The organism is Enterococcus wangshanyuanii, assembly GCF_002197645.1.
Taxonomy (GTDB): Bacteria; Bacillota; Bacilli; order Lactobacillales; family Enterococcaceae; genus Enterococcus_L; species Enterococcus_L wangshanyuanii.
Genome location: NZ_CP021874.1, coordinates 3,344,164 through 3,459,506, shown reverse-complemented (window position 1 = coordinate 3,459,506; position 115,343 = coordinate 3,344,164). Strand labels below are relative to the sequence as shown.

The window sequence follows — 115,343 nt, the reverse complement described above, 5'->3', positions numbered from 1 at the left end:
TACTTCGCAGGAATTCCTTTAGAACCAATGATATATACATGCTGTATCTTTTTTTTCATTAATAAGCTCCTCTAGAAAAAAACATCACGATCACTGTCTGAAACATGATTTTCAGATCATTCCAAATAGATTGATTCTCAATATATTCTAAATCAAAGTCGACCATTTCATCAAAATGGACATCGTTTCTACCTCTGACTTGCCATAATCCTGTACAGCCAGGTTTCACATTCAATCGCTGTAGATCACGTTGTGTGTACTGAGAAACTTCTCTTTCTAACGGTGGTCTTGGTCCAACAAGCGACATGTCTCCTTTTAAAACATTCACTAATTGGGGCAACTCATCGATACTGGTTTTACGTATCTTTTTCCCTATTTTTGTTACTCTAGGATCGTTCTTGATTTTGAACATGGCGCCTTCGATTTCATTTTGCTCAACTAAATCATGAAATTTTTCTTCTGCATCTGTACACATGGAACGAAATTTATACATTGTGAAGCGATTGCCTTTTTTCCCGATTCTTTCCTGAGAAAAGACAACAGGTCCGTTTGGATCTTCTTTTCTAATCAGAAATGCAACAATAAGAAATACAGGACTTAATAAAATCAATCCGCAAAGACTGCCCAAGATATCGATCGTTCGTTTAAATACGCGAAAACGAATGGATTGTGATGCAACTACCGATACAGAAATCTTTTTGTCAGACTGCGTTGTCTGCTTTTTTTTCTGCATACTTCCTCCAACACTTACAATTTTTTCCTCCAATTTCAACACTCCTTTTATGATCGGGCAGGAACAAACTATTTACTGACGCGATTCGCTCTTCAGTTTTTTGAACCTCAACAGCTGCTGATCCCAGCGTTCCCTGATATTTCATGTAATTTAAGATACAACCCACATCAAAAATCACATATACCAACATTTATTAATATGTACAAAAATTATATAAAACTCTGATGCTCACATTTTCCTAGTTCTCTTAAAACAGTCGAAATCGTTTCTTTTGTAATTCTCTAAATTCCAATACTTGAACTGGATCACCATTTAAAATATCTCTGGCAACCTGCTTCATCGCTTCAACATGTGCAGTCCCCATGTCTTTGGCGATAGCGTCATAAGCTTTTTTCATGAAAAATCCACGTTTTTTTACATTATGAGCATCTGAAGCCATCATGGAAACCATATTATGAGCAACCATTTGTTTTGCTGTTCGCTCGATTTGTTTTCCAAAAACACCAACATAGCTAGGCGCTGTTAATTGAGCAAGGACACCCATTTCTAAAAATGGCAGCAGGCGATTGGGGTCTTCGATGAACCGGCTGTTTCGCTCTGGATGTACGATGATCGGTGTATGATTTTCTTCCAGCAACTCTATGAAAAGATGCTCTGCATAGGCCGGGATATCATTAGTCGGAAATTCAATAAGGATATAACGATCATTCAAGTCAGCAAACAAGATATTATTTTCTTGGATCTGTTCTTTGATATTTCCAGCAATCCGAACCTCTTGACCTTCAAACAAGGTAAGAGGTATATTGCGGCTATCCAGTTCTGCTTGTAACGCTGAAACACAGGATATAACCTGACCTGCTGGATTGTCATACCTGCCATTATTATGATGAGGTGTACACAAAATATGAGTAATGCCTTGTTTCACAGCCATTCTAGCCATGTCAAGCGAATCATCGATCGTTTTGGCCCCATCATCAATACCAGGTAATATATGGCAATGCAAATCAATCATTGGTATTTATCCTTTCTGCCTGTTATCATGAACCGTAATAGTAGCCTTGATCCGTTATACTCTTAGAACCGTTATAAACAACCCCTAAGATATTCGCATCTACAAGTTCTAATAAATTCTTAGCTTTTAATAGAGAATCTCTTTTTGAGACATTTTCACGGACAACTAAAATCGTTCCGTCTGATTTTGATGATACGATTTGTGCATCTGTCACTGCCACAACAGGCGGCATGTCAAAGATGACTAAATCATATTGTTGTTTTAAATCTTGGATAAGCTCTTCCATCCGTCTAGAATCCAGTAATTCAGATGGATTAGGCGGCTTAGGACCACTCGTCATAAGGAATAAGTTATCAATCCCCGATGACTGAACGACCTGATGCAGTACAACTTCTCTACTCCCTAGAAGGGTACTCAATCCCCGGACATTGTCTAGAGAAAATGTTTTGGCTACAGTTGGCTTGCGCATATCTGCATCCACTAATAAAACACGCTTGCCTGAATTAGCAAATACGATCGCTAAATTAGCAGAAGTCGTTGACTTGCCTTCGCTTGGGCCTGATGAAGTGACTACTAATGTTTTTAAATCCCTATCGATCATCGCGTACTGGATGTTCGTTCTGATCGTTCGGTATTGTTCTGATATTGGTGATGATTTATCTGCTAAAGTAATCAGACTGACTGCTTTGGTCTTTTGTTTTTTTTGATTTCTTATTTTATTTGACATTCTATACTCCTTTATACTCTTGGACGACTTCTGCGCGCTGGGGCAGAATTATCTGAGTTAAAATCTTCTTTTGGTATAACTCTTGCTCCATCTTTGGCAAAACCATTGTTTGACTTAGAAGCCGTTGAAGGAGCGGTACGAACAACTTTTGCATTTAATTCCTTAGCAGTCATATTTGGAACAACACCTAATATCGTAAAGCCTAATTCTTCTTCTACAAAACTATCATCTTTAATTGTCTTATCAAATAATTCCAAAATAAAGGATGCCATGATTCCAAATAAAAGTCCTAATGCTAATCCTATGATTAGATTGATTTTATCATTGGGAGACACCGGATTTAAATTGGCTGTTGCTTCTGAAATGATCGTAATCTTATCAACATTCAGCATGTCCTTCGCCTGCTCTTGGAAAACAAGAGCTGTCTGATTAGCAATATTTTGTGCAACCAATGGATCCGTTACTTTAGAGACGATCGAAAACATTTGAGAATTTTGAGACTGATTGACTGACACACTCGCTTTAAGTGCCTCAACGGATAAATCATTTTGATGTTCTGCCTTCATTCTCTGCTGAACCTCTGTCATAACTGTATCGCTTTTGATCAAATCTTTATATGTATTGATCATCTGAAGATTCCCATTAATATCATTCACATTCGTCGTTTCATTTTGCGGCAAACGAACGATCAATTGGGCTTGAGAACTGTATTTCGGCGTAATAACAAAATAAGTTAAAACCCCTGCAACCCCTAATCCTAAAAACATACTGACGATAATTAAACCTATACGTTTTCTTAAAACTCCAACGAGTTCTTGTAAACTGATTGTTTCTTCCATTTTTTCCTCCATTACTACACCATTAATTATAATTTTAAGATGAATCAAGTACAAGGGTATTCACCCAATAAAATGTTATCAACTTTTTCGATATTTTTTTAAATAATTGATAATTTATTTAAAAACCAACCGGAATATCGCAATATTATTTAATAAATATTAACTAAATTGGTTCTTCTAACAAATTTTCTTCACCAATAATTTGAGCGTTCATGAGCTGATCGACTTGCTCTAATCGTTCTGATAACCGTTTTCTAAGAGTTGTATTTTTCACTTGTGAGACTTGATTAAATTGATGAATAAAAGCTTCCAGAGTCGCTTCACTCGTTAAATTTTGTCCATCGATCATTTTATCGATTCCTTGCTGGATTTCGTTATACAAGTTCACTTGCGCATCCATCTCATTTAAATACACACTGATTCCATTCGACCACACACTATTAAATTGAACGACATCATTATGTAATTTAAGCAAATTTTCGGCAGTAGCTTTTTCGTTAATGATCACAGCTTCACCAGTTGCTTCCCAATTTTCTGGCGCTTGAACTAACATTTCCTGTACTTGTTGTTGAATCGTGTATTTAGTTCTTATATCTGCCAATTTAGAAGCTAACTTTTGTTTATCCTCAGCTATTTGTGATATATCCAATGGTAAGTGATTCGATTTCAGCCCAAAATCAGCGGCTTCAGTTTTCAATTGATTGACTTTGGTTTCAAGCTGTTTAATTTGTAATTCTTCTATCGGATTCACTAAAAATTCTTCTGTTTCATCTTTATAGAGCTCTCCAACTAGTTTATCCAGAAATTTGATTTTTTCGGTTTCATTTCTGATCGTTATTTCTGCATATTCGATTTTTTGCTGCTGTCTCTGACCAGCATTCATACTTATACCTAAAAAACAAATCAACAGCGAACCACCAACGACTGCTATACAACCAACCCTTTTTACCAGATTCATATTTACCCAACTAAGCTTATTCACTTCGACACTCCCTTAACTCTCCCTAAACGATCTTTTTATTTCAATTAGATAGGCTCTCCCCAGCGTACTAATCTATCTTAATCGTTTCTAAAAATGCTATGTAAGCTGCTTGTTCCGTTGTTTCACTGATTAATAATCTATCGAAACTTCCGGTTTCAAAATCAACTAACTCACCTGACAACACATGTGTCACACTTGCATTACCAATCAATTCCATCCAATAACCTTCCGCATCGTCTTCATGAACAACAGTTTTTACCATTCCCCCTACATTTCTAACGGTAATTGTTTCTCCAAACTCCCGATCGTTCAACAGCACATACATCAAACTGCTCGCACACATTGCTGTTCCACACGCACTAGTAAAACCGACTCCACGTTCATAGGTCCGAACAAATAATTGATTGTCTCCCAAAATCTCCACAAAACTAACATTGATGCCATCTGGAAAAAGCGGATTTTCTCCGTTGACATAAGCAGCAATCCGTTCAAACTCAGAACTAACCAGCATTTGATGATCCACAAATGCGATAAGATGAGGATTTGGAACAGCCACTGCAGAAAATTTTATTTCATCAGATAATTCTGGTATCACTTCATCGATGATTCTATTGTGCTTTGTCAGCATCGGTATTGCTTCTGCTTCAAAGCGAACTGGTGATATCTCCACTTGATATGTAGCTACACCTTTGCCGAGCTCTTTTGCTCTGCGGACTTTTAGGTCTGCGAACATCGTTTCTACTATAAATGACTGCTCATCATACTTTTCAGATAAATATCTGGCAACAGTTCGTAGACCATTTCCACACATGCTCGCTTCACTGCCATCTGAATTAATGACACGCATCTTCGCTACAGCTTCACCTTGTTTCGATGCTTCAATGAGCAATAATCCGTCCGCTCCCCCGAGCAATCCATGTTTACGATCACATAAGCGGATTCGCAGATCTTCAAGTTCTTTTTTAGTAAAAGGACGCTCTAACTGTAATTGATCAATCAAAAAAAAGTCATTTTCTGACCCATGGACCTTCTGCATTTTTAGATTCATTTTAATCAAGCTCCTTCAGCTTTCATTTTCCTATTATTAGTATGCCACAAATAAAAAGAGGAAAACAGTGCATTTTACTGTTTTCCTCCGAAAAGATAGAATTTATATAATTATTTACTTATTTTGCTGCAGCAAAATGTTTGTTTACTTCATCCCAGTTCACGATGTTCCAAAATGCATCGATGTATTCTGGACGAACGTTTTTGTAGTTTAAGTAATACGCATGTTCCCAAACATCTAAGCCTAAAACTGGAGTTTTACCTTCCATTAAAGGAGAATCTTGGTTAGCAGTTGATGTTACTTCTAATTTGCCATTATTTAAAACTAGCCATGCCCAACCTGAACCGAAACGTCCAGTTGCAGCAGTTTTAAATTCTTCTTTTAGTTTATCAAAGCTGCCAAAAGCCGCATCGATCGCATCTTTGATATCACCAGTTGGTGCGCCGCCAGCATTAGGAGCCATGATGTTCCAGAAAAATGCATGGTTCGCATGTCCGCCACCATTGTTACGTACAGCTGTACGAATATCTTCAGGAATCGCATCCATATCAGAAATCAATTCTTCTACAGATTTAGAACCAAGTTCAGGGTGTTTCTCAATTGCAGCATTTAAGTTCGTCACATAAGTGTTATGGTGTTTGTCATGGTGTAAATGCATTGTTTCTTCATCGATATATGGTGCCAACGCATCATAAGCATAAGGTAATTCTGGTAAAGTGTAAGTCATAAAAAAATCCCTCCATTTAAATAAGTATATATTTTCATACATTTATAGCATAACAGATTTTATGCCAACCTTCAAAGTAATTGCTTACAAAATTTACACGACACTTGTTTTTACGAGTTAACTCCTTTAAAATGACGACTGTACGTAAATTCAAGTCAGGAGAAAGTCTATGAATACATTCACATTGTTTAAACATGCTCTTTTTCAATTTTCTGATCTTCATAGGGCTAAAAATATGCCTTTTTGGAAAGTCATTTTGTACATCCTTTTTCTAAGTGTCGTTCTTGCTTTTCCATTAACAAAACAAATTTTTTCTATGGTTCAGGATATTAAAAGTGATGGGCAAAAAATCGCTGAAAAATTACCTGAGTTTAAAATTATCGACGGGCAACTAAAAACAGATCCCTCTACAAAAGGTTTTATTTATCAAACAAATTCGATCATCTTCACCTTCGATCCGGAAGGAAAACGTTCGCTCAGTGATATTACCGCTGATTCTGTCGGAAATGCAGTCAGTGTCGGTTTCTTAGATGACGAGTTTGTTGTTTCCTTACCAAGTTCTGGAACGGCTGATGCCTTATTTGGTACAAGCCAGTTTGAAGTGCCTTATTCACAAGGGACTCTTGATGGCTTGAACAGCCAAGAGCTGAAGCAAGCGTTAGATGAATCGAATGTGCCCTTTTGGCTCAAACTCATTGTTTTTTTGGTCACACTGTATCCAGCATTTATTAATTTGCTCATCAATCTACTGTTGATCACGATCGGCGCTAATCTTTATAGTAAGGTTCGATTATACAAATTACGCTTTTTTGATTGCTTAAAAATAGTTGTCTATTGCTCAACCTTACCAGTGATCGTCAGCAGTTTGCTTCAACTACTGTTTAGACCTTTTGATGATAGCTTTTTGATCATTTTGGTTTCATTGATGATCTTTTTCTTTGCAACTCGAAAAGAACAGCGGCACCAGCCACCAATGATTTAATCTTTCCAATGACATTCAGAAGAAATCTTAAACTTTTCTTACATTCTCAGATTTATCATTATGTGTTAAGATAGACGTTGAATTATACTGATTGAGGAATTAACAATAAAAAATTGTAAGACAAAATAAGGAGAGAATCTATTATGGGAGAATTGACCCATCGTAAAAATACACGTCCAGTCAAAATTGGCGACTTAACGATCGGCGGAAGTGATGAATTATTTATCCAAAGTATGTGTACGACTAAAACACATGATGTTGAAGCAACCGTCGCACAAATCAAACAATTGGAAGAAGCAGGCTGTCAGATCGTGCGTGTAGCTGTCCCTGATGAAGCAGCAGCTAATGCTTTAGGCGCCATCAAGAGTCAAATCTCGATTCCACTAGTCGCAGATATTCATTTTGATTATCGTTTAGCATTGAAAGCAATCGAGCAAGGTGTTGATAAAATTCGGATCAACCCAGGAAATATCGGTAGAAAAGACCGTGTAGAAAAAGTAGTTACTGCTTGTAAAGCCAAAGGAATCCCTATTAGAATCGGTGTAAATGCTGGCTCTTTAGAAAAAAAATTCTTACAGCAATATGGCTATCCGACTGCTGAAGCAATGGTTGCAAGTGCTGTAGAGCATATCAAAATTCTTGAAGATTTAGACTTTTATGACATTATTGTTTCATTAAAAGCCAGTGACGTGAATTTGGCGATCGAAGCGTACTCTTTAGCTGCCCAAACATTTGATTATCCTTTACACTTAGGAATCACTGAAGCTGGAACGAAATTTTCTGGCGGAATGAAATCTGCTGCTGGACTCGGGGCTTTACTTTCCCGTGGTATCGGAAATACTTGCCGAGTTTCACTTTCTGCAGACCCTGTCGAAGAAATCAAAGTAGCAAAAGAAGTGCTAAAAGCATTTGGCTTAGCAAGTAATGCTGCGACATTGATTTCTTGTCCTACATGTGGACGGATTGAAATCGATTTGATTCCGATCGCAAATGAGATCGAAGAATATATTGAAAAAATCAAAGCACCGATCAAAGTAGCTGTTTTAGGCTGTGCTGTGAATGGTCCCGGTGAAGCCAGAGAAGCAGATATCGGTATCGCTGGTGGAAACGGCAAAGGAATGTTGTTTAAAAAAGGAAAAATCATCCGCACTGTTCCAGAAGAAATAATGGTCGAAGAACTAAAAAAAGAAGTGGATCTCCTTGCAGCCGCTTATGCTCGCGGTGAAGAAATCTAATCTGAATAACACTCTATTTGAAAGGATTGAACGATTCATAGTTCAATCCTTTTTAGTTTGACATCGTTTTTTGTTACAATGAGAATGCAGGGAGGAATCAAAATGGGACAACCAATTATTTATCTTGTTGAGAAAATGAAGGAAGAACAAGTGGCAGATATTCGAAAAATAGCTGTTGATCATATCGTTGTTGATCCTCACAGAGAAACACCACAATTAATTAAGGACGACATCGAAATCATGTTAGGCTGGGATAAAGAGTTAGGTCAATATCTTTTGGACTCTGAAACGAGTCGTTTAAAATGGGTACAGTCCATTTCAGCAGGTGTCGATTCCTATGATTTAGACCGTTTTACCGAAAAAGGCATACATTTATCAAACGCAAGCGGTATTCACAGCATTTCTATTTCAGAACATGTTTTAGGCGTTTTATTAACAGCTTTCCGGGGCATCCGTACAAGCATAAACAATCAGGCAAATCGAGTATGGAGCCGAGAAAATATCTCCTATAAGCAATTATCCATGCAAAAAATGTTGATTGTCGGCACAGGAAATATCGGTCAACAGCTGGCCTTATTTGCCCAAGGTTTAAATATCCAACCTTACGGTATCAATACATCAGGACATGTCACTCAAGGTTTTATTGAGTGCTACTCGCAAAAAAATATGCAGCGGATCATCAACGAAATGGATATCGTTGTAAATATTTTACCGTTAACCGATGAAACCTACCAGATGTACAATGAATCAATGTTTCTTGCGATGAAACCAGGAACTGTGTTTGTCAATGTGGGCCGTGGACCATCCGTCCACACAACTGACCTGATCGAAGCACTAAAAAACGGTCAGCTGAGTTTTGCTGCTTTAGATGTTTTTGAAGAAGAACCTTTGCCAGCGGACAGCCCTTTATGGACGATGGAAAATGTGTTGATAACCCCTCATATTTCTGGACTTACTCCTCAATTTAAGACAAAGCTGTTCACTATCTTTACACAAAATCTGACTCAATTCTTAAAAGACGGCAGCTTAGCTAAAAATGAAATTGCTCTAAATCAAGGGTATTGAGTCGCTCAAAAAGACCAGCTTTAGAATCTCAACGAGATCAAAGTTGGTCTTTTTTGATTGATTTCAACTTCTATTCTTCTTTGTTATCTCGTTCTGTTTCCTTCACAAGATAAATCGGGCGTTTTTTCGTTTCCAAAAAGATCTTTCCAATATATTTACCAATAATTCCAAGACAGAGAAGTTGCAGCCCGCCTACAAACAAAATGATACAAACCATAGATGGCCATCCGCTAGTAGGATCCCCAATAATGATCGTTCTAAAGAAAATCACCAGCATCGCGATGACTGACCCAACACAAGAAAGAGCACCTACATAAGAAGCTAGGTTCAAGGGCATTTCCGAAAAGTTGACGATGCCATCGATGGAATAACTCAATAAACTCCAAAATGACCACGAAGTAGAACCAGCGACCCGTTCGCGATTTTCATACGACAAGTATTCTGTGTTAAAGCCAACCCAACTAAAAATCCCTTTTGAAAAGCGATTATACTCAGTCAATTCTAGAATCCCATCGACCATTTGACGCGTCATCAAGCGAAAATCTCTAGCACCATCGACCATCTCTGTTTCACCGATCTTATTGACTAAGCGGTAGAACATACGAGCAAAAAAACTGCGAATCGGCGGTTCGCCTTCACGATCACCACGTCTCGTACCGATACAATCCAACTCTTTATTTGCTTCTAACATTTGAATCATTTGTGGTAACAGTTCAGGCGGATCTTGTAGATCAACATCCATCACAGTAACTAGACTGCCGCGAGCTTCTTTAAGTCCCGCATACAATCCAGCTTCTTTCCCGAAGTTTCGAGAAAAAGACAGGTAGCGTACCTTATCAGGATGAGCTTTATACAATTTTCTTAATGATTCTAACGTTCCATCCTTTGATCCGTCATTAATAAAAATATATTCAATGTTATATTGAATCTGAGCACTGATTTTTTCCACTTCTTCAAAGAATAATGGAATGGACTCCTCTTCATTATAACAAGGAACAACAATCGACAACATAAGCTTTCCTCCAAAAAACATTCTTTGTTGATTATAACATACATCTAACGATGAGTTACAAAAAAATAGACCTAGGTATTTGATTCCTTCTGTTCCTATTTTTTCTAAAGAAAAATTTCTGTCCAAACAAAGAAATATTATTGAAATAAATAACCAATATTTTTTAATCAAAACAAAAAAATATGTCTATTTAAAACAGAAAATCATTCAATTTTTCCTATATTTAAGGATTAATCTATTTTTAAACATTCATTACAATTTTATTTCTATTTAATTATATAATTGAAATTCAGTCAAAAAGTGGGTATTATAATAACATAGATTAATTTTTATACATTGAATTTATATGTTATGAATTTTTATATCATTCTTTTATTCAGAATATTTTTAATAGTAGGGAGACTAAATATGTTAGAAGAAATTTTATTGGATGACTCCGCTCAGCGTAAGCTCATCGTTTTCAATCAGCTATTGGTAACTGCAGATGGCACATACAGCATTCATTATTTTGAACAATTCACTGATTTTTCTTATGCACGTTTAAATTCGATTTTTGCTGATATTCATGATGATCTTTTAGAAAAACAGAATATCGAATTATTGAACAAACAAGGAAAAGTCCAGATCGATAATGCTGTTTTACGGGATATACCTTATCATCAATTCTTATTTAGAAAAAGCTTGTCTTACCAATTTTTATTAGCAACTATTTTAGAACGTAACTATACTATCGATCATTTCTGTAAAGATCATTATATCAGCCGAGCATCCATCATCAGAAAACTTCAACCACTTATCGGATATTTAAAAAGCTTTAACGTCCAACTAAATTGCTCCCAACTTCAATTAAGCGGAGAAGAAAATTTAATCCGCATCGTTTACTTAAATCTATTCTGGATCGCATCTTATGGCGAAGATTTATTTATAGCATTAGAAGAATCTAAACGTGGAATGGATTTATTTGACTCAGAAGATCATCAATGGATGACCTATACTGAACCTAGAGAATGGTACTTATTGAAAACCATTTCAAAACTGCGGATCAAGAAAAAACACTACATAATAGAACCACCATTTAAAGAATTGATTTTTCCTGAAGTAAATGCTTCATTTGTCAGAGAACTGCAGCAAATGAACGTACCTTCACATTACATAGAAAGAGAAAAAACTTTTTTATCTTTCATGATGTTTTACTGGAGTATTTATTTTTATGCTGATGACCCTAGAATCAAGTATGTGAAAGAATACATGAATAGCGATTACCAGCCCTTTGGAAACCTAATTGAACGATTCGAGGAATTCTATCTTCCGCTATGTTCAGAAAAGAAGCTGTCACCAAATGAACAAGAGATACTTAATATCAATTTTTTCAATTCCTGTCTCAATCATTCTATTGTAAAAGGATCTTTGCCTTTAGCTATCAATTTTATGGAAGATTTCATTAAGGATCAGCAACCTCTATTTGTTCATCTTTCAAAAAAAGTCAGAACATTTTTAACATCTCTTACATCTGAGCCGGAATTTGCCTGGATCAAAAATAATCTGAATGATTTAGTCTATATTTGTTCTTTTTTCCTACTTCCTTTTTATCAAAGAAGTAACACTAAATATCGTTTAAAAGTTGGAATCATTCTATCGCCGAATGCGATTTTCCTGCAGTCACTTTTTGATTTCCTTGAAAAACTATCATTTATCTCCGTTTCATTTGTTACTTCAACTTCTGACGACAACTATGACTTTTACATCGCAACATCGAAACTTTTGTTGCCAGATAAAGCGAAGCAGGAAGAAAATTTCCAAATCATTCCTTTGTCTCCGTTATTGGATTATCAAGTAAATCTGATTGATAATCTACATCAAAAATATACTGAAAAATCTACTGCTTTGATCGCTTAAATAAACAAATAAAAAGGAAAAAGTTGCGTTTACCGTAACTCTTTCCTTTTTATGTTGATTTTACTGCTGCAAATCTTCTTTATTTTCAGCAAATACATATTTAGGCTCGTCTTTTTCATGGTCGTAATCAACTAAAAGATCATACCCTTTAAAAAACCAGTCGTCCGTTTCCTCAATGAAATAGGTAATATCATCAATAACCTCTTTCACCATTGGCTGATCAGGTGCTTCAACAGACATCGCAATGGAAAATCCATCATGAACATCTGTCTTTCCATAAATTTTACCGAAAAAGCGAATACCACTATCAGAAGTAACGCCTACTTCATTTTTAAACCATTGTTGTGCTTCTGGTGTAATCGTTAATTTCATTTCTATCTCTCCCCTTTGCTCTCACTTGTTATTTTAGCATAAAGTGTAAGGTTCATAGAATAAAGTGCTTACGTTTTACTGATTCATCTTTTCATCCAATAAATCAACATCATCAGTTTCGCCTACTACTAATAAATTATCATTTTCTCGAACAATTTCTTCCGCTGCTGGTGAGGCGATCACTTCTGACTTAGAGCGTCTGATTGCAACGACCGTCAAGCCAAATCGTTGACGGAAGTTTAAATCACCCAGCGTTTTCCCATAAAATTTTGGGTTTGACACACGTACTTCTGCCAAAGAAACGTCATTCGATAATTCGATATAATCCAAAATATTTCGAGATACTAGTTTATGAGCGACTCTGATCCCCATATCACGTTCAGGATGAACAACTAAATCAGCACCGATTTTATCCAATACTCTTGCGTGATATTCATTGACTGCCTTGGCCAATACATTGGGGACACCCATTTCCTTAACCATCAATGTGACTAAAATACTGGCTTGGATATCCTCACCAATTGCCACAACTACATGATCAAAATTACGAATACCTAAAGACCGCAGAGTCGTTTCATCTTGGGCATTTGCTACAACTGCATGTGTTGCAATATTCATATATTCATTTACACGATCTTCATTGCTATCAATAGCTAAAACTTCTTGACCAGACTCAATCAGCGTTTGACATATACTCCCGCCAAATCTCCCAAGCCCGATAATTGCAAAATTCTGTTTCATGCTTATTTCTCCTAGTTTCAAATTTAATCTAAGTATATCAAACCAATAGGGAATTGAACAGGAACTCTAATCAATCTGATCTTTCTCTATATCTACAAAAAAAGCGAATAAAGCAACCACTATGAGGCGATTTTATCCACTTTCGATCTTATTTTTTTATTTTGCCAATCCGTGTTGAAACGCGTAGATTGCTGCTTGTGTACGATCTTCAACATCTAATTTCGCCAATATATTCGACACATGCGTTTTTACTGTTTTAAGGGTAATAAATAATTCATCGGCAATTTCTTGATTACTGCGTCCTTTAGCAATCAACATCAAAATTTCATGCTCACGATTGGTCAAGTCTTCATGTAAAACAGGTTCTTGCTTTTTCGTTAAACGCTCCATCATCTTCGTCGTCACTTCCGGCTCTAAAACACGTTCACCTCTAAAGATTTTACGAATCGCATCGGCAATTTCATGGGCTGTCGATGTTTTTAATAAATAGCCAGCAGCACCTGCTTCAATTGCAGGATAGACCTTTTCATCATCGATAAAACTGGTTACAATAATGATCCGAGCTTCAGGCCAATCTTTTAGAATCGCTTTTGTGGATTCAATACCATCCATCTCGTCCATCACTAAGTCCATCAAGATCACATCTGGTCTCAACTCTAACGCTTTCTCATAGCCGATCCGCCCATTTTCAGCTTCACCAATAACCTCGATATCATCTTGAATCGATAAATAAGAGGATACACCTAAACGCACCATTTCATGGTCATCCACTAACATTACTTTGATCACTTATACATACCTCCTTAATTTAAAAGCGGAACAAGCCGCTTAGCCTTGACTGAAAAATAGGAAAAATGAAATGTGGTGCTTTTTGCCACAATTTATTTTTATCTTTTTTCCGAAAAGCTGGCTTGTGCAGCTGGATAACTTTAAAAGCGGAACAAGCCGTTTAGCCTCGACTGAAAAATAGGAAAAATGAAATGTAGTGCTTTTTGCCACAATTTATTTTTATCTTTTTTCCGAAAGGCTGGCTTGTGCAGCTGGATAACTTTAAAAGCGGAACAAGCCGTTTAGCCTCGACTGAAAAATAGGAAAAATGAAATGTGGTGCTTTTTGCCACAATTTATTTTTATCTTTTTTCCGAAAGGCTGGCTTGTACAGCTGGATAACACAGATGTTCAACACTTTCTAGCAAAAGTCTTGTACTGTTCATCATCAACTTAAATTCTTTCGTTGTGATTTTCAGCAAAAGCGGAACAACGTAGATTGATTTGTTTCCTCTAGCTTCAATACTTAAATCACAGGCACTTTGATCTCCACACTCGTTCCCTGCCCTTTAAAGCTTATGATTTTAACAGTACCACCCATTCCAGCAACTCGTTCACGAATATTTTTCAAGCCGTAACTTCCAGCTTTATTTCCATTTTCACTCATATCAAATCCAACACCATCGTCAACTAATCTAAGTAAAACATTCTTATCTACCTGATGTAGATAAACCTCTAACTCCTTTGCCTTAGCGTGTCGCAATGTGTTAGACAACAGTTCTTGGACGATTCTGAACAAATGATCTTCAATACTACTGTTAAGATGCACATCTTCTACATCCCAAGTCAGTTCAATTTTTATTTTTGTTTGTAATTCTATCAATAATTGCTCGATCCCCTTACGTAGGCTCTTTCCTTCTAAACTTACTGGACGTAAGTGAAGTAACAATGCTCTCATTTCAGATTGTGAAGCATTGATGACGTCTGTTACTGTCACTAACTGCTTTCGAAACATTTCTGGTGTTTCACTACGTTGGGCCTGCTCGTTTAACGCCGATAACATCATCATTGCAGCAAACAGCTGTTGACTCACAGAATCATGTAATTCCCGCGCCAAACGATGACGTTCTTCTTCCAGAATTTCTTCTTTTGTTTCTCCATCCACCATTTGTGGTCGACTATTCAATAATTGCAATTCTTTTGACATTTCAACTAATTTTTTTCTGATACTTAAAATGTCCTGATCCACCTCACCGATATATTGATCATTGTCGGCATGAGGAACCTTTTTTTCAATCACTGGATTTTCATAGCTGCCTCTGGCAAGTAACCGTAGTTTTTCTTCAATTCTACCATACTGAGCTTTCTGAACAATAGATACGAGTAAAAAAGTCGACAAACCGACCAGCAGCGAAATCAAAAGCATGTGGAAGATCAATGGAATATAAAAGACTTTTCGCTGAATCAATTCCATCATCCAGTTTTTTTGTTTGATCGAATAAAAGTATGAAAACAGCGTAAGCAGCACAACAATAAATGTGCTGCAGGCTGCATAAAGAGATAGCATTTGTCGAGACATCCTACCACTCATACACGAATCACCTCGACATCTCCGACCAGCGTATTTGTTATGATTTTCAGACGACGATTATTAGAGTCAAAATCATTGCTATAAACTTTCAACGATTCGTTTTTCAAATGATATTTTTCTTCTTCGAAATTAACATTGCCATAAAAAGTGGAATGCTCCAAGGTTACCGCTACTCCTAGAGGAACTAAAATCCTTGTACGGCCAAAGCCTTTGCGAATAATGATGATACTGTCATCTTTAGGTAGTAACGTATTCCCTAAATCAACGATCGTATCACCAGAAATAATATCGATATTGATATCATCCCATTCATAGACATTACTACCAATACGTTCATTGGCAAACCAAGGACGTTTAAAGCGGCGACCGCTTTTTGGTTCGACATTCGCGGTTTCGACCATGATCATTTGTTTCTTGCGCCAAGGTGCTCGCTGCGTGATATCCACTCCTGCAACTTCAACGCCTTTTAGCCCGATGAATAAAACACCAATAACTAACATTAGCCAAAATGCCGGACTATTCATTACACCGATCAAGATCAAAATGATTCCTAAAACGAGTTGGAAATTATTAAAATTAGTACGATGAACTTTCTTCATCGCATAAACAACACTCAAAATACCTAAGACCATCAATACAGCCAGTCCTGGGTTATGTATAATTTGCCACAAAGCAAAAATGAAAAGTAATGATTCAACGACGATAAAAAAGCGCCATGGATTATTCATGAAGATCCCCCCTTCTATGGAACTAGTATAGCTTAATTCCCGTATTAATGTTAGTTGCTAAAGCCCCATTTGGCTATAGGACTTTAGCCCTAATTTTTGAAGAAAACAAGAGGTTGAGCCAAAAGTCGATCAGGTTCAAGCAATTGGTGTAAAAATCGAACAATACGCTTTTCGTATTGCTCGATTTTCAGGAGATTGTTGAAGAACTTGACTCCTCTGCACCGTTTATTAAGTTTTAGAGTGCGAAACAAAACTGGTTTTCGTTTTGTTTCGCACTCTTTCAAAGGGTCAAATTTAGCTGACTTTAATAATTTTTACTTGCATATCTCCACCAGGGGTAGCGATGGCTACTTGATCTTCTAATCGCTTACCGATCAATGCTTGAGCAATCGGTGAATCATTCGAAATTTTTCCAGAAAATGGATCTGCTTCTGCACTACCCACGATTGTATACTCTTCTTCTTCACCATCCGGCAACTCAATAAACGTCACCGTTTTCCCAATAGAAACTTCGTCAGAATCAACGCCATCATTATCGATGATTTGAGCAAAACGAATCATGTTTTCTAAAGTTGTGATACGTCCTTCTACAAATGCTTGTTCATCTTTAGCTGATTCATATTCTGAGTTTTCAGATAGATCACCAAAGCTTCTTGCGATCTTTATACGTTCAACGATTTCTTTTCGTTTAACTGTCTTTAATTCTTCTAATTCTTGTTCTAATTTTTCTTTTCCTTCAAGTGTCATAGGAAATACTTTTTCTGCCATGTTGAATTCTCCTTCTTAATCTACTACTATGTTTTATTTTAGTCTTTTTTGAAATTCCGTATTCAATCCACAAAAGAGTACCACGCTTTAAGCAAATTGTAAATAATATTCGCTTATTTTTTTATGGTAATTCAATTAAATCAGCTAGTTCTTTTTTGCGGCTTGATGGGAAAGCGAAACGAGCCCCGCCTATGTTCTAGGTTGGCTCGTAATTAAGATACGCATGTTTAACTATTATTCACTTTTTTCAGTTTCTGTATTGTTTACATACTTCTCTACATATTCCTGATGCTCTTCATATGTCTCTGCAAAATATACATTTCCTGTTGAAATATCTGCTACAAAATACAGGTAATTATTCGGTGTTGGATTCAATACAGCATTGATCGCCTGCTCACTTGGACTATCTAATGGTCCCGGTCCATAACCAGTATTTTTGTATAAGTTATAGGGTGAATCGACTTCTAAGTCTTGGTATGTCACTAGCTCTTTGTGCTCTCCTAAAGCATATAAAATAGAAATATCAGATTGTAGCGGCATATTTGCTGAAATTCTATTGAAGAAAACCTGCGCAATTTTTTTGCGGTCATCTTCTTTGACACCCTCTTTTTCAACTAAGGACGCTAATGTCAAGACTTGCTGGATCGTCATTCCTTTTGCATGCACCATTGGTAGATATGCTTCCATCACACTGTTGGTTTTTGCAATCATTTGTTCTACAAAATCTTCGATCTTCGCATCTTTATAGTAATCATATGTTGCTGGGAACAAATAGCCTTCCAAACGGTAACGGACATCTGCTGCCTCTCCAGCGCTACCTAATAATTCCGGATACTTTTGGTTCATCGCATCAAAAAATTCTTGATTCTTCATCAATTCGATAAATTGATCTTTTTTGAAGTCTGTATTTTTCTCGATGGCATCTCCGATCTTATCGATATCAAAGCCTTCTGGAATCGTCACCTTGCCGTCTGCCAATTGTGTAGGCTCTGCAGTGCCGCCTTCTCTTAAAAGGGCTCCGATTTCATCAAGTGTCATATCTGGCGACATTTGATAATACCCTGCTTGAAAATCAGTTAGGTTTTTGAACTTGGCATAGTAATTGAATACCATACCACTTTTGATGACTTTACTTTCTTCAAGAATATTCGCGATCTTCTTATTAGAAGAGTCTTCAGGGATGTGGACCTGCACAAGTTTGGAATCTTTTTTATTCAATGGCTCCAAGCCTGTTGTGACATATTTATAAAACGTAAAACCAAAAATCGCAATCACTAAAAGTAAGACTGAGGCTACGATCAACACGATCCGTCCTACGATCCGATCTTCTTTTTTTCTTGTACGTTTCTTCGATTTTTCATCCTGAGTTTGTGTTGGATTCGCTGATTTTGCTTGCTCAGTCCGTTTAGGTTGCTCGGAACTTCTTGAGCCTACGGGTTCGATCTCAGGTATGCCAGGTGTCTCCTCTGTATGATTAAGTTGCTCTGTATGTTCAGTCTTATGATATTCTGCTTCATTATGCTGTGATTGATTAGCGTTATGATCAAAGGAAGCTGAATCATCATTACCGATCTCTTCGCCGCGTAAAGAACGTAGCACTTGATCTTTGAATGAAGAGTTGGAATGATCTTGATTATTTTGGTTATCTTCTGCCAAAACAAATCCTCCTTACTTTCTATGTATCGTCTTTAACTTTTACCATTATACATGAAAGCTTTTTAAATTTAAACTTTTTTAGAGAAAAGTCACCAACTTGTAAGATTTGCTTGTACTGCTTTTACTCAAAAAACGAGACTAAAGTACAACTCAATGAGTCGCCCTTAGTCCCTTTAAATGCCTGTAAACATTCGGTTCAAAGCTACTTGATCAAACAATTACTCAGCGCTAAGAGCCGCCATCGTAATGTAGTTGTATGGTTGATTAAAATGCGGTAAGAAAAAGATATCTAATAGTTTTAATTTATCGATAGTCACTTTTTCTTCGATCGCCAAGGAGAACATATGAATGCCCATTGAGATATCTTCGTAAGAGGCCATTTGAGCACCAACGATTCTACGTGACTCTTCTTCATAAACGATTCTGATTTTCACAGAGTTGTTTTCTTTCATGAAGCCTGGTTTTTGCAAATCTTCAAATTCTGTATGTTTGACTTTCAAACCTAGTTTTTCTGATTCCTGTACAGTCAAACCAGTCGAAACCATATGATAGCCAAAAATAGAAATCCCATTTGAGCCTTGAACACCGATGGATTCAAGCGCTGTTCCGCCAACATTATGTGCAGCAACGATCCCTGAACGGACAGCATTTGTTGCTAGTGCAATATATGTTGTTTGCTGAACGGCATTAGAGAAGATCGTTGAACAATCACCTACGGCATAAACATCAGGGTCACTTGTTTGTTGGTGAAGGTCCACCAGATACGCGCCATTAGCAAACAATTCCAAATGATCTTTACCTAATCCATTATTTGGTCTAAATCCAATTGCATTGATCACTAGATCAACAGCGTATTCTCCTTTGTCTGTCACAAGTGTTTCGACCTGCTCACTACCTTTGTATTCTTTTGCCAGCTCATTATAATGAAGTTCGATTCCGTTATCTGCCAACACTTTATCCATGTCGTCTGTAAACCACTGATCATAGTAATTTGGTAAACATCTTTCAGCTGCATCAAATAATAAGACATTTTTCCCACGGCGTTTCGCTGCTTCGGCGATTTCAACTCCGATGTAGCCTGCACCGATCACTGCCACTGTTTTGACTTCTGCTTTAGCCATTGCGGCATCCACGGTTTGTCCATCTTGGAAAAGTTTCAGGAATTCTACATTTTTTAACTCTCTTCCAGGAATGTCTGGATTGATCGGTGCTGAACCAGTTGCTAAAATCAATTTATCATAGGATTCTGTTAGTTCTGTTCCATCGTGTTTTTTACAATAAACGACTTTTTTGTCAAAATCGATCCGCTCAACCGTTGTTTCCATATAGATTTTAGCGCCTTTTGCTTCAAAAGCTTCTTTATTCGTATAAAAAAGATTTTCGTATGATTCAATTTGACGACCGACCCAAAGCGCTGTCCCGCACCCTAAATAGCTGAGATTTGTATTTCGATCGATCATAACAACTTCTTGATCTGGGTAATTATCCAACAATGTGTTTGCTGCAGCGATACCTGCGTGATTTGTACCGACAATAACTGTTTTTAATTTGCTCATAAGACTCTCCTTTAAATGTGATTTATTGAACTTAATTATAACCGAAGAAAAGGCTTTCTTTTTTCAATTTATCAGCGTTTGGCTAAAATATTTGAGAATATTTAATTTTTTTCATCAAAAGCTCAGAATTTGAGCCTAATTTATAAATAAATATCGTTATAATAGAAGCAGGTGGAATACAAGAAATGGCTATTCACGCGGAAACTATGTTGATTTCTTTATCACTAAATATTTGCATTACTTAAAAAAAGGAAGCGAAGCACTACTTTCAAGCAACCGTACGGTGGTGTTTCATGATAAGATTGAATAATCAATCATTTTATAAAATTTGATAAAAAAGAAAGCTGGAGGTATTTTTATGAAAAAAGATCAACAGTATTGGATCGAACAGCTACAATTAGAACCTCACTCAGAAGGGGGGTATTTCAAACAAGTATTGCGCAGTGATCAGTCACTACAAACTTCTGAAAGAGTAGCTAGACCCTATTATACAAGTATTTATTTTCTTTTAACGAATGAAAATCCTTCACATTTCCATCGGTTGAAATCTGATGAAATCTGGTACTATCACGCGGGTTCATCCCTCAGTATCCACTTACTTCACCCCGATGGTCATTATGAAGTCATTCATTTAGGGGATAATCTGGAAAAAGGAGAGGTGTTACAAGCTGTCGTTCCTAAAAATGTGATTTTCGGTTCAACGGTTGACACTGATCAAGCGTTTGCCTTAGTTAGTTGTATGGTCTCACCTGGATTTGATTATCAGGACTTTGAATTGTTTACAAAAAAGCAGCTCCTCTCTTCATATCCAGAGCACAAAAAGATCATTGACCGTCTAGCTTATGATCATTTACCTGATTAGAAAAAAAGAAGAGCTTGAGATATAACTTTCCTAGTTATATTTCAGGCTCTTCATAACTGAATAAACGGCTGAAGCAGAAGCAATCCTTTCGGAGATAAGTTTCTGTCCCAGCCTCTTCTTTTTCTATTTTTCTAAAATAATGTTTGCTATTTCTTTCGGATTTTTTGCAAGGTGATCCGCTCCTGCAATTGTTAATTCCTCATGATCTCCAAATCCGTATAACACACCTAAGCTGTCCAGCTGATTCTCTTTAGCCCCAATGATATCGTGACTACGATCGCCGATCATCACTGTTTTTTCTAATGAAGTAATCTTTGCGGACGATAATGCATAACGTATTACGTCCCCTTTTTTTGAGCGATTGCCATCCAAGCTCGCACCATATATGCCAGCAAAATAAGCATCTAAATCGAAATGAGCTAAAATTTGTTTGGCATAAACTTCTGGTTTCGATGTAGCAATATACAGCTGGCAACCAGCTGACTTCAATTCATTCAGTAATTCTGTTATGCCATCATACACATGATTTTCATACATTCCCCTGATCTGATAATTTTCGCGATAGTAACTCACCGCCTGCTCAATAGCTGGCTCATCCAAAGAAAAAAGCTTGCGAAACGATTCATTTAATGGCGGTCCAATAAATGAATAGAGTTGCTCCTTATTAGGAATAGGTAACTTCATTTTTTCTAATGCATAGCTCACAGAATTTATGATTCCTTCACCTGAATCTGTGATCGTTCCATCTAAATCAAATAAAATCGTCGTATACTTCATAAAAAACTCACTTTCTTTAGCGCTCAGTCACATCGCCTGTATTAATGACAGGTTGTGTGCCTTTATCGGTAATGATTGAAACTAATAAATTATTGATCAATTGAACCTTACGATCATCGGTAAAATTAATTTCTTGTCCATCTTCAATTTGCTCTAAGGCCATCTGTGTCATAGATACTGCACCTTCAACAATAATTTGACGTGCGGATAAAATCGCTTTGGCTTGTTGTCTTTGCAGCATAGCACTAGCGATCTCAGTCGCATATGCCAAATGATTCAAGCGTGTTTCAATGATCTCTACTCCTGCAACAGCCAAACGCTCTTGCAATTCTTTGGCTAGCTCTTCTGAGACTTCATTAGTATTTCCTCTTAAGGTCAAGTCATCGTCGTTAAATGTATCATACGGATATTGTGTAGCAATGTGACGGATCGCTGTTTCACTCTGAATTTCCACAAAATCCTGATAACGGTCTACATCAAACAATGCTTTCGCTGTATCAACGACTTTGAAAACAATGACTGCAGAAATCTCAACTGGATTGCCATCTGAATCATTGACTTTCAGCAAAGAACTATTAAAATTTCTGACCTTCAATGAAACATTGATTTTTTGAGTTAAAGGAGTCGTCACAAATAAACCATTTTCCTTGATTGTTCCTAAATACTGTCCAAAAAATAAAATGGCTTTGGCTTGATTCGGGCTGACGATCGTCAACGAGCTTAAGAATAATCCGGAAATAACCCACAAAACAATACTGACTGTGATCATTGCAATACTTTCATCTGTTACCCCAAAATAAAAACAATAACCGCCAATCACAATCAATATGATCAAAACAACTAAAGCGATGTATCCATTGATATGAAACGTTTTTTTCTCTTCCATTTTTTTCCCTACTTTCGCTAATAGAATGATTATTCTCATCTTACTCTTCTTTCAACATTCTATCAATAGTTAGGGAAAGTCAAAGTAGTTGATAAATCAACTATTTTACTGTATACTTACTTTTAGTAAGTTCATTATTTAAAACATTTGGAGGTTTCTATTATGAATACAACGATCAAGGGCATTCACCATGTTACAGCAATGACATCTAGTGCAGAAAAGATTTATGAATTTTTTACCGATATCTTAGGTTTACGTTTGATCAAAAAGACCGTCAATCAAGATGATATTCAAACCTATCATTTATTTTTTGCAGATGATTTAGGCTCTGCCGGTACGGATATGACTTTTTTTGATTTTCCTGGTTTGCCTAAGGGAACAAAGGGAACGAACACTATTTCTCGTACCTCTTTTCGTGTAAAAAGCGATACTTCTTTAAACTACTGGGTCGATCGTTTTAATAAATATGGCATCGATCACGGTCCAATTCAAGAACGTTTCGGAAAAAAATATCTTGAATTTGAAGATTTCGATAATCAACGTTATCAACTAATTTCAGATGAACAGAACCATGGTGTTGCTGCCAGTGTTCCCTGGAAAAAAGCGAATGTTCCAGCTGAGCATGCGTTGATCGGCTTAGGTCCAGTTTTTGTGACTGTAACAAATTTTGAGCATATGCAGTTGGTATTATCTGATGTACTGGATTTTAAGTTAGTCGATGCGGAAGGAAGTTTTCACTTATTTGAAGTAGGAGAAGGCGGAAATGGTGCCAGCATCATCGTCGAACATCGTGAAGATCTTCCAGAAGCACAAGAAGGCTTTGGAAATGTGCATCATTTAGCACTACGTGTGGAAGATGAGGATGCCTTACGCTTTTGGATCGATAAAATCGCTAAACTACGCTTCCCTAATTCTGGCTTTGTTGAACGTTTCTATTTTAAATCTGACTACTTCAGAGCAGCACCGCATATCTTGTTTGAATTAGCGACTGACGGTCCTGGTTTCTTAGAAGATGAAACGTATGAAGCCGCTGGAGAGAAATTATCATTACCACCATTTTTAGAAGGAAAACGATCAGAAATCGAAGCAGATGTTCGACCCTTTGACACTTCTGATGCCAACAACCAACGTTAAATATAAGAACGGAGAAAAATAATGCTGCATTATTCAACAGAGAATTTATCACAAAAACAGAGTTACAAATTCTTATCGGGCAGTATCATTCCCCGCCCAATTGCGTGGGTAACATCTATGAATCATGAGTCTCGGGTGATCAATGCTGCACCTTTTAGTTTTTTCAATGCTGCAGCCTCTGAAATTCCCTTAGCAACGTTATCTATTCTTAGACAAAACAAAGAGATGAAAGATACTGCTCGAAATATTCTGGATACAAAAGAGCTAGTCATTCATTTAATCAACGATTCACACGTTGAACAAATGAATCAAACCTCTGCTCCACTGCCATCTGAACAAAGTGAAATCACTCTGAATCAGATCGAAACAGTCCAAAGTCGTTCTGTTAAGGTCCCAGGGATTAAAGCTGCTCCGCTTCGAATGGAGGCTCGGCTGCATCAATATGTTCCTATCAAAAATCAACAAGAGCAGATCATTACGGATTTGTTTATCGTTGAGATCACTGACTTTTATTTCGATGAAGAGATTTTTGATCAAGAGAATGAATATATTTTACCTGAAAAATTTAATCCGCTTGCTCGACTAGCAGGTGCAACCTTTGCTCATATTGATGGACTATTTGATTTAAAAAGACCGAATTAAAGAGGTTGAGTAGTTGAAGTGAAAAAGGACTGGTTCGTAACTCATAGAGTTATGTCCCAGTCCTTTTTAAAACGCATAAACGTTGGAAACAGAGGTATTCAACTCCGAGAAATTACTGAATAACCTAACTTTCGACCACCATTTATTACCTTTTGGAGTGCGAAATAAAACTGATTTTTCGTTTTGTTTCGCACTCTTTTTCATTCTCCTCTTAAATCCACGATCGGAACATTTCCATCTAAAACCCCACTAGAACTGTTTAGCTTTAGAACCTGCAACCGAGGATCAACTGCTAATGTCATTTCCTTATCCAAATACCGATGTGAGTAATCCTTGATGTAAATTGTTCCTAAATCAGATTCTACTGCGGCGTTAAAATCTGAGCGATCCTGCGCTTGATCCAGTAATAAAATCCGAAAGCTTGTATCTAAGGAACAAACGCCCATCTTTGAGTATTTTCCTACACCATCATCCAAATCCAAAACAATCACTGCTTGATCTTTCGTATACGGCATCAACTTTTGTTTCGCTTCTTCACTAATATTCAAGTACATATAGATCACTCCTACTCTATTATTTAACTATTTTTAAGATTGAAAAGCAGAGGGGGCCTTTTGTGTTTGCTGGAACTCATACGCGATCGCTTCAAGAATTCGCTGACTTGCATTACCATCACCATAAGGATTCTCGGCATGAGCCATTTCCTTATAGGCCATTTCATTCGTCAATAGCTCAGTGACTGTATGATAGACGATTTTTTGATCTGTTCCTACCAGTTTTAATGTCCCAGCTTTGACGCCTTCCGGACGCTCTGTTGTATCTCTTAAGACCAACACGGGAACACCTAAAGATGGTGCTTCTTCTTGAACACCGCCGGAATCTGTCAAAATCAAGTAGCTTCGTGCAGCAAGATTTTGGAAGTCGACGACATCCAGTGGTTCGATCAAGTGAACCCGGTCTAACCCAGCTAAATAAGTTTCAGCAATCTCACGGACTTTCGGGTTTTTGTGCATCGGGAAAACCACGTCGATATCAGGATTTTCTTCAATTAACTGACGAACCGCTTTAAATACCTGCTCCATCGGTCTCCCTAAATTCTCACGTCTGTGCATCGTCATTAAAATCAAACGCTGATTTTCTCCGACTGTTTCCAAAACCTCATTCTGATAATCGTCAGTGATTGTGTAAGCCATAGCATCGATTGCTGTATTTCCTGTGATATAAATATGCTCTTCTGGATGATTCTCTTTTAATAAGTTTTCTTTACTTTCCATTGTGGGCGCAAAATAGATATCAGTCAAATCATCTACAAGCTGACGATTCAATTCTTCTGGAAATGGAGAATATTTTTCCCACGTACGTAATCCTGCTTCGACATGTCCGATCGTGATCTGATGATAAAAAGCAGATAAAGCAGCCGCAAATGATGTCGTTGTATCACCATGAACCAATACAATATCTGGTTTTTCCGCCTGTAAGACGGCTGTTAAATTAGTCAGTACCTGGCTTGTGATATCAGCGAGTGTTTGTCCAGCTTTCATGATATCTAAATCATGATCCGGTGTGATCTGAAAATCTGCCAGGACTTGATCCAGCATTTGTCGGTGCTGGGCAGAAACAGTCACTACAGACTCAAATTGTTCTGGATGCTGTTCTAGTTCTTTGATAAGCGGCGCCATTTTAATAGCCTCTGGTCTAGTACCGAATACGGTCATTACTTTGATTTTTTTCATCTGCGATTCATCCTTTCATGTTAAACGGGGATATTTTTCTTCAAGAAATTCTTTTGAGCGTTCGATATAATGTTGAGCATTTTCTTTATTTTTACGAATTTCTTCTCTCGTCAGTGGTCGTATCACTCTGGCTGGACGTCCAAATGCTAGTACATTTTCTGGAATTTCGACTTTTTCTGTGACTAGAGAACCTGCCCCAATCAAACTATTTTTACCTATTTTTGCATGATTTAAAATCGTTGACCCCATACCGATCAACGCGCCGTCTTCAATGGTACAGCCGTGGAGCATACAGTGATGTCCAATCGTTACATTCTTGCCGATACTAACTGATGCATCCAAGTCGACATGAATGATCGTGCCATCTTGAACGTTACTTCCTGTATCGATCTTAATAATATTATTATCTCCTCTTAGTACCGCTTGAAACCAAATACTAACATCTTTGGCTAATTCCACATTTCCATATACGTCAGCACTTGGTGCAATAAAATACTCTTTTGTCATCTGATCCACCTCTTCTATTCTCTTTAGTATAACAAATTTTATGAAATAGTAAGATCAATATGTTCCTTCAAATTACGAAAAAAAAGGACATCAAAATTGATGTCCTTTTGTAGATACTAATCGTAATCGCCGTCTTCAGCGAACTGACTGTTATAAAGTTTTTCATAAAAACCGCCTTGTTCAAGCAATTCATTATGTGTGCCTTTTTCAATGATTTCTCCTTGATTCATCACAAGGATCAAATCCGCTTCTCGAATCGTTGAAAGACGGTGAGCAATCACAAAGCTTGTGCGCCCTTCCATTACGCGATCCATCGCTTTTTGGATCAGCGCTTCTAAACGAGTATCGACAGAACTTGTCGCTTCATCTAAAATCAAGATTTTCGGATCAGAAATCACGGCTCTGGCAATCGTTAGTAATTGTTTTTGACCTAAGGAAACATTATCGCCTTCAGAATTGATTTCCATATCATAACCATCCGGCATCGTACGGATAAAATGATCGACATTCGCTGTTTTGGCTGCATCGACGATTTCATAATCCGTTGCATCCAATTTACCAAAACGAATATTATCCGCGATCGTTCCTTCGTATAGCCAAGCATCTTGTAAAACCATGCCGAAAACAGAGCGAACATCACTTCGATTCATGGTTTTCGTATCGATCCCGTCAACTTTGATGGCTCCTTCATTTACATCGTAAAAACGCATCAATAAATTGATCAAGGTTGTTTTACCTGCTCCAGTAGGTCCGACAATCGCCACTGTTTGACCAGCTTTTACTTCAAAATTCAAGTTTCTGATCAACGGTTTTTCAGGATCATAGCTAAAGCTGACATTTTCAAACTGAACAGAACCATGTAGTTCCGCTGGTAAAGGAACATCTTGTTCATTCAATTCTTCTTCCGGCTCGTCTAAAATTTCAAAAACTCGTGTTGTCGCTGCCGAAGCACTTTGCAAAGCAGCGGATAATTGGGTAATGTTCCCCATCGGCTGACTTACTTGCCAAATATATTGAATAAAGGCTTGTAATTGACCCACAACGATCACACCAGTAATAACGTAGTAACTTCCTAAAACAGCCATACCGATATACGTTCCATAAGCAGTCATCTGCACAAGGGGCAACATCAATCCAGAAATAAACGATGCTTTAAACCCAAAATTATTTAAATTATGGTTGACCTTTTTAAAGCCATTCAATGTTTCCTTTTCACGACCATACAATTTCAATACACTAAAACCTGTCATATTCTCTTGAACATATCCGTTCAAATCACCAAGTGCATTTTGCATCCCTTGGAAATATTTTTGAGAGAAGCTAACGATGGTTTTTGAAATAAACAGTGATAACGGGATCATCACAAGAGAAATCACTGCCATCAACCAATTGATATAAAACATCATTGCGATCGCCATCACGATCCCCAATACGGCAGATACAATATTGATAAAACTTTGCTGCATCGCGTTACTTACTGCATCTACGTCATTGGTCACACGAGATAAAATATTTCCTTGCTGATTCTTATCAAAATAAGATACAGGCAAACGATTGATTTTTTCATCGATATCGGTACGTAGATCACGCATCGAATGCTGAACCACGGATGCCATCAAATACCCTGATAAAAATTGTGCCGCACAATAACCGATCCCAACAATCAAAATCCAAATCAGGCATTGGATGATATATGGATAATTCAGCCCTTCACCGGCTGCTACATTTTTACTGATTTCTGTGATCGGCAAACCAGAGACATAAGGCATCGCCGCATTAAAAGCAACTGTCAGAATCGTAAAAATAATCACTAAGATAAATGTCCCCTTGTAAGGATTGACGTATCTACCTAAACGTTTTATAGAAGAGAATGCGTTTTTCATGCTAATTCCTCCTCTGACAATTGAGAAGCCGCAATATCATAATAGATTGGGCAATTCTCAAGTAATTCACGGTGCGTACCGATACCGACTACGTCACCTTCATTTAAAACGATGATTTTATCAGCATGCATAATCGTGCCCACACGCTGTGCAACGATCAAGACTGTCGATTCTTTTGTTTCTTTTTTCAATCGTGCTCTTAAATTAGCATCAGTCTGATAATCCAATGCAGAAAAACTATCATCGAAAATATAGACTTCCGGACGACGAATCACAGCCCTAGCAATCGCTAAACGTTGTTTTTGTCCTCCAGAAAAGTTTGTTCCGCCTTCTGAAAGCAGTTCGTCATAACCATCTGGTTTTTGTGAAATAAATTCTGAAGCTTGAGCAATATCCGCTGCCAGCTCCATTTCTTCTAATGTTGCATCTTCTTTTCCGTAGCGCATATTTTCTGCGATCGTTCCAGTAAAGAGTAAGGCCTTTTGCGGAATATAACCAATTTTGTTTCGTAAAGCACTTAACTTATACTCACGTACATCGATACCATCAAGTAAGACTTGACCTTCTGACACGTCATAAAAGCGCGGGATCAGCTGGATCAATGTTGATTTCCCGCTCCCAGTACTTCCAATAAAGGCAACTGTTTCACCCGGTGACGCTTTAAAGCTCACATTGCGGATCACAGGACTTTCAGAATGACCCGGATAAGCAAAGGTTACATTTTTAAACTCTAAGTAGCCTTTCGTTTCTGTTTCTGTCACTCCTGCTTCATTTTCGCGAATCACAGGCTCCATATCAAATGCTTCTTGAATCCGACGAGCTGAAACAGCTGCTCTCGGATACATCATGAAGACACTTGCAAATAACATAAATGAGAACAACGCATGGAATATATACTCGATAAAAGCAATCAAATCCCCAACTAGCAGACTGCCATGATCGATTTGAAGCGCACCATTCCAAATAATCAATACCATCACGATATTGAATAAGAAAAAGAAGCCCGGTTGTGCTGCCGCCATCAAACGGAACAAGCTTTTTGAACTTTTCGTATACTCTTCATTGACTTTGCTAAACCGACTTTCCTCAAATTTTTCATTGACAAAAGCTCGAATCACGCGCAAGCCAGAAAGGTTTTCTCGTAAAATACCGTTGATTCCATCTAGATTTTTTTGTTGCTTATTGGATAATGGTTCAGAGACTTTAGCAATCAAAACAACCGCGATTAAAAGAAATGGCAAAGCCCCCAATACAAACCAGCCTAAAGACGGACTCGTACGCACCACCATAAACAAACTAACAAAAAACATCATCGGTGTCATAAATCCGATACGTAAAATATTCCCCATAAACAACATGATTTGATACGCATCATTCGTTGTTCTTGTAATCAATGAGGAAACACCGATCGTTTCATATTCACGATGAGAAAAAGTCTGTACCTTTTCAAATAAATCATCGCGAATATCCCGAACGATATTCGTCGTTATCCGTGCACCAAAATATCCCAGCATGATATTCATCGCTACCCCAATAACAGTGATCACAATCATCAATATTCCCTGCTGCTTTACATAATCATAATCGTTATTTTTAATACCAACATCGATCATACGTGCTAAAATCGTTGGTAACCCAAGCTCTATCAAAATAAATCCAAACACACAAATGAAATCTAAAAACAATAGCTTCTTGTATCTCATCGTGTAACGCCACATCAATTTCAATCAATCATCTCCTCTGTCATTTTTTGATCCAGTACTCCCACTATAGCATAAGTATAAGGGGTAGGTAAATTATATTTAAGCGAAATTTCCACTTGATTTATATGAAGGAAAAACAGAAGAGCTTCTGCTGTGGTATAATGGTGATTCCTTAATTTTTAGACTATCTATATGAAAGCGATGGACATATATAAATGAAAAAAATTCTTTATATTTCTTTAGGCAGTTTGACTTTTGTTTTAGGTACATTAGGTATTTTTTTACCTATTTTGCCCACAACTGTTTTTTATCTGCTGACAGCCTTTTTCTGGATGCGTAGTTCGGAAAGATTATATGCAAAATTTATCGGATCCAATCATTATCAAAAGTATATTCAAGAGTCGATCGTGGAAAAGAAAATCACTCCTATGGGACGGGTAAAATTATTCACTACCTTATTTATTGTTTTTGCGATCCCTTGCTTGATCGTACGCAACCCGTTTATGACGATGACTTTGACCTTCGTTTATGTGGCCCACTTGATTGCACTCAATCTATACTTCAATAAAAAGAACGGCAAAGAAGCAGAAAAGTCCGAACGATCCTAAGTTTTTCTTTAAAGTCATAAGTCTGTTTCTATACTTATTTATTATTCTGTGATAAAATACTTATTAATTGTTGTTCAGTACAACACAACGGACGGTTGAAAGAAAGATAATTTCCATAAAGTAAGAGCAATGAAGCAAAGTCGAGGCTTCATTTCATCATCAACGAATGTTTTTGATGGCAATTGTTTTTTAAGGTGGTCAGCCACCTCGTTTTGTTGTGTTCAAAATTACTGTAAAAAATAAGACATACATAATCAACTGCTGCGGCAGATAAAGGAGAAGATACTTATGATCTATAAAGTTTATTACCAAGAGACAAAAACACGCAACCCAAAAAGAGAAGATACAAAATCAATCTATGTTGAGGCTGAAAATGATGTTATCGTACGCCAACAAGTAGAAGAAAATACCCCATACAATATTGAGTACATCCAAGCACTTGATGAAAATCATTTAGCTTATGAACAAGAGCATGCGGAATTCTCATTAACGGAGTTTTAATATGAAAGTAAATATTAAAAATAATGAAACCGGCGTTTTTGCAATCGGCGGATTGGGCGAAATCGGAAAGAACACTTATGGGGTTCAATTCCAAGATGAGATCATCATTATCGATGCCGGTATCAAATTTCCGGAAGATGATCTATTAGGAATCGATTATGTTATTCCAGATTATAGCTATATCGTCCAAAACTTGCATAAAGTTAAAGCGTTGATCATCACACATGGGCATGAGGATCACATTGGAGGCGTACCATTTCTTTTGCGTCAGGCGAATATCCCAATCTATGCTGGTCCATTAGCCTTAGCTTTGATCACAAATAAATTGGATGAACACGGTTTGTTAAGAGATGCTGATCTACATGAGATCAACGAAGATACAGTCATCCGTTTTCGTAAAACATCCATCAGCTTTTTCCGTACAACGCACAGTATCCCGGACGCTTTAGGTGTTGTCGTTAAAACACCATCAGGTAATGTCGTTGCTACAGGAGATTTCAAGTTTGATTTCACGCCAGTCGGTGAGCCTGCAAATCTGCACCGTATGGCTAAATTAGGTGAAGAAGGCGTATTATGTCTATTGTCAGATAGTACAAATGCCGAAATTCCAACCTTTACAAAATCAGAAAAAACAATTGGCTCTTCTATCTTGAAAATATTTGAAAAAATAGAAGGACGAATCATTTTTGCCAGTTTCGCTTCAAATATTTTCCGTCTTCAACAAGCAGCAGATGCTGCTGTTAAGACTGGACGCAAAATTGCCGTCTTTGGTCGAAGCATGGAAAATGCGATCGTTAATGGTGAACAGTTAGGCTATATCAATGTGCCTAAAGGGACATTCGTGGATGCCTCTGAATTAAATCAGCTTCCTGCTGGAGAAACGATGATTTTATGTACTGGATCTCAAGGTGAACCGATGGCGGCACTAAGTCGTATCGCTAACGGTACTCACCGTCAAATCTCTGTTCAGCCTGGAGACACCGTTATTTTCTCAAGCTCTCCAATTCCTGGAAATACAACAAGCGTTAACCGCTTGATCAATCTACTTTCAGAAGCGGGTGCTGAGGTGATCCATGGTAAAATCAATAATATCCATACTTCTGGTCACGGTGGACAAGAAGAACAAAAATTGATGTTGCGTTTGATGAAGCCTAAATACTTCGTTCCCGTTCATGGTGAATTTAGAATGTTGAAAATCCACGCTTCACTGGCACAGGACGTTGGCGTTCCCGCAGAAAATTGCTTTATCATGGAAAATGGCGACGTCTTAGCTTTAACAGCTGATGATGCCCATATCGCTGGTCATTTTAATGCCAATGATGTCTATGTTGATGGGAATGGTGTGGGAGACATCGGAAATGTCGTTTTACGCGACCGTCGTATTCTTTCTGAAGAAGGACTCGTTTTAGCTGTTGCCACAGTTGATATCAAAAACAAAGAAATTTTAGCTGGTCCAGATATTTTATCACGCGGCTTTGTCTATATGAGAGAATCAGGAGAAATGATCCATGAAGGTCAGCGTTTATTGTTTAATGCGATTCGTGAAGCTCTCCGTGATGAAAACTGTACAGAAGCAAAATTATGTGATGCGATTTCAGCTGCTTTACAGCCATTCTTATTTGAAAAAACAGAACGTCATCCAATGATTTTACCAATGATCATGACGTCATAATCACTATTAAAACAAAAAGGGACTGTCTGGAATTATTCCAAATAGCCCCTTTTTTTATTGTTCTTATTTAAGTTTTTTGCTATATCTTCAAATATTTATAAAAAGATAGATAACTTTCTGATTGTTCATTTATTTAAGTTACTTACATTGTATGATTGACCACCAGTACGTTGGCTTTTGTATGATTGACGACATAAGAAGTTGTTGAGCCTACCATCATTCGTTGGAATCCATTCAACCCAGTTCGACCAATCACAATTAAGTCAATCGGTTCTTCAGATTCTGAAAAATCAGCAATCAATGTTTTAGGATATCCATACATCACATACGTGAACACATTGATTACACCAGCATCGAGAGCCTGATCTTTGCGTTTCTTCATTTCTTCTTCTTCTTTTACCCGCAGTTCTTCCATCACTGTACCCATCGACATCGTTAATTCGCCAAAATAGTTGCCCATTTCTTCAATCACATATAAAACATGTAAAGCAGCATTGTTTCGTTTAGCGATCTTGGTTGCTTCTTCAAATGCTTTTTCAGCCTGCTCGGAACCATCTACAGCAACTAAAATATTCTTGTACGATTCGCTCATGATAAAAACCTCCTTTGGTTGTAGCTTTATTATACAACGAAAAAACGCTTTCAACAAAAAAATTAGAATTTTTCTCTTTACAGTTTAGACAAGTCATGATATAGTAATCGTGGAATTTCGTTATCAGATATCGCCGCCTTTCAAAGAATTACGAAAGGAGAATGAACTATGACATTTGGTAATAAAGTATTAAAATACCGTGTAGCACTTGATACAGAGAAGAATTTGTTTATGGCTATCGATGCAAATAACCAAACAAATGTAGCTTATGGTATCACAATTACACAAGCAGTAAAGAAATTGAAAAAATCTATTTAAGGAGTTACAACCTAAATGAGCGATTCAAGTTCTAATACGATCTAAAGGCATCTAGTGGATGGATAATCACAGATGCCTTTTTTGTTGTACATTTTTATTCTATCCCCAACAACTTCTGACTTTATATTTTACAAGGGAATCACAACAAAAAAACATCCGACTTTCGTCAGATGTTTTGGAATGGATGAATTAGTTTTTTTCTACGTTAACTGCTTGAGGTCCACGATCTGAATCTTCAACATCGAAGCTTACTGATTGACCTTCTTCTAAAGTTTTGAATCCGTCTCCTTGGATAGCTGAGAAGTGTACGAATACGTCGCTTCCGTCTTCGCGAGAGATAAATCCAAACCCTTTTTCTGCATTAAACCATTTTACTGTTCCTTGTTCCATTCTTTGTTCCTCCTCGTGCTTAAGCACTAAATATTGTAACATTGCCCGTGTACGATAGAGGGTTTTTTAATAAAAACTTCTATATGCCCCAAACAAGATTACACATACATTGTACATGCGAACCTTTATTTTTGCAAGAATTCTAATTAGTCTGCAGCGAAAAAATTTTCTTCTCTCATACTGACGTAAGATTGTTCTCCGATAATGATATGATCAAGCACTTCGATTCCCATCATTTTTCCGCATTCCTGCATTCTTTGCGTAAAATGAACATCACTTTCAGACGGGACTGGATTACCACTTGGTTAATAGCAATTAGAACATATAATTATATAAACAAAAAACTCCTACCTCGTGAGAGATAGGAGTTAAAGGAGTTATTCCCAAAAGGGAAAATGAAAAAGTGTTAAGTTAGGGTTGTTGTTGGTATGACTTAAATATACTACCCTAATATTCAAATTGCAAGAAATCGATTCCTTTATTTGATTTCTTTTGAGGATTTTTCCAATTGTTTTAATTGGTAGTTGTCATGATTAAATCGCATACGTGCTGTTGAACGTCCATATTTTTTTAGCTGTGCTTCTGCAGTTGCTACTGCTTCATTCGTTGGTAAATACCAACGAGTCAAACCATTCATAAACCAAATCTCTGTTTTACCATTTTTTCGTGTCACTTCGTAAATATACATTTCGTCATCTCCTAAATTTTGTGTTGGTGTTTCTGTGTTTATATTTTCATTACTATTATTGTTGTTGCTACTACTACTTGTCTTTAATCGCCATACTTCAAAATAGCTAGGTTGGTTAGTTGCCAAGTAATGATCGATATTATGTTCAGATACTGCAGTTCCTTGTTGGCCGCCAGTCCAATAGTCTACACTGATAAAATCATTTGCATTTTTCATTGTTCCGACGTGGCCGCCAGCTCCGGCGCTATCAGCCATACTACGTCCCCAACTCATCATAACAATGTCGCCTACTTGAGCATTCCATTCCTGGTTAACTGCGATTCGCTCATAGTCGTTTTCCTTTAGATATGGTTCAAGTGTAACAGTGCTATACAAATACGCATAAGGTTTCCCGCCTGCATCCTTAATAGCTTGTGTGATTGATCCGGAACAATCTGCAGTTCCATCCGTTCCATTACGTGACCCGTACATCGAATAGGTCAACATTCCTTTTCGAACATCAAACCAAAGTACAAGTTGTTTGTCATTCGCTGCCATCAGAAACAACCTCCTCAATCAGATCATCGATTTCTTTATCAGACAGAGATAAATCCTTGTTCTCATTCAAGAAACGATTGATTGTTGCTACAGCGGTCCTTTTCTTCACTTCATTTGGTACTTCTCGTTTTGCCATTTCAGCAACTACTTTTACAACTTCATTTTTGACGATTTCTTTACTCATGTTTTTCATCCTTTCGATCAGGAAAATATTTGTCCATCTTTGCATACACTTCATCATGCAGCCACTTCAAACTCAAATTAAAAAGCCACATTGGATAGTTTTTCTCCCAGCCCAACACTGTTGCATTTGCAACAAAGGAAGAAAAATTATGATAAATAAACGCTGCAGTAAAAACTGTAAAAATAACTGAATGTGTGCCGATCAAAAAATCGATGCAGTAGCAAATACCACACACGAGGAAGATTAGACCATCTCTAATAAGTGAATCAATGACAACCTCTGTCTTTTTACGAACAACATTTGATCGTTGGGCTAGCATCCGCCCGGTGATCCAGTCCAACACCAAAACAGCTAATAACAACCCAATCAATACCGTATGCGACACCGTCCACTCATCCGAAAACACCCACTGTGGAATAGACAATACAGCTGCTCCCATGATGCCAAAGAACCAGCTGTTATCTCTCCCCATTTTTGTAAGTTGATCTCTTACTAATTCTAAAATCTCGTTCATTCTTTCTCCTACTTTCCAAAAATTATTCTTGCTGCAATAAACATGAGTACCCAAAAAGGAACGGCCAACAAGCAACCATTCCTAAATCCTTTATTAAATTCCATTACTTCACCTTACTTTCTAGCGCCGTTACTCTTGCGGTCAACGCATCAAACTCACTTTTTTTAACATACAAATCGGACATCTTGAATTTGATCCGATATTCAAGATAAACCTGATCAATATTAACCACACTAGGTGCAGTTCCATCACTAGGCGGCGCATATAAAACAACATACACACACCCATCGTCTTGTATTCGTTGCCCTGTTTGGTTTTTATACTCTAACATAGCGATCTTATTCGTGGTGTTTGTGGCTCCACCGTGCCAAGTCGTTCCGTATATCTGTAAATTAACTTGGTAGCGAGACGTCCCTGGTGTGGTAGAACTTGCTCCGCTACCGCTGACATAAGCAACAGGTCGAATCGTTCCATCGACTAGCTTTCTTGCAGTGACAACTTTTTGAGCCAGTGTTGTTGCTCCTAAAGATTCAAATAGACCAGGATTCTTATACTCAATATCTGCGATTAAATCAAACCTGCTGCAAACTTGTCTTTTTTGATCTGCAACTTTCGTTTCCGTTGTATAAATTTTATTATCTAACTCTGCTGAATCGGAATAGGATGTTGAACCTATTTCGTAATCAAATTGGTTAGGATTTAACGTATCTTTCCCCATATTTGAAAACATTCTATGAGGATTCTCGACAACACTAGCTGATACCTTATTGATAAAGTTTGCGGCCGTTTGTATAAGAATTTCCTTACCGCTAAAAATACTCGATAGATCACTAATGGTCACAATATCTTGATTAATGATTTTTTGTTGATTATCATCTACCTTTACCATTAACTGATTCATCGTGTCTGCAGCTGTTGCCAATCCCTCGTTGACTCCTGATAGTCCATTGGTCAGACTTTCAAGTTCTTGATCTACTTTTATTTGTAAAGATATAATCACATCGTCTAATGATTTGAAATAGAATTCCTCTATTTTCGGGATATCCTGATCGATCGCAGAACGTACCATTGTAAAACCATACTCGGCTAAATCGATTTGTTGGCCATTCTTTAAATCGAGATAGACATTCATGATCACTCTTCCAGCATACCCCTTCAATCGATCCGTAATGATATAAGATATTCGCCTACGGTGACTAGCTTCGATGGTAGCTGTATCTTCAATTTTCTTGACTACCCCATCTTGCGTAACAGTTAAAAGTACCTTGATTGTTTCGATATCTTCAAAATCTAGTTCAAAGATTTTAGGAGTCGCAACCGGAATGATCAGCTTAGATACATTGTTGTCATATGAATAAACGACACTCTCAAGAGTTTGTCTCTTGTGAGCGCCGTTGGTGATTGCTGCATCCGGAGTGACTATTTCCTGTTTAAAGTAGTTTGTACTCATTTAAGCCACTCCTTCTATTTTTCTTATTCTCAAATTACTAGTTATATCTTTCATTGTCCCAAGATCAAGACCTTTGTTTTGTGTGACTGTTAGTTGAGTATGCGAATTCCTAGTAATGCGGATTTCAAATAGGATAGCTCCAGCTGATCCGTTAAACACATCAAACTCACGCAAGTTAAATGATTGATTTGATTCGAATTCTTGGCAAATTCTTGATATCCCATCGTCAAGCTCATACCACACTCTAATAGTTTTAAAATGCGTCATGTGCTGATTTAGTGTAATAATATCCCCTGCATTTTTTGCTGTGCCAGCCCAAACTTCCTGAATCCGCGGAAGATATGTCCAACCTTCCGGATTGTATGAAGAGCCGTCTGTGTGCATCGTGTAATACCATAATCGACCTTCATATCCTTCGGTTAACCATATTTGTTTTCTAGCTCCACCACCTACTTCTATTCTTAAATGGATGAAAGCACCCGTATTGCTCAATCCTCCCGGCAATCCGCTGAAATCGGCGTATGTCTCATACAGCCCAGGCGGAATATCAAAAACAGAATTGTATTGCCTTAATGCACCTTGGAGTCTAATATTTTTAGCCCCTTTGAACACTTCCGGCGTAGCGAAGCCGTTTGTATGTTCATTCGCCGGCTTGTGAGCTTCCAGCTCATTCGACCCGATGTGATTCTCTAACAATAGAATTAGTTTTTTTACTGTAGGAAGCAGGTTCAATTCTTTTATATCAAATTTCATTTTTCATCGCCTCCCTAATACGTAAATGATCGATTGGTTGCCCGACCGAAACCAAATACATCTACTTTTTTAGCTGCAGTATCTACAGATAAGACAGACCAACAATCTTCTTGAGGTGTGTCAATTAATGCTGGATCACTAAAGCCACCATTTAAGCAGCGCATTTGTGTAAATTTGATACTTTCGCCGATTTGATTAAATCCTTCATCATGCCAATGTCCGCAAATATAACCGACTAAGTTACCCGGTCCTTGGTTAATGAAGCTTGCTGTAAAATCGACCTCATGATCAGGATAAACGCTTTTGATTGGCACAGTCGTTCCGAGCTTAAAGGCTTCAAGAATTTTTATAGCACATTCTCTGTTGTCAAAAATCGTTTCATGCAACGGGCAATGACCAAATACGATGACATGGTAATCGTTAGGTACTTTTAGCGCTTCGTTCGCCAGCCATTTAAGTTGCTCCTGCTGCATAGCGAAATGATCGTGCGATCCGTATTTGTATGTTCCATCAGAATTAAACACGCTTTGGTTATTGTCGTTTGTGTTCAAACCGATAACACGGATTTTCTTGTCTTCGAAGTCTTTGTAAAAATACAAGCTATCGCCGTTTCTTACTTCGTCAAACAATTTTGTTTTCGTTTCGTAGAAATCTTTGAACTCTTCGTTGGTGATAATGTCACCTGGCATGACTTTACCGATATCACGTTTAAACGGTGGCGATCCGTTGTCGTGGTTGCCCAGATTTACAAACGTTGGAATGGCGGCAGATCGTATTGCTTTAATGCCGAATTTCCGTTGTTGTTGTTCTGAAATATCTTTATCTTTAATGTAACAATCTGCATTGTCGCCGTTGTAAATCGCTACATCCGCTAAGTCTTGTAAAGACTGCATGTTGGTTATATGCGACCAAAACATATCAGCGTATTTCCATGATGTCCGTCCGTGGCCATAGTCCGTGTGAATATCGGTCATATGCAGTACATTAAATTTGGTTCGATCGATTTTTTGTCGCAACAAATTTAGAGCAGAAGAAAAAACAGGTCTTGGTGTTTCCCCTCCGATTTGCAACGCTGCATTTGTTTGTAGTGTGCCGTTTAATTCTTCTTGTTGCTTCTGCAGCTCGTTTATTCGGTTGAGCAGTGCGCCTCCTGGATCGATCGATTCTAAAAGCTCTTTGTTGTCAGCGACGTATTGTCGCCAATATTCAAGTTCTTTCTCAAATTCTGCATTTCCGTTTGCGAAAGAATCATTTAATTGATTTAGCAGGTCTTCCAAACGCTGAATATAGGATTCTCCATTCATTTCCATTTTCAGGATCGACGATTGAATCGTATATACGAAATTTTGGGTAGTGTCTAACAGAACGCCGTCTTCGTAGATTTCGAAGTATCCCTCTTGATCACCAACCCTTTGCATACAGTCATCATCCATCACAAATTGAAAAAGCCCTTCTTTGGGCTTCAACACAGTTGCTTCTTTTTCAACTAAAATGTGTGGTTTGAATTTTGTACAAAAAAGTACCCTTGCGCACGTGAGATCATATGGCACACTATTTCGCACCACTTTAAAATCAAATATTTCACTATTCTCATTGCCTTGTCTCACCTGCATAACACTTAAATGATTGTATGGTTCCGTTGTACTTAATGTACCCGCCCATTTTGACATGTGCATTTTCCTTTCTTTTAAAATGTAATAACATCACGTGGATTGATTCTTGATGTCGCAGTTGAACCGCCTCTTCGAACTTCGAAGTGCAAATGAACACCTGTGGAAGCTCCCGTAGTCCCCATTACACCAATAACAGTAGCATTGGTTACCTTATCCCCTTGTTTGACGTTTACACTGCTCAAATGTCCATAGTAAGTGTAGTAGCTGTTACCATGATCGATCATGATGTAATTTCCTTCTAAAGCAGGGTTGTTCCCTACGGTCATGATGGTTCCTGAATTGGCCGCATAAATATCGGGTGTGCTACCAGCTGGAACAGAAGCCAAATCAATGCCGCCGTGAATGCCTGCAGCACCTCCGCTATTGTAATCTGGTTCATCCCATTCTTGCGTGACTACATAATTTGCTCTAACTGGTGAAAGCCATCCAGCGGTTGGCGGTTTCAAATCCTTCAACTTGTCATACCAATATTGCGCTTGAGTTCCGCGGATTGGTTGATTGACATCTTTCGGATGTTCGTAAAATGCAATAAAGTAATCAGCAGCAAGTTTTACATCTTTCAACTGTGTAAATTCTCTGAAAGAAATATTTGCTAAGTCCGGTCGTTCGTAGTTAGGGAACCACTGAACATTATTTTCCATTTCCCATTGAATTCTTTGACATTGCGCATCTAACGTTCGATAGTCAAGTCCGCGTTCATTACACCAGTCAACAAGCTTAGATTTAGGTGTCCATTGCACAAGACCATATCCACCGCCACCGCTAATTTCGTCAATATCCGGCATGATCCCTGATTCTGATTGCATATTCCCCAACATTCCGGCAATCGATTCAATCGACCATCCTTTTTCCTTGAAGAATTGCCATATTGCCCAAGCGTTTTTTTCTTGGTCCGTCGTCAGTTCGGGTGGCACTCCGCCGCCTCCACCTCCACCGCTGCCATTTCCTCCCGGTTTAACCTCTTGTCCATCGATAAACAGTTTTCCTTTTTCGATGTACAAATCACCTTTAACATGTAAATCTCCATCGTGAGTCAACGTCCCGTAAGTATTTAACAATTCTGCATCTCTTTTTGAATTGTACGGAATTTCCAATACTTTCGCGCCGTCGCCGTCAGTTAGCATAAAAAAGTTCCCTTTTTCTAAAATTACACTTATCCCTTCCGCATCTTTACTACTTACAGGGGTAATTCTTCCTATTTTAGTTTTTCCGTCCCAACCAATAAAGTTAATTCTACCTTTTTCGATCTCGACCCCAGTGAAACTTTCTTCAAAAGAAGTTCGGAACATGATCCCTTCTAAAATTCCAGACTTGATAAAGCTTGCATTTAAAATACCATCAATTGTCCAACCATATTCAAAAGGTCCCTTCCAGCCTTTTCTAGAAAAACCAATACCTTGGCTGTTTATCACAATAACATCTTTTGCAGTCTCGATTGAATCTGTATCTAAATAATAAGTGGCATATGGTCTATTTTTAGGGTATTGATATACTGCACCTCCATCCACACCGTTTATTAAATCAGTAATGTAATCAACAAACGAACTAGCATATTGCTTCGTCGGCATTGTTTTCATTGTTTCTTCTAATTTTTTTACTTGATCTTCAAAAAAAGTAAATCGCTCGTCACCGGCCGAAATTTCCACGACTTTTTCAAGTAAACTATCATATTTGATTGATCGGACTTTAGCTGTAATATCGACTTTTGTCTTTTGGTGAATAACTGTGAATGTATCGCACAGCGAAAGCTTTCGGAAACTGGCGAATTTTTTTGTTTTTGAATTCTCTTCAAGTTTACGGACATTCACTTTTAACTGACATGACGGCTTATCAACTCCCGGATTCATTGAAGTAAAATAGTTCTTCGCTACTTTGTTGAGACTAGATTTATCTGTCACTCCTTGATCTTCTGTAAATTGGATGTATCTAGAAAAAATCTCTCCTTCGTAATTTCCGATATATTTACTATCAACCGGACTTCCGTAAATCCTTTCAGTTACTCCTTGGTCATTTTGTAGGTCGGCATATGGTAAAACCCTAGTCAATAATCCTTCATAATTAAAATCTACAGTCAAACCTTCCAGGTCCTTGCCGTAGCGCACCGTTGTTACATTATCCCGTCCTCTCCTTTTCAATAAAGAGAGTTTGAACGGTTCGTGTTTTATTTCCCCGCCCCACAGTTGCAACATAGAGCCTTGCGATCCGCCGATACAGCTCAATGGGTTTGTAACTTCAAAGGTAGTACTTGATCGGGTTGTGATATTTGAGTGAAGTTTGATATCCGAACTAGCATCCATACCGTTTTCGAGCATTTTCATTGCTTCTAAACCAGTTTTATTCGATATAACCACATTGCCAACAGCACGCCTGCCCAAACGATTTGTTCTTGATTTCGCTTTTACAGTTAATGTTTTAGTAAACACATCCATAAAATGATCATAGATATCGAAAATCATATAGTCATCTTCATCGTTAGGCTTTGCTTTTATCTGATAACCGTACTCTTGTAAATAATCGGCATATTTCGCATTTGTCGGAAATTCAAGTTCTGCTTCATATTGCCCGTTTTCCTCTTCAGTGACAATACAGCTGATGCAATCACTCAAAAAACCAATGCCAGCATTTTCGTAATTTGTTTCTTTTGGTTTAAATAGCGTTGGTGTCATATTTTCGTTCGCCACCTACCTTTCACTACTACACTTTTCACGTCTCCTACCCAAGATATTTTATTTTCTCCTGGTATAAACTTAGGAAATTCTCTTGAATACATTTTGCTATTTTCGTTGATCATTCCATCGATCGTTTCTTTATAAACCTCTTGTATTTCTTGATCACAATCAATCTCAATGAACTCTTCAATGCTTTTTAAAACTAATTCGTAGTCATTAATTTTTATCGTAACGTCTCCTTGCCCATAAATTTTAAAATATGGTTCCGAAGAATATCTCAAAGGGTTTTCCAAAGTAAACGGCTCGTTAAATACTTGTGCTTGATTTCCTCTGATAAGCATTTTGAATGGTGCAACACTTAAATCAAAAGAAAAAGGCACGCCAAGTCCAGTACCTCGGTGCCCTTCAAAATTTGGCTCATTCGAATTGATTACATAATAAATGAAATCAGGATCATAATATGGTGTAAACTCAACGTATTCACCTTTCGTATCGATAAACTCTGTTACTATATCTTCTAAAACGGCGATATCAAATTTGTTTTTCGCTAAATAGAAGCAAGACAAAGATAGTGTTGCGTTCGTGTAATATTCCTTGTCTACTGGTATCAGTCTGTTTACTCCAGCGACTTCTTTAAGTTCCACGACTCGTTTCGCCTTCGTTTTTTTCGGCCTTGTACGGATATAGGAATGAATTTCTTTACTATGTCGACCATTAAGCCAAAAAGTACCATCTTGCATGATCGTCATTACAACCCACCTCTTCCAAACGGATTCTTCTGTGTTTTAAGTTCAGTAAATCGGTACATAAAGTACTCAGCCATTTCATCCATCGTTTTTTTAGGTAGATTCCCATAAGCGTTTAAGTGTAGGTGAATTTCATCACCCGACCCACCTTGCATCTGTTCCGCTACTGCAGTTCGAATATACCCCATTAACTGATCAAGAGGTGCAATAGCTTCTTTTCCTGCTTCGCCACCACCTAACAACTGATTGCCATTTCTGCCGAAAATCGTCGGTTTCGTTAAAATACCACCATCCGCAAACCATTTCACATCTAGACCATTTGGATAAGAGATTTTTTTCCCGAAAACAGTCTTTTCACCCATTTTTAAGCTAAAATGCGGCAACTTAGGTAATGTTATCTCTGGAAATTTCAGTTTCAGTTTGTCAAAAAATCCTCTAACGACATTTATTTTGTCATTGACTGTTTTAACGATTCCGTTCATTTTATCAGTAAAGAATTTCGCTACCCCACCAATGGCATCTCCTGCGCCTTTACTGATTCCTTTCCAAAAATCGCCCATCCATTTACCAAAGCTATCCCATTTTTCTTTTAACCAGTCAGATATCGCACCCCAATTTTTAACAATATTAATTACTGCAACGATTGCTGCAACAACTGCGAGGATAATCAAAATCAATGGGCCTAATGCGGTTGCACCCAAGGCACCGACAACAGCCATGATTGCTGTAATCAACGGAGCAATACTGGTTAACAGAACAACTAGACCGCCCAATATGACGATAAACTGCTTAACTGGTTCCGGCATAGCTCCAAACCATGAAGCTAAAGTTTGGATAATGGGAATCAATGCATCCAGTATCGGAGCAAGAGCTTCTGCAATAATGGCACCAAATTCAGCCATCACATTTGTAACGTTATTCATCGCTACTTGTTGACGATCGATAGGATCAAGCGTTGCCTCGAAAGTGTCTTCAACTGTTCCATTTACATTTTTCACTGTTTCTGCTAATCCTTCAAAATTCAAAGAACCACGTTTTATAGCATCTTCCATAACGCCAGCGCCTTTAGTTCCGAAGATTTCAGCAGCAATTGTCATTGCTTCGGTTTGATTAGCAGCACCATTAATCTTTTTGCTTGTTTCTTCTAAACCTTGAGATAACGACTTATTGTCTTTGGCATATACGACACTAGCTTTCGATAAATAAGAAAGCATTTTACTAGAATCAATACCGGATTGCTCGAACTTACCCATCAAGGCGACGCTTTCTCCAAAACCTAATCCTAATTGTTTGATTTGTGGAGCTCCTTTGATCGCTTTATCGAACAAGTTATCGACGGATTGACCCGTATTTTGCGCCGTTTTTGTCGTAGCATCCAACACCATGTTAAAATCTTCATTCGTAAGACTGTATGCCTCGATGGCTTTTCTAGCATTGATTGCAGAAGAACTGACATCAGCTTCATTTATATTCGCAAACTTTAAAAGGTAGTCACTCGATTCTTCGAGTTTATCGTCCATGAAACCGAATTGAGTGTTCATTTCTCCGACAGCAGATCCGACATCCGAAAAAGAATCAACAGGCAAAGAATTGGTTAAGTTCTTATATGTCTCTGTCATACTGTCAATCGCTTCTGCGGATGCGCCCGTTTTAGTGACGATTATATCCGCACCATCATCTACCTCACGAAACGCATCTTGAGCCTTTCCAGCGAATTCTTTGATTTTATCACCAGCTGCACTCAATTGTTCGGCTGCTGCCATCATATTCCCGGAGTTTAACTTTGAGCCGATGCCTTCCATACTATCGCCAGTCGTATCTGCAGTAGAAGAAAGTTCTTTAAGCTCGTTTTTTACATTCTCGATCGAATCGCCATCATCGATTTTATCAAGTGATTCTTTCATTTCTTTTAGATCGACTTCACTACCTAAAGCTGATTTACCTATTTTATTGATAGCTACTTCCAAGTCATCTGAACTGGCTTTTCCGTTTTTGATAGAATTTACAAGTTTATTACCTAAAATATCTTGATAATCCTCAATAGATGTTCCTGTAGCTTTGAACAACGAATCAAGACGGCTAGTATTTTGACCTAGCCTTTCTTGTTCCGTTTGCATATTCTCTATTTGACCCTTGTAGCCTTTTAGCGCTCCTTCGGTAGTAGCGAGTTCGCGCTGAAAAGCTCGATACTGTTCTGCACCGATATCTCCATTTTTATAAGACGCTTCAACATCCGCTTGGGCACCTTTTAACGCTTTTAATTTATCACTAGTGTTCTGAACTTGTTCTGATAATAGTTGCTGCTTTTGTGCCAATAGTTCAGTATTACCAGGATTCATTTTCAGCAATCGTTCAACTTGTTTCAATTCACCCGAAACTTTAGTCGATCGAGTTGTGATATCTTTTAGACCACTTGTGACTCCTTTTGTATCAGCATCTAATGCAATCGTAATTCCATTAATACGCTTGTTCGCCATTTTTTCACCTACCTTTAGAATGCATCAAAGTCAGCTTGAGTCGCTTTTCTTTTCTTCGCTGATCTTTTACCACTATCATCATCACTTGTTTTTTCATCGATCCATTCTTGGATATAATCAAGACATTGTCCAATGTCCATTAGTTCCATTTCCTGAATTGACAATCCGATTTCTTTGCAAATAAAAAGAAATGATTCCATTGTGAGTAATTCATCACTCGAAGCCATTTCATCATTTACTTTTTTTTAGTTCGCACGCTAGCTTCCAGGAGCTCTGCAATTTCCGGCAGTATTTCTTCAAGTGGCATCGTTTCGAAATCATCCAGCCATGTAAAAGGATCTGGAATGTTCTCGTCTCCTGACTTGGCCATAACCCAAATGAAATTGTAAATCACCATTGTATCAAGATAATGTAAATCTTCGAACGAAATTTTTTCCATATCAAAAGCCGCTTCACTACTTTTTTCTGATTCAAGAACTGCTTTAATAAGTTGTCCCTTATTCATTTTCGAATAACCTTCAACATTTTTTGATTTCAACATTGATTTTAATTTGTCATTGCCAAGCTCTTTTAGTTCCGATTTTCTGCGCTCGTTTTCTTCATCGCTTCCACCTAAAACTTTAGAAAGTTTCAACAAGTCGGCGAAATAGTCAGTACCGAATTGCATTTTATAGCGCAATGGTGTAGCAGCTGACGTCCTCAACCGAACTTGTTTCCCGTCAATGGTTATTGTTTTTTCCATAAACTACGCCTCCGCAACTTTCTCATATACTGCAGTAAACCAATTATCATAAACAGTCGGTTTCGTACTTTCTTTTGTTTTCGTTTTTACTGCTTTATCGTTTGGTCGTGGTGTAGCGTTAAAACTCAATTCAGTTGTATTGACATTTTTCCCTGTTGCGCTACCAATTCCTGGTCGATTCGCCGAACAATTATATAGAACGTGACGAACTGCTTTTGCATCACCTTCAAATTGGAATAGTAAAGCAAAAGGACTTGAAGAACTGTTTGACCGCTCTGTTTGCACTCCGTCTTCATCATCGATCTCTTCCCCTAAAATATCGACAAGGAAATCATCCGGCACAAGTGCTGCTGTGAATGTTCCTGTATATCCTTTATTATCTGGTGAAGAATAATAAATAATGTTATCTGCTTCAAATTCAATTAAATCGCCATTCACTTCGAGATTTAATTCTGTTGCACCTGGATATTGTTTGGGTGTTTCATAGGTCATTGTTCCATCTGCAGCAATCACTGCTTTCGCATAGTAACAATTTTCTAAACCAAAGGTCACAATATTCTTTTTCTCTTCTTGCATTTCGTTTTCCTCCTACAAAATAATTTCATATAGTATTTCGTGCATTTGTTCGTCTTCTATAAATCGCTCGAACGCATCCCATTCTATTTTATGTTGATCCAAAATAGCTTCTAATTTCGTTTCAGCTGGAATATTTTTCAAATTACTATATAGCTCGATCGTCACGTTGATCTGTTTATAATAGGTTTTATTATCAGCCTTCAAATTATCAGTGTCCTCTTGATAATACAAAATATATGGAAGATCAGGGGCTTCGCCTGTCGGCCATTGACGATAACCAACTTTTAATCCTGTTTTATCTAGAATCATTTTCAATTCTTCTAATGTCATCGTCTCACCGCCTTCTCTACAGCTGTCATAAATTCTTGCACTGCTGTTTCTTCTACTGGAGCAATATGTTTAATTGGTTTCGATCTGCCACCGTTTCTTAACGCGTGATCATTTTCCAACAAATGAGTGAGTTGATAGTCTGTCGCATTATGCACAACATAGCTTAACGAGTGCCATCGTGAACCATCTGAAATCTTTTTCACACGCCAACCTTTCGCATATTTCCCTTTCCGCTTTGGACTGGATTCGCTTATTTGTTTAGCAGCTGCAGCGGAGATTCTTTCAGCTTGTTCATCAATTTCATGTTGAACCTCTTCTGTGTATTCTAATAAACTTTCATGAATTGCCTTTGATAGATCATTTGGCTTAATCTGCGAATAAGACTTTTTAGCCATTTTGATCACCGATTTTTTGAGTACATTTCAGTTCAAGTTCTTCTTGATTAATTGGGTATGTATCAACTACTCGAAGTTTCTCCCCTTCATAAATCAAAGTGGCTTGTCCGTCATATTCGTAAGGATGAACAATTAAAATTTGTTGCAATTTGATTCCGTTTTGTCCTGCAGCCCAATGATCAGACCGACTAATAGGTCTTTTACAGCAGCAAACAACTTCCTTCTTTGGTGTTTTTTTAATCGGCTGCCCTAGTTTATCTTCCGTATAAACATCTGTTAATAAGGTGACCTCATCATCCCAAGTCAATTCATTCATCTTTCTTCACACCGCCATTCTTTAAAATCAAGTTGTGCAAACGATACTGAATATTTCTTGGCATAGTACCTTCTCCGCGTGATCGATACCGCCATGCTGCATAATCAACAACGAACATTAAATGATTATTGTCTGATTCATCAATCGTTAGACCTTTTTCATTGGTAAGCTCACTGACAATACTTTTCAGAATAGCTTGTAAATAGGTATCTCGATTATCTTTCGAGATACCTAAGTTCGCTTTTAGTAGAGGTAAAGCTAATTCTTCCATGCCTACTCCTCCAGTTCTTCCGCTTCTAACTCTTCCGTTTCCTTTTCTTCCTGATCATCTTCTTCTAAAATAATTAGCGGCTTGCCTATTTTGTTTTTTTCAGTCGTCAGCTCTGCTAAGCGTTTCTTTGATTTTTTCCCGGTGTATTCATCACCTATTTCATAGATTTTATTGTTATCCTGTAAATCTCTAAATTTTTCAATCACTGTATACATGCTATTCCCTCCTTTTATGCACCTGGTACTTCACTTTCGATTTCTAAAGTAACTTGAACAAATGCAGCGGGTTCAACTGGTTTCCCGTCGTAACGACCAACACCACGAATAGCAGTTTGATAGTCACGGAATTTATAATGTTGTGAAGAATCGATTTTTGTTTCTTCTCGTTCTACAAGTGTGTATTTTTCAAATACTCCAAAAATCAATTTGTCTTTAGGAATATAGTTGTTAAACACGACTGGCAATCCTAAAAAGTTAGGTGCATTAAGGTTTGGCAACTGTACAACATCTTTGCCGCCGCTATCGACATGTAAGGTTAATGCAGCAATTCTTTCAAAGTACGTTTGACGGTGCATCGCTACTGCAATATCTCCCGTTGCATCCTCACCAGTATCGATTTTACCAAGATGAGGAATAATTTCTGCATACGCTGGCTTTGCTAAAACTTTATTTTCTGTCGGAATTGCTGGAATGATTCCAGCTGGTTGTTTTTTCTCTTTTCCTTCACCGACTGCAATTGCCTTATCAATCCCTTTAGCGATTGAACGAGCAATTCGTTTTGTAAGATAATCATCCAAATTAAGAATTGGTTGTGCATCATCTAATAGAGAATTATCAATATAAACGATACGACCGATTAAGAATCCGTCAAATTCAACCGCTGATAATTCTGAATCGTCATCTTCTGGCAAGGTGACTCCACGCATCTCCATCCAAGTTGCTTCTTTTGTATCTACATCAAGAATTAATTTTACTCTACCTTTAGCTACTACCAAATCAACTAATGGATATAGTGTCGTAAAATCACCAATTCTCTCGCGAATTCTCGACATCACAAGGTCAGGAACGATGATTTCGTTGTCCCCACCAGCTGGTAAAACATTCCCTGCTGCACGTGATTTTAATTTAGAGCGAAGTTCTGTATAAAAATCAAGAACTTCTCTTGTTAAATAGTTGTCTCCTAAATCTTGAGTTCTTGTTTGTACTGTATTTGCCATTGATCGCACATCTCCATTTCCTTTATCATCTTCCGGTTCTTTTTCTTCTAGCTCTTTCAACTCTGTTTCTAAATCCTCAATTTCCGCGACAAGCTCTTTTTCTTCTTCTTTTTTTTCATCAATTTCTTTTTGAAGTTCCTCGACTTCTTCTTCAACTGCTTTGATTTCATCATCTGTTTCAGCTTCTCCGATCGCTGCTTCCAAATCAGATTCCCGTTTTTTTAATTCAGAGAAGGAAGAACGTAATTGATCCAACAAAGATTTACGTTCCTTGATTTTTTTATTTACTAATAGTTGTCTAAGTGCCATGATTTCATCCGCTCCTTAATATTTTGTTTACGCTCATTTCTTCTTTTTTCATTCATACCGTTTACTTCTTTGCGCCTTGCCTCAACCTCCGTATCTTCATAGGCTGGAAAAGTTACAACAGAAACTTCAAATAGTTCAATTTCCTTGATCGTCCATTTAACTGTTCCATCATCGCGCCATTCTGTATCTTCCTCCAATACACGAAAACCGAAGCTGCACTGATCAATGTCGCCACGCTTTACTCGTTCATACAAATTGACTGCGTCTGAATCATTTTCATTGATCAAGATTTCTCCAAACAATCCTTTAGAATCAGCAGTTAACGAAAGAGTTCCAGCTTTTGTTCTTCCTAAAACCTTTGAACTATCATGATCAAACAAAGCCCGAACATCGTCAGGAATCGTTTTACACGCCTCCGGAACGATTTCTTCAAAAGCGCCCGGCCATAATTCAGTTTCTGAATTGAAAACAACAAAATAGCCGGCTATTTTCTTTTCGCCAGCTTCTTCGCTATCTCGTGTTTGTAAACTGCTTACTACACTACGGATTTGCCTCTCTTTACTTCTTGTGGTCATTCGTCCTCTTCACCGCCTTTATCTAATTTCTTTTGATCTCCTATCATTCCTTTTGGAATATAATTTTCAAGAATGACTAGTTCGTCCAGTCCCTCCATGAAATCAAAATCAACAAGTCCTCTTGCTTCGTTTCCAGTTGCCAACCCCATTTTATAGAGGTTCATACCTAAATTCCCTAATACTTCTAAATCATAGGCGTATAGACTTCTAGCATTACACCTGAAATACCATTTCGGATTTACAAGCAAGTTTTTAGTTAATGTTTGTTGGAAAATTTGAGCAATCGACATGATTTTTGTTGTAATGAAATTATTGTATTCATCTTTGTTATAGGCTCCAACGCCTAAGAAAAAAGCCGGAACTCCTAAAAGTCCAGCAACTGTCTTTTTATCGATTTCAACAGCATCATTAATGGCAATATCATTCAGCGTCAATGGTTTTACTTGCTGCACCTCTATCATTTCACCTGGAACGATCCACGGTTTTCCTGTTTCTGATCGTGTTAAATACATTTCTTCAATTTTCGTTCTGCCTTCTTCGTTGGTCAACTCTTCCGTTTCCCCGTCTACCTTAACTATGATGTTTGGCATATACTTAGAACCCATAAAGGCCCGTTTTGTTGCGGTCGCTTGTTTAAGATTCTGAGTGATATCTTTCAATGTAAGGCGATATCCCGTTCCTTGCCAAGGTTTCTCCGGATCAGGATTGATTGCAAAATGGATAACCTCGTCCGGATCAAAAATAGTTCCTTGATAACTGACTTTATAAGATAACCCATCTTCAATGAAGCTGACTTTTGAAGGAGCTAACGGTATCAATTCATCAATTAAACCGTTTTTAATTACCGGCCAAACAATACTATTCCCGTCACCAGGTAGCAGCATTGAATAAACAATCGCATATACCCAATTTTTTCTAGTCATTACAGAGTATGGATTGATATCTAATTTGCGAGATAATTCATTTTTTACTCGAACATCGCCTTCTGGAGTATTTTCCATCAAATGAATAGTCATGTTTGAAACTAAGTCAGCAATCTTATCCACTGCGATTTTCACTTCCGGATTCTCACTCAATCGAGTATATCCTGAAACAAATAATTCCTTGGCACTGTCCGAGATAAAAAAACCTACATTTGAATCATTTGTTGGTTCTGATCTAATTTTTGCTTTTCCAGTTTTTCTTTTCCTTTTACTCATATGCTCTATTCCTCCCTATCCGCCACCTAACCAAGATTTAGCAGCTTGAGAAATTCCAGTATCTTCCAACATTTGACAACAAGCGAAAACGCCAGCATCGAATACATCTATTCTATTCACGCTGCCATCGCCATCTACTTTTTCATATTGGATCATATCATCTGTCTTTTCTATTGCTCGAACGTTTTGGACGCAATACTCAAATGATTCATTGCCTACATAATAGAATTCAGCATTTTTCACTTTTCGTTCAATGTGCCTAAAACCTTCTGATTTCCTCCAAAAATACTGCGGTTGGTCAACGATTCTAAATTTTGCTTTTTTCATCTTTAAGAAAAATTCTTTTCCGAACTTTTTATCAAATCCGACCTTCTTTATCTTGAAGCCTTTGCTTTTCATTAGAACGAACCAATTAACTATATCATCGTAACTAGTTGTCGGAGTATTTGACATTGTCAACCACCCGTCTTGTTTCCACCCGAAAACTGGAATATTGTCTTCTTCTGCTTTTTTAGTTGCATTCACTATCGGGAAGAAAGCTTGAGTAATCACGATATCAACTTCTTTGCCTTTAAAATTATACGTACCATAAATAGCACCAGCAGTTAAATCGTGCATTTTGGATAAATCCGCACCGCCATACCAACTAATAGGCAATTTAGCTAATTCTTCTATTGACCAGTTATACTGATTGTCGCTATAAATGAATTCATTAATATCGAAGTAGGCTTTCATCGAATTTGTAAATACATTCAACGTTTTATTGAAAAATTCTCCTCGTAATTGCGGATCATTCATTGCTTGCTCTGCATCTTTTATTAATTCTTCCAGTGTTACTGTCACACCAACAGAAGGATTTGCCATTTCAAGAATTCCAGGATCAGTATAATCGGGTATCTCACCTTTTTCATCTTGATTCGCTTTACATATAAAAATGAAATACGAATCATCAATGACTGTGCCATTCAGCACTTTTTTACAATACTCAAGACGTTGTGCAAGAAAACCGTTCGGGATATCTCCTGCTGTTGAGATACCTAATAACAATTTGTTTCGGTACGCTTTCTGTGCATTTTTCATCAAAGAATACTTCTTAGCCCCAGCACGTTTCCAAGAATGAAGTTCATCCAATATCAATAAATTACAGTTCAAAGAATCTAGTCTATTTTCGTCTGCAGCAAGTGCTTGTAAATATCCTGACCCGTTTGCTTTCCAATCAAATGAGATAGAATGTTCAGCATTATTATCTCGGATTCTAATTTTGTTTTTTCGTGCAGAAGGTTCAATATTCTTTCTAAGAAAGTCGAAAGCCTCCATTGTCTGTTTCAATGAATTTGCTAAAAGATAAAGTTTAGATCCTGCTTTTCTTTCTAATAGAATCATCGCCCAACTAAAAGCAGCCATAAATGCAGTTTTCCCTTGCTTCCTAGGAATGAATATTAATGATTCAACGAAACGCCGCATATTTGTTCCTGGAATAAAAAATCCCAACAAATTTACTACTACATAAATTTGCCATGGCTGTAATATCAATGGTGATCCCGGCAAATCATTTCCTTCAATATCTTGTCCTTGAACATGTTTGATCGTTCCTTGAATCAGTCCGATAACAAAATCAACCTGATCTTGTCGGACATCCCATTTGTCTGATTCAAGATCATTTAGGAATCTCTGACATTCAAGAACCTTCTCTTCACATGCAACTTTTTTCCCTTCGACAATCGACGTTGCATATTCAACAGCGACTTTGAAATGCGGAGAATCAATTTTCTTTAGACTATTACGAGCCATGTTATTTTATCCGCCCATTTTTTCAAGGAAATTGGCTAACGGATTATCTCCGTCATCTTCTCCGGAAGTCTTTCTATTTTCTGCCGCTTTTGCGTTAAGACAGAGCCTGTCGCTGTATAAAACGATGTCTTTTCTTAGACTTTCGAGAGATGCAAGAATCGGGCTCTTTTTTACACTGTTTGTACCTGAAATAACAAAAGTTCTGCTCCCATCTTTTTCGAACTCACGCAATTGAAAATAATATTGATGAACCAATCCGGCATAAATGCTAATAAGCCTATTGTATTCAATTTTGTAAACACCTAACGATTTCATTTGTTTGATCGTATCGCGTTTGATTGTCTCTTCTTTTGGCACATTTTTTACCATGATTTTTTCACCTCATTTTCTCAAAAAAAATTTATGGGGGGCGGCGCATTTGGAAGATGTTCCCATCCTCGGTTCCCAAAACTATATTTTTTGTTTTTAAATTAGGGGGGGATTTGATTTTTTTCTTTTCCATTTTTCAAACTCCTTCCTTCTTTTTTTCTGCCAGTATTTTCCCTTAGCAGTGATAGAGTGATCTTTCCTACTATGGAATGTATTGTGTGCCTCACCCGTTACCGGAAGTAAATTCCAATCAACTAACGCTAGTTCAGGATAAAGCTCTAATGGATAAATATGATGAACTGTTTCAGCATCTACCGTGGTTCCGTACCTTAGTGTTTGCTGACATGTGTATTCATATTTCTTTAAGATGTGATTCTTTTTCTTTATCCATCTTTTGCTTTTGTAAAAAGGATTTACTTTCTTCATTCTGATTACCCTCTTTCTTTACTTGTGCTTCGGCAATCTTAATAAAGATAAGAGGTGGTGTTTTTTTAGGAAGCATTAGTCCTCTCTCCTTATTTTTTGTAATCAAAAGAGACACCGCTAATAACGCGATGTCTCTTTTCCTCTTTCTAGCGATAAGGTAATTTAAGAATGGCACTATGTGAGTAGTCCATTATTTAGCCCTCTCATATATAGGTGGCTCTTGTACGGCAAGAAATATATTTCTTTTAAGTTCGTGATTTCTAGTCAACTTTTTCATGCCTCTGTTAATATAACTTTGGACTGTACTTCTACCGACATTTAGAAATTTAGCCGTTTGATTATACGTATTCCCTTCGCCGATAACAGATATAATTGCATCCCGCTCTCTCTCAGACAAAATAGACATATACTCCTTTAAAATCTCAGACTGATCATCTGTCAACTGCCCATAATCTTCTCGCAGATACTTCATCGATACCCTATCAATATCTCCCCAAAGTTCTGTCCGCTGATAATATGATCGTCTACTTATTTCTTTGTTATATCCTGGTTGTTTTGCAGTTTCCAGCCATTTAATTGAGTATCGAGTATCAGAGATAATAGGACTCAATCTTTTCGCTACCGCTCTATATTCTTCATACTCAGTATAAAATTCAGCAGCCATTTCCCATTCCTGATTCTCTTCGCATTCTTTGGCTAATTTTAGATAAATCTTTGCTCGATCGTTATGATATTTGTGTACAGCAAGAACTGGTTTTAAGTCCTCTTTGTATTCTGCCGCTAACTCATCCGCATATTTGTATTTCATCCGACATCCTCCTATGTACAGAAAAAGAGGACACCTCAGCAAACGCATATCACGCTTACTAAAGTGCCCTCCAGCTTTCTGGTCAGACAATTATTTTGTTGTAAAATTGTATTCCATTCTTTGGAATTTGCTATCCGAAATCTTAACACCAGCTGTTCCGTGTTCTGGTAGATCAGCTATCCTTAGCTCGCCACCTGTACAGATAATAACTTTTTTGTCTATGTCATTCATGGCCAACTGTTTTAGCTGGTCCATGGTAATTTCTTTTGTTGACTTCATGCTGCCGAATCCTTTTGCTTTCTTATATTTGGAATTACATGGATATCTACAATATCCTCATCTAATAATCTGTACCGTTCCCAAGCTTGTTGCTTACATATTGTTACAGCTGAATGTTTGCCCTTAGATTCTATCATCATCGGTGTCGACCGTAGCTGATCACCCTGATCATAAAATGTTAAAATTACTATAAAATATTTCATTCGTCTTCCTCCTCTATTCCTAAATATTCTTTTATTTCTGAAATAATATCATCTCGTTCATAATGCTCTTGCTCTAAAATTGTTTTGATATCATCTTGCGTAATTCCTTTGTTTAGTGTGTTGCTCTCTACTGCATCAGCAATCCATTTAGGATGAGTCCCAGCTTTAGAATAAGTTGATTGTGGTAATAGTTCTAATAGTGCTTCATATCTTTGCTCAAGATCAATCGCCATTCCAAGACAAAAAATAAACTCTTTATCATCTTTTCGCTTTTCATATAGGTCAGGCCGTTCTTCTTTCATCATTTGAAGACAGATGGCAAACCATTCTTCCTCTGTAAAACGGCTTCTTGTGACTAAAGGACCATATACAATTTCTTTCCCGTCGACTATAACTTTTACCATTTCTCTTCCTCCTTAAATATTTCAGCATCAACCATCGTCCCACATTCAGGACATTCCAAAATATCAGATTGCCAATTCATCATCTCTTCACCGCAATTTGGACAGAACACTGAATCATTCATCAAATTCTTCCTCCTGCTCTTCTTTCATGCCCCAATGTATACAATTCGCGCTTACGAATCTTGAAACTGATTGAGTTCTAATTCGTCCATCTTCTAGGAATTGTACTTCTAGTTTTTCAATACCCCATTCCTTTTGGAACGCTTCGCTCGGTTGAAGGAAATTCGAACCATCAAACAGAAGATATTTATCAATTTTCGCCTTTTCTTCATCCAGCAACTTTTGCATATTACGAGCTAAATCAGAACGATCATTGATTGCTATCAGATGGTTGAACTTCCCTAAACTGATATCACCATCCTCATTTTCAAAGACTTCATAGACCGCAATCGTTGCTGACTCCTCTTCAAATTGTTGTTTGCCTCTAGATATCATATCCAAAGCAGAATTACTGAATTCTTCTAACATTGCTTTGGTTGGAGTTTCAGCATCGACAATTATTGTTTCTGTTCTTTTTTCTTCATTTCCAATTTCATTTACTATGGCCCATTTCATATTGAGTCCACCTTCCTTTTATTTTTTTGTTTAGCGTATTGAAATATACTGAGAGATGCAGCACCTGAATCAACAGCATCAATTAATCGATTACATGAATATAGTCCATAACTCTCATTACCAAATCCACTTCGTTTAATAATGTATCTTGCCAATTCATCATCGCTTAGGTATTTTCCCGCCGTCTCCTCTTCAATACTCATCTTTATTTCAAATGATCCACCATCTTTGTATAAAACTGTAACTTTATATTTATTTTTTCTTGGTCTAGCCATCCTCACCCCTCCAAATATTCCTGTATTTCTTGAAACCATTCGATCAATGCATTAACGCTTGATTTCCCGCCTTCTGTTTTCGGAAAATAGAAAGCAAAAACTGGTTCAGATTTTTGCATTGATAATCGTTCTATTTGTTCTTGTGCGCTGGCTTTTGCAAATGGTTCTTTACCAGCTTTAGTATCGACAATAATTAAAGAGTAATCATCTTTACTTTCGCTGATAAGCGGTAATAAATTACCTTTCCCCGTTTCGATAAACTTATTATCACGCCTTACCTTTTGATGATAGAAAGTATTTTGTCTTTTCCATTCAAATTCCATTTTCTCTGTCATAGCGTTTCCTCCTTATCTAGAATTCTCTGCAGCATAACTCAATTCATCTGTAAAAAGTTCATCCGGATCTTCATCTGGATATTCTTTCACCATTTGATCAAGTTGCTCCTCTGAATAGCCAGCATGTAGCAATTTTTCTCTAGGTGATAATTTGTTCCATTTTTCTTGAGATAGTTTCTTCTTTTCCAAATCCTCAGACTTAACGAAAACACCATCCACTGTTTTACCAGTGCGCCCCTTAATCACATCATAGGCACAGGTTAAGCACTCGTATAAATCCATATCATTTTGCTGAGCCAAAATAATTAAAGTAACTACTGTATCACCAATAGCATCTCGCAATAAATCCTGATCATTACGAGCAATAGCAGCTGCCACTTCTCCGACCTCTTCCGTCACCTTCAACATTTGTTTACTAGAATCTGCTTGATCTAATCTTTTGTTTTTTGACCACTCTTCTACTAATTCGATTAATTTATCCATTTTTATTGATCTCCCTTTTTCTTCTTTAAAAGAAGTTTATTTGTGTTCCATTAATTCGATCATCTGCCAATTCGATATAATCAGGATTTAACTCAATGCCAATATAATTTCTGCGATGCTTAATTGCAGCAACTCCAGTAGTTCCACTGCCAAAGAATGGATCAAGAACTATTCCACCTTCTGGACATCCTGCTAAGAGGCAAGGTTCAATAAGCTCAATTGGATAAGTAGCAAAGTGAGCACCTGAGTATGGCTTTGCTGCTACCTTCCAAACATCACGCTTATTCCGTTTATCGCGGACTGCCCTGAAATTATCTTCTCCATGTTTACCACCGAATGAACCTTTCTCTTTGCTCTCTCTCATTCTCGATTGATTAGGACCGAACGTGCCTTCGCTTCCTCTTATTGGAGCATGTTCTTTATAAACTGATTCTTCTTTGATTGCTTCATAATCGTAAAAATACTTTTCTGATTTAGAAAGAAGAAAAATATACTCATGGCACTTTGTTGGTCGATCAACGACTGATTCAGGTATCACATTAGGTTTGTGCCAAATAATATCCGATCTTAAATACCATCCATCTTGCTGCAACGCTAAAGCAACACGCCATGGCATTCCCATTAAATCTTTTGGTTTATACACTGGATGATCTTTGCCCCCAGCTCTCAATGAATGCTTTCCATTTTTTGATCCTATTTGAGTCCAATCTTGACCATTTTTGGATCGTTTAGACCAAAAGGAATCACCCAAGTTAAGCCACAGAGTTCCGGTATTCTTTAGCACTCGCTTTATCTCTCTAAACAGAGTGACTAAATTATTAATGTATAATTCAGGTGTTGCTTCTAGCCCCAATTGATCATCCATTCCATAATCACGTAATCCATAGTAAGGAGGACTAGTAATTACACAATCAATTGATTCATCCGGAAATGATTTCAGTATCTCGAGAGAATTCCCTTCGTAGATTTTATTTATCTCCATTACTCCTCAACTACTTTCATTCGTTTAAATGGAATCACTGTTAAATGTTTGCATCGATCAATAAGATGATCATCGCATTCTTGGGTCGTAATGATTTTAACAACCGCGCTTTTTTGATTGATATAAAGGACTTCGCCTAAAAATGGATACTTCCATGTTTCGCTTGTTTTGCTGATATCGCATTGATAAGTTTTACCAACCTCGATAACTCCCTTTTTTAAAGGTCTTGGTTTTATCGGCAAGATATGCAGCGCACCGCTTGCATAATTTGGTTCTTTTACAGACATTTGCTAGTCACCTCATTAATATTTTTTTATTGGAATCCAACGTTTTCCATCTTTCGAACGAGAAAATAGATTCTTGTTTTGTGTCATTTTCATTTCGAATCTTCCTTGTGGTCCCCATACATAAATACGCATTACTGTTTCGTTTCCTTCTTTGACCGGAAAACTTCCTTCAAAATGAAGAGCTTTTTCTTCGAAGAATTTCTCAGTCAGTTTCTCCACTTCAAACGCTGTTAGCAAAATCAAGACCTCCATATAATTTGTAGTCGTTGTAGTTATTAGGATTCGAATTAACGTAATTAAGAAATAAGATATGACCAGGAGTTTCAACAGCATAGGCTTTAAGTTCTTTTTCAGTCATAAATTTTCTTCCGTAAAATTCATCCATATTCTTCCAAATGATCCAAGGTACAAAAGCAACAGTTTTATTTACTTCCACACAGACACCAGCATAGGCACCTAACGAAAGATGGATGTCTAATTCATCAGCCTGATTCTTACTAACAACACTTTGACTAATCTGATCTTCATGTGTTGTTTTTGCTTCAAAGATGATTGATCGTCCTGTGTTTAATGTGCCAGCAAAATCGGGTTGCGCCTTTTCACTTCTACGAAACTGACCAACAAATTGACCTTTCGGAAGTTTCTTTTTAAAGCTAAATGGTTCAGGTGTTTTCCCTATTTTTGCTATTTGTTTCTTTTGATAATGAGAACATCCAGCAAGGATCATCTTTTCAAATCGTTTACCTCGCTCATTGTTCATCTTGCTTATTTCTGATTTTGAATATTTCTTTTCAGTCATCCCGCACGCTCCTTCTTCCACATTCTTAAATACATATGCTTCCCTTTTTTCTCATGATCTACAAATTGAATTGATGTAATGAAATAATTAGGATATTTCTTTTCAAGAATCTCATGGCCATAATCATTGGATAAGAACATTTTCTCAATTGCTCTTCGAGAGTATTTTGAATCATTTGGATGAAGCTTTTGCGGTCGTTCTAAATTCCGACTACAATTCCAAATCTTCTTCCCTTTTTTCCAGCGTTTACCTTTGGAAAAATACCCCGACAGCCTTTCAAGTCCAAAATCACCATTTGGTTGAACTCTCCTTGCGTAAACATACCCAAACATTTTTCGATTCTTCCCTCGTCCTCTACTCCAGCAATCTTCTAGGGTATCCCTGTCAACTCCCTTATTCATGACTAAATGGAAATGAACACGAGTCATATATTCTCCTTCATCATCAAGCTCATATTCCATGACCCATATATATTTCAATTCAATCTGCTTCTTTTTATATTGAGTTCTAACTTTCCTTAAAAAATTGCTTAAATCTTTTTTTGCTTCCTCAACTTTATCCGGTGTCGGCAATTCTCCATTGTCATAGGTCAGAGTAAAATAGTAATCACCTTTAAAGAAGTTGCCATTAATTGCTAGCCTCATCCATTTAAAACTACGAGTATCATTTACCAGTTGTTGACGAGGTCTAGTCATATTCTTTTTTCTTTTTCTTGATGTTCCGCTTAACTTGTTAACTACCTCTTCTGGCAAAGGAACAATATCCACTTCCATATAATTCCCTGCAGCATATTTATTTTCTCTGGTAATCATGATCCCACTCCTGAATGTTTTCACTTACGTCCTTAAGTTAGTAACTAGTACAAGTCCCATAAACGCCGTAAAAACAGCGTTATTTTGATAAACTTGCTCAAAAGTGGTATAATAAGTTGTTGAGAAATATTATTACTTTTTGGAGTCCGTTATCATTTATGGGCTTCTTTTTTGTTTTTACACTGAATTTTTGCAAAATAAAATCAGCATGGCACATGGACATACTGATTCTATTTAATTTTTAGCCAATAATCGTAATCTGACCACTGCCGACTTCATCTTTCAAAGCAGAAGTTAAATATTCTTTAATTTGATCAATTGCATGGTTTTTCCAAATACCACCATCAGCTTCGAACAAGGCACACTCCCCATGTTTATTGATACGGAAAATGAACTGCCCTTCGGGTTGATCAATTTCTAAGAATGTTCGATAAGGTTTTAGCGTTGCAGGACTCGGAACTTCCGCTTTCTGAATTGTCGCAGCACCTTGCTTTACAGAAACCTGTTGCGAAATTCCGTTATCATACAAGTCACCACCACCTTCGATTCGAATGCCACTAGCACATTTAAGAACTGCTTCTGCATCCTTTTCACGTTGAAACAGAGACTGAATATTGATGATGAATTGTTCTGAGTCCATAAAATAGCCGTAGTTAAATTTATCCATCCGCATTTTTGCTTCAACAAGACTTTCACGACAGCGATCAGAATTTAGCTTAGAATATGCGATCACACTAGTTGGACTTTCTACATGAAGCAAGATTTCTTCTTGAACAGCATCGGCTTCTTCATCAAATTTTGATTTAAGATAATTGATAAGGCCTGTAAGCGAATTGATCGTTAATGTTGCTGCATATTTAATTGGTTCAACTTCCTTTAAATCTGCTTTTGTACGATCATAAAATGTTTTTCCGTCAATTACGTGAACGACTTGTTGCCCTTGTGAAAGCTCTACCCCATACTGGATTGCATCTTTGATATTTTCTGACATGTTCTTTTCCTCCTAAAAATTAGTTTGCACTTTGGTTTCTAAAATCTATAACCTCACCAGATTTCTCTGATGTTGGTTCTGTTTCAGTTTGTTGCTGCTCTTTTTCTAATTCTTCAACTTCTTGACCTTTGTCAGTTTTTAGTTTTGAGTCGTTAGGATCGAAGAACATTTGACCACGTTCGCCGCTGTGCAACGGATTCGTGATTACATCTCCATCATTGTCAATACCAATGAGAACCTTACTATTTACTTTTTCTCGTGGTGCCAATGTTGATTTGACCTCTGATGCAAAATACAACTGATCACGAAAGTCATCCGAAGCAACTTCAATAGTTATTGTGATCTTTCGTTTCTTTTTAATATCAGTATTTGGATCCATTACATTTTCAGCAACTTTTTTTAACTCGTAGTCAAAGCGTTCCTGTAAGCCACCTTCTGAAATTTCAGAAAGCAACACTTGATTATCAATTCCTCGCATTGTCATTTCTCTCCTTTGTGATATACTATTGTTAACAAAATTGATTTATATAAACTACATGGGCTGCAACCTATGTAGTTATTTTTTTATTTGTTGAACCATGCATCCGCCACAGGATCAAGTTTGAATTCATTTGCATCAACACAATACTTGACTCCTTTTTTCTCAAAAACACGACCATTTACTAAAGCAACTAATGGTTCCACATTCCCTCCGCAAACAGTATTCAAAAAATAGAAAGCATCAATTGAATATGTTCCCAAAGTCGGACTAACGACAACAATATTTTTGATTTCATCCATATATGATTGACCTCCCTTCTAGCTAAACAACTCATTTACCATCGAGCCACTACCCACTGATCCTTTCTTAGTGAATCATTCGAATAATCCCGTATTGCTTCATCTGTCCCACAAGCAGAACAAATATAAATACCTTCTTCATGTCTTGATAATGAATTTCTCGCCGGTGTTTTATCCAAAGTAGAAATACCGCAACGTGGACATAGTGTTGGTTTCTTTTCCCCTAAATATTTTTCGTTATACGATTTTACGTCCATCTACATAAACCCCTTTTCTATTATTTTCTTCGGCCTTTTTAAACAGACTACCTGGTGTAACATTGAATTCATCCGCTATTTTCTGAACTATTTCATAAGACGGAGAATACTTGTCAGCTTCTATAGATCTGATCATTGCCGGTGATACATTCACTCTTTCTGCTAACTCCTCTACAGACATTTTTCTATTCTGTCTATATTGTGGAATCATACAAACCGTCGTGATTTTTGATCGCTGTTTTCTTCGGTTCAAATCTTTAGCATATGTTATAAAAGCTAGCGATATGCCGTAGGTTGCAACAAGCAATCCGTAGATCAAAACAATTGCTGGTGGCACTCGTAATCCTAATAGCATACCTACTCCGAAAATACAGGCGACTCCGCCAACTAAGTTGGCTTTTTTTGATAGTAGCTTCATTTAGTCATCTCCCTTATTTATCATTTTCGGACGTGGTAAATCAGTGATCTGCATGAATTCAACACGGTTATCTATTTCTTTTTTGATTTTGTTTTTAACTGATTCTCCGACGTCATATTTTTTCATTTCGTTTAGAGCGTAGTTTCTAAATTCAAGAATACTTCCGCCTTCGAAAGTATCACTTAGGCTATCCACGATTTCAGGGACAAGTCTTGCTTCGATTTGTTCGATCATGCTCAAATTGAATCCGCTGATATCCATCATTAGTTTTATTTCCATTTAGTCATCCTCGCTTAGTTTGTATTCTTCGAATAGTTCGTTTAATGCATCATTTTTCGATTTATCCGAATCTGTTTTATTTGTGATCATTTCTTCGATTTTGTTTTGAACAGCGATTTCCAACATCCGTTCTACTTCGCCTGTCGCACTTTCCCATAAGCGATCGATTGTAATGAACTTTTTGAATTGAGCGGCACTGTCTGAAATTTGAGCAGCTTTTTTCATGCGGTCCTCAGCTTGTTCAACAGCGTAGCGATCAATCGTTCCTAATACAGAAAGTTTGTCTAGTTTTTCGTTTAAATCTACCGCTTTTATAGTTCCTGTTGAAATGCGATCAGCTTCGAAAACACGAGTCGCACTAGCAAATCCTACGGGTGTTACCCGCTTCCCATCAACAAGCAATTGAATTTTCGGTTCTTTTACTTCTGATAGTCTAGGACTATCAAAAGATATGCTAAATGGTTGCTCACTTTCCTCTAAAAGTTTATTTGTTTTCTTTTGTTCGTCTAAAATTCTCATTAACATATGATTCAAATACACTGTCTTCCCTCCGTTGATTGTTTTATAAATATTGTTAAAAATTTCTTGCTTTGATATACTTTCCTTATCAGTGAGTGGTCCACTGAAAAAAATGAACCGAGGTGAAAAAATGGATAATGTAAACTTGAGTACTTTTCCAGCTAACAAACATGAAGCTCTCACGATGTTGTTTCTTCAAAATCAAGACATCTCAAATCTCACTCCTGAAGAACTAGTGAACAAATACAAAGAAGTTTACAAAGAGATCAAATCTACGTTTAGTACAGGAACATCTCAAAGAATTGGATATTAAATAGCTTCAAAAATCCTAACCATCGCTAAAGAAAGTTCAATTTTTTCTTCAGTGGTGGTTCCTTCTTCTCTTGATGTTTTATACAGGTATGCTAACTGGTTAGCCATGATCTCTGACGCTGAATATTCCTTTCCTTCCTCAAGCATCTCACCTTGTTGTTTTACAGTTTCCTCTAATTTATTCATTCCTTTTCCTCCTAAATTTTGTATTTTGCCATCAATTCGTCGATGTCGTGTTTGTCATATCTTAGAAATCCATCTATCCTGATTTCTTTCAATCCATGGGCTATAAGATTCTCAAAACCCTTAGTATTCACTCCACCAACGTATTTCATTGCTTCGTTCTTTTTGAGGTATCGAACATGTGCAACGTTCGATTGGCTGATTGAATCTACCGCATCTCTTACAATTTGCACAATCGCAACTCTTAATGATTCTAGAAATGTTTTGCTAAATAGGTCCATTAGGTCTTGCCTCCTTACGCTATCTTCTCTCGTTTTGCTTCATTCTTTTCAACTTCATCTTTCCTTCGAACAGTCGCTTTGATTTCTACCCCGCTATCGCGGGACATGATTCTAGCAACTGTATCGAAAAGGGCTTGAACATTTTCTTGGCTCATTTGTGCACCCATTACATTTCCTCCTTATGCAGATTGTTTTGTTATCGAATACGAAACTTCCGGATTTAAAAAAAAGGTGTCCGAACTAACCTTAAGATATAAACAAATATCTCTAACTTCACTCAAGCTAAATTCCACCCTGCCGTTCAAACGGCTATTCAACGCAGCTCGATCCATTCCAATTGCATCCGCAAGTTCTCCTTGAGTCATCTTCTTTTCCGCTTTTATATAAAGCTTCAATTTGGGAAATCCTGTATTTTTCTTCATGTAAACCTCTCCTTTTAATTAAGTTTCGTTAACGATACACCGATAATAACTCTTGTTTTTTATTTTGTCAACACAAAAGTTTCGATTCCGATTATTTTGTTGCTAATTCGATACTTTTATGTTACATTATTTTCGGAGGTGAGCCAATGAGTAGTTTTGGAGAAAGGATTAAACAAGCGAGAATCTCGAATAAGATGTCACAGGAAGATTTAGCGGAAAAAGTCAATACCTTGCATGATGCCAAGTTAAATAAGGGTATGATTTCTAAATGGGAAAACAATAGAGAGGAACCTCGACTAACAAATATTCAATATCTTTCAGAAGCTCTACAGGTTTCTATGGACTTCATTTTAGGTATAGAGCCGTCTCAAAATGCAATTTCACCTGAGTCTATTTACGGGTATAGAGACATGGATGTTGAGGTTTTACAAATTTACCATTCATTGCCTAACGAGGGGAAAGATCGATGGATAAGAGCGGGGTATGACCTCCAAACTGAATACTATAGAAAATCAGGTTCTAAACAGAATTTGGATACAATTGATCTTATTAACTCTTTAGTAGAAACTGATGATTTAGTTGTAAAAGAACTTGCTAGAATTTCAAAATGGTTATATGAGCAGACCGGTAGTTTAAGTTCACGAGATAGAGAGCTCTTAGAGGATTCTTTACTACTTATTGAATCTGATAAAACGAAAACTGCAGAGTTTATTAATCTCAAAAGAAAAATTTATGAATATATTCTACCGCTCCCGTATTTCGTAACGGCCAGCGAAAAGCATGCTCATACCATTGAAGACATTTCGAAGCAGTTTAACTTAAGTAAAGAGTTTGTAATTGATGCAATCCTATATTACGTTACTTCGCGCGGTTCTATTGTAGAAAGTAAATCACATATCATTGATTTTAACGATATTCCTTTAGAGTATGATGACATTAATCAAGTGTCTAAAGCCAAAGTCGTTGTCATTGATTCGGAAGAAAAAACTGTTCCAAATAAGAAAGGTTTTTTTAAAAAATAAAAACACTCTATAGTTATAGAGCGTTAGATAAAAACTATCAATCAATTTTAGCGTCCGGATCAAAGACTATTTCTAGTTCCTGGTTCAAAACCTCGGAAATAAGCATCATGAGACCGTAACTCGGCTCATAACGATATGTTTCTATGGCGTTAATCGTTTCATGTGATAAGTTATATGTCTTTCCAAATTTTTTTACAGCAAGTTTTTCAACACTTATTGCTAATTCCTTTTGGGACATGTTTATCCGCATTCGATATTGTTCAACATTATTTGGATGTGGATATTTCCTTAATAATTTTTGAATTATGCTAAATTTTTTCTTATCTGTTGCCATATGTATAACCTCATTCATTATGTATTTGTATGTTTTCGCATGAATTTAATGTTACCAAAAAACGCAAGTATTTTGAATGCTTTATCGCCTTTTCTCATTATTACGTCTGTTATCGAACAATAGTGATTGTTATGTTTATCTCTTCGTAAAGCAAACGTTTGTTCTTGATTGAATGTTTATTCAATTTATTCTAATAATTCTAGTTTTCCTCAATTGAATAGTATGATAGAATCAATATGTCTAAAATAATATTACACAGAGGGAGAAAATATGAAAAAGTCTTACTATGTTAAAAGCAAAAAAGTGAATGTTGTTATCGATGAAGACTCTATCACAATTTCTAGAAAAGGTTTCATAAATATGGCTAATCACGGTCTTAAAGGAGAGAAAACAATTCCTTATACAAGCATCACTGCAACGCAAATAAAAAAACCTGGATTCGCTACTGGTTATCTGCAGTTGGCGGTAAAAGGTGGCAATGAATCAAAAGGCGGAGTTCAAGCTGCTGTTTCTGACGAAAATACTATTTTATTCACTAGAAAAGATGAGTACGAGGTCATGTGTGAACTTAAAGAATTCATCGATACGAAGATACGCCTAGGGCAAGCGCCTCCTGTCGTTCAATCTATACAGTCTCCTGTCGAACAAGTTAAAGGTCTGAAAGAATTACTTGATATGGGAGTGATAAATCAACAAGAGTTTGACAAGAAAAAGAGAGAGCTGCTTGATTTGTAAATGTTTATTCAGTTGAAATTCTAATGATCAATATGCTATACTGTTCTTGCGACAATGAAAGAATTTCTACATTCATCACAAAACCCACTCTACGACGAATAGAGTGGGTTTATTTTTCGCTTGATGCGACAACAAGCGTGTGGGTTAGCGACAACCCGCTTTAGTTATCGCCTTTCTCATCTAACCAATGAGAAACTATTGTAGTCACTAAAGCTACGAATAAAGGCGCGATAACCAATGAAAGAATTTCATACACATTCATCACCCCGCTTTCGCGGCGAGTTGCCTTACCCAGTATATCAAAACGAAACACCCGAAACAAGATGACTTTATTCATTGCTTTTTGCATTGAATCATTTTATATACTGGTGATATAATTGGCATACTCAATAAACTAGAAACGGAGACTAAAAATGAAACGAGCTGCATTATATATACGAGTATCCACTGATCAACAAAAGCTTGGTGACAGTTTGCGTGAGCAAGCTGAAACTCTTCATGAATTTGTTAAATATCAAAAAGATATGATTGTCTATTCCGAGTATATAGACGATGGGATTTCGGGTCAAAAATTACAACGTGATGAATTCACTCGTCTGATATCCGATGTGAAAAGCGGAAAGATCGATATTATTCTTTTCACTAAACTTGATCGATGGTTTAGAAATTTGCGGCATTACCTAAACACCCAAGAAACACTAGAAAAATATAATGTATCTTGGAATGCTGTATCTCAACAGTATTATGATACCTCAACAGCATATGGTAGAACGTTTATCGCCCAAGTAATGAGTTTTGCAGAGTTAGAGGCGCAAATAGACAGCGAACGAATCAAAGCTGTTATGGATAATAAAATTAAAAATGGTGAGGTTGTCAGTGGCAAGGTTCCTTTTGGATACAGTATAGAGAATAAAAAACTCGTGATAAATGAAAAAGCTCCTTTGATCGTTGATATTTTTAATTACTACAATGATTCCGGAAGCTTAAGAAAAACTGTTCATTATATGGAAAATGAGCTTAATCTTTCTCGTGATTATCAAAGCGTTAAAAATATGCTCACAAATAAGAAATACATGGGTGTGCACCGTGGCAATGAAAATTTTTGCCCTCCGATTATTGATAAAGAATTATTTAATAGCGTCCAACTGAAGCTATCCAAAAATATTAAGAACAACAGCAAACATACTTATATTTTCACCGGTCTAATACGTTGTGGAGAATGTTCTAGAGCTTTTTCAGGTCAAGTCTTAAGAACCAACTATATAAAAAAAGATGGCAATAAATCAGTCTATACTAGAAAATGCTATCGTTGCCCAAAGCATAGAAACAGTTCTAAAGCTTGTTCTAACAAGCGTGTAGTATATGAACATACGACAGAAAACTATTTATTGGAGAACATTCAAAACGAAGTTGAACGTTACCTTGTAGATTATTCAAAAACAGAGAAAAAAATAAATAAAACTGTCGATATCGAAAAGAAAATAAATCAAAAATTAGAACGTCTAAAAAAAGCATATCTTAATGAAATCATCGAACTTGATGAATACAAAATTGATCGAGAAAAATTAATGGCGGAACTTAAAGAAGCAACCAAAGAACCTACACCCTCACCAAAAGATAACGTAATCATGTTAAAAAAAATAATGTCTGATAACTTTTCAAATATCTATTCAAATATGAATGAAGAGGATCGTAGAGCTATTTGGCGCTCTTTTATCAAAGATATCTTAGTGTTTCCCGATGGAAAAATCGAGATAAAATTCTTATGATTTTTATGTGGTTTAATTAATAGGTACCACTTGGATGATTATGTGCGAGAATCAAGCGTGCGGCAGAATACTTCACAGCACTACGAAAGATTTCCCTCGGATGAGCCACACTTTGATTCAATGATCCTTTAAAAACCGTTTCTTGTTTGATGACTTCATTCTTTGTATTCAAATATAAACAGACCAAATGCTCCTGCTGAAAATCTTGTAATTCATACATCAGATTTTGGGCGATCTGATAGCTAGATGAAACTTTTCCTAACTTCATTTGTGTACTCTGTTGGATACGGTAACCGAATTCAATGGCAGCTCTTAGCTCAATTGCCTTTATTCTGCCAATTCCTTTTATTTCCATCATTTCAGTGATCGTCGCATTTTTCAGCTCATAAAGATGATGAAAGTAATTCAAAAATTTTGATGCGACTTCCATGACATTAGTGCTTTTGGAACCTGTTCTTAATAAAATTGCTAATAGCTCTTGATTGGATAAGGCTTTTTCCCCTACAACCTCTAATCTTTCTCTTGGAAGGCAGTCTTCCGGCATCTCTCTAATAAACAGTTTTTCTTCTTTGATCAAAAAATCACTCCTTAATACGCTTCTCTCTATAAAATACGCAAAGGAGTGAAAAATCTATTTTTTTAAATAAGCAGGAACTTGGTTCAAGCTTTCAAAGATTTCAAGTGTTTTTTCTTTGATTTCTTCCGTTGGTGGCAAAAGATCTGGTACCATGATCACAGGTATTCCCGCTGCAACAGCTGCTGTTACACCATGGAATGAATCTTCAAAAATCAACGTATGTTCAGCTTCTGTTCCCAGAAAAGCTAAAGCTTTTTGGAAAATTTCCGGATCTGGTTTTGCCCGAGTCACATCTTCTGCGGAAACAATTCCTGAAAAACGTTCTTTGATTCCTGCTCCATCCAGTAAAAGCTCAATTGCCGGACGAACGTTACTTGATGCAACAATTCTTGGAATTTTTTGCTCATCAAGATAATCCAGCAATTCTATGACACCTTCTTTTAATGGTACTTCTCCAGATTCAAATACGTTGATCGTGTCAGCATAAGAACGCTCGATAAACTCAGCCACTCGTTCTTTACCAAAATCTTTATAGATTTCATGATAATTTGCCTGTACCTCTTCATCTGATACACCCAAAAATTTTAAATAAAGCTCTTTGCTGTACGGAAATTCCATTACATCTGCAATTTTTTGTGTTGATTGATAATAAATTAATTCTGTATCAAACAACAAACCATCCATATCAAAAATAATCCCATCTGTTTTTCTCATTATTTCCTCCTAAATCAAAAGCACCGCGGTCATCCTTACAAGATTTTCCTTGGGCTAAAATTATAAGTTTAGTAATAGCTCACGAACCTGAGAAACAAAATAAAGTGAACCTGTCACCAACATTACGTCATCCGAAGACATTTTTTCTAATATTTCACCTAAGCCAAACTGCCATAAAGAAACAATCTCAGTCTTAGTATCTTCAAGATGCTCCATTTTCGTCAAATCGATGGCTTTTGGATAATCAAAAGTCGTCAAATACAGATGAACGTTTGGCACTTTTTTTAGTATACTGACCATCTGATCGACATTTTTTGTAGAAAGAGCAGAAAAAAGAATATGGATCTCGCGACCAGAAAATTCTTTTTTCAGATTATCTGCTAAACGACGAATAGCATGATCATTATGAGCACCGTCTAAGATAATCAATGGCTCATCGCTGATTTTTTCCATACGGGCGGGCCATTGGGCCTTAGCAAGACCGTTATATACGTCTCGATCTCTAAAATTGATCTGGTATAACTGGCAATACAAATAGAACAATTCGATCGCAACTGCTGCATTCTCTATCTGATGACGTCCCAGTAACGGAATTTTTATATTTGGTAATTTTCCAGCGTCTCCATAAAAATGAAATGTTTCGCCCCAATTTTTATCTGGATGTAGATAGTCGGTCTTATAGTCTTGATTATAACGATAAATTCGGCTATGTTTTTTGTGAGCTTCTGTTTCGATGACAGCTAAGGCACTTTCTTCAATATTACCTGTAACGACTGGAATATTCTCTTTGATGATGCCCGCTTTTTGAAAAGCAATTTTTTCCAGTGTATCGCCTAAGATCTCAGTGTGATCTTTCCCTATCGTCGTGATTGCTGTCAAAATGGGTTTTACTATATTGGTGCTGTCTAATAATCCACCCAAGCCAACCTCGACAACTGCAATATCTACCTGTTTATCTAAAAAGTAATCCAACGCCATTACTGTCAATGTTTCGAATTCTGTAATCCCTGATACTGATGTGTCTTGATCCATTTCTTTGATCAGCGGCTGGTATTTCTCTACATAATGAATGATTTGATGATCGGGTATCCCTTGTCCGTTGATCGCTATCCGTTCGTTAAAATGTTCAATGTATGGAGAGGTAAACGTACCTACTTTTAAGCCTAGCTCTTCCAACATACACCGTAAATACGTAACTGTCGAACCCTTCCCGTTCGTTCCAGCAATATGAATCGTAGGGACTTTCTCTTCCGGGTTTCCGACACGTGTCAATAAGGCTTCAACACGATCCAATCCTGGTCTTGATCCAAATGGCAGTCTACTGTGGACCCATTCGATTGCTTCTTCTATCGTTAGTGACATCATATCAACTCCTCAATCTCCATTATAGCGAAAGGCTGGATTCTTTTCACTAATTAATGTGTCTAATTCTGAAAACGGTCAAAATTGTCCAAAAACATGGACAAATTTTAAAAAAAGAGTAAAAAAATTGGGGACAACATCAAATCGTGGGCTGCTATGATAAAATAAACAGGACTATATGTATAAAGTGAGATGCAATATTTTGCCTCATTGTTATGTTTCATGCTAGACTTATTTGTTAGGTCTCATCCAGTCATTTTTTATTTCATAGCTTTGTTGCAGGTAGTTCGTTTGATTTTTTAGATTGATTGAACCTTTATCCTAAAACAGCGATAAATCATTAGTATAAAGGAGTAATATGAACCATGTCGAAAAGAAAAAAGAGTCTTTTATTAGGCGGGAGCTTTCTGCTTCCATTCTTACTGCTGATCATTCTTTGGTCTTGCTTAAGTCTGGCGCCTTTTGGAAATAATAATTTATTAGTCAGCGATTTAGGAACTCAATATATGCCTTTTTTAAGTGCTTTCAAGCAATTTTTCCAAGGAGATTCCTATTCTCTCTATTCATTTTCTGATGCTCTTGGCGGAACTATTTTACCGTTGACCGCCTATTATTTATTAAGTCCTTTCAATTTTTTAGTGTTGTTATTTCCTTATGATCAGCTGCCGATAGTGATTTTATTGATCATCACGTTGAAGATTTCGTTGATGGGAACTTCAATGTTCTATTATCTTAATAAAACATATTCACAAGCATCCACAGCTACCTTATTATTTTCAACTTCTTATAGTTTATGCGGCTTTGTAACTGTTTATAGTTTGAATTTCATGTGGCTGGACGCTCTGATCCTACTTCCACTTCTCGTATTAGGCATTCAGCAATTATGGGATAAGAAAAAATACTGGTTGTATGCCAGTGTGCTCTTTTTCTCCATTGTCACCAATTATTATATGGGCTATATGCTCTGTATTTTTGCTGTTTGTTACAGCCTTTATTGGTACTATCAAAAATCACTTGTCTCTGGAAAAAAATCTTTATGGCATTTTATCAAAGAAGGGCGCTTATTCTTTGTGACTTCTTTCTTTACAGGAATCAGTACCAGCTTCATTTTGATTCCGGCAGTGGAAGGAATGCTTCTAACGAATAAAACAAATTTTGAGTGGCAAACTTTTTTACCCAAGCCTAAATTCGGTCCCGATGTTCTTTCACAATTTGGTCTAGGTAATGTCAATTTTGATACACGCTTGGATCATTTACCAACCGTCTTCTCAGGCTTATTGATGGTGTTGCTTTTTATTGCTTATTTTCAACTTAATACGATATCTAAGAAAGAAAAGCTTGGAGCTGCAGCTTTAGTTGGGTTCATTTTTCTAAGCTTTTGGCTGGAACTGATCAATACGATTTGGCATATGTTCCAGAGTCCAGCTGGTTTTCCTTATCGAAATACGTTTATTTTCAGCTTTTTGATCATCAAGTTTGCCTATGAAGCCTTTCTGGAATTAAAAAAAGGAGAGAAATTAAGGATCATCGTTCCTAGTGTTTTTTCAGCTTTATTGATTATCGGATATATCTCTTTGAAGTTTTCAAATCACAGAGATTTTTTACTTGAAGATCACTACTATCTTTTTAGTTTGTTCGGCATTTGGATCATTTATGGATTGATTACATTCATTCAGCGAAATAATGGTAGAAAGAAAACAAGTGCATTTATTATAATGTTCCTAGTTGTCAGTTTTGAATTGAGTTTCAATTTTTGGATCAGCTTCAAGGATATTCCTTTTGGAAACCAGGAAACGTTTAGTAACACAGCAAAAATTCAAAACGAAATCATTTCAGATTTAGAAAATAAGCAGTCTGGTTTATCTCGTATCAAACAAACGATCAATTCTAAAGATGCTGGGTATCAAGAAAAAAATAACGGCTACAACAACCCACTTTTTTACGGCTATGCTGGTGTTTCAAGTTATACATCGACTTTAGAAGCTAAGACTCAAAAAACATTGCAGGAACTAGGACTCTATCAAAAAAATGATCGAAGAATCGCTTATGTCGATGAATCAAATGTGATTAACCTATTATTGAATGTTGGCTATCAAGTGACACCCGATAAAAAAACGAATCAAGAAGATATCTCCAGAGATCCTTCGACTCACGTTTATCAAAATGCTGAAGCGATCGGCATGGGCTTTCTAGTACCAAACGAATTTGACTCTATCAAACTTACCAAGAATCAACCGTTAAAAAATCAAGAAACAATTTTACAAAGTATCAGAAAAAAACAGTCTAATTACTTTCAATCTGCCGAAAAAACATTTTGGTCCGTTCAATCTGAGAATAATTATACGTTAACAGTAAAAACAACTGCTAATGGTGAATTATACCTTTATATTCCTGATATCAATTGGAAGAAAATCACCTCTTTCAAGGTAAATGGGAAAAAAATCGAACCCTCTATCTATATTGCAACGAATCAAATTTTCAATTTAGGCTATTATAAGAAAAATGAGATCGTACAATTACAATTAGAAACGGAAAAAACACTAAAAAAAGATACGATCGATCTAAAAACATTGTCTCAATCACAGTTTGACTCTTTAGTAGAACAACAAAAAGAACAAGCACTTCAGCTTACCAGACATACTTCTGGTGTATTAACTGGTACGATAACTGTAGAAAAAGGTGATTCATCATTACTTTATCTGTCCATTCCTTATGACAAAGATTGGAAAATAACAGTTGACGGAAAAAAAGTGGACAGTCATCGTATCTTAGGTAATTTCACTGGAATAGAACTACCATCAGGTACACACAAAATCAGTATGCGTTATTATCAGAAGAATTTGATCATAGGTACTTTCATTAGCATTTCTGTACTTTTAGGCGTATTCTTTTATCAACTGTTCAAAAGAATTTCAAAGAAAAAATCAGCTTGAGTAAGAGAGGAATTTCCAGTATGGAGAGAACGTTTTTAAAACGAATCATTTATGTATTGCCTATTCTAGGAGTCCTATGCTTTACAGCTTTAGTAATTTACGGCTATTCTATAGGAATTTTTCGTTCTGTTCAGTCACTTCAAACGTTTATCGACCAGTTTGGTGAATATGCTGTATTTATTTTCATTTTTTTACAAATCCTTCAAGTCATTGTCCCGATTCTTCCTGGTGGGATTTCCACAGTTGTCGGTATGTTGATGTTTGGTAATCTTCAAGGATTGTTTTATAGCTATATTGGTTTGATCATTGGAGAAATCATTGTTTATTGGCTTGCTCGCTATTATGGCAAATCCTTTGTACGATTGATTTTATCAAAAAAACGTTACCTCAAATTTGAACGAATGGTCGACCGTCCTCAAAAAGGGATCAAAAAACTTATGATCTTAACGTTGTTAGTTCCTTTTGCACCGGATGATTTGGTCTGTTTAGTTGCTGGACTAACTGAGTTGCCATTTAAAGAGTATATGAAAATTCTGTTGATTTTCAAATTTTGGTCTGTAGCCACTTATGGGTACGCTATATTATTTTTATTCAATCGATTCTTGATACGCTAAAAAGGGAATGGCATTTTATGCCATCCCCTTTTTTTTATTTATTCAACGGTACGTAATTGGGCAATTCGTTCTTTCACAACTACTTGTTTTTCTAGATAATCTTTTTCTTTTTCTTTTTCTGCCTGAACCACTTCATCTGGCGCATTCGCTACAAAACGTTCATTCGCTAATTTTCCTTGTACACGTTTTACTTCTTGAGTCCACTTTTCTAATTCTTTTTCTAAACGTGCGATTTCTTCTTCAATATTGATCAATCCTGCTAGCGGCAAATAAAGTTCAGCCCCTGTTAAAACAGCAGACATCGCTAACTCTGGTGCTGTAATATCACTTGAGATCATCAATTCTTCTGGATTACAGAAGCGTTCAATGTAACTTGTGTTTTCGATCAAGAATTTGTCAATGGCTTTATCGTTTGTTTTGATTAACAGCGTGATCGGTTTAGACAACGGTGTATTCACTTCTGCTCGAATGTTTCGGACTGCACGAATCAGTTCTTTCAGTACTTCCATTCCGCGAGCAGCTGTTTCATCAGAAAGCTCTTCATGTACAACAGGATACTCTGCAACGACTAAAGACTCTCCTTGATGCGGAATGTTTTCCCAAATTTCTTCTGTTACAAACGGCATGATTGGGTGCAATAAACGTAAAATTTGATCTAGCGTATAAACTAAAATACTACGTGTTGTTTGTTTAGCAGTCTCATTTTCACCGTATAAAATTTCTTTACTCATTTCGATATACCAGTCACAAAAATCATCCCAAATGAAATTATATAATTGACGACCAGCTTCACCAAACTCAAACCGTTCAAAGAAGTCCGTCACTTTTTCAACTGTTTCATTTAAACGAGTTAAGATCCAGCGATCTGCGACTGTTTTTTCTCCGCTAAAGTCGATATCTTCATACGTCATGCCTTCGACGTTCATGATAACAAAACGGCTAGCATTCCAGATTTTATTGATAAAGTTCCAAGCTGCATCCATTTTTTCATAGCTAAAACGCATGTCTTGTCCCGGTGCCGAACCGTTTGATAAGAACCATCTTAGTGCATCTGCACCATATTTTTCAATCACTTCCATTGGATCGATCCCGTTACCTAAAGACTTACTCATCTTGCGGCCGTCTTCTGCACGAATCAACCCATGCATCAAGACATTTTTAAACGGACGCTGTTCTGTAAATTCTAAGCTTTGGAAAATCATCCGGCTTACCCAGAAGAAAATGATGTCATAGCCTGTGATCAAAGTGCTTGTCGGGAAATAACGTTGGTAATCTTCAGCATTCGTGTCTGGCCAGCCCATCGTTGAAAATGGCCATAAAGCTGAACTGAACCATGTATCTAATACATCAGCATCCTGAATCCAGTTATCTGCATCTTCCGGCGCTTCCATGCCAACATACATTTCACCTGACTCTTTATGATACCAAGCGGGAATTTGATGACCCCACCATAATTGACGGGAAATAACCCAGTCGTGGACATTGTCCATCCAGCGCAAGAACGTTTGGTCAAAACGCGGAGGGAAAAATTCAACTGCATTGTCTGTCTTTTGATTTTCGATCGCCTTTTCAGCTAATGGCGCCATTTTGACGAACCATTGTGTAGATAGTCTTGGCTCAACAACAACGCCTGTCCGTTCTGAATGACCAACACTGTGATTCATTGTTTCAATTTTGATCAAACGACCTAGTTCTTTTAAATCAGAAACGATCATTTTTCTTGCAGCAAAACGGTCCATTCCTTCGTATTTACCAGCAAGCTCATTCATAGAACCATCTTCATTCATGACATTGACACGAGGAAGATCATGACGGTTACCAACTTCAAAGTCATTTGGATCATGAGCTGGTGTAATTTTTACAACACCCGTTCCAAATTCCATATCGACATATTCATCTGCAATGATCGGAATTTCTTTATCCACTAATGGTAGTGTTACTGTTTTACCGATCAAAGCCTGATAGCGTTCGTCTTCGGGATGAACGGCGATCGCCGTATCTCCCAACATCGTTTCAGGACGAGTTGTCGCAATTTCCACAACTCCAGTTCCGTCAGTCAGTGGATAACTCATATGGTAAAACGCACCTTCGATATCTTTGTGGATCACTTCAATATCTGATAATGCTGTTTTCGCTTTAGGATCCCAATTGATGATGTATTCCCCACGATAGATCAAATCTTTTTCATATAAAGATACAAACACTTTGCGAACGGCTTGAGATAACCCTTCATCTAAGGTAAAACGTTCACGGCTATAGTCTAAAGATAAGCCCATTTTTGCCCACTGTTCACGAATATGGGAAGCATATTCTTCTTTCCAGTCCCACACTTGTTCGACAAACTTTTCACGGCCTAAATCATAACGAGAAATCCCCTCTTCGGCTAACTTTTCTTCAACCTTTGCTTGAGTAGCAATCCCAGCGTGATCCATTCCAGGTAGCCACAAGGTGTCAAAGCCCTGCATTCTTTTTTGACGAATGATCATGTCCTGTAAAGTCGTATCCCACGCATGTCCCAAGTGTAGTTTGCCAGTTACATTTGGTGGAGGAATCACGATTGAATAGGGTTTAGCTTCTTTATCACCATTTGGTTTGAACAAATCCTGATCCAACCATTTTTGATACCGGCCTTGTTCGATCTCAGTCGGCTGGTATTTAGTAGGTAGATTTTTTTCTTCTGTCATACAAATTCCTTCTTCCTGTTTTTTCGACTATTTTAGTGAGTATTGATTCAATGAAAGACATAAAAATAAGCCCTAAAATACTTGCGTATTCTAGGGCGCATAATCTTTTTTATACGTGGTACCACCTAAATTGTGTCTGTAACTACAAACACCACTTCATTCGTGAGGTAACGATCACGACTCGAATCATTCTACTAAATTCAAATCATCGACTCCCAAGCTACCTTCTTACTGGTTATGTGAAAATCTCCCACCAATCGATCTTCTCTCTAAAACGATGCCAGTAATACTCCTCTTGTTCAACGTCTTTGCTACATTCTACCATTGAACGTGAACAGAAGTCAATTTGAAAAAAATCATCGTGCAGCTTTTGCTTTTTCTAAGGCCAAATCATAATCCGGCTCTTCAGCAATTTCAGCTGAAATGGCTTCATAAACAAGGGTTCCTTCTTGATCGATGATAAAAATAGCCCGAGCCAAGCGACCCATTGTTGGGATAAATAGCCCGTAAGCCTCACCAAATGTTCCTTTTGTATCGTGAAGTAACTCCATGTCTACCCCCTCAGCGGCACACCAATTAGCTTGCTCTTCTTTAGTATTATTGGAAATTGTTATAAATACAACATCTTCCACTTTAGCAGCTTCTTGATTGAATCGTTTTGTCTGTAAAGAACAAACCCGCGTATCGATATCTGGAACTACACTGATCAACACTGTTTTACCAGCAAGATCTTTTAGACTCACCATTTCATCATTAAGATTTGGCAACGAAAATGCTGGAGCTTTCATGCCTACTTTAGGCTGTTCACCAATGATTTCAACTTGCTCACCTTTTTTAGTTACGAACATTAACTTCTCCTCCTTAATTTAAAAGCGGAACAAACCGCTTGATCCTGTAGAAAATTAGGAAATTGGCTTTGAGACGCTTTTTGTCTCACAGGCGATTTATCTATTTTCCTAAGGATCGGTTTGTGCAGCTGGATAACGATAAAAGCGGAATGAGCCCGTTTAGTCTCGACTAGAAAATAGGAAAACATGACTGAGGCGCTCTTTGCCTCATTCAGGTTTTATCTTTTTCTCGAGAGACTGGCTCATGCAGCTAGATAACAATAAAAGTGGAATGAGCCGCTCAATCTCGACTGAAAAATAGGAAAATATAACTGAGGTGCTTTTTGCCTCATTTATATTTTATCTTTTTTCCGAGAGATTGGCTCATGCAGCTGGATAATGATAGAAGCGGAACAAACCGCTTGATCCTGTAGAAAATTAGGAAATTGGCTTTGAGACGCTTTTTGTCTCACAGGCGATTTATCTATTTTCCTAAGGATCGGTTTGTGCAGCTGGATAACGATAAAAGCGGAATGAGCCCGTTTAGTCTCGACTGAAAAATAGGAAAACATGACTGAGACGCTCTTTGTCTCATTTATGTTTTATCTTTTTCTCGAGAGACTGGCTCATGCAGCTAGATAACAATAAAAGCGGAACAGGCTCGTCAAGCTCTGACTGAAAAATAGGAACTATTGATTGAGATGCTCTTTATCTCACTCAATAGTTATCTTTTTTCCAAAGAGCTAGCCTGTGCAGCTAAATAATACAAATGATCAACACTTTCTTCGAAAGTCTTGTACTGTTCAACATCAGTTCACTTTATTCACTGTGTTTCTCAGCAAATGATCAACACATACTCCGAAAGTCTTATACTGTTCAACATCAGTTCACTTTATTCACTGTGTTTCTCAGCAAAAGCATACTACATTTTATTACTATTGAAAGACTTTCAAGCATCCGCATCTATATCAAGTATAGTAGAAGTTTGTCCCGATCACAATGTTCTTGCTTCTTAAGCTCTGTTACTAGTAAAGGTCTCGTCAAAGTAGATCAATGTCTGTAATTCTGTCGTCAAATCAATATATTGAACATTCACATTATGAGGGACTGTCACCCGGTCTGGTGCAAAATTCAGAATAGCCGTGATTCCTGCATCAACAATTTTGTCGATAGCCTCTTGCGCAAATTGACTTGGAACTGTCGAAATCGCAACAGTTACACCCGTTTTTTCAACTTCTTCCTTTAATTTTTCCATTGGCTGGATCACAATATCATCGATCGACAGGCCTACGATTGCTTCTGAGGAGTCAAAAGCACAAACGATATTCAAATTTTCATTACGACGAAAATTATTTTTCACTAAGGCTTTACCTAGATTTCCACAACCGATCAGCGCAATTCTCTTTTCTTCTTGCGTATTTAAAATATGACTGAATACATCAATTAAATACGGTACATCATAGCCATACCCACTGCGTCCTAATTCCCCCAAGTGAGAAAAATCACGACGGATCGTAGCCGGCGGTACTTGGATCACATCACTGAATTCTTTCGATTTGATTCTTGTGACACCAGAATCCCCCAGCATTTTTAAATAACGTAAATATAAAGGCAGTCGTTTCGCAGTTGCTTTTGGCATCTTCTTTTCTTTATGTAATTCTTTCATTTCCAGCTCTCCTTGTTACTTATTTCACATAACTAGTTTAGCATGCTTCTTAAGATGAGGCAACTTGTTTGTGAAAAAGAGAGCAGGTATGAGAAAAACCTAATAAATAAAAAGAATAGGCTCGATAGCGTTATCAAGTCTATTCTTTCAACTTTTATAGTAAATCAGCAAATTCTTCTGATTGTTCACTCGTTTCAGTTATTTCACTAACTTTTAGACCAGCCATAGCACGTTTCATCAAGCCTTCTACATCTAGACGCGCTTCATAAGCTTGTGCCTTATCTAGTCTTGGTCTCGTTTTTGGTTGCGGCGGAGCAAAAATCGTACAGCAATCTTCAAACGGCTGGATCGCAAGTTCAAAGGTATCGATTTTTTCAGCAATTTCAATGATTTCACCTTTATCCATTGAGACAACTGGACGAATGATCGGTGTATTTGTTACTTCATTGATTGCCACCATACTTTGTAAGGTTTGAGATGCGACTTGACCTAAAGATTCACCATTGATGATCACTAGCCCTTTTCGTTCTTCACGAATTGCATCTGTTAAGCGCAACATCATTCGACGGGTAACCGTCATCAAATAGCCTTCTGGAACGACTCGCTTGATTTCTTCTTGGATTTCCGTAAATGGCACTTCAATAAATTGCATACTGCCGCCATAGGGTGCGATTTTTGCTGCTAAATCTTTGGCTTTTTGTAATGCTTGTTCGCTAGTATATGGTGGACTGGCAAAATGGACTGCTTCTACTTCTACGCCACGTTTCATGGCTAAATAGCCAGCTACAGGTGAATCGATTCCACCGGAAAGCATCAACATGCCACGACCTCCAGTTCCAACTGGTAAGCCGCCAGCACCTTTGATCGTTTCGTAAGAAAGATAGGCGCCTTCGTTTCGTATTTCAACTCGAATTTCGATATCAGGCTTTTTCATTTGAACAGTTATTTCCGGGCAAACTTCAAAGACTGCGCTGCCTAATTCACGATTCAACTCATTAGAATCCAACTCAAAATTATGATCAGAACGTTTTGATGTAATTTTAAATGTTTGACCTGGTTGATAAATTGTTTTGATGATCGTTTGTACCATTTCACGAATGGCAGGCATCTCTTTTTCTACCTGAACACTAGGAGAAAAATTTTGAATGCCAAAGATTTTTTCCAATCTAGGAATAATTTGCGTGCTGTCTTCTCCATTAAGTAGTAAATGCATACGATCACGGTCAGCATGAATTTTAACTGCGGGAAAATCACCTAGATTCCGTTTTACATTGTATGCAAGTTGAGAGATGAAGCTCTTTTTATTTTTCCCTTTTGTTGAAAGTTCGCCGTAGCGAACCATAATTTCTGTATAGTTCAATTTTCTTCAATCCTTCTTTATAAAGCTTGATTTATCAACGTTTTCAAGACATATTTTTTTCGTTTTTTTCAAAGTGCTAACATTGAATATTTGCTTGAATTACTATAACATAGTGTTTTATATTTTTAAATGTCTAATTCAATATCGAAAATTTCTTATATAACTGATTAAAAATAATCATAAACTGCTCAGCCTCTGCAATCGTATTGCTCTCATCCAAGCTCACACGAATCGCCGAAGTTGCTAAGGAATCCGGGACCTTCATTGCGTGTAATGTACTGCTGGCAATTTTTTTTCGACTTGAGCAGGCGCTAGTGGTCGACGTGTAAATTTGCTTTTCTTCAAACGCATGAACCAGTACTTCTCCGCGTACGCCTTTTAGTGCAAAACACAAAATATGGGGAGCAAATTCTGGCGTATCTTTTGAAAAAATTGCTACATTACTATACTCTTGTAAAGCTTCAAGAAGATAACGACGGATAATTGCTGTATGTTCTGGTTTCTCATTTCTTTTATCCATATATAAACGTAATGCTTTTGCCATCGAAACAATTCCAGCCACATTTTCAGTTCCACTGCGGTGATTCATTTCTTGACCGCCACCATTTAACAGCGGCTCTAATTTTCGACCATGCTTCCAGTAAATAAAACCAACACCTCTAGGACCGTGAAATTTATGTGCTGAAAAGGTCGCAAAATCAACTCGATCAGTCAACCATTCGTCTTGACTTACTTTACCAATTGCCTGTACCGCATCGACATGAAAATGAATCGTTGGGTAAGCTTCTAAACATTCGCTAATTTCCTGAATCGGCTGGATCGTACCAACTTCGTTGTTCACAGCCATAACAGACACAAGAATGGTGTCCTTACGAATCAGTTTTACTAACTCATCTACCTTAACACGACCATTTTCATCTACTGGTGCGATTGAAAGTTCAAATCCATTTTGGGCTAATTGTTCAGCCGTTTCTGAAACCGCTGGATGCTCCACATTTGAAATAATGATATGACGTCCGAACTGTTTTTTCTCCAGCGCCGTCCCTTTCAATACCCAATTGTCTCCTTCTGTTCCACCACTGGTAAAATAGATTTCACTTGTTTTGACTTGCATCAGCTCTGCAATTTGCTCACGGGCTTTTTCCAGCAAGCGGCCTGCCTGCGTTCCTAAATCATGAAGACTTGAGGGATTACCGATGATTCGCTGACTCGTTTTTACATAAGTATCCAACACCTGAGGATAAACAGCTGTCGTTGCGCTATTATCAAAATAAATCATTACATTACCTTCTTCTCTTTGAAATTCTTTCTTATTATATACTTTTCGAATGAGCAGTTCAACAGACAGTTCAATAGAAAAAGGTGAGACGACCAGCGTCTCACCTTTTATTTTTAGATGGCATCAAGATTATTGAAATAGAAATCTTCGATTCTTCTGAATGCGCCTGGCTCAACTCGTTCTAGTGCTGTGCCAATTTCATCCAATGCATCTTGGTATCTGTATTCTTTTGAGAAAAGTTCTAAACTATTTTCCATTGCTACACGAATTGCTTCATGCGTATGGCGATAACGATTTGCATACTGCATCATTTGTTCTGTCAACGCAGCTGAATTGACCAAATCATTCGTTTTCTTATCTAATAGATCCAAGTCTTCATTACATAAATCAGAAAGTTTTTTGATTTCTTCCATGTTGATTCGGATTCTATTCAGGGCTTTACTTAATTCTTCAATACGGTCAGTTGCTACAAAGAAAAATTCCAAGTAATCCGCTGGTAGTCCTGGTAAACGTTGTTTTTCAACATAACGTTTGATATTACGCAAACGGAAATCATATTGATCGACTTTCTCTTGTGCAATTTTTTCACCTTTTCGTAATTCTTTTAATGAGTCATCGATTTCAACTTGTTGATTTTCGATATCATTAAGAATTTTGTAGCAATCTTTGAAGAATGCTTGAACTTCTGAATAAGGAATTGTATGTTCTTTTAATTTTGGTTCAAAATCTTCATAACGACGGATCAATTCTTCGATCTCCGATTGGAAGCCTCTTGAGCGACCTAACTCATTATGATTCAACGTATAGCTTTGTGAAGTATGATCTAATTCGATCATCAATTGGCGATTATTTTTTAACGTATGTGCAATGTAGTCACCAACAACTTTATGATTCGTAACTACGTATTTCTTCGCATTCATTTCACGTTCCATGATTTCATATAATGCATCGATGGCATTCGCTGTATCACGGTTTGCTACTTCTACTGCATCCACTTCTGTTTTTTCCAAATCGACGGTTGAATTCTTCACGCGTTTTTGAACACGTCTCAATTCTTCAGTAAAATTCTTTTCAGGAAATACATAGTGATCTGCAAGCAGACGCTTGTATCCTTCTTCGATTTCTTTCAATTGGTCTGGGAACGTTCTAGTCAGTTCATCATAAAGTGGTGGAATACGTTTCATAACATCATCTAATTCATAGGTATGACGTTCAGCATTCTCCAGTACTTCACGCGCTTCGATCGGATCTCCAGAGGTATTCAATGTAACGAATTGAGTAAACTCAAGTTCGATATTTTTGATTTGTTTTTGTAGTTCAGGATAGGCTGAACCAAATTCAGCTTTTTCATCATGAAGCAACTTGCTAAGTTCTTCATAAACATCCAGCGCTTTTTGAACTTCAAGTGAATTACGTTCTTCACTTTCACGCAGCTCTCTTAATCCGTTACGAATGATTTCGACTTCTGATTCCATTTCGTCCATCGTATCTTCTGCTGAAGCAACGGCTTTTTTGGCTTTCATAAAACGAAAAGATTCATTCAGCTCTTCAACTTCAAATATCTGACTTTCCAGTTCTGCAAAAGAGCGAGTCGAGATTTCTGTCCAACGTTGATTCCATTCTCTAAATGTGTTTTGGCTTTGACCAACCATATGCATCTTTTTGACATCGTCAACTTCTTCGATCACCGGTAAGTCAAACAGCTCTTCTTTCCTCTTTTCCAGATTATCGAGTTTCATTTGATTTTTCTTTCTCATAAAAAATCCAACTAAATACAAAACAGCTGCGATGATTATTATAGCTAAAACTACGATAATGATCAGATTATTCTTCATTCAGGGAACCTCCGTTTATTAGTCCATCTATGCTATACGACCTTCTCTCAGAAGCAATGCCTCTGAATGAATCGGATCGTATGATTCTCTTATCTACTTTAAATAGTCCTTAAAAACACCTACAGAAAATTATATCACAAACCGTTCTTTCAAGCACTAACTAATTGTATTTTTTTAAGAAATGTTTTGAGTTTGTAACATTGTCTCCTTTTTTTGAGCAATCATTAGCCAGTGTAACCTATTTTATCCAACTCTTGCAACTTTTTACACACACCACTTAGTGACTCCAGATTATCATCTGCCAGTGTCTGATCCATGCCGAACTGAGTATCTTTCAATGCCCAAACAGTCAATCCAGCACTGTGAGCTGAAAGAATGCCTTTTTCAGAATCTTCGATAGCCAAACAATCTTCTACTGCTATCCCTAATTCCTTTACTGTATGTTCATAGATTTTAGGATCGGGTTTACTTCTTTTAAACTCAGAACCAGTTACAACTACGTCAAAAAAGCTAGTTAACTGTCCAACTCTCAATACTTCCTGAATGACATCCATTTTTGATGACGAGGCCAAACCGATTTTGTACCCTTTTCTTTTCAAAAATTGTAAGACCTTTTTGGCATTCGGCTCGATCAACTCACTATAGTCGATCGGATGGTTTATTTTATATTGATGATATTTTTCAGTTAAAAAAGCTTCATCATATTCTGTTTCATTTTCTTCAAGGATCAATTGCCATAAACTACGCATATCTGCCCCAACAAACAATGCGACCGGTATCTTCTCGATGGATAACCCATATTCTTTAAGAAAGGCTTTTCGACGCTGGTAGTAAAATGATTCACTATCAACTAAGACCCCATCCATATCGAAAATGATCCCTTCGTATTTTGGTTTCATTTTTATACTCCCTCTGCTTCAATTCTTGTCCAACTTTACTAGTCTAACAAAAGTTTGAAAAAAAATGAAGAAATTTGTTGAAAAATAACTGAAAAGAAGAAATACATGGCCTTTTAGGAGTTGATTTTCTATAGATATTTCGGTATCCTTTTACTATTAATGAAAAATTTATTAAAATTAGGAGTGAACAAAGTGAAAGTCATAAAATTCGGAGGCAGCTCTTTAGCTTCTGCTGCTCAATTAGAAAAAGTTTTAACCATTGTAAAAGAAGACGCTTCACGAAAGTTTGTCGTTGTTTCAGCTCCTGGAAAGCGTTCATCAGATGATATCAAAGTAACAGATTTATTGATAGCCTATTACAATGCGTATTTAAATAATGAAAAAACGACAGCTGCTATTGAAAAAATCGTTGCCCGCTACGAAGCGATCCTTGATGAACTTAACATGAGTAAGGAAATTTTAGCAGATATTACAAAAGCGATCCAACAATTAGCCACATTACCAAAAGAAAATAATCCACATCTACTCGATGCCTTTTTGGCTAGCGGTGAAGATAACAATGCCAAATTGGTTGCAGCATTTTTCCAACAACGAGGATTGAACGCTTGTTACAAAAGCCCGCTGGATTTGGGCTTGATCGTTACAGATGAACCAGGAAATGCACGTATTTTGCCATCCTCATTAAGTAAAATCAATGCCTTTAAAGCAACTGAAGAGATCTTGGTCATCCCTGGTTTCTTTGGTTTCACGGAATCAGGTGAGATTTGTACGTTTTCAAGAGGCGGCTCTGACATCACAGGATCGATCGTCGCAGCTGGTGTAGAAGCGGAGATTTATGAGAACTTTACCGATGTTGATGGTATTTTTGTTGCTCATCCGGGCATCGTACGCGAGCCAAAAACAATCACTGAATTGACCTATCGTGAAATGCGCGAGCTAGCGTATGCTGGTTTTGCTGTTCTTCACGATGAAGCATTGATGCCTGCTTACCGTGCAAATATTCCAGTGGTGATCAAAAACACGAATAACCCTTCTCACCCAGGAACATTGATCACAACTTCTCGGATGGTCAAACATGATCCAGTGGTTGGAATCGCAAGTGACCAAGGTTTTGCCAGCATTTACATTAGCAAGTACTTGATGAATAGAGAATTAGGATTTGGACGACGTCTACTGCAGATTTTAGAAGAATTAGGCTTAAGCTATGAACATATGCCTTCTGGAATCGATGATATTTCGATTATTTTAAGAGAACGTCAACTGACAGTTGAAATTGAAGAAGAATTGATGGAACGCCTAGAAAAAGAACTTGAGCCAGATGAATTACGAATCACACATGGTTTATCTATGCTGATGATCGTCGGTGAAGGGATGCGTCAACGAATCGGGGTGATGGCTGACAGTACAGCTGCACTTGCAGAAAATAGAATCAACTTGGAAATGATCAACCAAGGATCTTCTGAAGTCAGTATCATGTTTGGCATTCGTGAAGATCAAGAAAAAAGAGCAATACAGGCACTCTATCAAACATTTTTTGCAGATTTAAACAGTTAATTCTGACTTATTTATACTACCATACTAAAAACATGGCAGATTAGAATTTTTTTCTGGTCTGTTTTTTTATAAGTTGTATGTCCTTCTCGCTGTGACTGGCGTACAATAAGATCAATAAATGAATTTGAAAAAGGTGGGAATTTTATGATTGAATTGGTCAACGTAACGAAGAATTACGGTACGAAGCAAGCATTAAAAGAACTGAATTTGAGCATCAAACAGGGTGAAATTTTTGGTTTTTTAGGTCATAACGGTGCTGGTAAATCCACAACGATCAAAAGTTTAGTAAGTATTATCCAGCCTTCAAGCGGTTCTATCACAATCGACGGATTATTATTATCTGAACATCGTGAAGCAATCAAGAAAAAAATTGCCTATGTTCCTGATACACCTGATATTTTTTTACAATTAACTGCTGGTGAATATTGGGACTTGATCGGAGCAGCTTACGAACTTGATGCTTCAAAAAAGCAACAGCGGCTAGATGAGCTTACCTCCTTATTCGACATGAAAAGTCACCAAGAAGAAACATTAGCCGGTTTTTCACATGGTATGCGGCAAAAAACGATTATTATTGGCGCCTTGCTGCCAGACCCTGACATTTGGATCTTGGACGAACCGTTACAAGGACTAGATCCGCAAGCGGCATTTGACCTGAAACAAATGATGAAAGCTCATGCTGCGAAAGGAAAAACCGTAATCTTTTCAACTCATGCCTTGGATACTGCCCAACAATTGTGTGATGAGCTCGCCATTTTGAAAAAAGGAGAACTGATTTACAATGGTTCTGTAGAGGAATTACTGGAGCAATCTCCCAACGAGTCATTAGAAGAAATCTACTTAAAAATGGCTGGTCGTCAGTCGGATGCACAACTAACTCAAACACTTGAAGGTGAACAGTATGAATAAAAGTCAGTTACTTGAATTAACACGTGTCAACCTTCGCTATGCAAACCCTCAGGTAACGGATCGGGCTAGAAAAAAAGGAAAAAGCGGAAAAGCCTTGACTCGTGCTTTGATCGGCCAGTATCTACTTTCTGGTGTTCTATTTCTATTTATTTACGGCTTAACAATGTTTATCATCGATTTCAGTAAAATGCCCGGTTATTTTACGTATTATGTCGCTTTGTTTGGGATTTTAGCTTTTTCTCAAGGGATTTCAGTCATTTATAATGTCTTTTTTGAAAGTCAGGATTTGGCCGCCTATTTGCCGCTGCCATTTCGTCAACGTACGATTTTTTCAGCTAAGATTCTTGTTGTGACATTAACTGTCGTACCTTTTGTTTTTCCTATGTTTGTCGTCTTTTTATTAACTGGCTGGCGGTCTGGAATATTTATCCCGCTAACGCTACTGCTTTCGATCGTTCTATTTGTTTTAATTATTGCTCTGGTTTTTTCTATCTGCTGTTTGATCGTTTTTGGTTTGACGAGAACGGCTATTTTTAAAAAACACAAGAAGGTCGTCACCAGCCTTTTGTTAGGTATTTCTATGGCGATCGCCATTATCGGGATTCTATCAATGAATGCTCAAAGTTCATCGATCGAAACAAGCCAAGTTGATAGACAACCGATCAGTTTGCTGATGCCTGTTTTCCATATTGCTTCCACACCTTTTTCAGTCGCTGGAATGACAAGCTTTGCTGGGCTTTTACTCGTACTTATTTTACTATTAGGTGCCATAAAACTATTTATTCTACCGAAACTGTACGAACAACTTGCTGATGCTTCAGCTTCTGCTGGAACTCGTCGGCGTAAACATAAAACGGATCAATCACTAAATCAGATATTCATCGACTATAACAAACAATTACTGAAAGAACCGAATTTGATCATGCAGGTGCTTTCCAGCTCTTTATTGATGCCTGTCATTTTCATTGTTTCTTTTGCTTTTAGCGGTTCGCTAAATTTGAGCCATTTAGAAGTACGCTTTATTGGTGTTGTCTTTTTGACAGGTGTTGCGCTAGCCTTTATGACAACGAATCAAACATCCTTTATCAGTAATCTTATTTCATTGGATCAAGAAAATTTTCATTTTATACGTTCATTACCGATTTCTATGCGTAATTATCTAAAACAAAAATTTATCGTTGGACTTGTGGTTCAATCGATTTTGACTGGCGGAATTGCTCTAGCTGGCGGCTTACTTTTTCGACTTCCGATCGTATTTCTTATTAGTCTGATAGTCGGTGCACTTTTAGGCAGTTATCTGCTTTGTTTACGATTTTTTGCTAGAGATCATCGCTTGCTTTTATTGGATTGGACTAATCTAAACCAATTATTCAGTCGAGGCAGCGGAAACGTGGGGTTAGTTTTGACTCTGCTCGTCTCAATATTTGGAAGCTTGATCGTTTTAGTGGGTTATGGTTTTGCTGCAGCTTACTTCCCATTTTGGCCCTTGAATTTAGCAGTATTGGCTGTAGTTGTATTCATTTCATTTCTATTGATTCTTCATTATCAAAAGAATTTTTGGCAACGGTTTGATTGATTATTGAAAAGGGACTGGGACATAACTCTAGGAGTTACGACCCAGTCCTTTTTAAAACGAATAAACGGTGGAAGCAAAAGTAACTACTCCGCTTCGCTTCGATCACATCAGCTAACGCATACAGTTTCACTAATGTTCAAAGAACAAAGTGAAGCTAGCAAAATTCTAAGTGCTAGAGCACTAAGAGTTGAAGGCTTCGGAAATAAGCTGAAATTGCCGTAAAACACAACGAAGAATGAGTTGATGCTTTCTCGTCAAAGACTCTTCACAGATAAACAGTGTTGCACAGTACCTACTTGGTGCTCAGAGTCGAACACTTCTGGCCGTCCTCTTTTTAACGTTCTTTTTTTGATTCGCGTTGTCGTTCAAGCTCGGCTTTGATTTTTGGTTCAGGAGCAAAGTCCTTTTCCCAATTATCTGGTTTAAGTACTTTGTGTGTGACGGGATGGTAGTGAGGTTTCCCGTCTGGGAATAATTTGCCCATATTCGCTTCATGAACGATCGAAAAAATTTCTGTCGGATTCACACCTAAAAGTGAAAATGACCCATAAGTAAAATAAAGTAAATCAACTAGTGCATCTACTTGCTCAACTAAAGGATCTGTGACGATTTTTTCTTTACTCAACACTTTCTCGACCGCCTGATCGACAGACTCTTTCAACTGTTCAATCATTTGTTCAAATTTTTCTGGATCATTATTCGCCGATCCATATAAAAACTCAACTAATTCTTCTATCTTAAACCCCGCTCGCGCTACTGCACGCTCAGCAGAAAACTCCGTTGGCACATCCGGTCTTCTATTATCAAAACGCTCATGAAATGCCTCAGTTTTTTCAAATGGATCATCGATCTTCATAACATACCTCCTAAATTAAAAGCGGAACAAATCGCCTAATCCTGTAGAAAATTAGGAAATTGACTTCGAGACGCTCTTTGTCTCACTGGCAATTTATCTATTTTCCTAAGGACTGATTTGCGTAGCTGGATAACGATAAAAGCGGAATGAGCTCGATCAGGCTCGACACCTTCACTTATTTTCTTTGTCTTATTTTTAGAAATTATTATCAGAAATAACGCCATAATGGAGTAACGCCTGATAAATCCCATCTTCTTCATTTGATCGTGTAACAAAATCAGCCGCTTGTTTCACTGCATTTTCCGCATTTCCCATTGCAACACCAACGCCTACTCCTGACAACATCTCTAAATCATTCCAGCTATCACCAAAAGCCATGATCTCATCCATTTGTATTCCAAGTGATGCAGCACACTGCTGAATACCGATCAACTTAGAACCACCTGCTGGAATGATATCTACTGTATAGGGATTGGAACGAGTCAGATGACAATCGGGCAATTGTTCCTTTAACATGTCCAATTCTTTTGGCGGACTCAATAATACACATTGATAGATCGGTTCTTTTAAGATATTTAGTTCAGCATAACGTTGATCTTTACGATGGATCGAAAGACGACTTATCAGATTTTTTGTCAAGGTCATTGGTAACCGTTTAGGGATAAAACGTGATATTTTTTTTGCCCATTTATTCTGACCAAAACGCATCAAAGAACTTCCTTCCATGCTTTTTCGGCTACCAAACATAATTTGACGGTGGTAACGGTCAGAAAATGAAACAATTCTTTTAAGTGTTTCATCGGGAAAATGGGCAGAACGAATCGTTTTCTCCTCATTGTAAACCAGTTGTCCATTATAAGTAACAAACACATCTAAATTCAAAGCATCGATTTGCTGACTAAGATGGATCGGTCCTCTTCCTGTTGCTATTCCGCAAATGATTCCCTGCTTTTGAGCTAAGGCGATTCCCTGTTTAGTCGATTCTAATGCTTTGCCATGTTTGGTCACTAATGTTCCGTCAATATCAAAAAAAATGGCTTTTATCATCAGATTTCCTTTCTTCAAATCATTCATTTTTCACACTAAAACAAATCGATCTGCTTCGGATTCAGCTGGTCATACTTTATTCCAAGCGCCGCTTTCATCTCAAGTAAATTTCCAGCTGCATCGCCGCCGGAATTATTATTAAAAATCACACCGACTTCTTTAGCTGCTCCAGCAATTTTTTCTACCGCTTCACTCAAATCTGCAATTTCATCAGCATTATAGCGATATAAGGTTCTTTTTTTACGCCAGTCCTTGTCGTTAGCCATCCAACCAGCAGCATTACGTCCATGCAAACGAAATAAAACAAACTGTTCATTTGTAACAAATGGGAAAAAAGGAACTGGATTGGTTGGGATCTGTGGTTCATCAACGATCACTAGCGAAAATTCATTTTTTTTCATGAAAGACAATGTCTGTTTAAGGTATTTTTCTGTATACCATGAACCATTACGCAATTCAATCGCAAGTGGATAACCGGCAAACCAGTGACGGATTTTTTCCAGGTACTGAACATTCTCTTTTGTACAGCTAAATGTTCCTGAAAATTGAACCAGAAAAGCATACAATTTACCACTTTCGATCATCGGCTGCATACTTGTTAAAAATGCGGTCACCATTTCCTGCTCATTTTGATAGTACTGCTGCCATTCACCCTGACAGCTGATTCCGCTGTACACTTTCATAACAAAGCGAAAGTTCTCAGGAACAGATTTTGTCCACTCTATGACAGACTCTTGTCTGGGAATCCCATAATAGGCTGTGTCCATCTCAACGAATGGCAAATAGCCCGCATATTCATATAATGTTGAACGTTTTTTTCCCGTTAATTTATCATGCTCATTAAAAGAAGTCAAACCTAATCGAATCAAAAGAACATCTATCCTTCCTATTTTTAAATTATTACCAACAAATCGTTCAAAGAATCATGCTTCTATTTTATACCAAAAAAGACTGAGACAAAACAAGAAATTGCCTCAATCTTATTATAAATTTCGTGTAATAGTTATTAGCTCTTTTTCCAAGTCATGTTTGCTTCGCAATAGAGTTGACCTGCGATCCGAATTTCATGACGTGTTTGTTTGCCATTGTCATCATCAAGTATTTCAAAGTGACTTTCGATCTCTTGCCCATACTCTACTTCCTTATCAAATTTGACATTGATGAAGGTTGGCTCGTAAGTCGTCAAAAAGTCATAGCCTAAAACATCTAGCAGCCAGTTAAAGTAAATCGCATTATTTACGTGCTGGTTTCCATCAATATCAAAATAGCGAACACGATATGGAAGAAACTCTCCTGCTTCTATTTTTTCAATTTTCTCACCACGATAAATTTTTGTGATTTTTTCACTTTCATACGGCTCGATAATTTCCGGTAATACACTGCTCATTTTTCGATTTTCTTTATCCATTAAAACAAATGTGGACTTGATCAAGACACATTCATTGCCGTTTTCATCGTGGATCCAAAAGTTTCTATAGCAAAAGTATTTATTATAAGACATCGCTTGCGTCGTTATTGTCAATTTTTCTCCTACTATAGGTAAACGAGTAATGTGGATTTCATAATTCGTAATGACCCAGCCAAGACCAAACGACGCGACATAATCTGCTCCGCGTTCTAAGGCATCACTTTGTTCCTCTGAGGTTTTGATCACCACTGCCAGCATAGATGGAATCGTCATCTTTCTTGTGATATCTCCATCGTAGTATGCCACTTCATATGGTGTTGTAAATTTTTTTCCCACTGGATCTCCCCCTTTTTTTCAACATAACCAGTTAAATTATAACATAAGACTTTTAAAGTGAGAACGCAGATCACAGCCTAATCAACGTATTGTTAACGAAAGAGCTGAAATATAAGAAAGATATTTTTGAGATCAATTAAAAAAACTTTTCAAAATCTAGAGAAAATATCTCCCCTCTTGAAAAGCTTTCACCCTTATCTATTTGTCACATAAAAACTCCCTGGAACTAATTTTTTCAAACTACACGTGTCCGGTATTGCCGTAAGGGGACACTAAAGTCAGTAACTCTAAAAGTGTTTCCATCTCCATACCTCCAAAAAAATTAGTTGCTTCTATAGGAATAATACCATACTATTATATAAAACTATAAATATAATGCATAAACATAGAGGGGAATTATATGAGAATCAAAGGAGACATCATCCGTTCCGTAAGAAAACAAAAAAAACTATCACAAGTCACTCTTGCTGCAGGTATTTGTACCCAAGGAACAATCAGTAATATCGAAAATAAAAATATCTGTGACAGTCTTGAAATCCTTGATGCGATCTGTAAAAGATTAAACCTTAGTCTAGAAAGTGTTCTAGATGACAACGACGAAAAAAAATTAACAAATTTGTTGAATACAGTAGAAGAGTTATGTAATACCTTTAAACATAAGGAAGCACAAGCTCTTTTGAAAGAATCTACGATCAACGTTTCTGATTTTCAAAATAGAGAATTGGAAATTCGCTGGTTCTATTATATGGGAATCACAAATCTCTTAGGCTACAATAATACAACAGACAGCTTATTTTACTTTTATCGTGCGGATGAACTTGGAGATGCAAATTCGATTTATGCGATCCTTTCTGTCAATAGCTTAGGAATCGTCTACGAAATGGCAGATGAATTAGATAAAGCACAAGTGTATTATGAAAAATCAATTGAGATGCTGAATAAAATGACGATCAAAATGCCAATCAAAGCGACAAAAGTATACTTTAATACAGCAAAATTCTATTCTTTGATCAAAAACTATGAGATAGCCTTTGAGCTTGCTTCAAAAGGAATGGCGCTGAATAAGACGTATCAATCACTTTATATGCTGGATCTTCTAGCTTATGAAGCTGCATTCAATGCGTTTATGTTATCAGATGATTTGATTGCCCCTGACTATAGTAGTGCGAAAGCTTTTGCTGCTTTTAATGACAATCAAAGTCTTTTGACTGTAATCAAAAATGATGAAAAAGAATTAAAGCGCTAAAATACAGCACCCCTACGCATAAAAAACAAGAACCGATAACGACTTAAAGTCGTTATTTGTTTTTGTTTTTTTTCATGTAGATCATATCTTCTTTAAATTATTTATTTTATAATATATTTATCATTTGAATAATATAAATAAGAATGTTATAATCTTTTTGTAAGCGCTACAAAAACATTTTTAGGAGGAATTAGAGTGAAAAAGACATTGTTAAAAGCTGTACTGTCACTTAGTTTATTGGCTGGAGGATTGTTCGTTACAACCGCAGTAGCTGATGCCCATGGATATGTTTCTTCACCTGGAAGCCGTGCTTACTTCGGTAGTGCTGCTGGTGGAAAAGTCAACAAAAATGTTGGTCGTGCTGAATGGGAGCCTCAAAGTATTGAAGCAACCAAAAATACCTTTATTACTGGAAAGTTAGCAAGTGCTGGTGTGAGCGGATTCGATCCTTTGGATGAACAGACTCCTGACCGCTGGGTAAAATCAGACATTACAACAGGCCCGCTTAGCCTTACCTGGACATTGACTGCACGTCACAGAACTTCCACTTGGAACTATTATATGACAAAACAAGGTTGGAACTCCAATCAACCTTTAGACATCAAAAATTTTGATTTGATCGGTACCGTTAATGATAATGGAACGATTCCTGAAGCGAGTGTCAAACACACGGTGACTGTCCCAGCAGATCGTAAAGGTTACCATGTTATTTACGCAGTTTGGAACGTCTACGATACAACAAATGCGTTCTACCAAGCTATTGATGTGAATGTAAAATAAGTCAAATCAGGAATCAAAAAGGAGAACTTAGATGAAAATCAAACAACTTATTCCAGCCGCTTTATTGATCTCAGGGATCTTTGCCGGCAGCTTATTTACCAGTAAACCTGTCGAAGCAGCAGATGCAGCAAGCGACATGGTCAGTGTAGCAAATAAAAAAGTACTTGTCGGCTATTGGCACAACTGGGCTTCTAAAGGAAGAGATGGCTATAAACAAGGCACCTCTGCAAATATCTCTTTAGCAGATGTCAATAAAGCATATAACGTAGTTCCTGTTTCATTTATGAAGAGTGACGGTGTCAATCGAATCCCGACATTTGCCCCTTACAATAAAACCGATGCAGCATTCCGCCAGGATGTCGCAACTCTAAACAGTCAAGGACGAGCAGTGCTGCTTGCCTTAGGTGGTGCTGACGCCCATATCCAATTACAAGCCGGCGATGAACAAGCTTTTGCAAATGAAATTATCCGCCAAGTAGAAACATATGGCTTCGACGGGCTAGATATTGATTTAGAACAATCTGCAATCACAGCTGGTGATAACCAAACAGTGATTCCAGCAGCATTGAAAACAGTCAAAAATCACTATAAAGCCCAAGGGAAAAATTTCATCATTACAATGGCGCCGGAATTCCCTTATTTAAAACCAGGGGCAGCTTATGAAAAATATATCACTTCTTTAGATGGCTACTATGACTACATTGCTCCACAATTGTATAATCAAGGCGGCGATGGTGTTTGGGTTGATGAAATCATGAAGTGGATCCCTCAAAGTAATGACGCACTCAAATATGAGTTCCTTTATTACATGTCAGATTCAATGATCCATGGTACAAGAACCTTCTTGAAGATTCCAAATGACAAACTTGTCTTAGGATTACCTGCAAATGTTGATGCTGCTGGAAGTGGCTATGTTATCGATCCAACGGCTGTCTACAAAGCATTGGATCAATTGAAAAAAGATGGCAACCCAATCAAAGGTTTGATGACTTGGTCAGCAAATTGGGATGTTGGTTCAAATGTCAATGGTGTATCCTACAACAATGAATTTGCAACGAGATATGCGCAAATTTTACAATAATCGTTTATAAATAAAAAGTTGAGATCAACCTAGGTTGATCTCAACTTTTTTATATTTAGCTAGCGCTAATTTTTAGTACTTCTGACCATAAATTCGCCCATATCGATTAGGTCATTCGTCGTTTTTGTTCGATAAACGCCTTCTTTTCTTAAATGATGATACAAGGTAGAAATCGAGATCCCACAGCGTTTTGAGATTTGTTCAGCTGGAAGCTTTGTATTATGGTATAACTCAAGTGCCTCATTGACTTGGTCAACTAGAGGCGGGCGACCTAAAACAACGCCTTTTTGCTTTGCCGCATTCAGCCCCGCTAGAACACGTTCTCTAATCAATTCTGCTTCCATCTCAGCAAAAGCTCCCATGATCGTAAAGAAGAATCGGCCCATTGGTGTCGAGGTATCGATATTATTTTCGATACTGACAAAATTAATATTCAGTTCATTGAACCGCTCCAGCAAAACAAGCAGCTGCTTTGTTCCCCTTGCTAATCGATCTAATTTGAAAATCACAAATGTATCTCCCGGTTCAAGAATATCCAATGCCTTGTTTAGCTCATTCCGAAAACTTTTACGCCCACTTTCATACTCTTTAAAGATCATATCTACACCATAATCATCAAGTGCCTGTTGTTGTGAATCGAATTTTTGAAAATGTGTACTAACACGCATATACCCAATAACTGCCATATTTTTTCTCTCCCTTTGATAACCAAGAGTTTTCTCCCATTTTTTTAATTACCTATTATTTTTTAGCTAGTTCCTTGTGGATCAACATAAATGGAATAATAATGTCCTTTTAACTGTAATAGTTCGTCATGTGTTCCTTCTTCAACGATTCTGCCTTGATCCATCACCAAAATACGATCGAAATGCTTGATCGTATTTAAACGATGAGCAACAATGATACAAGTAAAATCATAAGTTTTTAGTCTATTCATAATGAAATTTTCTGAAATATTATCTAATGAACTAGTTGGCTCATCCATCAATAAAAGACTTGTCTCTTTGACTAACGCACGAGCAATCGAAATCCGCTGCATCTGACCGCCAGACAGATTCATACCGCCTTCTGAAATTTGTGTTTCCAAACCTAACGGTAAGTTCATTATGATTTCGTCCACTTTGGAATCAAAAATTGCCTGTTCCACTCGCTCTTGTGCTACATCATTTTGATTCAGCACGATATTTTCATACAGGGATGCATTAAAAATCGTTGGCTTTTGATTCACGATACTCACGCAGCCTTTTATGGACGTTTCGTCAATTCTTCTAATGTCAGTATCATTAAAACGAATTTCGCCAGCGCTGACATCATATAATCCTGCGAGCAACTTCAATAACGTACTTTTCCCAGATCCACTTTTTCCGACGATCGCAACTTTTTCTCCAGCTGCAATCTTGAAGGTAACAGACGTCAAAATCTCTTCTTCGAAATGGCTGTATTTGAATGAGATATCCTCAGCGGCAATTTCATCGATGCGAGTGATTTTTTCATCTGCCTGTGTCAAGCGAGGACTCTCTTTAGCTTCTAAAATCTCATTCAGTTTACCAAAATATGACCGCAATAAAAGTAACTCTGTATAAGAATCAAACACTGTAACGATCGGTGTGATGAATGCTCCTGCCAATGCATTGAAACTGATCAGTTCCCCTAAAGTCACCTGACCAGCTACGACCTGCATCAATCCAATATAAATCAATGTGATCGGCAGAATAAACTGGATCGAGGTTTGAATCGTTCTGACCCAGGTTGAAAAGCGACTCTTCTCAGCCCGTAAACCAATTTGATTTTTGAATTCATTCCGCCACTTTGTATAAAACTCGTTTTCAGAACCTGAAGATTTCACAGTCTCCATTCCTTCAAACAATTCAACTAAAATACGTTGTACTTTTGATTGAGCGATCAATTCTTTATTAGTGATGCTTTGCACTCTTCTTGAATTGACCACAGAAATCAAGCCCATAAGCAACGCGCCAAAAATTGCAATCAATGTCAATTTAACAGACATGCTGATCATTAAAATCAGGTAAATAAACACGAAAAGGAAATCAACAAAAATCGTCAACATTCGCTGGCTCATGATTTGCTGGATGATCACACTTAAATTCGCTCTAAAAATCAAATCGCCCGTAGAACGATTAATGAAAAAACGCAAGGGTAGATGAATGATTTTTTGCATAAATTCTTTCATCAATGTTAGATCAAATAAGTTTTCCAATAAAATCAATACTAACCCTCTGGCCACCTGTAAAAAATAATAGGCGACAAATAATGCCAAAATAGTTAAGCCGATCTGAACCCCATTGTTGACTACAGAATCTGCGCCATCGATGATCATTTGAGTGATTCGCGGAACGATGATCGTCACTCCTTGTATCAAAAGTGTCAACAAAATAAACACTACCACTCGCGCCTTCTTGCTCTTTAAAATATCTTTCAATATGACCCAGGTCGCATTTTTCGCTTTTTTTCTTTGTGACACAGTGACATCGATATCGACTAAAATCAACGCAATATTTGAAAAACCAGCAATAAATTCTTCTCGTCTGATTTTTTTTCTCCCTGTAGATGGATCAAGGATGATGGCCTCTTTCGCTGTTAGCTTTTCTAAAACAACGTAATGTCGCTCTTCCCAAAAACAAATCGTTGGTGCCGTTTGTTCTTCTAAAACATCTAATTCCAGCACTCGGATCGCTTTGGTTTCGATGCCTCTATCCAGTAAAATTTGGTAAAGATTGGTTAAGGTATTCCCTCCTTTGGGCACACCATAGACATCACGCAGATGACTTAAGGTCACATGATCATCATAATAGTTTAATACCATAGCGGTACAGGCAAGGCCACATTCACTATGTTCACTTTGCTCAATAAACGGAATTTTTTTTACCAAAACAACAGCCCCCTTTCTTATTCTTTCGGTAAGCTCAATGTTAATATATCTGCTGTTTTTTCTGGGGAATGGATTCGTAAAATTTGATGCCCGATTCCAGATAAACCAGTAAATAAACCGTATTTAGGAATGGTCGGTAAGCCTTCAAATGTATAGGCTTGGTTTATGATTTTTGTTTTTATTCTCTCTTGTTTTTCTTTGATTTTTGCTTGCTGTTCAGCAGTCGCAAAAGTTGTTTCTCCGAAAGCATTTAAAAAGGCTAAATCACCTAAGTTTCCATGACAAAGACAATCATCTCTTTTTTCCTGTGCAAGCAGACGATCTGCTGCAAGTTGAACCTCTGACTGTAATTTTGAATCAGTAAAACCACTATTCAAAAGATCCAAATAAGCCAAACCAATTCCAGTAGAACCATAACACCACAAATCATTGACCATCGGCGGAACGGGTCTGAGATCCAGCCAGCCTTTTTGAACGGGATCAAAGGTTGTCCGTTCTTTGACTAAACATTTTTTTATGATCAATTCAATTTCTGGATCATCAGTAATTGTCAGCAAACTATTGGCCGCATAGATAATCCCTGAATAACCGTGGGCAAATCCACCTTGCGTTACCTTGTTTAAATCCAGATCGAATAATAGGCGTTTCGCAAATTCATAGTAGCGTGGTTGACCTGTTTCTTGATACAAGAGCACAAAGACCTTGATGATCGAGCCTGTCCCGCCATTCCAGTCATAGCTTTCAATCGTTTCTGGATCATAGTTCGTCATGTATTTTTCGGCGATCGATTCAGCTGCCTGCAGCAAGTGTTCTTCCTTTGTGATCCTGTAGGTATAAAGTAAAGGATAGACTGCCGCAAAAGAACCATAGAAGGCAGAAACACTGTCTACATAATCTTCTTCTAGTTTCAATACTAATTTTTCGGCTAATTGATAAGCTGCTTTAAATTGTGGCTCTTTGAGCACATGATAGAGTTCACTAAAATAAAGATACATTCCTGTAATGCCATCATAAAAGTTCTCATTCATCACATTGACCACATAATTGTCAGGTGAAGATTCTTCAATGTCTTTCCAAGCAATCGAATCTTCGCCTAAAAAGGCCGCTTCAAGGATCGCTTCACCAATTGCATGGGCACCATTTTCAAAAATCGATTGTCCAGCGATGTCTTTTAGTGGAACTCGTTTTTCCTGAAGATCCGTTGAGTGATACAGACCAAATGAGGTTTTTAAATAATCCAGTTGCTCGGTTTCTTCTTGCTTGGAGTAACCTTTGACTTTCGTTACTTCTAAATCGATTGCTTTATCAGGATACATATCCTTGATCACTTCTCCCTGACTGGCTACAAGATCGCGGCTGCTAGTAGGGTTAAAGAATATCGGTACGTCATGTTGGAGCATATCTCTTACTTCAAACGGCACAGGCTGAGCATTGGAATACCCATGCATCCAAAGATTTTCGAATAATTTCTCTCTTTCGATATAGTCGACCATGCAGGTCGGATGTGTAGAATAATCAAGAAGATCTCCATAGCTTTGCGTTGTTTTGATCACATTACGAACAAGACAATCTGAAAAAATATTTTCTACGATCTCCGCTAATGTCTCTTGGTTATTCAATGCAAAAGCTGAAAATTCCTTAAACCCTTTTATAATGGTGTCGATATAAGGAACAAAATCAACCTTTTCTCCGTTATACATTGGAATATTTTCAGCAGCATCAGTGATATGTTCTTGATATAAAAATTGCATATTCACAGAATCAAAATTGACAAGCTTCAAAACCTTATATGGTAATTTTTGCTCGCCGCCACTTAAAGCACTTAATTGAATTCCTTTTGACGCACCTTCGACATCTTCTTCCGCACGTTCTTCAAAGAGATAAATCGGCACTAACCCGCTCATCACTACGGACTCACCATTCTCCTGCATTACTTTAACGATCGCATTTTGGCTGTCCGGCATTGGAAAATGATTTTGGATGATCGTTTCCAAATCGATCAGCACAGGATATTTTTCAAAAGCCAAGACGTTTTCCAAATGAAAGTCATTGCCGTTAAGTAAATAAACTAAAGCAATCGTTTGACCAAATTGACGATAATAGTGATGTACGTCTGCTTCTGTTGCGCATTCCAGATAGAGCAAACGTTCTTCAAACGAATAGTTTTCTTTTACTATTTTAGTTGTTAAATAAAAATCAAAGGATGCATCTAATTTTTGTATCTCTTGTACAAAACGATCAAAGCGTTCACTAATAGCCAAATTTTTTGGTTTATAAACAAGTTCTGCTTCCTCATGAAACGTTAAGATTGCCACTGATTTTCCACGATCATGAGAGTCTCCAGCGCCCATTTTTAATCCAGTTAAACTAAGAGGAAGTCTTAGTTTGAAAATCTCATTCAACTCGTCCTGACTTTCATCAAGTGCTTTCATCAGCTCGTTGAAATTGACAAGCTGAAAGCTGATCGTTTCTGCATATAGTCGTGCCAATACAGGATACTGGGCAAAAAAGTCAGCTACTTTTTCTTTTGAATCAAAACGAGAGATGAGGTACTTTTGAAACGCCTTTTTCTCATCAAGTTCCGGCTCTATTTCCAGCTTTTCTTTTGTTACGTGTAAATCATAAACAAAGGTTCTAAGCCCAATATCCATGAAGCGATTGATGACTTCACCGACATAATCCATCATTGCGCTCGCTTGTACCTCTACTTCTGAAAACTCTTTCAAGATTTCTTTCAGCTTCAGTTCAAAATAATCGATATGCAAACGTAAGGCATAGGTAAAATTGGCTTTGCTCTCATCAAACACATCCTCGACTAAATGGTCTTCTTGTTCAAAAATCTCTTGTGTCATTTGGAGCCAGTCATCCGTTTGAATTTCTGAAAAAATATAGTCTTTTTCTTCTTCTGTCAACTCTTTGATAGCCAAATCAAATTCTTCTTTTGTTAATCTTGCAGACTGAAGGATTTCTTCAAATCTTTCGTCTGTCACGGTGGTCGGTCGACTGCGCCACTTTTTATAATTTTCAAGTGATGAAGTATCCGGTCGTGTTGTTTTCCCAACATAGTAATTTTTTAACAGATCGTATCGTTGACGAATCGAGGTTGCTTTAGCTAAATTATTAAGACTCATAGCTAGTCTCCTTTAAATCAATTTATTTATGTAAATTCTCCTGAATTAGTTCCATATTAAAAATAAGTGCTAGATAAATTGCCTTTTTAAAGGCAACTTATCTAGCATCGAATTATTTTAGATTACCAACCGCAACATCTTGAAGAGCAGCAGCTATAGCTACATCTTGTAGAGTAACAGCTACTTGATGATGAAGAAGATGAAGATGAAGACCAGCTCCATCCGAAGAAGCTCCCTTGTACTTTATTCATTTCTTCTGGTGTTAATTCCTCAAAAGATTTTCCAACTTTTTTTTCAGCAGTTTTGTTCATAGTTTTTTCCTCCCATTATGTTTTTTTCCTAATAATAAAGTGTGCACATTTATTATTTATCTATTTAAACTGGACGTTTGCTTTGAACACCAATCGTCCAGCTTAAAACAAAATTTAGTATTTACATCCGCAGATTAAATGGTTAATCTAATGATCGTAAATTTATTCGGTTCGATCTTGAAGCTTGTCGGCTTCACGGTTGAAGTCGTTCTGCCTTTGATCAATGGTGCGATTTCATACTCACCAGGCGGCAAGTAGATACTGATTTGACCAAAGCTATTGGTAATAGCCGTTGTCTCTAAGGCATTCCCTTTCGTACAAGTAATTTGATATTGCAAACCACTTAACACTTGCTTAGCATCTGTACTTGAGACATATACTAATGCACGTCCTTGAATTTGCTTCGGTTTATTATAGAAAATATTTTCTGCAATCGTACCAACTTCAATAGTATTGGTTTGTTGCGGAGCATCTAGTTCATAGCCATCCGGTGCTTTCGTTTCTGCAATGACAACTTCGCCTACCGGCAAATTAGAAAAGAAGAGTTCTCCATTGGCATCTGTCGTTCCAGTATGAACATTCCCATTTGAGTCTGTTACTGAAAATTCTGCATTAGGTAAAACATTATCAGTTTCATAACCATCTTCATCTAATGCGTATTTCGTGATTTTTAGACCACCTAGGTTTTCCTTTTTAACATTAGCATGTCTGATTTCAGCAATTTTTCCAGCTTCTACCGTGATTTCATAGAAGGTTGTATCTTCTTCAAAACCAGGAGGTGCTTTCACTTCAATGACATAATATTTTCCAGGCGCTAAATCATTTAGGAGGATTTCTCCATTTTGATCTGTTGTATAGGTGCCTAATAATTGTGTATCTGTATCATAAACTTCAAAGACTGCATCTGCTAAATATTCGATTGGGTCCGAATCTTTCACATATTTGATGATTTTCAAAGATCCAGTTTCAGGTACGACTTCTTTTTTATTCAAGACTTCAATGGTTGCTTTACCGTTTGGATCTGTTTTGGAAAGTGTGACATATTTTGGTGTTGCATCCATTTCGTAGCCTTCCGGCGCTTTTGTTTCAATCAATTTATACGTACCATATGGTAAATCTGTTAAAGTCGCTACGCCATTAGCATCTGTTGTCACTTTGCCAACTAACTGATCATTGCTGTCGTATACTTCGAATTCTGCTCCTGCTAAGAGCGTTCCTTCTTCATCTTTTTTGATGACTTCAAGGTTACCTGTGGTTTGTTCTTTTTTATTCACCACAGTAATGCTGATTTTTCCATTTGGATCATTTTCAGATACCGTTACATAATGTGGTGTCGCATCCAACTCATAGCCTGCCGGTGCTTTTGTTTCAACTAATTTATAGGTGCCAAAAGGTAGATCACTTAATGTTGCTACACCATTTGCATCTGTTGTAACAGTCCCAACCAGCTGGTTGTTTGCATTGAATACATTGAACTCTGCTCCTGCAAGTAGTTTTCCTTCTTCATCTTTTTTGATGACTTCAAGATCGCCCGTTGTGACTTTTTTCTTGTTCACAATAGCAATACTTGCAACTCCATTTGGTGTATCTTTTGAAATAGTGACATAATGCGGTGTTGGGTCTAGTTCATAGCCGTCCGGCGCTTTTGTTTCAACCAATTTATAAGTGCCATAAGGTAGATCGTTCAACGTAGCAAACCCACTATCATTTGTAGTGATCGTCCCAACTAACTGATTGTTTGCATTGTATACTTGGAAAGTAGCACCTGATAATAATCTACCTTCCACACTTTGTTTAACGATCAAGATTTTTCCTGTGGCTTTTTTATTAGTGACATATATCGTTACAGTTTTATTAGTTGAAGAAATCGTCACATATTTTGGCGTTGAGTCTAATTCATAGCCGTTCGGAGCTTGAACTTCAACTAGTTTATAGGTGCCAAAAGGTAAATTGCTTAACGCAGCAACTCCATTGGCTCCAGTGGTAATTCTTCCTACAAGCTGATTGCTGGAATTATACACATCGAAAACAGCACCAGCCAACACTTGATTTGATTCATTCGTTTTAACTACTTGCAGCCCGCCTTTTTGCTCTGGCAATGGTACATTACATTTCGTCAAACAAAGTAGTTGACCACTTCTCATTAGAGAAAAATACATACGACTAGATTCAAGCTGATAGCCGCTCGGTGCTTTTGTTTCTCGTATCGAATAGTTACCTAACGGCAAGGTAGTTGTTTGAGCAATCCCGTTTGCATTTGACTGGATGACCTGAACTGCACGCCCCCAAGAGTCATAAATCGTAAATTCTGCTCCGGCTAATCTTGCATTCGTTTTTGAATCATATTTGATCACTTGAACGCCAGCATAACAAGTGACTCCAAAAAATCTGGCTGTCGGCTGACTCGCCTGTAATACATTATTTTGGACATCCGCTAAGTTCGGAAGACCAACTGTAGATGAATTTGATGCCGTTGACCATGTTGCATTCGTACTAGTCGCTTCTGCTGTTGGTCCATTAAACAGCCCCAACGCGATGAAAATCATGATAACTGGAATAAGTACATAACTAAATTTTTGTTTCATCCTCTAATAAACGCCCCTAACTATTATTTAATTTAAACCATACAAACAATTAAAATGTTATAAACCATACGAGTAACAAAACCATATTTACTCAGCTCCTTCCTTTATCTAAAAAAGTTAATCTAATAATATTAACTTTATTTAATTAGTTATTTATTTTTTTGTTATAATAACACACAGGAAGTAAATTTTTTCAGTCGGTAAAGTATTTTATACCCAGAAAGGAGATTTTTTTTTGAATAATTATGGATCATTATTAAAAAAAATCAGAATTGAAAAAGGTCTAAGCCAAAAAAATGTTTATTCAGGAATTATGACTAGGCAAACTTACTACTTGATTGAATCAAATGTCAGCATGCCCTCATTTGATAAATTCTTATTAATCTTGGAGAAATTGTTTCTATCCGTTGAGGAGTTTCTTAACTTACTTGATCCGGAGTATTTTCCCGCTGAAAATCAGTTATACTACAAATTAAGTCATGCTGTTTTTAAAAAAGATAAAGCTTATCTTGAAACATTGGTGAAGCTTGCTGATCAACGCTATCAAACGACTAAAAATGAGAAGTATTTCCACCTTTTTTTGATCACAAAAGCAATGCTTCAAATAAATTTTACAAACGAAGAAACACCGCAGCATCCTTCATTACAGCAACTCATGAGCCCGATTAAAAACTATTTGATCGGCGTAGATAAATGGTATCTCTATGAGTTAAAACTTTTGAATAATTCTCTCTATTGTTTTTCACCTTCAGAGGCAATCGCTTTAGGTACATTGGTAACAGATAAAATCGATCCTTTGAATCAAATGGAGATCTTGCAGGATACAAAATTGAGAATTTATTTAAATCTCTCTTCGTTATGTTTAAATTATAAAGATTACCCACATGCTATGAATTTTTCTAAACTTGCTATCACTAACGCTCACTCGGATTATCGACTTTTTGAAATGCTTATTGCCCGCTTAAATTATGCGATTGCTCATTCAGCTAATACATGTAAAAAATTGACACCCGAAATCACAAAGTACTTAGATATTCTAGAAACCTTGGATTATTGTAAAATCGTCGAGGATTATCAAAATATTTTGCGATCCAACCAAATTAAATGATTTTTATTTGTTTTTTATATCATTATTTGCCGAATTGATTTACTTTATATGCCCAGCTATAGGGTCTAGGTGACGTTTCTTGTTCACCGTCTATTGTTGTTCCTAATTTTGGTGTAATAAACATCGTCAGCCAGTATTCTTCGTTCGTTTGATAATCTAGTTCTGCCTTATTTGTTTTCATTAATTCACTCGTATTGCTTGAGATATGTGTTGTGTTCAAATTTTGATTCGTTGAAGAAACAATATATCCTGCAAACTTATAGTATTCCGGGATGATATCGCTAATAGCTACTTTTGTTTCTCCTTTTTTCAAAATAAGTTCATATTTCATAAACAAGGATTCAGATACCTCGGCTGACGTATCTTTAGTCGTACTTTTAGAAATGATATTGCTCGTTTGATCAGTGTTCTCGATATCAGATGTATAATAGCCTTTTGAAGGAATCACCAGTTCTTCACTTGGTTTAATGACAGCTTGTCGGATATTTAGATACACTTTTCTTATTTGAGCAATTTTTGCATTTGTCACAATGATTTGTTGATCGGTGTACTGATCATTTACAGCAAGAAACTTGAAGATTCCTTTAGTTCCTGCGGTCACCTGTCCATTGATCTCTATTTGGGTATCATATTCTTCCGTTGACTTCAACAGCTCTTCTACCGTGTATTCTTGACCTGCTTTCCATGGATGAACGATTTTTTTCACTTCGTTCGGGAAAAGGGTAAAGGCATCATTCCCTGTGTATTGATCATTACCATATTTAAAGTCAAATGAGTCAGACTTCTCTGTTACTTCTTTCCCCTCTTCATCCAGCAGTTTCTTTTGCAGACTTACAATAATCGGCTTGACCTTGGGGACCTCAAATATGTCCGGCACGACCATATCATTATATTTTTTATAGACAATCGTTGTTTTACCATTTGTTTCAGCTAATCCATTTGCATCGATCACATTAGGTTTCAATACATCATTTGTCGCATCCACTCGATACGTCATTTCCGCATACATCACATCTTCATCTGGATCATTTGAAACGGGTGTTTTGAGTGTTCCAACATCCCAATTGATCGTTTTTACGCCTAAAACATCCTTCGCCTCAGAATTTCCTTGGGTGACAGACTCACTGCCATTCATAACAAAACCTGTTCCCATCGGATCTACGACATGTGCTGATTTGATCGCACCTACGATTTCACCCGCGATACCACTTAAAATATCATCTAAATTATCTGCAGTTGCAGCAAAACATTTATCTTCCGATGAGGCAATTTCTTTTAATGTCTGATTTCCTGTCGTGATTTCGTCATCTTGAGAAGCAGAATCTAAATCCACACCGATCGTATAGAAATCGGTCACTAAAAATTCGCCATTCGACATTTTTTCTTTTTTAGTAATTGTTGCTTGAGCAATTGCACTATGTGCATGATTAGCCATTAAACGATTTTTAGAGCCGTTAGGCATTTGCTCATATTCTGGTGCGAACGCACCAATACGGTATTTAGCTCCATTTCCGTAAGGCTTACTGTAATCAAAGTTTGCTTCCGGAATCGTTTTGACACTTTCATAGTAGTTGTATCCCGCAGCACCACTAGGATAGTCAAAAAGTTCCATACCGCTTAATTGGTTATAAGGTGCAGTAGGTGGATAGCTGTACGTTGGTACACCATCAGAAATAAGTACGATATTTCTTTTTTCTCCAGTCGCTTTGGTCATCACTTCGGTTGCAGATTTAATTCCAGCTTGTGTAAAGGTTCCTCCGTTGACAACAGGTTCTAATTCTTTGATCTTATCGATCAGTAGGCTTTTATGTGAGTAATCAACAAATTGACCACTCCATCCAGCCTGGTTGAATGTATAATTCGTCACAGTGGAATTATAGGTAACTAAAGCGATTCGATTGACATAATCTTTGTGGAGCACCATGTTTACAAATTTTTCTGCCGCACTCTTCGCTTTGATCATTCGATCATTTTCTTCCATACTGCCTGATGTATCGATAATTAGAACTATATCCGTTGGCGGTGGCGGAAATTGGTTACGCCCTTCGATTCGAACGGTGATATCCCATTGATTGACCATACCTTCTACCGGTTTTGCGGTTTTACTCAATTTCACTTCTCCAGGCTGAAGTTCAGTCTTCAAAGCAGCTTTGATAGGCGCATTCGTATATAAAAGTGCTGATTGTGCAAAATAGACTAATCCAATCAAACTTGCAACAATCATCATCCAACGAAAAAAACGTACTCTCTTTCTTCTTCCCTTTTTCATGATTGCACCTTCTTTCTCTAGATTTTTACTCTTATTGACTGCTTGTTTGTCCTTTCAGTGCATTATCAACATTTAAAAGCGGACCGGTGGTCGGTGTCTCAGCGTTCCACCAAGCATCTCGATAAGAATATTTCGTTGTTCCGATACCTTCTGCTTTGATTTCAATGGTCAAAGAAACATTTTCGTATTCCTCTGTAATTGCCGCTTGGTTCATTTTGACTTTCGTAAAAAGAACTGCTGTCTGTTCATTTTTCGCTAGTTTCTTTTTATAATAAAAATAGCCATCCTGTCCGTTGATCCAATCTGTCAAATTATAGTCGATCGTTAAAACTGGGTTGCTTCCTTCTGTCGTAGCTGGCAATAAAAGGGTCGAACCATTCGACTGTTGTTTTGTGATACTTGGTAAAGCTAACACTCGAATAAAGATATCTTGTTCCCCAGTATTTGTTATCTGTACTTTTTTTGAATATTCTTTATCTGGTTCAAATATGTTAGGTGGATCAAATTCTTCTTTGATCTCTGTTTGAACATTTCCTACTCTAAAATCGTTTTCTTTTTGATCACTATCTGTTAAAGCTGCATACGTTCGATGCAATCCCAATGACACCATCACCATAATGATCACTGCACTCGTAAGTAAAAAGAGGGATTTTGCTATTTTAATTTTCTTTTTTGATTTTTTTGTTTTCAAAATGGCTCCTCCTCTTTTTAGTCACTTAGCCGATCTTTATATAAATTGGCTGCTGGACTTGATGGTGTTATCTTCCAATTACTTAGTAAGATTTGCGTAGCATCATGTGCATCCATTACTGGTTCTAACTTATAAAGAGCTCCCTTAAATTTGTTTGGCGCACTTTGATCCAGTGAAACACTCTCAACAATCGGTGTTGTTAAATCATTTGGCTCTAATAATTCTGAGTAATAAAAATAACCGTCTTGATATAACCAATAATTTTGTGTCCCGCTTGCCGGCAAACTTTCGTAGATATTCGTTGGAAAGTTCACTTTGAACCATTTCAAATCTGTTGCATTACGAGCGGCATCTTTAAATTTATACCGATCTTCCGCAGTTGCCGGAATCACTGCATTTTTAGCAATATAATAATGTCCGTCATAAAGATACGTCCCGCCGCCTGCTGCTGCATTTGCCCAGTTGTTTGGATGCTCTATTTCTGCAATCGGCTGTATAGCATTCGGCGAAAGAGCTAAATTCCCATTTCCTGTCTGATCTGCTACATCTATTTTGAACATCAGCAGATATTCATATAAACTGATTCGAACAAAGGCAGGCACGTCCCCAGTGTTTTTGACACGAACGACTTTTTTGACTGTCATTCCTGACTGCCATTCAAAATCAGGCTCAAAATCTTCAACGATTTCAGCTGATAACCTTGTTCCTACAAAGTGGTTGTTTTCTTCATCTTCTGAAACAAACCAAGCATATGTACTTCCTAGAACCATCAAACCAGAAAAAAGAAACGCGCAGACTGCAATGATTAGTTTGGCATGGATTTTAAATTTTTTTCTGCGAGTATTTTTTTTCTTTTTCGCTAACTTCTTTTTCACACGCTATCTCCTCCTGTCCTTTGATCGTTCTAAGAAATCCATTTTTTATTTTTCTTTCCTTGTTCATTCTTTTTATGCTTTAAAATCAACAGGACAATCAAAATTAAAAACAATCCGATACACATAAACAGCAACGCTTCGCGCCATTGTTCACCTGTTTTTGGAAACGACAGTCGGTCTTTGACTGCCTCGATGATGTTTTTAGGCTTGTCCGGGTCTGGTCCTTTTGTATCTGGTAATTCTGTTTTGACTGCTTTAAAGTTCCAGATATTTTCGACTACATTTTTTTTGAAAAAATCTCGATTGGTATAGGCTTTACCATCTAACTCAAATTTAGCTTCTAATAAATGGGTATCTCCGCCCTTATAGATACCTAAATTCAAGGGATTCGCTTTATCCTGTAGATTTCTTGCTTTACTGACACCTGACAGAGGTCCTTGATAGACTTCTTTTCCATCAAGAAACAGGCTCATCTGAATAGCTTTTGATAAATCTAAATTTCCTTCGATCAATGTCGGTTTACTACTAGTCATGGTTAATTGATATGGGATATCTTTTTCCACATTGATGATCGTAATTTTAGTAGACCATTTTTTTCCAGGTTCGACATCACGAATATCGATCAGATATTTACCATCACTATTTACTTTGATTCCCTGTTCATCGCCAACTACCATCCCAGAAGGAAGAGCGGACTCACCTCTAGCTTCAACAGGCTTAAAAGCAATCAATAGGCTAAACATCAATACAAGCCCAATTAAAAGCTTTTGTCTCCCCCTGTGCTGATTCTTCATCCTTCTTCCTCCTTAAAATAGATAGTTGTTTCTTTTATTATTTAGCTGGTACTAATGCTTTTAATGCAGTTGCTAATGGGTCATTGACGCCTGATGGCAACCATTGATCTACAGCATCTTTGTATGCTGAGATTCCTTGACCTTTAACAGTTAAATCGTAGATTAGTTTGCTGTATTCATTACCAGCTGTTCCAAGCAATTTAACAGCGTCCATCAATTGTGATGTATTTACGCCTGGTGCAACAACACTTGTGTAGTAGAAGTAACCATCAGCAGCGTTGAAATACCATTTGTCAGCAACTGTAGGATCTGTTGTAATATTGTTGAATGATACTTGAATATTTCCAGAACCTGTAGCAGCTGGTGCATTCCAAATCAATGTACCGTCTGCAGTAAATGTTGGTGTATAGACTGGTGAATCTGTCCAAGTTCTTTCATCTGCAGCATTATATTCCAATGAAACATAGCTTAATGAAGGTGTACCAGATTTCACTTTGATTTGGTTTGACGCATTACGTTCAAATCCGTCAACTCCGCTAGCGTGATAAAGTACGCCGCCTTTTTCAAATGCATAACGGTACGTATAAGTTGTTTTTGTACCGACAGTTTCAGCTTTTTCTTTTACTTTTAATGTATATGTTCCGCTGAATTCACCCGCAGCAACAGTTAATGTTGGTGCAGCTCCATCAAAGACAGAATCTGTAAATCCTGCTGGTGCGTCTGTTCCTGGTAATACATAAACAGTTTTGCTTGTTTGATTTTCAAGCTCTGCACCTGTTGTTTGTTTTGCATTATGATCTTTCAATAATTGTAATGACTCACTTAAAGATACACGGATCAATGTGTCATATTTACCGATATTGGCGATTGCCACATCTTTGTTTACTTCTGAACCTGGTTCCCATTCGGTCGGTGGTTCAAATGTTTCCACTACTTCAATATCTTTTCCTGTTGCGATCTGACCTTCAAAGTGGTTGGTTTTTTGGTCCTCACTTGTGAACCAAGCAAATGTTGCTGCCATTACAGCAACAAGCGCAAAACCGCTTGCTAAAGCCAATATTTTTTTCTTCTTGTTTTTTTGCATCTTTTTACTTCCTTCCCCAATTTTTTTATATAATTCACCTTTTGATCAAGTTGAAGTCAAGACACTCTTCTTTTCTTAATCAAAAAGAAATTACCGTTATTTGTTTAAAATGTAATAGCGAATGATCGTGATAAAACCAAAGACTGAAACTAAGAAAATGATCGACACCAGTAGATTTTCACTGACAAAGTTCAAAATGCCGCCTACTTTAGGTATCGCAAATACTTTTTTACCAACTACTTGTTTTTCACTTATAGGAACATCCTCTGCTTTATTTGCATCCCCTTGTGTAATGTAGTAGGTTCCTTTAGTTTCACCTAAATGATCCATTTTCTTTTTTACCCTGTGCGTCAAGAAGGCTGTACTATTAATGCTTGGTTTGAAAGTGATAATATCTCCTACCTTAGCCGAATCCCCCTCGATATTTTACACGATAATAATGTCTCCAGAATGAAATCCGCCTTTTTGAGTCTTAGGATCTCTTGGCACCATCGAATCAGTTAAAACACCGAAGAAACGATACCCAAGAACACTTCTGTCTGAACTCTTGCTTGTTGCAAACAATATCGATCCAATAACCATGAATGAAATAAAACTATAAAAGAAAACATTAAAAATAAAGGTATACAAAGGATTTCTTTTTTGCTTTGGAATCGGTTTTCTTCTTTCTGAATGTCCCTTATTTTTACTTTTCTTAGAATTAGGAGGTGATTTTCTAGATTTTCTTTTCGGGTTTGATCTTTTTGTTTCTGAATTTATTTTATTTATGGATTGTTTTGATGATTTTGTTTGCGCATTGCCCTTTTTTTTCTTCCTTTTTTTTCGTTGCTCTTCTACCATTTATCAAACCCTCATTTCGTCCACAATCACCTTGTTTTATTCATTCATGCTTATTAGAACCACACACTGTTAGCATAAGAAAATCAACTCATCGCTGATATCATCCTCTAATCTACTTGAGACTACCTATTCCTCAACATTCTTATCTGATCAAAGCTTCCAAAAAACTAATGATATTGAGAAAATCAACTAAAACGCAAAAAAGAAATACAGCGATCAGCATAAAGCCCATCAAACCGTATTTCTCATGTGTTTCCTCTGAAAGTAAAAACTGGTATTTCATTTCTATAAAAAACATTAGTTTATTATAGAGAAAATCGAAAGTCAATAACATTTTAAAACTTTTTTTACATTTTATTTTTCATTTTTTATATAATCGAAAATAGCGAAAAAAAGTAGGTGATCCACATACGTTCTTAACCCAGATTAAACGATTATACATATTAAAATCAACGTTCCAATTACATGTGTCAAGCAAAAATTTGACCCTTTATCGTTTTATATAGAATAATTCTTCGACCTTCGATTTCAAAAAAACAGATTTATAGTATATTTCATTATAATCAAACAGGGGTGTTTAGAAATGACAGTTATCGGCTATATGCGCGTCAGTACACAGCAGCAGAAATTTGATTCCCAAAGACAAGCACTTGAAAAATATGGTGTTGACGTGATCTACAAGGAAAGAGAGAGCGGACGTAAAACATCTAGAAGTGAATTGAATAAAGCTCTCGCTCAATTGAAATCTGGAGATACATTAGTCATTTTCAAGTTGGATCGATTATCCAGAGGAACGAAGCAACTGTTAAGTTTATTAGAAGAGTTTGATCGAAAAAATATCCACTTCGTAAGCATCCAAAATAACATCGATACCTCGACACCGATGGGACGCTTCTTTTTCACGATCATGGGGGCATTTGCTGAGATGGAAGCAGAATTGATCAGAGAAAGGGTGATCGCAGGCTTAGATGCGGCTAGAGAAAATGGAAAACAACTTGGACGCCCACCGCGTACGAAAGAAGTCCAGCAAGCTCTAAAGCTTTACACCGAATCTGAATTATCCGTTCCTGAAATCGCCGAAAGATGTGATATCTCTATTCCTACCGTCTATCATCATATAAAAAAGCAAAATCTATATAGAAAACTCCATTAAACAAAAAGTCAGTTTAGACACACTTGATTACCGATCCAAGTATCCTAAACTGACTTCTTTATTCATTTCTTTTTTTTAGACTAAGCGATCAATTTTAAGCCTATGACTGATGACAAAATAACTCCAATGAATAAAATTCTCCGCCAATCGTTTGATTCCCCATAAAGAACCATCCCTAAAATTGCGCCTCCTGCTGCCCCGATCCCCGTCCATATGGCATATGAAACACCCATCGGTAACTGTCTCATCGCTAAATATAAAAAAATAAAGCTGCTGGCAAAAGCCAAAACCAATAAAAAGAGAGACTTATTATCTTTCCTTTGATTAAAACGATTGATCGAAGCGACACCTAACATTTCAAAAATTCCGGCAATGATCAAAAAGATCCAACTCATCTTATTCCTCTCCTTTTTCACCTGTTACAAATTTCAATCCCATGACACCAGCTAATAAAACAATGATCAGTAAAATCTTGCTGATCTTGAAATCTTCACCGAAAAACAGAATACCTGAAACAACCGTGCCGGCTGTTCCTAAGCCGACAAACACAGCATATGCTGTTCCGACTGGTAATGTTTCTCCAGCCTTGATCAACGCATAGAAGCTGATCAAAATGAAGATACCCGTCAGCAAC

At 37.2% G+C, this 115,343-nt stretch carries 127 protein-coding genes, 2 pseudogenes and 1 other annotated feature (2 of these 130 only partly in view); of the genes and pseudogenes, 24 read left to right on the top strand and 105 right to left on the bottom strand.

What is annotated here, in order from left to right:
- The 8 genes from cps2T to CC204_RS17195 all read right to left on the bottom strand — a co-directional run.
- Positions 1 to 59, bottom strand: the beginning of a protein-coding gene (gene cps2T / locus CC204_RS17230; RefSeq protein WP_088271303.1) for a beta 1-4 rhamnosyltransferase Cps2T. 1,132 nt of this gene lie to the left of the window's left edge; the window shows 59 of its 1,191 coding nt (coding positions 1-59); its start codon is at positions 57 to 59; its stop codon lies off the left edge, out of view.
- Positions 59 to 766, bottom strand: a complete 708-nt coding sequence (locus CC204_RS17225) for a sugar transferase (RefSeq protein WP_227011190.1) — start codon at positions 764 to 766, stop codon at positions 59 to 61. The genes cps2T and CC204_RS17225 overlap by 1 nt, the downstream gene beginning before the upstream one ends.
- A 214-nt stretch (positions 767 to 980) precedes the next feature.
- The gene (locus tag CC204_RS17220) at positions 981 to 1,745 is read right to left on the bottom strand and encodes a tyrosine-protein phosphatase (RefSeq protein ID WP_088271302.1); all 765 of its coding nucleotides are present in this window, start codon (positions 1,743 to 1,745) and stop codon (positions 981 to 983) included.
- 25 nt (positions 1,746 to 1,770) lie between these two features.
- Positions 1,771 to 2,472: a CpsD/CapB family tyrosine-protein kinase gene (locus CC204_RS17215; RefSeq protein WP_088271301.1), complete on the bottom strand. Its 702-nt coding sequence runs from the start codon at positions 2,470 to 2,472 to the stop codon at positions 1,771 to 1,773.
- An 11-nt stretch (positions 2,473 to 2,483) separates the two neighbouring features.
- The gene (locus tag CC204_RS17210; RefSeq protein WP_088271300.1) at positions 2,484 to 3,311 is read right to left on the bottom strand and encodes a YveK family protein; all 828 of its coding nucleotides are present in this window, start codon (positions 3,309 to 3,311) and stop codon (positions 2,484 to 2,486) included.
- A 163-nt stretch (positions 3,312 to 3,474) separates the two neighbouring features.
- Entirely contained in the window at positions 3,475 to 4,293 is an 819-nt protein-coding gene (locus CC204_RS17205) for a hypothetical protein (RefSeq protein WP_088271299.1), read from the bottom strand.
- A gap of 67 nt (positions 4,294 to 4,360) precedes the next feature.
- On the bottom strand, positions 4,361 to 5,341 hold the full coding sequence (gene dapF / locus CC204_RS17200; RefSeq protein ID WP_088271298.1) for a diaminopimelate epimerase: 981 nt from the start codon (positions 5,339 to 5,341) through the stop codon (positions 4,361 to 4,363).
- Positions 5,342 to 5,459: 118 nt separating this feature from the next.
- Positions 5,460 to 6,068 (bottom strand): superoxide dismutase, encoded by a 609-nt coding sequence (locus CC204_RS17195; RefSeq protein ID WP_088271297.1) that lies wholly within the window; start codon positions 6,066 to 6,068, stop codon positions 5,460 to 5,462.
- 169 nt (positions 6,069 to 6,237) lie between these two features.
- Between CC204_RS17195 and CC204_RS17190 the strand changes: the two genes are divergently transcribed.
- The 3 genes from CC204_RS17190 (at position 6,238) to CC204_RS17180 (ending at position 9,350) form a co-directional block, all read left to right on the top strand.
- Positions 6,238 to 7,050, top strand: a complete 813-nt coding sequence (locus CC204_RS17190) for a DUF1189 domain-containing protein (protein WP_088271296.1) — start codon at positions 6,238 to 6,240, stop codon at positions 7,048 to 7,050.
- Between the two features lie 143 nt (positions 7,051 to 7,193).
- Positions 7,194 to 8,285, top strand: coding sequence for a flavodoxin-dependent (E)-4-hydroxy-3-methylbut-2-enyl-diphosphate synthase (gene ispG, locus CC204_RS17185; protein ID WP_088271295.1), 1,092 nt, complete (start codon positions 7,194 to 7,196; stop codon positions 8,283 to 8,285).
- Between the two features lie 102 nt (positions 8,286 to 8,387).
- Positions 8,388 to 9,350 (top strand): phosphoglycerate dehydrogenase, encoded by a 963-nt coding sequence (locus tag CC204_RS17180; protein WP_088271294.1) that lies wholly within the window; start codon positions 8,388 to 8,390, stop codon positions 9,348 to 9,350.
- A gap of 70 nt (positions 9,351 to 9,420) precedes the next feature.
- Here CC204_RS17180 and CC204_RS17175 read toward each other — a convergent pair whose 3' ends face one another.
- On the bottom strand, positions 9,421 to 10,362 hold the full coding sequence (locus CC204_RS17175) for a glycosyltransferase family 2 protein (RefSeq protein ID WP_088271293.1): 942 nt from the start codon (positions 10,360 to 10,362) through the stop codon (positions 9,421 to 9,423).
- A gap of 408 nt (positions 10,363 to 10,770) precedes the next feature.
- Here CC204_RS17175 and CC204_RS17170 point away from each other — a divergent pair, with 408 nt between their 5' ends.
- A complete protein-coding gene (locus CC204_RS17170; RefSeq protein WP_088271292.1) occupies positions 10,771 to 12,258 on the top strand; it encodes a helix-turn-helix domain-containing protein in 1,488 nt (495 codons plus the stop codon).
- 60 nt (positions 12,259 to 12,318) lie between these two features.
- On the opposite strand, the gene CC204_RS17165 is transcribed toward CC204_RS17170, so the two are convergent.
- The 8 genes from CC204_RS17165 to nox all read right to left on the bottom strand — a co-directional run bounded on the left by CC204_RS17165 (position 12,319) and on the right by nox (position 20,437).
- On the bottom strand, positions 12,319 to 12,630 hold the full coding sequence (locus tag CC204_RS17165) for a HesB/YadR/YfhF family protein (protein WP_088271291.1): 312 nt from the start codon (positions 12,628 to 12,630) through the stop codon (positions 12,319 to 12,321).
- A gap of 75 nt (positions 12,631 to 12,705) precedes the next feature.
- Positions 12,706 to 13,371 (bottom strand): potassium channel family protein, encoded by a 666-nt coding sequence (locus CC204_RS17160; protein WP_088271290.1) that lies wholly within the window; start codon positions 13,369 to 13,371, stop codon positions 12,706 to 12,708.
- Between the two features lie 156 nt (positions 13,372 to 13,527).
- Entirely contained in the window at positions 13,528 to 14,160 is a 633-nt protein-coding gene (locus CC204_RS17155) for a response regulator (protein ID WP_088271289.1), read from the bottom strand.
- A gap of 504 nt (positions 14,161 to 14,664) precedes the next feature.
- Positions 14,665 to 15,729 (bottom strand): sensor histidine kinase, encoded by a 1,065-nt coding sequence (locus tag CC204_RS17150; RefSeq protein WP_088271288.1) that lies wholly within the window; start codon positions 15,727 to 15,729, stop codon positions 14,665 to 14,667.
- Entirely contained in the window at positions 15,726 to 16,457 is a 732-nt protein-coding gene (liaF, locus tag CC204_RS17145; protein ID WP_088271287.1) for a cell wall-active antibiotics response protein LiaF, read from the bottom strand. Before liaF ends, CC204_RS17150 begins: the two co-directional genes overlap by 4 nt.
- Before the next feature lie 294 nt (positions 16,458 to 16,751).
- The gene (gene greA, locus CC204_RS17140) at positions 16,752 to 17,225 is read right to left on the bottom strand and encodes a transcription elongation factor GreA (RefSeq protein WP_087642267.1); all 474 of its coding nucleotides are present in this window, start codon (positions 17,223 to 17,225) and stop codon (positions 16,752 to 16,754) included.
- Between the two features lie 234 nt (positions 17,226 to 17,459).
- A complete protein-coding gene (mltG, locus tag CC204_RS17135) occupies positions 17,460 to 18,668 on the bottom strand; it encodes an endolytic transglycosylase MltG (protein ID WP_373285347.1) in 1,209 nt (402 codons plus the stop codon).
- 431 nt (positions 18,669 to 19,099) lie between these two features.
- Entirely contained in the window at positions 19,100 to 20,437 is a 1,338-nt protein-coding gene (gene nox, locus CC204_RS17130; RefSeq protein WP_088271285.1) for a H2O-forming NADH oxidase, read from the bottom strand.
- A gap of 358 nt (positions 20,438 to 20,795) precedes the next feature.
- Here nox and CC204_RS17125 point away from each other — a divergent pair, with 358 nt between their 5' ends.
- Positions 20,796 to 21,299, top strand: a complete 504-nt coding sequence (locus CC204_RS17125) for a cupin domain-containing protein (RefSeq protein ID WP_088271284.1) — start codon at positions 20,796 to 20,798, stop codon at positions 21,297 to 21,299.
- A gap of 123 nt (positions 21,300 to 21,422) precedes the next feature.
- On the opposite strand, the gene CC204_RS17120 is transcribed toward CC204_RS17125, so the two are convergent.
- Together CC204_RS17120 and CC204_RS17115 are read right to left on the bottom strand one after the other, a co-directional pair.
- Positions 21,423 to 22,076, bottom strand: coding sequence for an HAD family hydrolase (locus CC204_RS17120; RefSeq protein WP_088271283.1), 654 nt, complete (start codon positions 22,074 to 22,076; stop codon positions 21,423 to 21,425).
- Between the two features lie 16 nt (positions 22,077 to 22,092).
- A complete protein-coding gene (locus CC204_RS17115) occupies positions 22,093 to 22,962 on the bottom strand; it encodes an SPFH domain-containing protein (RefSeq protein ID WP_088271750.1) in 870 nt (289 codons plus the stop codon).
- Positions 22,963 to 23,124: 162 nt separating this feature from the next.
- Between CC204_RS17115 and CC204_RS17110 the strand changes: the two genes are divergently transcribed.
- Both CC204_RS17110 and CC204_RS17105 read left to right on the top strand, forming a co-directional pair.
- Positions 23,125 to 24,096 carry a ring-cleaving dioxygenase gene (locus tag CC204_RS17110; RefSeq protein ID WP_088271282.1) on the top strand — a complete coding sequence of 324 codons (972 nt, stop codon included), beginning with the start codon at positions 23,125 to 23,127 and terminating at the stop codon, positions 24,094 to 24,096.
- A gap of 21 nt (positions 24,097 to 24,117) precedes the next feature.
- A complete protein-coding gene (locus CC204_RS17105) occupies positions 24,118 to 24,738 on the top strand; it encodes a flavin reductase family protein (RefSeq protein ID WP_088271281.1) in 621 nt (206 codons plus the stop codon).
- 200 nt (positions 24,739 to 24,938) lie between these two features.
- On the opposite strand, the gene CC204_RS17100 is transcribed toward CC204_RS17105, so the two are convergent.
- From CC204_RS17100 to CC204_RS17080, 5 genes are all read right to left on the bottom strand, one after another.
- Positions 24,939 to 25,292, bottom strand: coding sequence for an iron-sulfur cluster biosynthesis family protein (locus tag CC204_RS17100; protein ID WP_088271280.1), 354 nt, complete (start codon positions 25,290 to 25,292; stop codon positions 24,939 to 24,941).
- Positions 25,293 to 25,325: 33 nt separating this feature from the next.
- Complete coding sequence (gene wecB, locus CC204_RS17095; RefSeq protein WP_088271279.1) at positions 25,326 to 26,471, bottom strand: non-hydrolyzing UDP-N-acetylglucosamine 2-epimerase; 1,146 nt, start codon at positions 26,469 to 26,471, stop codon at positions 25,326 to 25,328.
- Positions 26,472 to 26,486: 15 nt separating this feature from the next.
- Positions 26,487 to 26,978, bottom strand: a complete 492-nt coding sequence (locus tag CC204_RS17090; RefSeq protein ID WP_088271278.1) for a gamma carbonic anhydrase family protein — start codon at positions 26,976 to 26,978, stop codon at positions 26,487 to 26,489.
- A 116-nt stretch (positions 26,979 to 27,094) separates the two neighbouring features.
- Positions 27,095 to 28,861 carry a multidrug efflux ABC transporter subunit EfrB gene (gene efrB / locus CC204_RS17085; protein WP_088271277.1) on the bottom strand — a complete coding sequence of 589 codons (1,767 nt, stop codon included), beginning with the start codon at positions 28,859 to 28,861 and terminating at the stop codon, positions 27,095 to 27,097.
- On the bottom strand, positions 28,858 to 30,588 hold the full coding sequence (locus CC204_RS17080) for an ABC transporter ATP-binding protein (protein ID WP_088271276.1): 1,731 nt from the start codon (positions 30,586 to 30,588) through the stop codon (positions 28,858 to 28,860). Before CC204_RS17080 ends, efrB begins: the two co-directional genes overlap by 4 nt.
- Before the next feature lie 191 nt (positions 30,589 to 30,779).
- Here CC204_RS17080 and CC204_RS17075 point away from each other — a divergent pair, with 191 nt between their 5' ends.
- The 3 genes from CC204_RS17075 to rnjA all read left to right on the top strand — a co-directional run bounded on the left by CC204_RS17075 (position 30,780) and on the right by rnjA (position 33,345).
- A complete protein-coding gene (locus tag CC204_RS17075) occupies positions 30,780 to 31,172 on the top strand; it encodes a YbaN family protein (protein ID WP_088271275.1) in 393 nt (130 codons plus the stop codon).
- Positions 31,173 to 31,460: 288 nt separating this feature from the next.
- Positions 31,461 to 31,673: a DNA-directed RNA polymerase subunit epsilon gene (locus CC204_RS17070; RefSeq protein WP_010770914.1), complete on the top strand. Its 213-nt coding sequence runs from the start codon at positions 31,461 to 31,463 to the stop codon at positions 31,671 to 31,673.
- 1 nt (position 31,674) lies between these two features.
- On the top strand, positions 31,675 to 33,345 hold the full coding sequence (gene rnjA, locus CC204_RS17065; RefSeq protein ID WP_088271274.1) for a ribonuclease J1: 1,671 nt from the start codon (positions 31,675 to 31,677) through the stop codon (positions 33,343 to 33,345).
- Between the two features lie 142 nt (positions 33,346 to 33,487).
- Here the strand turns inward: rnjA and CC204_RS17060 are convergent, their stop codons facing one another.
- Entirely contained in the window at positions 33,488 to 33,937 is a 450-nt protein-coding gene (locus tag CC204_RS17060; protein WP_088271273.1) for a universal stress protein, read from the bottom strand.
- 168 nt (positions 33,938 to 34,105) lie between these two features.
- On the opposite strand from CC204_RS17060, the gene CC204_RS21420 reads away from it, so the two are divergent.
- A complete protein-coding gene (locus CC204_RS21420) occupies positions 34,106 to 34,255 on the top strand; it encodes a hypothetical protein (RefSeq protein ID WP_088271272.1) in 150 nt (49 codons plus the stop codon).
- A 189-nt stretch (positions 34,256 to 34,444) separates the two neighbouring features.
- Here CC204_RS21420 and CC204_RS17050 read toward each other — a convergent pair whose 3' ends face one another.
- The 50 genes and pseudogenes from CC204_RS17050 to CC204_RS16810 form a co-directional block, all read right to left on the bottom strand.
- Positions 34,445 to 34,645 carry a cold-shock protein gene (locus CC204_RS17050; protein WP_069636133.1) on the bottom strand — a complete coding sequence of 67 codons (201 nt, stop codon included), beginning with the start codon at positions 34,643 to 34,645 and terminating at the stop codon, positions 34,445 to 34,447.
- A gap of 146 nt (positions 34,646 to 34,791) precedes the next feature.
- Positions 34,792 to 34,950: pseudogene (locus CC204_RS17045) on the bottom strand (JAB domain-containing protein); the annotation flags it as partial.
- A 173-nt stretch (positions 34,951 to 35,123) separates the two neighbouring features.
- Positions 35,124 to 35,870 carry a peptidoglycan amidohydrolase family protein gene (locus tag CC204_RS17040; RefSeq protein WP_088271271.1) on the bottom strand — a complete coding sequence of 249 codons (747 nt, stop codon included), beginning with the start codon at positions 35,868 to 35,870 and terminating at the stop codon, positions 35,124 to 35,126.
- The gene (locus CC204_RS17035) at positions 35,857 to 36,054 is read right to left on the bottom strand and encodes a phage holin, LLH family (RefSeq protein ID WP_157894316.1); all 198 of its coding nucleotides are present in this window, start codon (positions 36,052 to 36,054) and stop codon (positions 35,857 to 35,859) included. Before CC204_RS17035 ends, CC204_RS17040 begins: the two co-directional genes overlap by 14 nt.
- Positions 36,047 to 36,568, bottom strand: coding sequence for a phage holin family protein (locus CC204_RS17030; protein WP_088269057.1), 522 nt, complete (start codon positions 36,566 to 36,568; stop codon positions 36,047 to 36,049). The genes CC204_RS17035 and CC204_RS17030 overlap by 8 nt, the downstream gene beginning before the upstream one ends.
- 103 nt (positions 36,569 to 36,671) lie before the next feature.
- On the bottom strand, positions 36,672 to 38,018 hold the full coding sequence (locus CC204_RS17025) for a BppU family phage baseplate upper protein (RefSeq protein WP_088271269.1): 1,347 nt from the start codon (positions 38,016 to 38,018) through the stop codon (positions 36,672 to 36,674).
- Entirely contained in the window at positions 38,019 to 38,771 is a 753-nt protein-coding gene (locus CC204_RS17020) for a hypothetical protein (RefSeq protein WP_088269947.1), read from the bottom strand.
- Positions 38,772 to 38,785: 14 nt separating this feature from the next.
- Positions 38,786 to 40,441, bottom strand: a complete 1,656-nt coding sequence (locus CC204_RS17015; protein ID WP_162288364.1) for a BppU family phage baseplate upper protein — start codon at positions 40,439 to 40,441, stop codon at positions 38,786 to 38,788.
- A gap of 17 nt (positions 40,442 to 40,458) precedes the next feature.
- The gene (locus tag CC204_RS17010; RefSeq protein WP_227011189.1) at positions 40,459 to 43,125 is read right to left on the bottom strand and encodes a phage tail spike protein; all 2,667 of its coding nucleotides are present in this window, start codon (positions 43,123 to 43,125) and stop codon (positions 40,459 to 40,461) included.
- On the bottom strand, positions 43,107 to 43,862 hold the full coding sequence (locus CC204_RS17005) for a phage tail protein (protein WP_088271266.1): 756 nt from the start codon (positions 43,860 to 43,862) through the stop codon (positions 43,107 to 43,109). The genes CC204_RS17010 and CC204_RS17005 overlap by 19 nt, the downstream gene beginning before the upstream one ends.
- Positions 43,862 to 46,336: a phage tail tape measure protein gene (locus CC204_RS17000; RefSeq protein ID WP_088271265.1), complete on the bottom strand. Its 2,475-nt coding sequence runs from the start codon at positions 46,334 to 46,336 to the stop codon at positions 43,862 to 43,864. The genes CC204_RS17005 and CC204_RS17000 overlap by 1 nt, the downstream gene beginning before the upstream one ends.
- A 14-nt stretch (positions 46,337 to 46,350) precedes the next feature.
- Positions 46,351 to 46,476, bottom strand: a complete 126-nt coding sequence (locus tag CC204_RS21720) for a hypothetical protein (protein WP_257790119.1) — start codon at positions 46,474 to 46,476, stop codon at positions 46,351 to 46,353.
- A gap of 95 nt (positions 46,477 to 46,571) precedes the next feature.
- On the bottom strand, positions 46,572 to 47,078 hold the full coding sequence (locus tag CC204_RS16990; RefSeq protein WP_088271263.1) for a hypothetical protein: 507 nt from the start codon (positions 47,076 to 47,078) through the stop codon (positions 46,572 to 46,574).
- Between the two features lie 3 nt (positions 47,079 to 47,081).
- The gene (locus CC204_RS16985; protein ID WP_088271262.1) at positions 47,082 to 47,654 is read right to left on the bottom strand and encodes a major tail protein; all 573 of its coding nucleotides are present in this window, start codon (positions 47,652 to 47,654) and stop codon (positions 47,082 to 47,084) included.
- Between the two features lie 12 nt (positions 47,655 to 47,666).
- On the bottom strand, positions 47,667 to 47,984 hold the full coding sequence (locus CC204_RS16980) for a hypothetical protein (RefSeq protein WP_088271261.1): 318 nt from the start codon (positions 47,982 to 47,984) through the stop codon (positions 47,667 to 47,669).
- Positions 47,981 to 48,379, bottom strand: a complete 399-nt coding sequence (locus CC204_RS16975) for an HK97 gp10 family phage protein (protein WP_088271260.1) — start codon at positions 48,377 to 48,379, stop codon at positions 47,981 to 47,983. The genes CC204_RS16980 and CC204_RS16975 overlap by 4 nt, the downstream gene beginning before the upstream one ends.
- A complete protein-coding gene (locus tag CC204_RS16970; protein WP_227011188.1) occupies positions 48,372 to 48,695 on the bottom strand; it encodes a phage head closure protein in 324 nt (107 codons plus the stop codon). The genes CC204_RS16975 and CC204_RS16970 overlap by 8 nt, the downstream gene beginning before the upstream one ends.
- Positions 48,688 to 48,966: a phage head-tail connector protein gene (locus tag CC204_RS16965; RefSeq protein WP_088271259.1), complete on the bottom strand. Its 279-nt coding sequence runs from the start codon at positions 48,964 to 48,966 to the stop codon at positions 48,688 to 48,690. The genes CC204_RS16970 and CC204_RS16965 overlap by 8 nt, the downstream gene beginning before the upstream one ends.
- 2 nt (positions 48,967 to 48,968) lie before the next feature.
- Complete coding sequence (locus CC204_RS16960; RefSeq protein WP_088271258.1) at positions 48,969 to 49,181, bottom strand: hypothetical protein; 213 nt, start codon at positions 49,179 to 49,181, stop codon at positions 48,969 to 48,971.
- A gap of 14 nt (positions 49,182 to 49,195) precedes the next feature.
- Positions 49,196 to 50,491 (bottom strand): phage major capsid protein, encoded by a 1,296-nt coding sequence (locus CC204_RS16955; protein WP_088271257.1) that lies wholly within the window; start codon positions 50,489 to 50,491, stop codon positions 49,196 to 49,198.
- Entirely contained in the window at positions 50,470 to 51,066 is a 597-nt protein-coding gene (locus CC204_RS16950) for an HK97 family phage prohead protease (protein WP_088271256.1), read from the bottom strand. The genes CC204_RS16955 and CC204_RS16950 overlap by 22 nt, the downstream gene beginning before the upstream one ends.
- Entirely contained in the window at positions 51,063 to 52,265 is a 1,203-nt protein-coding gene (locus CC204_RS16945; protein WP_088271255.1) for a phage portal protein, read from the bottom strand. Before CC204_RS16945 ends, CC204_RS16950 begins: the two co-directional genes overlap by 4 nt.
- Before the next feature lie 15 nt (positions 52,266 to 52,280).
- Positions 52,281 to 54,056 carry a terminase large subunit gene (locus CC204_RS16940; RefSeq protein WP_088271254.1) on the bottom strand — a complete coding sequence of 592 codons (1,776 nt, stop codon included), beginning with the start codon at positions 54,054 to 54,056 and terminating at the stop codon, positions 52,281 to 52,283.
- A gap of 6 nt (positions 54,057 to 54,062) precedes the next feature.
- Entirely contained in the window at positions 54,063 to 54,425 is a 363-nt protein-coding gene (locus CC204_RS16935) for a P27 family phage terminase small subunit (protein ID WP_069663376.1), read from the bottom strand.
- 96 nt (positions 54,426 to 54,521) lie between these two features.
- A complete protein-coding gene (locus CC204_RS16930; RefSeq protein WP_088271253.1) occupies positions 54,522 to 54,851 on the bottom strand; it encodes an HNH endonuclease in 330 nt (109 codons plus the stop codon).
- Between the two features lie 190 nt (positions 54,852 to 55,041).
- The gene (locus tag CC204_RS16925) at positions 55,042 to 55,659 is read right to left on the bottom strand and encodes a sigma factor-like helix-turn-helix DNA-binding protein (protein WP_157894315.1); all 618 of its coding nucleotides are present in this window, start codon (positions 55,657 to 55,659) and stop codon (positions 55,042 to 55,044) included.
- A gap of 90 nt (positions 55,660 to 55,749) precedes the next feature.
- Positions 55,750 to 55,938 carry a hypothetical protein gene (locus CC204_RS16920; protein WP_088271251.1) on the bottom strand — a complete coding sequence of 63 codons (189 nt, stop codon included), beginning with the start codon at positions 55,936 to 55,938 and terminating at the stop codon, positions 55,750 to 55,752.
- Positions 55,935 to 56,141 carry a hypothetical protein gene (locus tag CC204_RS16915; protein ID WP_088271250.1) on the bottom strand — a complete coding sequence of 69 codons (207 nt, stop codon included), beginning with the start codon at positions 56,139 to 56,141 and terminating at the stop codon, positions 55,935 to 55,937. Before CC204_RS16915 ends, CC204_RS16920 begins: the two co-directional genes overlap by 4 nt.
- A complete protein-coding gene (locus tag CC204_RS16910) occupies positions 56,138 to 56,545 on the bottom strand; it encodes a hypothetical protein (RefSeq protein ID WP_088271249.1) in 408 nt (135 codons plus the stop codon). The genes CC204_RS16915 and CC204_RS16910 overlap by 4 nt, the downstream gene beginning before the upstream one ends.
- Positions 56,539 to 56,667, bottom strand: coding sequence for a hypothetical protein (locus CC204_RS21715; protein ID WP_257790118.1), 129 nt, complete (start codon positions 56,665 to 56,667; stop codon positions 56,539 to 56,541). The genes CC204_RS16910 and CC204_RS21715 overlap by 7 nt, the downstream gene beginning before the upstream one ends.
- Entirely contained in the window at positions 56,660 to 57,160 is a 501-nt protein-coding gene (locus CC204_RS16905; protein WP_088271248.1) for a hypothetical protein, read from the bottom strand. Before CC204_RS16905 ends, CC204_RS21715 begins: the two co-directional genes overlap by 8 nt.
- Positions 57,157 to 57,435 (bottom strand): hypothetical protein, encoded by a 279-nt coding sequence (locus CC204_RS16900; RefSeq protein WP_088271247.1) that lies wholly within the window; start codon positions 57,433 to 57,435, stop codon positions 57,157 to 57,159. The genes CC204_RS16905 and CC204_RS16900 overlap by 4 nt, the downstream gene beginning before the upstream one ends.
- Before the next feature lie 2 nt (positions 57,436 to 57,437).
- Positions 57,438 to 57,770 carry a hypothetical protein gene (locus CC204_RS16895; protein ID WP_088271246.1) on the bottom strand — a complete coding sequence of 111 codons (333 nt, stop codon included), beginning with the start codon at positions 57,768 to 57,770 and terminating at the stop codon, positions 57,438 to 57,440.
- A gap of 180 nt (positions 57,771 to 57,950) precedes the next feature.
- A pseudogene (locus CC204_RS16890) lies at positions 57,951 to 58,253 on the bottom strand (MazG-like family protein); the annotation flags it as partial.
- A gap of 25 nt (positions 58,254 to 58,278) precedes the next feature.
- Positions 58,279 to 59,118, bottom strand: a complete 840-nt coding sequence (locus CC204_RS16885) for a site-specific DNA-methyltransferase (protein WP_249044916.1) — start codon at positions 59,116 to 59,118, stop codon at positions 58,279 to 58,281.
- Positions 59,119 to 59,234: 116 nt separating this feature from the next.
- Entirely contained in the window at positions 59,235 to 59,522 is a 288-nt protein-coding gene (locus CC204_RS16880; RefSeq protein WP_088271243.1) for a hypothetical protein, read from the bottom strand.
- A gap of 15 nt (positions 59,523 to 59,537) precedes the next feature.
- A complete protein-coding gene (locus CC204_RS16875; protein WP_088271242.1) occupies positions 59,538 to 59,759 on the bottom strand; it encodes a hypothetical protein in 222 nt (73 codons plus the stop codon).
- Positions 59,743 to 60,321 (bottom strand): Holliday junction resolvase RecU, encoded by a 579-nt coding sequence (locus tag CC204_RS16870; RefSeq protein ID WP_227011187.1) that lies wholly within the window; start codon positions 60,319 to 60,321, stop codon positions 59,743 to 59,745. The genes CC204_RS16875 and CC204_RS16870 overlap by 17 nt, the downstream gene beginning before the upstream one ends.
- On the bottom strand, positions 60,318 to 61,133 hold the full coding sequence (locus CC204_RS16865) for a rolling circle replication-associated protein (RefSeq protein WP_088271241.1): 816 nt from the start codon (positions 61,131 to 61,133) through the stop codon (positions 60,318 to 60,320). Before CC204_RS16865 ends, CC204_RS16870 begins: the two co-directional genes overlap by 4 nt.
- Before the next feature lie 241 nt (positions 61,134 to 61,374).
- Positions 61,375 to 62,124 (bottom strand): hypothetical protein, encoded by a 750-nt coding sequence (locus CC204_RS16860; RefSeq protein WP_088271240.1) that lies wholly within the window; start codon positions 62,122 to 62,124, stop codon positions 61,375 to 61,377.
- 19 nt (positions 62,125 to 62,143) lie between these two features.
- Positions 62,144 to 62,602 carry a hypothetical protein gene (locus CC204_RS16855; RefSeq protein WP_088271239.1) on the bottom strand — a complete coding sequence of 153 codons (459 nt, stop codon included), beginning with the start codon at positions 62,600 to 62,602 and terminating at the stop codon, positions 62,144 to 62,146.
- A gap of 86 nt (positions 62,603 to 62,688) precedes the next feature.
- Complete coding sequence (locus CC204_RS16850) at positions 62,689 to 62,904, bottom strand: hypothetical protein (protein WP_088271238.1); 216 nt, start codon at positions 62,902 to 62,904, stop codon at positions 62,689 to 62,691.
- Between the two features lie 35 nt (positions 62,905 to 62,939).
- Complete coding sequence (locus CC204_RS16845) at positions 62,940 to 63,161, bottom strand: hypothetical protein (protein WP_088271237.1); 222 nt, start codon at positions 63,159 to 63,161, stop codon at positions 62,940 to 62,942.
- Positions 63,142 to 63,579, bottom strand: a complete 438-nt coding sequence (locus tag CC204_RS21570) for a helix-turn-helix domain-containing protein (protein WP_088271236.1) — start codon at positions 63,577 to 63,579, stop codon at positions 63,142 to 63,144. Before CC204_RS21570 ends, CC204_RS16845 begins: the two co-directional genes overlap by 20 nt.
- Positions 63,580 to 63,858: a hypothetical protein gene (locus CC204_RS16835; RefSeq protein WP_088271235.1), complete on the bottom strand. Its 279-nt coding sequence runs from the start codon at positions 63,856 to 63,858 to the stop codon at positions 63,580 to 63,582.
- The gene (locus CC204_RS16830; protein WP_088271234.1) at positions 63,859 to 64,398 is read right to left on the bottom strand and encodes a hypothetical protein; all 540 of its coding nucleotides are present in this window, start codon (positions 64,396 to 64,398) and stop codon (positions 63,859 to 63,861) included.
- A gap of 288 nt (positions 64,399 to 64,686) precedes the next feature.
- Positions 64,687 to 64,875, bottom strand: a complete 189-nt coding sequence (locus tag CC204_RS16820; protein ID WP_088271232.1) for a hypothetical protein — start codon at positions 64,873 to 64,875, stop codon at positions 64,687 to 64,689.
- Between the two features lie 11 nt (positions 64,876 to 64,886).
- Positions 64,887 to 65,153 carry a hypothetical protein gene (locus tag CC204_RS16815; protein WP_088271231.1) on the bottom strand — a complete coding sequence of 89 codons (267 nt, stop codon included), beginning with the start codon at positions 65,151 to 65,153 and terminating at the stop codon, positions 64,887 to 64,889.
- Positions 65,154 to 65,167: 14 nt separating this feature from the next.
- Positions 65,168 to 65,320: a hypothetical protein gene (locus tag CC204_RS21220; RefSeq protein WP_157894314.1), complete on the bottom strand. Its 153-nt coding sequence runs from the start codon at positions 65,318 to 65,320 to the stop codon at positions 65,168 to 65,170.
- A 12-nt stretch (positions 65,321 to 65,332) separates the two neighbouring features.
- Positions 65,333 to 65,575, bottom strand: coding sequence for a helix-turn-helix transcriptional regulator (locus CC204_RS16810; protein ID WP_088271230.1), 243 nt, complete (start codon positions 65,573 to 65,575; stop codon positions 65,333 to 65,335).
- Between the two features lie 146 nt (positions 65,576 to 65,721).
- On the opposite strand from CC204_RS16810, the gene CC204_RS16805 reads away from it, so the two are divergent.
- Positions 65,722 to 66,597 (top strand): helix-turn-helix domain-containing protein, encoded by an 876-nt coding sequence (locus tag CC204_RS16805; RefSeq protein ID WP_088271229.1) that lies wholly within the window; start codon positions 65,722 to 65,724, stop codon positions 66,595 to 66,597.
- A gap of 37 nt (positions 66,598 to 66,634) precedes the next feature.
- Here CC204_RS16805 and CC204_RS16800 read toward each other — a convergent pair whose 3' ends face one another.
- Entirely contained in the window at positions 66,635 to 66,931 is a 297-nt protein-coding gene (locus CC204_RS16800) for a helix-turn-helix transcriptional regulator (RefSeq protein WP_088271228.1), read from the bottom strand.
- A gap of 270 nt (positions 66,932 to 67,201) precedes the next feature.
- On the opposite strand from CC204_RS16800, the gene CC204_RS16795 reads away from it, so the two are divergent.
- Complete coding sequence (locus CC204_RS16795) at positions 67,202 to 67,666, top strand: DUF4429 domain-containing protein (protein WP_088271227.1); 465 nt, start codon at positions 67,202 to 67,204, stop codon at positions 67,664 to 67,666.
- A 160-nt stretch (positions 67,667 to 67,826) separates the two neighbouring features.
- Here CC204_RS16795 and CC204_RS21415 read toward each other — a convergent pair whose 3' ends face one another.
- Positions 67,827 to 67,928 carry a type I toxin-antitoxin system Fst family toxin gene (locus CC204_RS21415; protein ID WP_188634491.1) on the bottom strand — a complete coding sequence of 34 codons (102 nt, stop codon included), beginning with the start codon at positions 67,926 to 67,928 and terminating at the stop codon, positions 67,827 to 67,829.
- A 151-nt stretch (positions 67,929 to 68,079) separates the two neighbouring features.
- On the opposite strand from CC204_RS21415, the gene CC204_RS16785 reads away from it, so the two are divergent.
- On the top strand, positions 68,080 to 69,435 hold the full coding sequence (locus CC204_RS16785; RefSeq protein WP_088271225.1) for a recombinase family protein: 1,356 nt from the start codon (positions 68,080 to 68,082) through the stop codon (positions 69,433 to 69,435).
- Between the two features lie 16 nt (positions 69,436 to 69,451).
- Here the strand turns inward: CC204_RS16785 and radC are convergent, their stop codons facing one another.
- From radC to CC204_RS16770, 3 genes are all read right to left on the bottom strand, one after another.
- Positions 69,452 to 69,979: a RadC family protein gene (gene radC / locus CC204_RS16780; protein ID WP_120308920.1), complete on the bottom strand. Its 528-nt coding sequence runs from the start codon at positions 69,977 to 69,979 to the stop codon at positions 69,452 to 69,454.
- An 87-nt stretch (positions 69,980 to 70,066) separates the two neighbouring features.
- Positions 70,067 to 70,726: an HAD family hydrolase gene (locus CC204_RS16775; protein ID WP_088271223.1), complete on the bottom strand. Its 660-nt coding sequence runs from the start codon at positions 70,724 to 70,726 to the stop codon at positions 70,067 to 70,069.
- A gap of 60 nt (positions 70,727 to 70,786) precedes the next feature.
- On the bottom strand, positions 70,787 to 72,088 hold the full coding sequence (locus CC204_RS16770) for a bifunctional folylpolyglutamate synthase/dihydrofolate synthase (protein WP_088271222.1): 1,302 nt from the start codon (positions 72,086 to 72,088) through the stop codon (positions 70,787 to 70,789).
- Positions 72,089 to 72,453: 365 nt separating this feature from the next.
- Between CC204_RS16770 and CC204_RS16765 the strand changes: the two genes are divergently transcribed.
- Together CC204_RS16765 and CC204_RS16760 are read left to right on the top strand one after the other, a co-directional pair.
- Positions 72,454 to 75,021, top strand: coding sequence for a YfhO family protein (locus CC204_RS16765; protein WP_088271221.1), 2,568 nt, complete (start codon positions 72,454 to 72,456; stop codon positions 75,019 to 75,021).
- A gap of 20 nt (positions 75,022 to 75,041) precedes the next feature.
- Positions 75,042 to 75,635, top strand: a complete 594-nt coding sequence (locus CC204_RS16760) for a TVP38/TMEM64 family protein (RefSeq protein WP_088271220.1) — start codon at positions 75,042 to 75,044, stop codon at positions 75,633 to 75,635.
- Positions 75,636 to 75,673: 38 nt separating this feature from the next.
- Here CC204_RS16760 and CC204_RS16755 read toward each other — a convergent pair whose 3' ends face one another.
- From CC204_RS16755 to CC204_RS16715, 7 genes are all read right to left on the bottom strand, one after another.
- Positions 75,674 to 78,319, bottom strand: coding sequence for a valine--tRNA ligase (locus tag CC204_RS16755; protein ID WP_088271219.1), 2,646 nt, complete (start codon positions 78,317 to 78,319; stop codon positions 75,674 to 75,676).
- 88 nt (positions 78,320 to 78,407) lie between these two features.
- Positions 78,408 to 78,631, bottom strand: a binding site (T-box leader).
- 44 nt (positions 78,632 to 78,675) lie between these two features.
- Entirely contained in the window at positions 78,676 to 79,167 is a 492-nt protein-coding gene (gene tpx / locus CC204_RS16750) for a thiol peroxidase (RefSeq protein ID WP_088271218.1), read from the bottom strand.
- 991 nt (positions 79,168 to 80,158) lie between these two features.
- Entirely contained in the window at positions 80,159 to 80,812 is a 654-nt protein-coding gene (locus tag CC204_RS16735; protein WP_088271215.1) for a redox-sensing transcriptional repressor Rex, read from the bottom strand.
- A gap of 154 nt (positions 80,813 to 80,966) precedes the next feature.
- Complete coding sequence (gene thiI / locus CC204_RS16730; protein WP_088271214.1) at positions 80,967 to 82,172, bottom strand: tRNA uracil 4-sulfurtransferase ThiI; 1,206 nt, start codon at positions 82,170 to 82,172, stop codon at positions 80,967 to 80,969.
- Positions 82,173 to 82,305: 133 nt separating this feature from the next.
- On the bottom strand, positions 82,306 to 83,451 hold the full coding sequence (locus tag CC204_RS16725; protein ID WP_088271213.1) for a cysteine desulfurase family protein: 1,146 nt from the start codon (positions 83,449 to 83,451) through the stop codon (positions 82,306 to 82,308).
- Positions 83,452 to 83,564: 113 nt separating this feature from the next.
- On the bottom strand, positions 83,565 to 85,286 hold the full coding sequence (ezrA, locus tag CC204_RS16720) for a septation ring formation regulator EzrA (protein WP_088271212.1): 1,722 nt from the start codon (positions 85,284 to 85,286) through the stop codon (positions 83,565 to 83,567).
- A 224-nt stretch (positions 85,287 to 85,510) separates the two neighbouring features.
- On the bottom strand, positions 85,511 to 86,185 hold the full coding sequence (locus CC204_RS16715; protein ID WP_088271211.1) for an HAD family hydrolase: 675 nt from the start codon (positions 86,183 to 86,185) through the stop codon (positions 85,511 to 85,513).
- Between the two features lie 192 nt (positions 86,186 to 86,377).
- Here CC204_RS16715 and CC204_RS16710 point away from each other — a divergent pair, with 192 nt between their 5' ends.
- The 3 genes from CC204_RS16710 to CC204_RS16700 all read left to right on the top strand — a co-directional run bounded on the left by CC204_RS16710 (position 86,378) and on the right by CC204_RS16700 (position 90,224).
- The gene (locus CC204_RS16710) at positions 86,378 to 87,739 is read left to right on the top strand and encodes an aspartate kinase (RefSeq protein WP_088271210.1); all 1,362 of its coding nucleotides are present in this window, start codon (positions 86,378 to 86,380) and stop codon (positions 87,737 to 87,739) included.
- A gap of 144 nt (positions 87,740 to 87,883) precedes the next feature.
- Positions 87,884 to 88,648 (top strand): ABC transporter ATP-binding protein, encoded by a 765-nt coding sequence (locus CC204_RS16705; protein ID WP_088271209.1) that lies wholly within the window; start codon positions 87,884 to 87,886, stop codon positions 88,646 to 88,648.
- Positions 88,641 to 90,224 (top strand): ABC transporter, encoded by a 1,584-nt coding sequence (locus CC204_RS16700; RefSeq protein ID WP_088271208.1) that lies wholly within the window; start codon positions 88,641 to 88,643, stop codon positions 90,222 to 90,224. The genes CC204_RS16705 and CC204_RS16700 overlap by 8 nt, the downstream gene beginning before the upstream one ends.
- A 334-nt stretch (positions 90,225 to 90,558) precedes the next feature.
- Here CC204_RS16700 and CC204_RS16695 read toward each other — a convergent pair whose 3' ends face one another.
- The 4 genes from CC204_RS16695 to CC204_RS16675 all read right to left on the bottom strand — a co-directional run bounded on the left by CC204_RS16695 (position 90,559) and on the right by CC204_RS16675 (position 93,871).
- Positions 90,559 to 91,080: a pyrophosphohydrolase domain-containing protein gene (locus CC204_RS16695; RefSeq protein WP_088271207.1), complete on the bottom strand. Its 522-nt coding sequence runs from the start codon at positions 91,078 to 91,080 to the stop codon at positions 90,559 to 90,561.
- A 195-nt stretch (positions 91,081 to 91,275) separates the two neighbouring features.
- Complete coding sequence (locus CC204_RS16685; protein ID WP_088271747.1) at positions 91,276 to 92,127, bottom strand: Cof-type HAD-IIB family hydrolase; 852 nt, start codon at positions 92,125 to 92,127, stop codon at positions 91,276 to 91,278.
- Between the two features lie 35 nt (positions 92,128 to 92,162).
- Complete coding sequence (locus CC204_RS16680; protein WP_088271205.1) at positions 92,163 to 92,996, bottom strand: DUF72 domain-containing protein; 834 nt, start codon at positions 92,994 to 92,996, stop codon at positions 92,163 to 92,165.
- Between the two features lie 137 nt (positions 92,997 to 93,133).
- A complete protein-coding gene (locus CC204_RS16675; RefSeq protein WP_088271204.1) occupies positions 93,134 to 93,871 on the bottom strand; it encodes an acyl-ACP thioesterase domain-containing protein in 738 nt (245 codons plus the stop codon).
- Positions 93,872 to 94,271: 400 nt separating this feature from the next.
- On the opposite strand from CC204_RS16675, the gene CC204_RS16670 reads away from it, so the two are divergent.
- From CC204_RS16670 to CC204_RS16660, 3 genes are all read left to right on the top strand, one after another.
- Positions 94,272 to 95,117: a helix-turn-helix domain-containing protein gene (locus CC204_RS16670; protein WP_088271203.1), complete on the top strand. Its 846-nt coding sequence runs from the start codon at positions 94,272 to 94,274 to the stop codon at positions 95,115 to 95,117.
- A 195-nt stretch (positions 95,118 to 95,312) separates the two neighbouring features.
- A complete protein-coding gene (locus CC204_RS16665; protein ID WP_088271202.1) occupies positions 95,313 to 95,897 on the top strand; it encodes a lytic polysaccharide monooxygenase in 585 nt (194 codons plus the stop codon).
- A gap of 31 nt (positions 95,898 to 95,928) precedes the next feature.
- On the top strand, positions 95,929 to 96,978 hold the full coding sequence (locus CC204_RS16660; protein WP_088271201.1) for a chitinase: 1,050 nt from the start codon (positions 95,929 to 95,931) through the stop codon (positions 96,976 to 96,978).
- Positions 96,979 to 97,043: 65 nt separating this feature from the next.
- Here the strand turns inward: CC204_RS16660 and CC204_RS16655 are convergent, their stop codons facing one another.
- From CC204_RS16655 to CC204_RS16640, 5 genes are all read right to left on the bottom strand, one after another.
- A complete protein-coding gene (locus tag CC204_RS16655; RefSeq protein ID WP_088271200.1) occupies positions 97,044 to 97,664 on the bottom strand; it encodes a recombinase family protein in 621 nt (206 codons plus the stop codon).
- A 62-nt stretch (positions 97,665 to 97,726) separates the two neighbouring features.
- On the bottom strand, positions 97,727 to 99,868 hold the full coding sequence (locus tag CC204_RS16650) for a peptidase domain-containing ABC transporter (protein WP_088271199.1): 2,142 nt from the start codon (positions 99,866 to 99,868) through the stop codon (positions 97,727 to 97,729).
- Between the two features lie 17 nt (positions 99,869 to 99,885).
- A complete protein-coding gene (gene lanM / locus CC204_RS16645; protein ID WP_088271198.1) occupies positions 99,886 to 102,999 on the bottom strand; it encodes a type 2 lanthipeptide synthetase LanM in 3,114 nt (1,037 codons plus the stop codon).
- Positions 103,000 to 103,121: 122 nt separating this feature from the next.
- Positions 103,122 to 103,310, bottom strand: coding sequence for a serine-rich class II lanthipeptide (locus tag CC204_RS21215; protein ID WP_140405352.1), 189 nt, complete (start codon positions 103,308 to 103,310; stop codon positions 103,122 to 103,124).
- Positions 103,311 to 103,444: 134 nt separating this feature from the next.
- Positions 103,445 to 105,895: a SpaA isopeptide-forming pilin-related protein gene (locus tag CC204_RS16640; RefSeq protein WP_088271197.1), complete on the bottom strand. Its 2,451-nt coding sequence runs from the start codon at positions 105,893 to 105,895 to the stop codon at positions 103,445 to 103,447.
- Positions 105,896 to 106,130: 235 nt separating this feature from the next.
- Between CC204_RS16640 and CC204_RS16635 the strand changes: the two genes are divergently transcribed.
- On the top strand, positions 106,131 to 107,003 hold the full coding sequence (locus CC204_RS16635) for a helix-turn-helix domain-containing protein (protein ID WP_088271196.1): 873 nt from the start codon (positions 106,131 to 106,133) through the stop codon (positions 107,001 to 107,003).
- A 22-nt stretch (positions 107,004 to 107,025) separates the two neighbouring features.
- Here the strand turns inward: CC204_RS16635 and CC204_RS16630 are convergent, their stop codons facing one another.
- The 7 genes from CC204_RS16630 to CC204_RS21560 all read right to left on the bottom strand — a co-directional run bounded on the left by CC204_RS16630 (position 107,026) and on the right by CC204_RS21560 (position 113,556).
- A complete protein-coding gene (locus CC204_RS16630) occupies positions 107,026 to 109,272 on the bottom strand; it encodes a vWA domain-containing protein (protein ID WP_088271195.1) in 2,247 nt (748 codons plus the stop codon).
- A 31-nt stretch (positions 109,273 to 109,303) separates the two neighbouring features.
- Complete coding sequence (locus CC204_RS16625) at positions 109,304 to 109,963, bottom strand: hypothetical protein (RefSeq protein ID WP_088271194.1); 660 nt, start codon at positions 109,961 to 109,963, stop codon at positions 109,304 to 109,306.
- A 17-nt stretch (positions 109,964 to 109,980) separates the two neighbouring features.
- Entirely contained in the window at positions 109,981 to 110,838 is an 858-nt protein-coding gene (locus tag CC204_RS16620) for a BsaA family SipW-dependent biofilm matrix protein (RefSeq protein ID WP_088271193.1), read from the bottom strand.
- A 29-nt stretch (positions 110,839 to 110,867) separates the two neighbouring features.
- Entirely contained in the window at positions 110,868 to 111,632 is a 765-nt protein-coding gene (locus CC204_RS16615) for a hypothetical protein (protein ID WP_088271192.1), read from the bottom strand.
- Between the two features lie 37 nt (positions 111,633 to 111,669).
- Positions 111,670 to 112,716 carry a BsaA family SipW-dependent biofilm matrix protein gene (locus CC204_RS16610; protein ID WP_088271191.1) on the bottom strand — a complete coding sequence of 349 codons (1,047 nt, stop codon included), beginning with the start codon at positions 112,714 to 112,716 and terminating at the stop codon, positions 111,670 to 111,672.
- A 96-nt stretch (positions 112,717 to 112,812) separates the two neighbouring features.
- Positions 112,813 to 113,088, bottom strand: a complete 276-nt coding sequence (locus CC204_RS21565) for a S24/S26 family peptidase (RefSeq protein WP_229677499.1) — start codon at positions 113,086 to 113,088, stop codon at positions 112,813 to 112,815.
- A 54-nt stretch (positions 113,089 to 113,142) separates the two neighbouring features.
- A complete protein-coding gene (locus tag CC204_RS21560) occupies positions 113,143 to 113,556 on the bottom strand; it encodes a hypothetical protein (RefSeq protein ID WP_227011185.1) in 414 nt (137 codons plus the stop codon).
- A 583-nt stretch (positions 113,557 to 114,139) separates the two neighbouring features.
- Between CC204_RS21560 and CC204_RS16595 the strand changes: the two genes are divergently transcribed.
- Positions 114,140 to 114,709: a recombinase family protein gene (locus CC204_RS16595; RefSeq protein WP_088271189.1), complete on the top strand. Its 570-nt coding sequence runs from the start codon at positions 114,140 to 114,142 to the stop codon at positions 114,707 to 114,709.
- Positions 114,710 to 114,789: 80 nt separating this feature from the next.
- Here the strand turns inward: CC204_RS16595 and CC204_RS16590 are convergent, their stop codons facing one another.
- Entirely contained in the window at positions 114,790 to 115,104 is a 315-nt protein-coding gene (locus CC204_RS16590; protein ID WP_088271188.1) for a DMT family transporter, read from the bottom strand.
- 1 nt (position 115,105) lies between these two features.
- On the bottom strand, positions 115,106 to 115,343 hold the 3' portion of the coding sequence (locus CC204_RS16585) for a DMT family transporter (RefSeq protein ID WP_088271187.1). The gene runs 92 nt beyond the window's last position; 238 of the gene's 330 nt are visible here — the last part of the coding sequence; its start codon lies beyond the right edge, outside the window; it ends in the stop codon at positions 115,106 to 115,108.

Coding starts and splice junctions, on each gene's coding strand:
- CC204_RS17040 (WP_088271271.1), bottom strand. CDS start 35,870: ATGGCAGCGAATGACAAACAACTTGTACTTTGGTTTGATGTTCGAAAA.
- greA (WP_087642267.1), bottom strand. CDS start 17,225: ATGGCAGAAAAAGTATTTCCTATGACACTTGAAGGAAAAGAAAAATTA.
- CC204_RS16975 (WP_088271260.1), bottom strand. CDS start 48,379: ATGGCTAAAAAGTCTTATTCGCAGATTAAGCCAAATGATCTATCAAAG.
- CC204_RS16955 (WP_088271257.1), bottom strand. CDS start 50,491: ATGGCACTTAGACAACTATTAGTAAATAAAAAAATCAAGGAACGTAAA.
- CC204_RS16860 (WP_088271240.1), bottom strand. CDS start 62,124: ATGTCAGAAAATATCAAAGATGCAATCCAGTATGGGGTAGAGCTTTCA.
- radC (WP_120308920.1), bottom strand. CDS start 69,979: ATGCCGGAAGACTGCCTTCCAAGAGAAAGATTAGAGGTTGTAGGGGAA.
- CC204_RS16880 (WP_088271243.1), bottom strand. CDS start 59,522: ATGTCTGTAAAAGAACCAAATTATGCAAGCGGTGCGCTGCATATCTTG.
- CC204_RS16640 (WP_088271197.1), bottom strand. CDS start 105,895: ATGAAACAAAAATTTAGTTATGTACTTATTCCAGTTATCATGATTTTC.
- CC204_RS16700 (WP_088271208.1), top strand. CDS start 88,641: ATGAATAAAAGTCAGTTACTTGAATTAACACGTGTCAACCTTCGCTAT.
- CC204_RS16845 (WP_088271237.1), bottom strand. CDS start 63,161: ATGGACGTAAAATCGTATAACGAAAAATATTTAGGGGAAAAGAAACCA.
- CC204_RS16940 (WP_088271254.1), bottom strand. CDS start 54,056: ATGGCTCGTAATAGTCTAAAGAAAATTGATTCTCCGCATTTCAAAGTC.
- CC204_RS17190 (WP_088271296.1), top strand. CDS start 6,238: ATGAATACATTCACATTGTTTAAACATGCTCTTTTTCAATTTTCTGAT.
- CC204_RS16835 (WP_088271235.1), bottom strand. CDS start 63,858: ATGGAAATAAAACTAATGATGGATATCAGCGGATTCAATTTGAGCATG.
- CC204_RS16775 (WP_088271223.1), bottom strand. CDS start 70,726: ATGAGAAAAACAGATGGGATTATTTTTGATATGGATGGTTTGTTGTTT.
- CC204_RS16670 (WP_088271203.1), top strand. CDS start 94,272: ATGAGAATCAAAGGAGACATCATCCGTTCCGTAAGAAAACAAAAAAAA.
- CC204_RS16615 (WP_088271192.1), bottom strand. CDS start 111,632: ATGAAGAATCAGCACAGGGGGAGACAAAAGCTTTTAATTGGGCTTGTA.
- CC204_RS16945 (WP_088271255.1), bottom strand. CDS start 52,265: ATGAGTAAAAGGAAAAGAAAAACTGGAAAAGCAAAAATTAGATCAGAA.
- ezrA (WP_088271212.1), bottom strand. CDS start 85,286: ATGAAGAATAATCTGATCATTATCGTAGTTTTAGCTATAATAATCATC.
- CC204_RS16985 (WP_088271262.1), bottom strand. CDS start 47,654: ATGCAAGAAGAGAAAAAGAATATTGTGACCTTTGGTTTAGAAAATTGT.
- CC204_RS16915 (WP_088271250.1), bottom strand. CDS start 56,141: ATGAAATATTTTATAGTAATTTTAACATTTTATGATCAGGGTGATCAG.
- CC204_RS17100 (WP_088271280.1), bottom strand. CDS start 25,292: ATGTACTTGAATATTAGTGAAGAAGCGAAACAAAAGTTGATGCCGTAT.
- CC204_RS16885 (WP_249044916.1), bottom strand. CDS start 59,118: ATGGATGATCAATTGGGGCTAGAAGCAACACCTGAATTATACATTAAT.
- CC204_RS17150 (WP_088271288.1), bottom strand. CDS start 15,729: ATGAGTGGTAGGATGTCTCGACAAATGCTATCTCTTTATGCAGCCTGC.
- CC204_RS16655 (WP_088271200.1), bottom strand. CDS start 97,664: ATGGCAGTTATTGGGTATATGCGTGTTAGTACACATTTTCAAAAATTC.
- CC204_RS21215 (WP_140405352.1), bottom strand. CDS start 103,310: ATGAACAAAACTGCTGAAAAAAAAGTTGGAAAATCTTTTGAGGAATTA.
- lanM (WP_088271198.1), bottom strand. CDS start 102,999: ATGAGTCTTAATAATTTAGCTAAAGCAACCTCGATTCGTCAACGATAC.
- CC204_RS17165 (WP_088271291.1), bottom strand. CDS start 12,630: ATGAAATTAACGATTACACCAGAAGCACAACAATGGTTTAAAAATGAA.
- CC204_RS17125 (WP_088271284.1), top strand. CDS start 20,796: ATGAAAAAAGATCAACAGTATTGGATCGAACAGCTACAATTAGAACCT.
- CC204_RS16695 (WP_088271207.1), bottom strand. CDS start 91,080: ATGAAGATCGATGATCCATTTGAAAAAACTGAGGCATTTCATGAGCGT.
- CC204_RS16900 (WP_088271247.1), bottom strand. CDS start 57,435: ATGGCTAGACCAAGAAAAAATAAATATAAAGTTACAGTTTTATACAAA.
- CC204_RS16895 (WP_088271246.1), bottom strand. CDS start 57,770: ATGACAGAGAAAATGGAATTTGAATGGAAAAGACAAAATACTTTCTAT.
- CC204_RS16925 (WP_157894315.1), bottom strand. CDS start 55,659: ATGAAATACAAATATGCGGATGAGTTAGCGGCAGAATACAAAGAGGAC.
- CC204_RS17020 (WP_088269947.1), bottom strand. CDS start 38,771: ATGAAATTTGATATAAAAGAATTGAACCTGCTTCCTACAGTAAAAAAA.
- CC204_RS17060 (WP_088271273.1), bottom strand. CDS start 33,937: ATGAGCGAATCGTACAAGAATATTTTAGTTGCTGTAGATGGTTCCGAG.
- CC204_RS21420 (WP_088271272.1), top strand. CDS start 34,106: ATGACATTTGGTAATAAAGTATTAAAATACCGTGTAGCACTTGATACA.
- CC204_RS16970 (WP_227011188.1), bottom strand. CDS start 48,695: ATGAATGAATTGACTTGGGATGATGAGGTCACCTTATTAACAGATGTT.
- CC204_RS17025 (WP_088271269.1), bottom strand. CDS start 38,018: ATGAGTACAAACTACTTTAAACAGGAAATAGTCACTCCGGATGCAGCA.
- CC204_RS17115 (WP_088271750.1), bottom strand. CDS start 22,962: ATGGAAGAGAAAAAAACGTTTCATATCAATGGATACATCGCTTTAGTT.
- CC204_RS16935 (WP_069663376.1), bottom strand. CDS start 54,425: ATGGTAAAAAATGTGCCAAAAGAAGAGACAATCAAACGCGATACGATC.
- CC204_RS16990 (WP_088271263.1), bottom strand. CDS start 47,078: ATGGAAAAAACAATAACCATTGACGGGAAACAAGTTCGGTTGAGGACG.
- CC204_RS16980 (WP_088271261.1), bottom strand. CDS start 47,984: ATGACATTAGAAGAATTGAAAATGATTCTAGATAAAACAGGATTAAAA.
- CC204_RS16705 (WP_088271209.1), top strand. CDS start 87,884: ATGATTGAATTGGTCAACGTAACGAAGAATTACGGTACGAAGCAAGCA.
- CC204_RS16755 (WP_088271219.1), bottom strand. CDS start 78,319: ATGACAGAAGAAAAAAATCTACCTACTAAATACCAGCCGACTGAGATC.
- wecB (WP_088271279.1), bottom strand. CDS start 26,471: ATGAAAAAAATCAAAGTAATGACCGTATTCGGTACTAGACCAGAGGCT.
- CC204_RS16725 (WP_088271213.1), bottom strand. CDS start 83,451: ATGATTTATTTTGATAATAGCGCAACGACAGCTGTTTATCCTCAGGTG.
- CC204_RS16910 (WP_088271249.1), bottom strand. CDS start 56,545: ATGGTAAAAGTTATAGTCGACGGGAAAGAAATTGTATATGGTCCTTTA.
- CC204_RS16765 (WP_088271221.1), top strand. CDS start 72,454: ATGTCGAAAAGAAAAAAGAGTCTTTTATTAGGCGGGAGCTTTCTGCTT.
- CC204_RS17180 (WP_088271294.1), top strand. CDS start 8,388: ATGGGACAACCAATTATTTATCTTGTTGAGAAAATGAAGGAAGAACAA.
- CC204_RS16870 (WP_227011187.1), bottom strand. CDS start 60,321: ATGACTGAAAAGAAATATTCAAAATCAGAAATAAGCAAGATGAACAAT.
- CC204_RS16965 (WP_088271259.1), bottom strand. CDS start 48,966: ATGGAAGAATTAGCTTTACCTCTACTAAAAGCGAACTTAGGTATCTCG.
- CC204_RS21570 (WP_088271236.1), bottom strand. CDS start 63,579: ATGAAGCTACTATCAAAAAAAGCCAACTTAGTTGGCGGAGTCGCCTGT.
- CC204_RS17210 (WP_088271300.1), bottom strand. CDS start 3,311: ATGGAAGAAACAATCAGTTTACAAGAACTCGTTGGAGTTTTAAGAAAA.
- CC204_RS17170 (WP_088271292.1), top strand. CDS start 10,771: ATGTTAGAAGAAATTTTATTGGATGACTCCGCTCAGCGTAAGCTCATC.
- CC204_RS17000 (WP_088271265.1), bottom strand. CDS start 46,336: ATGGCGAACAAGCGTATTAATGGAATTACGATTGCATTAGATGCTGAT.
- CC204_RS16630 (WP_088271195.1), bottom strand. CDS start 109,272: ATGAAAAAGGGAAGAAGAAAGAGAGTACGTTTTTTTCGTTGGATGATG.
- dapF (WP_088271298.1), bottom strand. CDS start 5,341: ATGAATCTAAAAATGCAGAAGGTCCATGGGTCAGAAAATGACTTTTTT.
- CC204_RS17035 (WP_157894316.1), bottom strand. CDS start 36,054: ATGAGTAAAGAAATCGTCAAAAATGAAGTTGTAAAAGTAGTTGCTGAA.
- CC204_RS16760 (WP_088271220.1), top strand. CDS start 75,042: ATGGAGAGAACGTTTTTAAAACGAATCATTTATGTATTGCCTATTCTA.
- CC204_RS16905 (WP_088271248.1), bottom strand. CDS start 57,160: ATGAAATGGGCCATAGTAAATGAAATTGGAAATGAAGAAAAAAGAACA.
- CC204_RS16810 (WP_088271230.1), bottom strand. CDS start 65,575: ATGAAGAAAAATACAGGATTTCCCAAATTGAAGCTTTATATAAAAGCG.
- CC204_RS17050 (WP_069636133.1), bottom strand. CDS start 34,645: ATGGAACAAGGAACAGTAAAATGGTTTAATGCAGAAAAAGGGTTTGGA.
- CC204_RS16865 (WP_088271241.1), bottom strand. CDS start 61,133: ATGATTACCAGAGAAAATAAATATGCTGCAGGGAATTATATGGAAGTG.
- ispG (WP_088271295.1), top strand. CDS start 7,194: ATGGGAGAATTGACCCATCGTAAAAATACACGTCCAGTCAAAATTGGC.
- CC204_RS21715 (WP_257790118.1), bottom strand. CDS start 56,667: ATGAATGATTCAGTGTTCTGTCCAAATTGCGGTGAAGAGATGATGAAT.
- CC204_RS16930 (WP_088271253.1), bottom strand. CDS start 54,851: ATGAAGAAAGTAAATCCTTTTTACAAAAGCAAAAGATGGATAAAGAAA.
- CC204_RS16590 (WP_088271188.1), bottom strand. CDS start 115,104: ATGAGTTGGATCTTTTTGATCATTGCCGGAATTTTTGAAATGTTAGGT.
- CC204_RS16785 (WP_088271225.1), top strand. CDS start 68,080: ATGAAACGAGCTGCATTATATATACGAGTATCCACTGATCAACAAAAG.
- CC204_RS17090 (WP_088271278.1), bottom strand. CDS start 26,978: ATGACAAAAGAGTATTTTATTGCACCAAGTGCTGACGTATATGGAAAT.
- CC204_RS21220 (WP_157894314.1), bottom strand. CDS start 65,320: ATGGGTGCACAAATGAGCCAAGAAAATGTTCAAGCCCTTTTCGATACA.
- CC204_RS16795 (WP_088271227.1), top strand. CDS start 67,202: ATGAAAAAGTCTTACTATGTTAAAAGCAAAAAAGTGAATGTTGTTATC.
- CC204_RS16685 (WP_088271747.1), bottom strand. CDS start 92,127: ATGATAAAAGCCATTTTTTTTGATATTGACGGAACATTAGTGACCAAA.
- rnjA (WP_088271274.1), top strand. CDS start 31,675: ATGAAAGTAAATATTAAAAATAATGAAACCGGCGTTTTTGCAATCGGC.
- CC204_RS16770 (WP_088271222.1), bottom strand. CDS start 72,088: ATGTCACTAACGATAGAAGAAGCAATCGAATGGGTCCACAGTAGACTG.
- CC204_RS17220 (WP_088271302.1), bottom strand. CDS start 1,745: ATGATTGATTTGCATTGCCATATATTACCTGGTATTGATGATGGGGCC.
- CC204_RS17005 (WP_088271266.1), bottom strand. CDS start 43,862: ATGACGATCATGCAAGATGGTACTTTTTGGCTTAATGGTCGACATAGT.
- CC204_RS16855 (WP_088271239.1), bottom strand. CDS start 62,602: ATGCGAGGAATTGATAATCAAGTGTTGCTTTCTGAAATTTCAGAAGGT.
- CC204_RS21720 (WP_257790119.1), bottom strand. CDS start 46,476: ATGGACATTGGACAATGTCTTGATTATATCCAAGAATGGATCGATGAA.
- CC204_RS17160 (WP_088271290.1), bottom strand. CDS start 13,371: ATGAAACAGAATTTTGCAATTATCGGGCTTGGGAGATTTGGCGGGAGT.
- CC204_RS17015 (WP_162288364.1), bottom strand. CDS start 40,441: ATGTCAAAATGGGCGGGTACATTAAGTACAACGGAACCATACAATCAT.
- CC204_RS17105 (WP_088271281.1), top strand. CDS start 24,118: ATGCTGCATTATTCAACAGAGAATTTATCACAAAAACAGAGTTACAAA.
- nox (WP_088271285.1), bottom strand. CDS start 20,437: ATGAGCAAATTAAAAACAGTTATTGTCGGTACAAATCACGCAGGTATC.
- CC204_RS16960 (WP_088271258.1), bottom strand. CDS start 49,181: ATGTATACAGTGATTGAAAAATTTAGAGATTTACAGGATAACAATAAA.
- CC204_RS17215 (WP_088271301.1), bottom strand. CDS start 2,472: ATGTCAAATAAAATAAGAAATCAAAAAAAACAAAAGACCAAAGCAGTC.
- CC204_RS16820 (WP_088271232.1), bottom strand. CDS start 64,875: ATGAATAAATTAGAGGAAACTGTAAAACAACAAGGTGAGATGCTTGAG.
- CC204_RS16800 (WP_088271228.1), bottom strand. CDS start 66,931: ATGGCAACAGATAAGAAAAAATTTAGCATAATTCAAAAATTATTAAGG.
- CC204_RS21415 (WP_188634491.1), bottom strand. CDS start 67,928: ATGAATGTGTATGAAATTCTTTCATTGGTTATCGCGCCTTTATTCGTA.
- CC204_RS16595 (WP_088271189.1), top strand. CDS start 114,140: ATGACAGTTATCGGCTATATGCGCGTCAGTACACAGCAGCAGAAATTT.
- CC204_RS17075 (WP_088271275.1), top strand. CDS start 30,780: ATGAAAAAAATTCTTTATATTTCTTTAGGCAGTTTGACTTTTGTTTTA.
- CC204_RS17120 (WP_088271283.1), bottom strand. CDS start 22,076: ATGAAGTATACGACGATTTTATTTGATTTAGATGGAACGATCACAGAT.
- CC204_RS16950 (WP_088271256.1), bottom strand. CDS start 51,066: ATGACCACAAGAAGTAAAGAGAGGCAAATCCGTAGTGTAGTAAGCAGT.
- CC204_RS17195 (WP_088271297.1), bottom strand. CDS start 6,068: ATGACTTACACTTTACCAGAATTACCTTATGCTTATGATGCGTTGGCA.
- CC204_RS16805 (WP_088271229.1), top strand. CDS start 65,722: ATGAGTAGTTTTGGAGAAAGGATTAAACAAGCGAGAATCTCGAATAAG.
- CC204_RS16735 (WP_088271215.1), bottom strand. CDS start 80,812: ATGAAAGAATTACATAAAGAAAAGAAGATGCCAAAAGCAACTGCGAAA.
- CC204_RS16610 (WP_088271191.1), bottom strand. CDS start 112,716: ATGCAAAAAAACAAGAAGAAAAAAATATTGGCTTTAGCAAGCGGTTTT.
- tpx (WP_088271218.1), bottom strand. CDS start 79,167: ATGTTCGTAACTAAAAAAGGTGAGCAAGTTGAAATCATTGGTGAACAG.
- CC204_RS16815 (WP_088271231.1), bottom strand. CDS start 65,153: ATGGACCTATTTAGCAAAACATTTCTAGAATCATTAAGAGTTGCGATT.
- CC204_RS16660 (WP_088271201.1), top strand. CDS start 95,929: ATGAAAATCAAACAACTTATTCCAGCCGCTTTATTGATCTCAGGGATC.
- CC204_RS17070 (WP_010770914.1), top strand. CDS start 31,461: ATGATCTATAAAGTTTATTACCAAGAGACAAAAACACGCAACCCAAAA.
- CC204_RS17110 (WP_088271282.1), top strand. CDS start 23,125: ATGAATACAACGATCAAGGGCATTCACCATGTTACAGCAATGACATCT.
- CC204_RS21560 (WP_227011185.1), bottom strand. CDS start 113,556: ATGGTAGAAGAGCAACGAAAAAAAAGGAAGAAAAAAAAGGGCAATGCG.
- CC204_RS16850 (WP_088271238.1), bottom strand. CDS start 62,904: ATGGATGAAATCAAAAATATTGTTGTCGTTAGTCCGACTTTGGGAACA.
- CC204_RS16715 (WP_088271211.1), bottom strand. CDS start 86,185: ATGAAACCAAAATACGAAGGGATCATTTTCGATATGGATGGGGTCTTA.
- CC204_RS16920 (WP_088271251.1), bottom strand. CDS start 55,938: ATGAAGTCAACAAAAGAAATTACCATGGACCAGCTAAAACAGTTGGCC.
- efrB (WP_088271277.1), bottom strand. CDS start 28,861: ATGAAAAACGCATTCTCTTCTATAAAACGTTTAGGTAGATACGTCAAT.
- CC204_RS17030 (WP_088269057.1), bottom strand. CDS start 36,568: ATGAACGAGATTTTAGAATTAGTAAGAGATCAACTTACAAAAATGGGG.
- liaF (WP_088271287.1), bottom strand. CDS start 16,457: ATGAATAATCCATGGCGCTTTTTTATCGTCGTTGAATCATTACTTTTC.
- CC204_RS17175 (WP_088271293.1), bottom strand. CDS start 10,362: ATGTTGTCGATTGTTGTTCCTTGTTATAATGAAGAGGAGTCCATTCCA.